108 protein-coding genes (2 of these 108 running past the window's edge) are annotated in these 115343 nt (G+C 63.0%); 47 read left to right on the forward strand and 61 right to left on the reverse strand.

The window, feature by feature from the left end:
- The 3 genes from X265_RS29020 to ggt all read right to left on the reverse strand — a co-directional run.
- A protein-coding gene (locus X265_RS29020) for an FAD binding domain-containing protein (protein WP_128967937.1) crosses the window boundary here: on the reverse strand, positions 1-427 show its 5' portion. It extends 590 nt beyond the left edge of the window; 427 of the gene's 1017 nt are visible here — the first part of the coding sequence; it begins with the start codon at positions 425-427; the stop codon falls past the left edge of the window.
- A 3-nt stretch (positions 428-430) separates the two neighbouring features.
- Entirely contained in the window at positions 431-994 is a 564-nt protein-coding gene (locus tag X265_RS29025; protein WP_188637401.1) for a (2Fe-2S)-binding protein, read from the reverse strand.
- Between the two features lie 221 nt (positions 995-1215).
- Positions 1216-2802: a gamma-glutamyltransferase gene (ggt, locus tag X265_RS29030; RefSeq protein WP_128967939.1), complete on the reverse strand. Its 1587-nt coding sequence runs from the start codon at positions 2800-2802 to the stop codon at positions 1216-1218.
- Between the two features lie 183 nt (positions 2803-2985).
- Between ggt and trhO the strand changes: the two genes are divergently transcribed.
- On the forward strand, positions 2986-3738 hold the full coding sequence (gene trhO, locus X265_RS29035; RefSeq protein WP_128969450.1) for an oxygen-dependent tRNA uridine(34) hydroxylase TrhO: 753 nt from the start codon (positions 2986-2988) through the stop codon (positions 3736-3738).
- Positions 3728-3946, forward strand: a complete 219-nt coding sequence (locus tag X265_RS29040) for a SlyX family protein (protein ID WP_128967940.1) — start codon at positions 3728-3730, stop codon at positions 3944-3946. Before trhO ends, X265_RS29040 begins: the two co-directional genes overlap by 11 nt.
- 3 nt (positions 3947-3949) lie before the next feature.
- Here X265_RS29040 and X265_RS29045 read toward each other — a convergent pair whose 3' ends face one another.
- Together X265_RS29045 and X265_RS29050 are read right to left on the reverse strand one after the other, a co-directional pair.
- Positions 3950-5854, reverse strand: a complete 1905-nt coding sequence (locus tag X265_RS29045; RefSeq protein WP_128967941.1) for a diguanylate cyclase — start codon at positions 5852-5854, stop codon at positions 3950-3952.
- 173 nt (positions 5855-6027) lie between these two features.
- Positions 6028-6243: a hypothetical protein gene (locus X265_RS29050; protein WP_128967942.1), complete on the reverse strand. Its 216-nt coding sequence runs from the start codon at positions 6241-6243 to the stop codon at positions 6028-6030.
- 111 nt (positions 6244-6354) lie between these two features.
- Here X265_RS29050 and hemE point away from each other — a divergent pair, with 111 nt between their 5' ends.
- A complete protein-coding gene (hemE, locus tag X265_RS29055; RefSeq protein WP_128967943.1) occupies positions 6355-7389 on the forward strand; it encodes a uroporphyrinogen decarboxylase in 1035 nt (344 codons plus the stop codon).
- Positions 7390-7612: 223 nt separating this feature from the next.
- Here the strand turns inward: hemE and ccoG are convergent, their stop codons facing one another.
- The 5 genes from ccoG to X265_RS29085 form a co-directional block, all read right to left on the reverse strand.
- Positions 7613-9037, reverse strand: a complete 1425-nt coding sequence (gene ccoG / locus X265_RS29060; protein ID WP_128967944.1) for a cytochrome c oxidase accessory protein CcoG — start codon at positions 9035-9037, stop codon at positions 7613-7615.
- Between the two features lie 9 nt (positions 9038-9046).
- Positions 9047-9361, reverse strand: a complete 315-nt coding sequence (locus X265_RS29065) for a metal-sulfur cluster assembly factor (protein ID WP_128967945.1) — start codon at positions 9359-9361, stop codon at positions 9047-9049.
- Complete coding sequence (locus X265_RS29070) at positions 9358-9867, reverse strand: DUF2249 domain-containing protein (protein WP_128967946.1); 510 nt, start codon at positions 9865-9867, stop codon at positions 9358-9360. Before X265_RS29070 ends, X265_RS29065 begins: the two co-directional genes overlap by 4 nt.
- A 10-nt stretch (positions 9868-9877) precedes the next feature.
- Entirely contained in the window at positions 9878-11284 is a 1407-nt protein-coding gene (locus X265_RS29075) for a hypothetical protein (RefSeq protein WP_308421688.1), read from the reverse strand.
- A gap of 438 nt (positions 11285-11722) precedes the next feature.
- Positions 11723-12484, reverse strand: a complete 762-nt coding sequence (locus tag X265_RS29085; RefSeq protein WP_208764261.1) for an FCD domain-containing protein — start codon at positions 12482-12484, stop codon at positions 11723-11725.
- Between the two features lie 223 nt (positions 12485-12707).
- On the opposite strand from X265_RS29085, the gene X265_RS29090 reads away from it, so the two are divergent.
- Positions 12708-14354 (forward strand): L-lactate permease, encoded by a 1647-nt coding sequence (locus tag X265_RS29090; RefSeq protein ID WP_128967949.1) that lies wholly within the window; start codon positions 12708-12710, stop codon positions 14352-14354.
- Between the two features lie 12 nt (positions 14355-14366).
- Positions 14367-15521, forward strand: a complete 1155-nt coding sequence (locus tag X265_RS29095) for an alpha-hydroxy acid oxidase (RefSeq protein WP_128967950.1) — start codon at positions 14367-14369, stop codon at positions 15519-15521.
- Positions 15522-15672: 151 nt separating this feature from the next.
- On the opposite strand, the gene hemC is transcribed toward X265_RS29095, so the two are convergent.
- Genes hemC through X265_RS29110 form a run of 3 tightly spaced genes read right to left on the reverse strand, consistent with a single transcriptional unit; the run spans position 15673 to position 18949 of the window.
- Positions 15673-16653: a hydroxymethylbilane synthase gene (gene hemC, locus X265_RS29100; protein ID WP_128967951.1), complete on the reverse strand. Its 981-nt coding sequence runs from the start codon at positions 16651-16653 to the stop codon at positions 15673-15675.
- Between the two features lie 24 nt (positions 16654-16677).
- Positions 16678-18303 (reverse strand): GMC family oxidoreductase, encoded by a 1626-nt coding sequence (locus X265_RS29105; RefSeq protein WP_128967952.1) that lies wholly within the window; start codon positions 18301-18303, stop codon positions 16678-16680.
- Between the two features lie 55 nt (positions 18304-18358).
- Entirely contained in the window at positions 18359-18949 is a 591-nt protein-coding gene (locus X265_RS29110) for a TetR/AcrR family transcriptional regulator (protein WP_128967953.1), read from the reverse strand.
- Positions 18950-19049: 100 nt separating this feature from the next.
- Between X265_RS29110 and X265_RS29115 the strand changes: the two genes are divergently transcribed.
- Entirely contained in the window at positions 19050-19415 is a 366-nt protein-coding gene (locus X265_RS29115; RefSeq protein WP_128967954.1) for a nuclear transport factor 2 family protein, read from the forward strand.
- Between the two features lie 16 nt (positions 19416-19431).
- Here X265_RS29115 and X265_RS29120 read toward each other — a convergent pair whose 3' ends face one another.
- From X265_RS29120 to pgm, 4 genes are all read right to left on the reverse strand, one after another.
- Complete coding sequence (locus X265_RS29120; RefSeq protein ID WP_128967955.1) at positions 19432-20412, reverse strand: PDR/VanB family oxidoreductase; 981 nt, start codon at positions 20410-20412, stop codon at positions 19432-19434.
- A gap of 10 nt (positions 20413-20422) precedes the next feature.
- Positions 20423-21175 carry a GntR family transcriptional regulator gene (locus X265_RS29125; protein WP_128967956.1) on the reverse strand — a complete coding sequence of 251 codons (753 nt, stop codon included), beginning with the start codon at positions 21173-21175 and terminating at the stop codon, positions 20423-20425.
- A gap of 4 nt (positions 21176-21179) precedes the next feature.
- Positions 21180-22229, reverse strand: coding sequence for an aromatic ring-hydroxylating dioxygenase subunit alpha (locus X265_RS29130; RefSeq protein WP_164938841.1), 1050 nt, complete (start codon positions 22227-22229; stop codon positions 21180-21182).
- A 285-nt stretch (positions 22230-22514) separates the two neighbouring features.
- Positions 22515-24161 (reverse strand): phosphoglucomutase (alpha-D-glucose-1,6-bisphosphate-dependent), encoded by a 1647-nt coding sequence (gene pgm, locus X265_RS29135; protein ID WP_128967957.1) that lies wholly within the window; start codon positions 24159-24161, stop codon positions 22515-22517.
- Positions 24162-24441: 280 nt separating this feature from the next.
- On the opposite strand from pgm, the gene X265_RS29140 reads away from it, so the two are divergent.
- On the forward strand, positions 24442-24828 hold the full coding sequence (locus tag X265_RS29140) for a c-type cytochrome (RefSeq protein WP_128967958.1): 387 nt from the start codon (positions 24442-24444) through the stop codon (positions 24826-24828).
- A gap of 198 nt (positions 24829-25026) precedes the next feature.
- On the forward strand, positions 25027-26184 hold the full coding sequence (locus X265_RS29145) for an acyltransferase family protein (RefSeq protein WP_128967959.1): 1158 nt from the start codon (positions 25027-25029) through the stop codon (positions 26182-26184).
- 59 nt (positions 26185-26243) lie between these two features.
- Here X265_RS29145 and X265_RS29150 read toward each other — a convergent pair whose 3' ends face one another.
- The 5 genes from X265_RS29150 to X265_RS41540 form a co-directional block, all read right to left on the reverse strand.
- Positions 26244-27128, reverse strand: a complete 885-nt coding sequence (locus X265_RS29150) for an aldose 1-epimerase family protein (RefSeq protein WP_164938842.1) — start codon at positions 27126-27128, stop codon at positions 26244-26246.
- Positions 27129-27227: 99 nt separating this feature from the next.
- Positions 27228-28541, reverse strand: a complete 1314-nt coding sequence (locus X265_RS29155) for a UDP-glucose dehydrogenase family protein (RefSeq protein WP_128967960.1) — start codon at positions 28539-28541, stop codon at positions 27228-27230.
- Positions 28542-28638: 97 nt separating this feature from the next.
- On the reverse strand, positions 28639-30051 hold the full coding sequence (locus X265_RS29160) for a mannose-1-phosphate guanylyltransferase/mannose-6-phosphate isomerase (protein WP_164939060.1): 1413 nt from the start codon (positions 30049-30051) through the stop codon (positions 28639-28641).
- A gap of 24 nt (positions 30052-30075) precedes the next feature.
- Positions 30076-31086, reverse strand: a complete 1011-nt coding sequence (locus X265_RS29165) for an NAD-dependent epimerase (RefSeq protein WP_128967962.1) — start codon at positions 31084-31086, stop codon at positions 30076-30078.
- A 232-nt stretch (positions 31087-31318) separates the two neighbouring features.
- A complete protein-coding gene (locus tag X265_RS41540) occupies positions 31319-31762 on the reverse strand; it encodes a hypothetical protein (protein WP_245478047.1) in 444 nt (147 codons plus the stop codon).
- A gap of 78 nt (positions 31763-31840) precedes the next feature.
- Here X265_RS41540 and X265_RS41545 point away from each other — a divergent pair, with 78 nt between their 5' ends.
- The 8 genes from X265_RS41545 (at position 31841) to X265_RS29205 (ending at position 41909) form a co-directional block, all read left to right on the forward strand.
- Positions 31841-32494, forward strand: a complete 654-nt coding sequence (locus X265_RS41545; RefSeq protein WP_245478048.1) for a glycosyltransferase — start codon at positions 31841-31843, stop codon at positions 32492-32494.
- A 67-nt stretch (positions 32495-32561) separates the two neighbouring features.
- Positions 32562-33722 carry a glycosyltransferase gene (locus X265_RS29175; RefSeq protein WP_128967963.1) on the forward strand — a complete coding sequence of 387 codons (1161 nt, stop codon included), beginning with the start codon at positions 32562-32564 and terminating at the stop codon, positions 33720-33722.
- 376 nt (positions 33723-34098) lie between these two features.
- Positions 34099-35328, forward strand: a complete 1230-nt coding sequence (locus tag X265_RS29180) for a polysaccharide biosynthesis/export family protein (protein WP_128967964.1) — start codon at positions 34099-34101, stop codon at positions 35326-35328.
- Positions 35329-35566: 238 nt separating this feature from the next.
- Positions 35567-36754 (forward strand): glycosyltransferase family 4 protein, encoded by a 1188-nt coding sequence (locus X265_RS29185; protein ID WP_245478049.1) that lies wholly within the window; start codon positions 35567-35569, stop codon positions 36752-36754.
- A gap of 51 nt (positions 36755-36805) precedes the next feature.
- On the forward strand, positions 36806-38005 hold the full coding sequence (locus X265_RS29190; RefSeq protein WP_128967965.1) for a glycosyltransferase family 4 protein: 1200 nt from the start codon (positions 36806-36808) through the stop codon (positions 38003-38005).
- A 69-nt stretch (positions 38006-38074) separates the two neighbouring features.
- Positions 38075-39487, forward strand: a complete 1413-nt coding sequence (locus X265_RS29195; protein WP_128967966.1) for a hypothetical protein — start codon at positions 38075-38077, stop codon at positions 39485-39487.
- Positions 39488-39667: 180 nt separating this feature from the next.
- On the forward strand, positions 39668-41110 hold the full coding sequence (locus X265_RS29200) for an oligosaccharide flippase family protein (RefSeq protein WP_128967967.1): 1443 nt from the start codon (positions 39668-39670) through the stop codon (positions 41108-41110).
- 52 nt (positions 41111-41162) lie between these two features.
- Positions 41163-41909: a hypothetical protein gene (locus X265_RS29205; RefSeq protein WP_128967968.1), complete on the forward strand. Its 747-nt coding sequence runs from the start codon at positions 41163-41165 to the stop codon at positions 41907-41909.
- Between the two features lie 24 nt (positions 41910-41933).
- Here X265_RS29205 and X265_RS29210 read toward each other — a convergent pair whose 3' ends face one another.
- The gene (locus tag X265_RS29210; RefSeq protein ID WP_128967969.1) at positions 41934-43034 is read right to left on the reverse strand and encodes a glycosyl hydrolase 53 family protein; all 1101 of its coding nucleotides are present in this window, start codon (positions 43032-43034) and stop codon (positions 41934-41936) included.
- 235 nt (positions 43035-43269) lie between these two features.
- On the opposite strand from X265_RS29210, the gene X265_RS29215 reads away from it, so the two are divergent.
- The 4 genes from X265_RS29215 to X265_RS29230 all read left to right on the forward strand — a co-directional run bounded on the left by X265_RS29215 (position 43270) and on the right by X265_RS29230 (position 51551).
- On the forward strand, positions 43270-44397 hold the full coding sequence (locus tag X265_RS29215) for a glycosyltransferase (RefSeq protein WP_164938844.1): 1128 nt from the start codon (positions 43270-43272) through the stop codon (positions 44395-44397).
- Between the two features lie 280 nt (positions 44398-44677).
- Positions 44678-48805: a beta strand repeat-containing protein gene (locus tag X265_RS29220; RefSeq protein ID WP_128967971.1), complete on the forward strand. Its 4128-nt coding sequence runs from the start codon at positions 44678-44680 to the stop codon at positions 48803-48805.
- A 207-nt stretch (positions 48806-49012) separates the two neighbouring features.
- Positions 49013-50110 (forward strand): acyltransferase family protein, encoded by a 1098-nt coding sequence (locus X265_RS29225; protein ID WP_164938845.1) that lies wholly within the window; start codon positions 49013-49015, stop codon positions 50108-50110.
- 76 nt (positions 50111-50186) lie between these two features.
- Complete coding sequence (locus tag X265_RS29230) at positions 50187-51551, forward strand: acyltransferase family protein (RefSeq protein ID WP_128967973.1); 1365 nt, start codon at positions 50187-50189, stop codon at positions 51549-51551.
- A 7-nt stretch (positions 51552-51558) separates the two neighbouring features.
- Here the strand turns inward: X265_RS29230 and X265_RS29235 are convergent, their stop codons facing one another.
- From X265_RS29235 to X265_RS29250, 4 genes are all read right to left on the reverse strand, one after another.
- Positions 51559-52653 (reverse strand): acyltransferase family protein, encoded by a 1095-nt coding sequence (locus X265_RS29235; RefSeq protein WP_283815002.1) that lies wholly within the window; start codon positions 52651-52653, stop codon positions 51559-51561.
- Complete coding sequence (locus X265_RS29240) at positions 52650-53756, reverse strand: acyltransferase family protein (RefSeq protein WP_128967974.1); 1107 nt, start codon at positions 53754-53756, stop codon at positions 52650-52652. The genes X265_RS29235 and X265_RS29240 overlap by 4 nt, the downstream gene beginning before the upstream one ends.
- 26 nt (positions 53757-53782) lie before the next feature.
- Positions 53783-54976 carry a hypothetical protein gene (locus X265_RS29245; protein ID WP_128967975.1) on the reverse strand — a complete coding sequence of 398 codons (1194 nt, stop codon included), beginning with the start codon at positions 54974-54976 and terminating at the stop codon, positions 53783-53785.
- Positions 54977-55134: 158 nt separating this feature from the next.
- On the reverse strand, positions 55135-56355 hold the full coding sequence (locus X265_RS29250) for an acyltransferase family protein (protein WP_244659418.1): 1221 nt from the start codon (positions 56353-56355) through the stop codon (positions 55135-55137).
- Between the two features lie 374 nt (positions 56356-56729).
- Here X265_RS29250 and X265_RS29255 point away from each other — a divergent pair, with 374 nt between their 5' ends.
- The 6 genes from X265_RS29255 (at position 56730) to X265_RS29280 (ending at position 63473) form a co-directional block, all read left to right on the forward strand.
- Positions 56730-58085 carry an O-antigen ligase family protein gene (locus X265_RS29255; RefSeq protein WP_128967977.1) on the forward strand — a complete coding sequence of 452 codons (1356 nt, stop codon included), beginning with the start codon at positions 56730-56732 and terminating at the stop codon, positions 58083-58085.
- 75 nt (positions 58086-58160) lie between these two features.
- Entirely contained in the window at positions 58161-58787 is a 627-nt protein-coding gene (locus X265_RS29260) for a hypothetical protein (protein ID WP_128967978.1), read from the forward strand.
- A gap of 115 nt (positions 58788-58902) precedes the next feature.
- Positions 58903-59586, forward strand: coding sequence for a transglutaminase-like cysteine peptidase (locus tag X265_RS29265; RefSeq protein WP_244659419.1), 684 nt, complete (start codon positions 58903-58905; stop codon positions 59584-59586).
- A gap of 223 nt (positions 59587-59809) precedes the next feature.
- Entirely contained in the window at positions 59810-60427 is a 618-nt protein-coding gene (locus X265_RS29270) for a hypothetical protein (protein ID WP_128967979.1), read from the forward strand.
- A gap of 27 nt (positions 60428-60454) precedes the next feature.
- Entirely contained in the window at positions 60455-62704 is a 2250-nt protein-coding gene (locus tag X265_RS29275; RefSeq protein ID WP_128967980.1) for a polysaccharide biosynthesis tyrosine autokinase, read from the forward strand.
- 52 nt (positions 62705-62756) lie between these two features.
- A complete protein-coding gene (locus X265_RS29280) occupies positions 62757-63473 on the forward strand; it encodes a hypothetical protein (protein WP_244659420.1) in 717 nt (238 codons plus the stop codon).
- Between the two features lie 99 nt (positions 63474-63572).
- Here the strand turns inward: X265_RS29280 and X265_RS29285 are convergent, their stop codons facing one another.
- Positions 63573-64997 (reverse strand): undecaprenyl-phosphate glucose phosphotransferase, encoded by a 1425-nt coding sequence (locus X265_RS29285; protein ID WP_128967982.1) that lies wholly within the window; start codon positions 64995-64997, stop codon positions 63573-63575.
- Positions 64998-65338: 341 nt separating this feature from the next.
- On the opposite strand from X265_RS29285, the gene X265_RS29290 reads away from it, so the two are divergent.
- Entirely contained in the window at positions 65339-65617 is a 279-nt protein-coding gene (locus tag X265_RS29290) for a hypothetical protein (RefSeq protein WP_128967983.1), read from the forward strand.
- Between the two features lie 171 nt (positions 65618-65788).
- Positions 65789-66523, forward strand: a complete 735-nt coding sequence (locus X265_RS29295) for a metallophosphoesterase family protein (RefSeq protein WP_128967984.1) — start codon at positions 65789-65791, stop codon at positions 66521-66523.
- 15 nt (positions 66524-66538) lie between these two features.
- Here the strand turns inward: X265_RS29295 and X265_RS29300 are convergent, their stop codons facing one another.
- The 3 genes from X265_RS29300 to rfbC all read right to left on the reverse strand — a co-directional run bounded on the left by X265_RS29300 (position 66539) and on the right by rfbC (position 68523).
- The gene (locus X265_RS29300) at positions 66539-66961 is read right to left on the reverse strand and encodes a hypothetical protein (protein WP_128967985.1); all 423 of its coding nucleotides are present in this window, start codon (positions 66959-66961) and stop codon (positions 66539-66541) included.
- A 109-nt stretch (positions 66962-67070) separates the two neighbouring features.
- Positions 67071-67967, reverse strand: coding sequence for a dTDP-4-dehydrorhamnose reductase (gene rfbD / locus X265_RS29305; RefSeq protein ID WP_128967986.1), 897 nt, complete (start codon positions 67965-67967; stop codon positions 67071-67073).
- 1 nt (position 67968) lies between these two features.
- Positions 67969-68523 (reverse strand): dTDP-4-dehydrorhamnose 3,5-epimerase, encoded by a 555-nt coding sequence (gene rfbC / locus X265_RS29310; RefSeq protein WP_128967987.1) that lies wholly within the window; start codon positions 68521-68523, stop codon positions 67969-67971.
- 85 nt (positions 68524-68608) lie between these two features.
- Between rfbC and rfbA the strand changes: the two genes are divergently transcribed.
- The 3 genes from rfbA (at position 68609) to X265_RS29325 (ending at position 70861) form a co-directional block, all read left to right on the forward strand.
- Positions 68609-69487, forward strand: a complete 879-nt coding sequence (gene rfbA, locus X265_RS29315; protein WP_128967988.1) for a glucose-1-phosphate thymidylyltransferase RfbA — start codon at positions 68609-68611, stop codon at positions 69485-69487.
- Positions 69488-69499: 12 nt separating this feature from the next.
- The gene (gene rfbB, locus X265_RS29320) at positions 69500-70564 is read left to right on the forward strand and encodes a dTDP-glucose 4,6-dehydratase (protein ID WP_128967989.1); all 1065 of its coding nucleotides are present in this window, start codon (positions 69500-69502) and stop codon (positions 70562-70564) included.
- 90 nt (positions 70565-70654) lie between these two features.
- Complete coding sequence (locus tag X265_RS29325; protein WP_128967990.1) at positions 70655-70861, forward strand: hypothetical protein; 207 nt, start codon at positions 70655-70657, stop codon at positions 70859-70861.
- On the opposite strand, the gene X265_RS29330 is transcribed toward X265_RS29325, so the two are convergent.
- From X265_RS29330 to X265_RS29335, 3 genes are all read right to left on the reverse strand, one after another.
- A complete protein-coding gene (locus X265_RS29330) occupies positions 70858-71232 on the reverse strand; it encodes a hypothetical protein (protein ID WP_308421709.1) in 375 nt (124 codons plus the stop codon). The genes X265_RS29325 and X265_RS29330 overlap by 4 nt on opposite strands.
- A gap of 143 nt (positions 71233-71375) precedes the next feature.
- Entirely contained in the window at positions 71376-71531 is a 156-nt protein-coding gene (locus X265_RS40755; protein WP_164938846.1) for a hypothetical protein, read from the reverse strand.
- A 33-nt stretch (positions 71532-71564) separates the two neighbouring features.
- On the reverse strand, positions 71565-71774 hold the full coding sequence (locus X265_RS29335; protein ID WP_128967991.1) for a hypothetical protein: 210 nt from the start codon (positions 71772-71774) through the stop codon (positions 71565-71567).
- Positions 71775-72116: 342 nt separating this feature from the next.
- Here X265_RS29335 and X265_RS40760 point away from each other — a divergent pair, with 342 nt between their 5' ends.
- The 3 genes from X265_RS40760 (at position 72117) to X265_RS29345 (ending at position 73265) form a co-directional block, all read left to right on the forward strand.
- Positions 72117-72290, forward strand: coding sequence for a hypothetical protein (locus X265_RS40760; RefSeq protein WP_164938847.1), 174 nt, complete (start codon positions 72117-72119; stop codon positions 72288-72290).
- A 217-nt stretch (positions 72291-72507) separates the two neighbouring features.
- Positions 72508-72759 carry a hypothetical protein gene (locus X265_RS29340; protein WP_128967992.1) on the forward strand — a complete coding sequence of 84 codons (252 nt, stop codon included), beginning with the start codon at positions 72508-72510 and terminating at the stop codon, positions 72757-72759.
- Positions 72760-72899: 140 nt separating this feature from the next.
- A complete protein-coding gene (locus X265_RS29345; RefSeq protein WP_128967993.1) occupies positions 72900-73265 on the forward strand; it encodes a VanZ family protein in 366 nt (121 codons plus the stop codon).
- 54 nt (positions 73266-73319) lie between these two features.
- On the opposite strand, the gene X265_RS29350 is transcribed toward X265_RS29345, so the two are convergent.
- The 12 genes from X265_RS29350 to X265_RS29405 form a co-directional block, all read right to left on the reverse strand.
- Positions 73320-73610, reverse strand: a complete 291-nt coding sequence (locus X265_RS29350; protein WP_128967994.1) for a hypothetical protein — start codon at positions 73608-73610, stop codon at positions 73320-73322.
- 125 nt (positions 73611-73735) lie between these two features.
- Entirely contained in the window at positions 73736-74182 is a 447-nt protein-coding gene (locus X265_RS29355; RefSeq protein WP_128967995.1) for a hypothetical protein, read from the reverse strand.
- A gap of 149 nt (positions 74183-74331) precedes the next feature.
- Positions 74332-76053 carry a chemotaxis protein gene (locus X265_RS29360; RefSeq protein ID WP_128967996.1) on the reverse strand — a complete coding sequence of 574 codons (1722 nt, stop codon included), beginning with the start codon at positions 76051-76053 and terminating at the stop codon, positions 74332-74334.
- A gap of 5 nt (positions 76054-76058) precedes the next feature.
- A complete protein-coding gene (locus tag X265_RS29365; protein ID WP_128967997.1) occupies positions 76059-77147 on the reverse strand; it encodes a protein-glutamate methylesterase/protein-glutamine glutaminase in 1089 nt (362 codons plus the stop codon).
- Positions 77148-77164: 17 nt separating this feature from the next.
- The gene (locus tag X265_RS29370; RefSeq protein WP_128967998.1) at positions 77165-77998 is read right to left on the reverse strand and encodes a CheR family methyltransferase; all 834 of its coding nucleotides are present in this window, start codon (positions 77996-77998) and stop codon (positions 77165-77167) included.
- 156 nt (positions 77999-78154) lie between these two features.
- Positions 78155-79960, reverse strand: coding sequence for a methyl-accepting chemotaxis protein (locus X265_RS29375; protein ID WP_128967999.1), 1806 nt, complete (start codon positions 79958-79960; stop codon positions 78155-78157).
- 61 nt (positions 79961-80021) lie between these two features.
- Positions 80022-80504: a chemotaxis protein CheW gene (locus X265_RS29380; protein WP_128969459.1), complete on the reverse strand. Its 483-nt coding sequence runs from the start codon at positions 80502-80504 to the stop codon at positions 80022-80024.
- A gap of 34 nt (positions 80505-80538) precedes the next feature.
- Positions 80539-82236 (reverse strand): methyl-accepting chemotaxis protein, encoded by a 1698-nt coding sequence (locus X265_RS29385; protein WP_128968000.1) that lies wholly within the window; start codon positions 82234-82236, stop codon positions 80539-80541.
- A gap of 40 nt (positions 82237-82276) precedes the next feature.
- The gene (locus tag X265_RS29390) at positions 82277-82738 is read right to left on the reverse strand and encodes a chemotaxis protein CheW (RefSeq protein WP_128968001.1); all 462 of its coding nucleotides are present in this window, start codon (positions 82736-82738) and stop codon (positions 82277-82279) included.
- Positions 82738-84876 (reverse strand): chemotaxis protein CheA, encoded by a 2139-nt coding sequence (locus X265_RS29395; RefSeq protein ID WP_128968002.1) that lies wholly within the window; start codon positions 84874-84876, stop codon positions 82738-82740. The genes X265_RS29390 and X265_RS29395 overlap by 1 nt, the downstream gene beginning before the upstream one ends.
- Positions 84873-85238, reverse strand: coding sequence for a response regulator (locus tag X265_RS29400; protein ID WP_092300982.1), 366 nt, complete (start codon positions 85236-85238; stop codon positions 84873-84875). The genes X265_RS29395 and X265_RS29400 overlap by 4 nt, the downstream gene beginning before the upstream one ends.
- Positions 85238-85561 carry an STAS domain-containing protein gene (locus tag X265_RS29405; protein ID WP_128968003.1) on the reverse strand — a complete coding sequence of 108 codons (324 nt, stop codon included), beginning with the start codon at positions 85559-85561 and terminating at the stop codon, positions 85238-85240. Before X265_RS29405 ends, X265_RS29400 begins: the two co-directional genes overlap by 1 nt.
- Positions 85562-85839: 278 nt before the next feature.
- Between X265_RS29405 and X265_RS29410 the strand changes: the two genes are divergently transcribed.
- The 3 genes from X265_RS29410 (at position 85840) to X265_RS29420 (ending at position 89998) form a co-directional block, all read left to right on the forward strand.
- The gene (locus X265_RS29410) at positions 85840-86916 is read left to right on the forward strand and encodes an HD domain-containing phosphohydrolase (RefSeq protein ID WP_128968004.1); all 1077 of its coding nucleotides are present in this window, start codon (positions 85840-85842) and stop codon (positions 86914-86916) included.
- A 243-nt stretch (positions 86917-87159) separates the two neighbouring features.
- Complete coding sequence (locus X265_RS29415; RefSeq protein ID WP_128968005.1) at positions 87160-87828, forward strand: hypothetical protein; 669 nt, start codon at positions 87160-87162, stop codon at positions 87826-87828.
- Between the two features lie 19 nt (positions 87829-87847).
- The gene (locus tag X265_RS29420; RefSeq protein ID WP_128968006.1) at positions 87848-89998 is read left to right on the forward strand and encodes an adenylate/guanylate cyclase domain-containing protein; all 2151 of its coding nucleotides are present in this window, start codon (positions 87848-87850) and stop codon (positions 89996-89998) included.
- A gap of 40 nt (positions 89999-90038) precedes the next feature.
- Here the strand turns inward: X265_RS29420 and pobA are convergent, their stop codons facing one another.
- Positions 90039-91211, reverse strand: coding sequence for a 4-hydroxybenzoate 3-monooxygenase (gene pobA / locus X265_RS29425; protein WP_128968007.1), 1173 nt, complete (start codon positions 91209-91211; stop codon positions 90039-90041).
- A 50-nt stretch (positions 91212-91261) separates the two neighbouring features.
- On the opposite strand from pobA, the gene X265_RS29430 reads away from it, so the two are divergent.
- Positions 91262-92164: a helix-turn-helix domain-containing protein gene (locus tag X265_RS29430; RefSeq protein ID WP_128968008.1), complete on the forward strand. Its 903-nt coding sequence runs from the start codon at positions 91262-91264 to the stop codon at positions 92162-92164.
- Between the two features lie 4 nt (positions 92165-92168).
- On the opposite strand, the gene X265_RS29435 is transcribed toward X265_RS29430, so the two are convergent.
- The 3 genes from X265_RS29435 to pcaH form a co-directional block, all read right to left on the reverse strand.
- Positions 92169-92558, reverse strand: coding sequence for an SPW repeat protein (locus X265_RS29435; protein ID WP_128968009.1), 390 nt, complete (start codon positions 92556-92558; stop codon positions 92169-92171).
- 167 nt (positions 92559-92725) lie between these two features.
- A complete protein-coding gene (pcaG, locus tag X265_RS29440; RefSeq protein ID WP_128968010.1) occupies positions 92726-93352 on the reverse strand; it encodes a protocatechuate 3,4-dioxygenase subunit alpha in 627 nt (208 codons plus the stop codon).
- A gap of 5 nt (positions 93353-93357) precedes the next feature.
- Positions 93358-94146 (reverse strand): protocatechuate 3,4-dioxygenase subunit beta, encoded by a 789-nt coding sequence (gene pcaH, locus X265_RS29445; RefSeq protein WP_128968011.1) that lies wholly within the window; start codon positions 94144-94146, stop codon positions 93358-93360.
- Positions 94147-94242: 96 nt separating this feature from the next.
- On the opposite strand from pcaH, the gene X265_RS29450 reads away from it, so the two are divergent.
- The 5 genes from X265_RS29450 to X265_RS41550 all read left to right on the forward strand — a co-directional run bounded on the left by X265_RS29450 (position 94243) and on the right by X265_RS41550 (position 100192).
- Positions 94243-95172 carry a LysR family transcriptional regulator gene (locus tag X265_RS29450; RefSeq protein ID WP_128968012.1) on the forward strand — a complete coding sequence of 310 codons (930 nt, stop codon included), beginning with the start codon at positions 94243-94245 and terminating at the stop codon, positions 95170-95172.
- 153 nt (positions 95173-95325) lie between these two features.
- Positions 95326-96540 (forward strand): hypothetical protein, encoded by a 1215-nt coding sequence (locus X265_RS29455; RefSeq protein ID WP_128968013.1) that lies wholly within the window; start codon positions 95326-95328, stop codon positions 96538-96540.
- 113 nt (positions 96541-96653) lie between these two features.
- On the forward strand, positions 96654-97958 hold the full coding sequence (pncB, locus tag X265_RS29460; protein ID WP_128968014.1) for a nicotinate phosphoribosyltransferase: 1305 nt from the start codon (positions 96654-96656) through the stop codon (positions 97956-97958).
- Between the two features lie 245 nt (positions 97959-98203).
- Positions 98204-99511 (forward strand): GGDEF domain-containing protein, encoded by a 1308-nt coding sequence (locus tag X265_RS29465; protein WP_128968015.1) that lies wholly within the window; start codon positions 98204-98206, stop codon positions 99509-99511.
- 48 nt (positions 99512-99559) lie between these two features.
- Positions 99560-100192: an alpha/beta hydrolase gene (locus X265_RS41550; RefSeq protein ID WP_244659422.1), complete on the forward strand. Its 633-nt coding sequence runs from the start codon at positions 99560-99562 to the stop codon at positions 100190-100192.
- Between the two features lie 9 nt (positions 100193-100201).
- Here X265_RS41550 and tcuB read toward each other — a convergent pair whose 3' ends face one another.
- The gene (gene tcuB / locus X265_RS29480; RefSeq protein ID WP_128968016.1) at positions 100202-101302 is read right to left on the reverse strand and encodes a tricarballylate utilization 4Fe-4S protein TcuB; all 1101 of its coding nucleotides are present in this window, start codon (positions 101300-101302) and stop codon (positions 100202-100204) included.
- A complete protein-coding gene (gene tcuA, locus X265_RS29485) occupies positions 101289-102680 on the reverse strand; it encodes an FAD-dependent tricarballylate dehydrogenase TcuA (protein ID WP_128968017.1) in 1392 nt (463 codons plus the stop codon). The genes tcuB and tcuA overlap by 14 nt, the downstream gene beginning before the upstream one ends.
- 148 nt (positions 102681-102828) lie before the next feature.
- Here tcuA and X265_RS29490 point away from each other — a divergent pair, with 148 nt between their 5' ends.
- Positions 102829-103512, forward strand: coding sequence for a GntR family transcriptional regulator (locus X265_RS29490; protein ID WP_128968018.1), 684 nt, complete (start codon positions 102829-102831; stop codon positions 103510-103512).
- 9 nt (positions 103513-103521) lie between these two features.
- Here the strand turns inward: X265_RS29490 and ybaK are convergent, their stop codons facing one another.
- The 8 genes from ybaK to mobB all read right to left on the reverse strand — a co-directional run bounded on the left by ybaK (position 103522) and on the right by mobB (position 113273).
- On the reverse strand, positions 103522-103995 hold the full coding sequence (gene ybaK, locus X265_RS29495) for a Cys-tRNA(Pro) deacylase (RefSeq protein WP_128968019.1): 474 nt from the start codon (positions 103993-103995) through the stop codon (positions 103522-103524).
- A 110-nt stretch (positions 103996-104105) separates the two neighbouring features.
- Complete coding sequence (fdhF, locus tag X265_RS29500) at positions 104106-106874, reverse strand: formate dehydrogenase subunit alpha (RefSeq protein WP_128968020.1); 2769 nt, start codon at positions 106872-106874, stop codon at positions 104106-104108.
- Positions 106871-108580, reverse strand: a complete 1710-nt coding sequence (locus tag X265_RS29505) for an NADH-ubiquinone oxidoreductase-F iron-sulfur binding region domain-containing protein (RefSeq protein ID WP_128968021.1) — start codon at positions 108578-108580, stop codon at positions 106871-106873. The genes fdhF and X265_RS29505 overlap by 4 nt, the downstream gene beginning before the upstream one ends.
- Positions 108581-108830: 250 nt before the next feature.
- Positions 108831-109112: a hypothetical protein gene (locus X265_RS29510; protein ID WP_128968022.1), complete on the reverse strand. Its 282-nt coding sequence runs from the start codon at positions 109110-109112 to the stop codon at positions 108831-108833.
- 83 nt (positions 109113-109195) lie between these two features.
- Positions 109196-110851 carry an OFA family MFS transporter gene (locus X265_RS29515; protein WP_128968023.1) on the reverse strand — a complete coding sequence of 552 codons (1656 nt, stop codon included), beginning with the start codon at positions 110849-110851 and terminating at the stop codon, positions 109196-109198.
- A gap of 320 nt (positions 110852-111171) precedes the next feature.
- A complete protein-coding gene (locus tag X265_RS29520) occupies positions 111172-111435 on the reverse strand; it encodes a sulfurtransferase TusA family protein (RefSeq protein ID WP_128968024.1) in 264 nt (87 codons plus the stop codon).
- Positions 111436-111479: 44 nt separating this feature from the next.
- Positions 111480-112736 (reverse strand): molybdopterin molybdotransferase MoeA, encoded by a 1257-nt coding sequence (locus X265_RS29525; RefSeq protein WP_128968025.1) that lies wholly within the window; start codon positions 112734-112736, stop codon positions 111480-111482.
- A gap of 9 nt (positions 112737-112745) precedes the next feature.
- A complete protein-coding gene (mobB, locus tag X265_RS29530) occupies positions 112746-113273 on the reverse strand; it encodes a molybdopterin-guanine dinucleotide biosynthesis protein B (RefSeq protein ID WP_128968026.1) in 528 nt (175 codons plus the stop codon).
- A gap of 196 nt (positions 113274-113469) precedes the next feature.
- On the opposite strand from mobB, the gene fdhD reads away from it, so the two are divergent.
- The 3 genes from fdhD (at position 113470) to X265_RS29545 (ending at position 115306) form a co-directional block, all read left to right on the forward strand.
- A complete protein-coding gene (gene fdhD, locus X265_RS29535; RefSeq protein ID WP_128968027.1) occupies positions 113470-114360 on the forward strand; it encodes a formate dehydrogenase accessory sulfurtransferase FdhD in 891 nt (296 codons plus the stop codon).
- Complete coding sequence (mobA, locus tag X265_RS29540; RefSeq protein WP_128968028.1) at positions 114347-114997, forward strand: molybdenum cofactor guanylyltransferase MobA; 651 nt, start codon at positions 114347-114349, stop codon at positions 114995-114997. Before fdhD ends, mobA begins: the two co-directional genes overlap by 14 nt.
- A 75-nt stretch (positions 114998-115072) precedes the next feature.
- Positions 115073-115306, forward strand: coding sequence for a hypothetical protein (locus X265_RS29545; RefSeq protein WP_128968029.1), 234 nt, complete (start codon positions 115073-115075; stop codon positions 115304-115306).
- Here the strand turns inward: X265_RS29545 and X265_RS29550 are convergent.
- Positions 115303-115343, reverse strand: partial view of a molybdopterin biosynthesis protein gene (locus X265_RS29550; protein WP_128968030.1) — the 3' portion only. It continues 1909 nt past the right edge of the window; 41 of the gene's 1950 nt are visible here — the last part of the coding sequence; its start codon lies off the right edge, out of view; its stop codon occupies positions 115303-115305. The two genes, X265_RS29545 and X265_RS29550, sit on opposite strands and share 4 nt — an antisense overlap.

A 115343-nucleotide genomic window follows, 5' to 3' on the forward strand; every position in this document is an offset into this window, starting at 1 on the left:
GCTTGTTGCAATTCTCGTAGGAGACGTCGCGGAAATAGCTGCAACGCGTCCGTTGCATCACGTTGCCGCCGAGCGTCGCCATGTTGCGCAGTTGGGCACTCGCCGCGAGTTTCAGGGAATTTGCCACGACGGGATAGTTGCGCTGGATCTCATCATGCCCGGCGACATCGGACATCTTTGCGAGCGCGCCAAGGCGCAGGTTTTCACCGCCGGGATCGATTGCCGACCAGCCCTCCGAAAGCGGATTGATGTCGACGATCGCGGCAGGCCGCATCACGTCGAGCTTCATCAGGTCGATCAGCGTGGTGCCTCCGGCGAGCGGCTGCGCGGACGCCTTTGTCAGCGGATTGTTGGCGGCCGCCGCGGTGCTGAGCGCCTGCACGGCCATATCGGGGTCCATTGCCCTCTGATACGAAAACGGTCGCATGGCCTAACCTTTCATGATCTCGGGCGCGGCCTGCTTCACGGCGGCGACGATGTTCGGGTAGGCGGCACAGCGGCAGATGTTGCCGCTCATGTACTCGCGGATATCGGCATCGCTGCTTGCATGGCCCTCCTTCACGCAGGCAATCGCCGACATGATCTGACCTGGCGTGCAATAGCCGCATTGGAAGGCATCGTTGTCGATGAAGGCCTGCTGCATCGGATGCAAGTGGTCGTCGGTCGCGAGTCCTTCGATCGTCGTGATCTCCTGCCCTTCGGCCGCAAGCGCCAGCGTCAGGCACGACACCACGCGGCGGTCGCCGATCAGTACCGTACAGGCGCCACATTGTCCGTGGTCGCAGCCCTTCTTGCTGCCGGTGAGCTTGAGATGCTCTCGCAGTGCATCGAGCACCGTGGTGCGTGCGTCCAGACTCAGGCGCTTGTCCTGGCCATTCACCCGCAACGTGACGTCGACGGGAAGCGATGGATCTTGTCTGGACGACGAACTCGGATCTTGCGCGGCCGCGCGCGCCGTCATCGGAACAAGCGCGCTGCCGGCGGCACCCGCCATGAAGGCGCGCCTGTCGAATCCGGATGGTCGGGAACTTGAATGGTCGGGCATGGACGGCCTCCGCCGCTGGTCTGCAACAAGCAGCGCACGCCTGCACCGCTCATCGCCCCTTAACTTGGAGCAATGAGCCCAGTTCCGAACGAGAAGGGGCGACGCAGCGAATTGCCGCGTCGCCCCTTCGTCAACTTTTGCTGATGTTGCGGCGGGAACTTCGCGCCTGATCAATAGCCCAGCGCGCAGCCATCCTTGCGCGGATCAGAACCGCCGGTGAGCGTGCCCTTGTCCCAGTCGATCCAGATCGCCTGCGCGCCGCCAAGCGGGCCGACGACGCTGGTGGTCTTGTGGCCGAGCTTCTTGAGGCCTTCCACGACATCGACCGGCACGCTGTCCTCGAGCTGGTACTGGCCCTCGTAGTGCAGGCCGCGCGGCATATCGATCGCCTCCTGCACGTCGCAACCATAGTCGAGGATGTTGGTGAGGAGATGGGTCTGACCGGTCGGCTGGTACTGGCCGCCCATCACCGCGAACGACATCGTCGAACGGCCGCCCTTGGTGAGCAGGCCCGGCATGATGGTATGCAGCGGACGCTTGCCGCCTTCGATGCAGTTCGGATGGCCCGGCTGGATGCGGAAACCACCGGCGCGGTTCTGGAACAACACGCCGGTGTTGTTGGAGACGATGGCCGAGCCGAACGAATGCGCGACCGAGTTGATGAAGGAGCAGACGTTGCGGTCCTTGTCCACCACCGTGATGTAGATGGTCGAGGGATTCATCGGCGGCGCAACATTCGGCAGGTCGAGCATGCCGTCCATGCGGATCTTGCTGATGTACTCGTCGGCAAAGCCTTTTTCGAGCATCTCGGCGACGTTGATCTTCATATGGTCCGGCGAGGCGACATGCATCTCGCGATTCATGTAGGCGATGCGCGCGGCTTCCGCTTCGAGATGGAAGCGCTCGACGCTGACGGGCGCGTACTTGGTCAGGTCGAAGCGCGACAGAATGTTGAGCATCAAGAGCGCGGTGACGCCGGGGCCGTTCGGCGGGCACTGCCAGAAATCGTAGCCCTTGTACATCGTGCCGATCGGCGTCGTGACTTCGGTGGTGTGCGCGGCGAAATCGTCCAGCGTGTGCAGACCACCGATGGCGCGCAGGGTTTCGACCATGTCCTCCGCAATCGCGCCCTTGTAGAAGGCATCGCGGCCGTCCTTTGCAATCGCGCGCAGCGTCTTGCCAAGTTCGGCCTGCCGGATGACGTCGCCGGCAACCGGCGGCTTGCCGCCCGGCAAGAGGTAGCGCACCGTATTGGTGCCGTTCTTCAGCTTCTCGAACTGGTTCTTCCAGTCGAAGGCGATGCGGGGCGCGACGACGTAGCCTTCCTCGGCCGCCTTGATCGCCGGCTGCAGCAGCCGGTCAAAGCCGAACTTGCCGTGGTCGCGCAGCACGGTCGCGAAGGCGTCGATCACGCCGGGGATCGAAACCGCGTGGGCCGAAGTCAGCGGCACCGAGTTGATCTTGCGCTCGAGATACCAGTCGGCGTTCGCCGCCATCGGCGCGCGGCCGGAGCCGTTATAGGCGACGATCTTGCCCTCGCCACGCGGTTGGATCAGCGCAAAGCAGTCGCCGCCGATGCCGGTCGATTGCGGCTCGATCACGCCGAGCAAGGCGGAGCCCGCGACCGCCGCGTCCACCGCCGTGCCGCCCTCGCGCAACACCTCGATGGCAGCCAGCGAGGCCTGCGGATGCGAGGTCGCCACCATTGCATTGGTGGCATGGACGGTGGACCTGCCGGGGAAATGGAAGTTTCTCATCGAATTCTTGCTCTTTCTCAGACCGGGGGCGCGGATGGTGCGGTATCCCGGAAAACAGGCTTACATGACATATTCCGGCCCATGCGGGCAATGTTGGCATACCAGGAAGATGGCTGCCATCCGCTGGGAATAGAGCTGTTGGTTGCGGGTTTTCTGGGCGCCCCCCGCCTGCTAAACGGACGCATGATCTACAAGGTCTGCGCCTTCTACCAATTCGCCGCCGTGCCCGATTACCGCGAGCTGCGTGAGCCGCTGCGCGCGTTCTGCGCCGATCTGTCCCTCAAGGGCAGCATTCTGCTGGCCGAGGAGGGTATCAACGGGACCGTCGCGGGCGCGGGCGAGGCCATCGACGCCTTCGCCCACGAGCTCACACACGGCGACATGTTCAGCGGCAGGCTGAACAATCTCGAATTGAAATACTCGACTGCGGAGGCGATGCCGTTCGGCCGGCTCAAGGTGCGGCTGAAGAAGGAAATCGTCACGCTTGGCGATGTGGCCGCTGATCCGACCCGGCAAGTCGGCACCTATGTCGATGCCACCGAATGGAACGCGCTGATCGCCTCGCCCGACACGCTCGTCCTAGACACCCGCAATGCGTTCGAGGTGGCGATGGGAACGTTCGAAGGCGCGGTCGACCCCGAGATCAAGAGCTTCGGCGAGTTCAAGGATTTTGCCGCTGAAAGGCTCGATCCGGCGAAGCACCGGCGGATCGCGATGTTCTGCACCGGCGGCATCCGCTGCGAGAAGGCGAGCGCGCATCTGCTGGCCCGCGGCTTTGCCGAGGTCTATCACCTCAAGGGCGGCATCTTGAAATATCTCGAACAGATTCCCGAGGCGCAGAGCCGCTGGCGCGGCGAATGCTTCGTGTTCGACGAGCGCGTTGCGCTCGGTCACGGATTGCGCGAACGGGATAAGGGGCACCCACGTGACGAATGAGATCAAAGCGCTCGCCGAGCGTGTCGACACGCTGGAGACCCGCCTCGCCTATCAGGACGACACGATCGAGACGTTGAACCAGACCATCACCGCGCAATGGAAGCAGATCGACGCGCTGACACGGCAACTCGCGCAGCTCAGCGAGCGCCTGCAGGAGGCCGAGGCCAACGCACCGGGCCCCATCAACGAGCGGCCGCCGCATTATTAGGGATTATTGGCCAGCCGCCTTGGGCAGTAGGTTCGTGACCTCGCCGGACATCACCAGCTGGTCGCGGCCGGCATCCTTGGCGGCGTAGAGCGCCCGGTCCGCAGCTTCCACCAGCGATCCCGTGCCCGCGGTGCGTTCGAAGGCCGGCCGGCAGGCCGCACCGCCGACCGAGACGGTGACGCAGGAAGCGGCCGGATTGGAAGCATGGACCAGACCTGCATCGTGGACAGCGCTGCGGATCCGCTCGCCGACCTGGGCGCAGCCGGCGGCATCGGTGTTCGGCAGCAGCATGGCGAATTCCTCACCGCCATAACGCGCCGCGAGATCGCCGACCCGCTGCGTCTCCGCCGCGATGATCCTCGCAACCACACGCAAGCAGACGTCGCCCGCAGGATGGCCATATTCGTCGTTGTAGGCCTTGAAGTGATCGACGTCGATCATCAGGAGACCGAGGCTGGAACGGTCGCGATAGGCACGCGCCCACTCTTCATTGAGCCGCTCGTCGAACCGGCGGCGGTTGGCAAGGCCGGTGAGGCTGTCCTCGATCGCGAGCGTCTCGAGCCTGGTCTCCAATTGCTTCTGCTCGGTGATGTCGCGCGAGATTGCCACCACGCCGTCGACGCTGCCATTGTCCTTGCGCGTGACGCGCATGGTCGATTCCAGCCAGACCTCGGACTTCTGCCGATGCACGTTGCGGTACGTGACCCGAGCTTCGTCCGTGTCGCCGCGCTTCATGGCATCGACGACGGCCTGGACGTGCGGCCGGTCCTCCGGATGGATGCCGGCGAGTGCGTCCGTGCCGATCAGCTGATTGGGGCGCCAGCCGACGACGCGGATGGACGAGGGCGAGACGTAGCGCAGCCGCTCGTCGAGCCCGATGCGGGTGACCATGTCGCTGGAGCCTTCGGCCAGCAGTCGGAAATGCGCCTCCTTCTCGACCAGGGCCGCGGCCATGCGCTGGCCGCGCTGCAACTGCCGCACCAGCACCGCGCCGATGATCGCGATCAGCATCACCAACGCGACCACGTACAGCATGCGCGAGATCGCCGCGGCCCGCCATGGCGCCAGCAACGCCTCCTTGTCGAGGGTGGCGATCAGGACGAGCGGATAGCGGCCGCTGCGCTTGAAGAAGCTGACGCGTTCGGCGCCGTCCAGCGGGGACTTGAAGTGATAGGCGCCGCTCGACTGTCGCAGGCTGATATCGCGAAACAGCGGCCCGTCGCCGACATTGCGGCCGACGAACTTCTCGTTGTTCGGGGTTCGCGCGATGATCATGCCATCGCCGTATGTCAGCGTCACCGAACTGTTGCGACCGATCTCGAACTGCTCGTAGAAATGCGATAGATAGCTGGAGCCGATTGCCGCGAGCACCACGCCGCCGAAGCTGCCGTCGGGCTTGTTGAAGCGGCGCGACAGGGTCACAACCCATTCGCCGTCAACGAGGCTCTTTACCGGACGACCGACAAAGGCCTCGCGATTGGACGAGAGCTGGTGGTGGCGGAAGAAGGCGTCGTCGCTGAGCGTCGAGGCGGTCGTGCCGGGCGAAGTCAACCAGTTGCCCTGGTCGTCGATGATGGCGAGGCTGTGGACGCGCTCCATCGCCTTCTTGCGCGCCTCCAGCAGGGTGCGCAGCTTGGCAATCGTAGCGGGATTCGCGCCGTCCATCTCGAGCCGGCTGACGACGCCGACGACGCCCGAATCCAGTAGATCAAGACTGTCCTCGGCATGCTGCGTGAGCGAGCGCGCGACATTCGCCATCTCGGTCTCGGCGCCCTTGAGCACCGCGTCCCGCGTGGCCGATTCGCGCCAGCCGCTGACGCCGAGGATCGCGACGCAGGTGAGCACGACGAACGCCGCCGCGCGCAACGGCAGGCGGCTCCATCCGGCTCTCTGAGAGGCGATGCTCATGCGGCAGAAAATCTCCAATATCCGGAAATTCTGCCGCTTCTCTTATTGAACCCTGAAGCGCCTGTTGAGATTCGCTATCATCTACGGGTTTTTCCGTACTCCTACGGACCGGCCTCTGCGCAAATCACTAACAAGGTCTTAGCAAGACTGTCGGAAACCGGCGAGCCGCCCCGCTAGCTGAAGATCGACTTGACCTTGTCCCAGAGCGAGGGATGGTCGGCCTCGGCGTCGGCCTTCGACGGCGTCGGCTGCGCGGCGCTGACGGGATCGGATGCGGGGAAGGTATCTTCCAACCCGGTATCGAGCTTGGCGTGACGGTCGGCCGCGAGCGCTTCGCGCAAGTCGTCTGCGTGCTTGTCGTGGGGAGCGGGATTGAATGTCTGGGCCATGGAATTCCTCCTCCATTGGCAAGGGCAACGCGGCGCTTTTGCGCTGGTTCCCCTGTTCCGCTCCGGCCTCTCACGGTGTATCAGGAACCTTGAACTGCATCAGGATCACTCGTGCCCCAGTCTGCGACAAAACCCTTCATCGACGTGCTCTCCGGCCAGCGGCAAACCATCCCGCCGATGTGGATGATGCGGCAGGCCGGCCGCTATCTGCCTGAGTATCGCGAGGTGCGCGCCAAGGCCGGCGGCTTCCTCGATCTCTGCTTCAATCCGGAGCTGGCCGCCGAAGTCACGCTGCAACCGATCCGCCGGTTCGGTTTCGACGCGGCGATCATCTTCTCCGACATCCTGGTGATCCCCTACGCGCTCGGCCGTTCCGTCCGGTTCGAGGTCGGCGAAGGTCCGCGGCTGGAGCCGCTGGACGATCCGGCGAAAGTCGGAACGCTCGCCGCGCAGGCCGATTTCGCAAGGCTCCAGTCCGTGTTCGAGGCGCTCAAGATCGTGCGCGGCGCGCTCGATCCCAAGATTGCATTGATCGGCTTCTGCGGCGCGCCGTGGACGGTTGCGACCTACATGGTCGCGGGCCAGGGCACGCCGGACCAGGCGCCGGCGCGGATGATGGCCTACCGACATCCCGAGGCATTTGCCAAGATCATCGACGTGCTGGTCGAGAACTCGATCCACTATCTGCTGGCGCAACTCGACGCCGGCGCCAATGCCTTGCAGATCTTCGACACCTGGGCCGGCGTGCTGCCGCCGGCCGAGTTCGCGCGCTGGTCGACCGAGCCGACGCGGCGCATCGTCGAGGGCGTGCGCGCCAAGGTGCCGGATGCCAGGATCGTCGGCTTCCCCCGCGGAGCCGGCGCGCACTTGCCGGGTTACGTCGAGGCGACCGGCGTCAACGGCGTCAGCATCGACTGGACCGCGGAGCCCGGCTTCATCCGAGAGCGTGTGCAGAGCCGCGTCGCGGTGCAGGGCAATCTCGATCCGCTGGTGCTGATCACGGGCGGCGCGGCGCTCGACCGCGCGGTGGACGACGTGCTGGCGAATTTTTCGCAAGGACGCTTCATCTTCAATCTCGGCCACGGCATCCAGCCGGAGACGCCGATCGCCCATGTCGAGCAGATGCTGAAGCGGGTGCGTGGCTAAGAAATCCGTCCCCTCAGGGGGGCGGGCACAAACGGCGAAAACAACCCCATGCACAGTACAAATCGTTGAAGAATTTCGCCTCGCGCCCTTATTCGCCCTTTCCGAATAGGATTTGACACGTCGGGCAAAACAGGCGCATATTGCCATCATCACCCGAGTGGCCGTTGACGGTCGGTCGCGCGGCTCGACGCAGCAAATCTCGAGATGACCTTCATTGAGCGCGTCACCGCTCGACGAAGCGATCCGTGGCAGAGAGCGCGCGCCCGGTCTCGTCGCGGGCCGTGAACACGACGTCGCGTTGCTCGGCGTCCGCTGCGGTCAAGGTCACCCGCAGAGATTCCGAGGCGTCGGCGCCGACTTCGATCGGAGAGAGGTCCTCGTTGCCGACGATCGAAAGCTTTCCGTCGATGCCGCTGACGGACAGCGTGTAGCGATGAGCGCTCGACGACTTGTTGAGGAGCTTCACCGTGTAGGCATTGCGCAGGGAGCCGTCCGACAGGCGAACGGCGACGGGATCGCGGTCGTGCTGGACCGACAGGCTTGCGGTGGTCTTCATCGCGAACGCAACGCCGATCGTGCCAGCCAGCGCAAGGCAGGCGGCCGTAAGGCCGAGCGTCTTCGGCCGCAGCAGGCGGTTGCGGGGGACCTCCTTCCTCCGCCCCCGTTCGATGTTAGCCCAGCTTTCGTAATCGATCAGACCCCGCGGGCGCCCGAGCTTCGCCATCACGCCGTCGCAGGCATCGACGCAGAGGCCGCAATTGATGCAGGCGAAGTTCGGACCCTGCCGGATGTCGATCCCAATCGGACAGACCGCGACGCACTGGCCGCAGTCCACGCAATCGCCTGCCGTCTCGCCCCGGAGGCGCAATTCGGCGGCCTTCTTCGCGGAGGTCCGCTGCTCGCCGCGGTAGTCGCGATAGTTGACGGTATAGGCCTCGGGATTCCAGATCGCGCCCTGCAGGCGCGGCCAGGGGCACATGAAAGTGCAGACCTGCTCGCGCGCAAAACCCGCAAGCCCATACGTCGTGCCCGTGAACACCGCGATCCAGGTCAGCGCGTTGGCCGACAGATTGCCGACAGCCAAGTCGCGCAGCAGCTCAGGCGCATCGGTGAAGTAGAAGATCAGCGTGCCGCCCGTCGCTAGCGCGATCAGAAGCCACGCCGCGTGCTTGGCAACGGTCTGGACAACCCGCTTGGGCGTGAGGGGCGCTCCGATATTCTTGAGACGCTGGCGTCTGTCGCCTTCGATCAGGCGCTCGACGAGCAGGAACAGATCGGTCCAGACCGTCTGGGGACATGCGAAGCCGCACCAGAGACGCCCGGCCAGCGCGTTGGTGAGGATCAGGATCGTCGAGGCGTGCACCAACAGGCCCGTGACCAGATAGAGATCCTGAGGCCATATCTCGACGAAGAACGCGTAGAGGCGCCCGTTGGCGAAGTCGAGCAGCACGGCCTGGTCGGGCGCGTTCGGTCCACGATCCCAGCGGACGAACGGCGTGACGTAGTAGATCGACAAGGTCAGCAGCAAGATGGCCCATTTGATCCTTCGGATGGGACCTTTGACGGCCTGCGGTACGACGGGCGAGCCGGCTGCAGCAGCTGCCCTGGCCCGCGTCCTCGCGTGATCGATCTCGATAGTGATGGCCATAACGCGCGATCAATTCACTGCAGCGAAGCCGAGTGAGGCCCGAACGGCCGGCTCGATGAGGTCGGGGGTCCAGGCCGGTTCGAAGGTCATCGTGACGTCGACGGCAGCGACCCCTGGCACGGTCGATGCCGCCGCCTCCACGCCTTCCTTCAGGAAGGACGTCGCGGGACAGCCCGGCGTCGTCGCGGTCATCGTGATGCGGACCGCTCCATCCTCCACCGCGATGTCATAGACGAAACCGAGATCGACGATATTCTCGCCCAGTTCGGGATCGATCACGACGCGCAGCGCGCCGCGGATGTCCTCGAGCAACCGGTCCGTCATGACGGCGCCCTCACGGTCAGTTCGTAGGTGGCGCCGTCAGGTCTGAAGCCACCGAGCCAGCGAAAGCCCCGCTTCTCGAGCTGCGGAAACAGGAATACCGGCTCCCGTCGCAGAAGAGACGACAGCGTCTCGCCGGGACCGAGCTTTTCCGCCGCAGCGAGAATCCTGACCATGGGCTCGGGCGGATCGAGGTCGCGGTTGTCGAGTTCCACGACCGGTTCGGGCCAGGGGGCGAAAGGCGAATTGCTTGCGGCGATCGGTGTGGTTTCCCGCTCGACCCCGACAGGCGTGAACAGCACCTCCCATTCGCCGCCTTCGAGTTCGCTTGCCGAATGAGCAAAACCCTTGTCGGCCATGACGGCGAACAACGGCACCGGCTTGAACGGCGCGTAGAGTCGAAGACCCTGCCCTTGCTGGAGACGACCGACCGCGGCCATGATGACCGAGAACGGCTCGCCACCGGCACGCAGGATCGGACGGGCATCGACATCCAAATAGTCGGTCATTGCGGTCTCCTCAGGTTTTGGCGAACAAAAGATGCGGCGCGACGGCGCCCGCCGGCAGGCGCAGCGGCAAGGCGACGTCTTCCAGACGCCGGATTCGAATGATTTCGTGGATGATGCCGACGACCCCGACGGTCATCGCGGCCGCGGCCATCCGGAACGCGCCCGGCTGTGCCGCCAGCAGAGCAAGCGTCCCCATCCAGACGGAGACGTAGTAGATCGCGAACCACTTGGTCGCCCTGCTTTCCGCGACCAGGTCCTGGACGCGGGGCGTCGGCGCGCGTCCCATCACGGGTCCGTAGGTCTCGAGCCAGGTGAGAAACGCAACGATCTTGTAGAGCTTGGCCAGCACCAGCCCCGACAACCAGCCGAACGCCGCCAGGAAGGCAAAGGCGCCCAGATGCGCGGACAGCGTTCGCGTCGCAACGAGCGCTATTCCCAGCAGCCCCGTTGCCGCCAGGCTGGCGAATGACAGCATCGCCATCCGCATGTTGAGCTCGAGCTGACGCCGCTTGCGGGCACGGAAGATGCCGGCAAGATCCCGTCCGTAGAGAGCGGCGCAAACCAGGCCGAAAACTGCGGCGATCGAGAGCACCATATTCAGCCCCAGTTCGAAGCCGACCGCTGCGGCTCCGCCGCCGACGGTCGTCGCGACCGCGAGCGCGCCGGCGGCGAGCGTGATGCGGCTCTTCCGGTCCTCGACGTCAGGCGCCAGCATGAACATGGACAGCAATCGGTAGCTGACGCCCATCGCCGTCAACGTCAGCCAGCCGCCGAGCCCGGCGATGGCATGCAGCGGGATGCCCCGCGCCAGCACAGCATCGCCGATCCGCCCCGCCCATCCGGCCAATGCGAACGCGAACACCGCGCCGAAAGCGGCCGTCGCGCAAAGAGAGGCGAGGCCAACCAGGACGAATCGTGCCGGTCCCGACGGCCGCTGCCAAGCCGTCAGACCGAGGTCGACCACGATGAGGCCGAAGCCGACAACCAGCAGCACGGCCCCGAGCGGCAGAAGCCATGGCGCGGAAGGCAGGCGGGCGCCTAAAGCCATGAACCCGGCGAGCAGCGAAACCAGTCCCGCCGTCACCAAGGCCAGGGCAGGCAGCGCCCATCGTTCGCAGAACAGAGGCTGAGCCACCAGGACAGGGACGAATTGGAAAAGCGCTCCGCACATCGCGATGCTCAACCAACCGATGCAAACCACATGCACCAAGACGAGCGTGTCCGGTGCTGCGAGATCCGCCGCAGGGTGTCCGATGCCCGCGACCATCAGCGCGAGCGCGGCCAGCAGCCAGGTCAGCGCCGCCGCGAAGTAGGTCATCGTCCATCGGGAAATGCTGCCGCCGATCATGATCGTCTCGTCATCCCAGCGCGAATTGCGGCTCCATACGCCGCCCCGCACGCGAGCTTGCAGCGGCATCGGCAGTAGGCTCCCTCTCCCGCTTGCGGGAGAGGGTTGGGGAGAGGGTGTCCCCGCAACGGGACAATCCCCAAGAGGAAAGAACCCTCACCCGCCACGCGCGGGACGATGCTTCGCATCGCCCGAGGCGTGGCGGCCTCTCCCGCAAGCGGGAGAGGCTGAGCAAACCCGCAGACAATGCTCGTGAGATCCATATGCAATTGCCTGTCCATGGCAGGAGCCTACCCGGATGGGCGCCGAGTTCTTTGTGATGTCGCAAAGAAGCCGATCTATCGCAGCGCGATATGGGTCGAAGCACCTATCAGGAGTACGGCAAATGAGAGTTTTCGAAAGGCTTCACGCGGCCCGTCGGGTTTCACCGGCAACGAGTGCGATGGAACGCAGCCCGTCGACGTTCCTCTCGAGGCTGCATCTCCATTCGAAACCCATGGAACCTCGTCAGGCGAGGAAGTCGCGGCGATTGACCCGGCTGAGCGACGTTTCGAGCCTGATATCGTCGCGCCTGATCTCTTCGACGGTCTCGAAGGTGAAGCGGATGTGCTCGGCCGCCGCCGCTTCGGCCTCCTTGGTCTTGCCTGCGATCACCGCGTCCGCGAGCGCCAGATGCTGTTCCAGCAGCTGGTCGCGAACGCCCTCGCGCAAATAGAGTTGCGCGCGGCTGTAGAAGATGTTGTTGCGCAACAGGTCGGCAAGCGCGCGCATCACGTGGAGCAACACCACATTGTGGCTCGCCTCGTAGATCAGGAGGTGAAGGTCGACGTCGGCGTCACCCTCCTGCGTCGGATCTTCGAGCTTGTGAGCCTTTCGCATCCGATCGGCGCAATCGCGGATCGCCTGACGGTCGAGATCGGTGGCACGTAGCGCGGCGAAGCGGGCGGCGTGCGCTTCCTGGATCCTGCGAAATTCGAAATAGTCGGCCGTGACACGCGGCTTGTCCTGCAACAGCGTTGCCAGCGGCCGCAATAGCGGCGACAGGAACTGGGCGACGAACGTCCCCGAGCGGGTGGTCGCGAGCAGCCCGCGCCTTTCGAGGATTTGCAGCGCCTCGCGCAGCGAGGGCCGCGAGATCTCCAGCTTTTCGGCGAGATCCCGCTCGGCCGCGAGCTTTTCTCCGGGCCGCAACACGCCCTCGAGGATCAGCTTCTCGATGTGGTCGGCCATCGCTTCCGCGATTTTCGGGGTCCGGACGACGTTGCTCAAGGTGGCACCTATCCCTTTGGCGGAGCGCGCAGATTCGCCATCCGAGTATGGGGGTTTTGCGCCCTCGATCAAGCATGTTTGCCACCCTCGAGATCGGGCGAAGTGCACTTCCCAGTTGACAATTTTGGTAAAATAATTTTACCGCATTACGCATCGGACAATATAGGTGCCCAAGACCGTGAACCAGCGCGGCGGCGGATGAGGACAACGCGAGGAGATTTTCGTGGCGTGGACGCAGGTTTACGATCCCTTCAACAATCCATGGCTCTCGACCGCCGCGGCGGCGCTGCCTGTCATCGTGCTGCTCAGCGCAATCGCGATCTTCGAGATCAAGGCGCATTGGGCAGCGGCCATCGGCCTCGCCACCGCACTCGGCGTTGCCGTGTTCGCGTTCGGCATGCCGGCGGGCATGGCCGGAATGGCCGCGATCTACGGCGCGGGCTTCGGGCTGCTGCCGATCGGCTGGATCATCATCAACATCATCTTCCTCTATCAGCTTCTGAACGAGAAAGGCGAGTTCGCGGTGCTGCAGCGCTCGGTCTCCTCGATCAGTGACGATCGCCGGCTGCAGCTGCTCTTCATCGCGTTTTCGCTGGGTGCGTTCTTCGAGGGCGCCGCCGGGTTCGGCACGCCGGTTGCGGTCACCGCCGCAATGCTGATCGCACTTGGTTTTTCGCCGCTCGCCGCGTCCGGCCTGTCGCTGATCGCCAATACCGCGCCGGTTGCCTATGGCGCGCTCGGCACGCCCGTGATCGCGCTCAGCGCGGTGACCGGGCTCGATCTGCAGGAACTGAGCGGGATGATCGGGCGACAGCTGCCGTTCTTCTCGCTGCTCGTGCCGTTCTGGCTGATCTGGGCCTTCGTCGGCTTCCGCCGGATGCTCGAGATCTGGCCGGCGATTCTGGTGGCCGGACTCTCGTTCGCCGTTCCGCAATATCTGGTTTCGAACTTCCATGGCCCCTGGCTGGTCGACGTGATCGCTGCAGTGGTCTCGATGGCAAGCCTTGCGCTGTTCCTGCGGATATGGCGGCCGATGCATGTGATGAAGGAGATGCCGGCACGCTATGGCGCTCCGCTGTCGGACGAGGCTCCCGCCGGCAAGAGCACGAAGGCGGCGGTCGCCAAGGCCTGGACGCCCTGGCTGATCTTCTCGGCCTTCGTCTTCGCCTGGGGCACGCCGCAGGTGAAAAACTGGCTCGACGGCATCTGGGTCGCGAAGTTTCCCGTCCTCGGACTGCACAATCTCGTGCAGAAGGCGCCGCCCGTCGTCGCCAAGCCGGTCGCAGAAGGCGCGGTCTATGTGCTCAATCTGCTCTCGGCGGCCGGCACCGGCATCCTGCTGTCGGCGATCATCTCGGGCCTCTTGGTCGGCTACGGCCCGTTCGGCCTGATCCGGATGTATGCGCGCACGCTCTATCTGACACGCTATTCGCTCGCGACCATCGCCTGCATGCTGGCGCTCGGTTTCGTCACCCGCTACTCCGGCACGGATGCCACGCTCGGGCTCGCCTTCGCCAAGACCGGAACGCTCTATCCGTTCTTCGGCGCGCTGATCGGCTGGCTCGGCGTTGCGCTGACGGGGTCGGACACGTCCTCGAATGTGCTGTTCGGGGGACTCCAGCGCATCAGCGCCGAACAGATCGGCGTGAGCCCGGTGCTGATGGCCGCCGCCAACAGCTCCGGCGGCGTCATGGGCAAGATGATCGATGCGCAGAGCATCGTGGTCGCGTCCACGGCGACCAAATGGTACGGCCACGAGGGCACGATCCTGCGCTTCGTCTTCTTCCACAGCTTCGCGCTCGTCGTTCTCGTCGGCATCCTGGTGCTGGGCCAGGCCTATCTCTGGCCGCTCAAACTGCTCGTGCCCTGAACGGAGACCGCGATGCGCTTGTCACAGTGTCACAATTTTCATGACTTCCGTCGGCTGGCGCGTCACCGGCTGCCGGGGCCGATCTTCGACTACATCGACGGTGGGGCGGACGATGAGGTCACCCACCGCCGCAACACGGCGAGCTTCGAGCAATGCGACCTCGTGCCGAACGTGCTGCGCGGCGTGCAGGAGGTCGACCTCTCCGTCACCGTCATGGGTCAGAAGCTTGCGCTGCCGTTCTATTGCTCGCCGACGGCCCTACAGCGCCTGTTTCATCATCGGGGCGAGCGCGCCGTCGCCGCGGCGGCGGCGCGCTACGGCACCATGTTCGGCGTCTCCTCGCTCGGCACGGTCAGCCTCGAGGAGCTGCGCAAGGCCCATGATACGCCGCAGATCTATCAGTTCTATTTCCACAGGGATCGCGGCCTCAATCGTGCGATGATGCAGCGCGCAAAGGACGCCGGCGTCGAGGTGATGATGCTGACGGTGGACAGCATCACCGGCGGAAACCGCGAGCGCGACTTAAGGACAGGATTCAGCATCCCCTTCCGTCTGACGCTCGCCGGCATGCTCCAGTTCGTGATCAAGCCGCAATGGGGCATCCAGTATGTGACGCACGAGAGGTTCAGGCTGCCGCAGCTCGAAGAGCATGTCGACATGAGCGGCGGCGCGGTGTCGATCGGCCGCTATTTCACCGAGATGCTGGATCCGTCGATGAATTGGGACGATGTCGCCGAGATGGTGCGAAGCTGGAACGGGCCGTTCTGCCTGAAGGGGATCATGTCGCCGGCCGATGCGCGCCGCGCGGTCGAGATCGGCTGCGCCGGGATCGTCCTGTCGAACCATGGCGGCCGGCAGCTCGACGGCTCCCGCTCGGCGTTCGATCAGCTCGCAGAGATCGTCGACGCCGTTGGCGATCGGATCGACGTGATGATGGATGGCGGCATCCAGCGCGGAACCCACATCCTCAAGGCGCTCTCGCTCGGTGCCAAGGCCGTCGGCCTCGGGCGATCCTATCTCTATCCGGTGGCGGCGGCCGGCCAGCCCGGGGTCGAGCGGGCGCTCGGCCTGTTGCGGGCCGAGCTCGAGCGCGACATGAAGCTGATGGGATGCACCTCGCTCGGCCAACTCTCGCGCGCCAATTTGCGCTTCAAGTCAGCGGCGTGAAACGCCGGCGCGCCAACAGGAGGCGGTCATCGATTTGAGCAGCGCGCGGGCCCAGACCGTTCGTCTCGTGGGGTTGTTGTTCACGCATGATCTTTTCGGAAAACCGCTGCGCACTTTGCGCTAACGCGGCCCTCCGGGTCCGGATCATGCTTTAGCGCGGTCGGCTGCGCTCGATGATCTCGGCGGCGCCCTTGCCCAGCAGGTCCAGTCCCACGGCACGGCCGAGCTCGCGCGGGCGATCGGCGGGACCTGCGCGCGAAGCTTCGATGATGGTGTTGCCGGACAGGTCGAGCACGGAGGCGGTGAGCGACATCTGATCGCCCGAGATGGTCGAGAAACCGGCCACGGGCGAATTGCAGTGGCCGTTGAGCACCCACAGCACCTCGCGCTCGGCATCGGCGCAGGCATGCGCCGTGGGATCGTCGATCGACGACAGGATCTTTCGTGTTTGCCAATCCTGCGCGGCGCATTCGACCGCGACGATGCCCTGCCCTGCCGCTGGCAGCATCTCCGCCGCGGTGAATTCGTAGGCGATGCGGCCGGCGAGCCCGACGCGATCGAGACCCGAGCGCGCCATGATCAGCGCGTCCGCCGGACCCACCGCGCCGCCATCCGGCAGGCGCTGCATCTCGCGATTGTCGAGCTTGCGCACGCGGGTGTCGGCGGCGCCGCGGAAGTGGATCACCTCGACATCCGGAAACAACCGCCGCGCGTAGGCGGCGCGTCGCACCGCGTTGGTGCCGATCTTGAAACCCTTGCCTTTCGACTGGCGCAGCGCCTGCAGCGTGACGCCTTCGCGCAGCACCAGTGCATCGCCGGGCGGATCGCGCGACAGGGTCGCGCCGATGACGAGGCCGGGCGTGTCCTCATTCCCAGGCATGTCCTTCAGCGAATGCATCGCCGCCTGCAGTTCGCCCGCAATCACCGCGGCGCGGATCTGCGCCACGAAGGCGCCGCCCTTGCCGCCATGGGGCAACAGCTTGCTGGTCTGGTCGAGATCCCCCGTGGTGTCGAACTTGACGATCTCGACGTCGAGACCTGATACCGCTGATGTCAGGCGGCGCGCAATCTCTTCCGTCTGGGCCAGCGCCATCGCGCTCTTGCGGGTGCCGATCTTGAATCGTGGTGCCAAGTCGAGAGTCCTTTCGGCGCGAAACTACCGCGCATCCTCCAATATCATTTCGGAGGCCTTTTCGGCGATCATGATGATCGGCGCGTTGGTGTTCCCCGAGACGAGGTCCGGCATGATCGAGCCGTCGACGACACGAAGGCCGTCGAGCCCCCTCACCTTCAGCCGCTGGTCCACCACCGCGAGCGCGTCGTTGCCCATACGACAGGTCGAGGTCGGATGATAGATGGTGCTGCCACGGTCGCGGCAATAATCCAGGATCTCGGCGTCCGTCGATACCTTCGCGCCGGGATCGTATTCGCCGGCCACGAACGGCTTCAGCGCCGGCGCATTCAGGATCCTGCGCAGGATCTTGATGCCTTCGACATTGGTGGTGCGGTCGGTCTCGGTGGACATGTAGTTGATCCGGATCTCCGGCGGCACGGTCGGGTCCGCGCTCCGGATGCGCAGGGAGCCGCGGCTCTCGGGGCGGAGCTGGCAGACCGAGGCGGTGAAGCCGGAGAAGTCATGCAGCCGTTCGCCCATCTTGTCGGTCGAGAACGGCAGGAAGTGGACCTGGATGTCGGGCGACGCCAGACGCGGATTGGTCTTGAAGAACGCGCCGGCGGTGCCGGCGGCGATCGTCAGCCAGCCTTTCCGGAACAGCGCATAGCGCGCGCCGGCGAGCGTACGGCGCAGCGGATGATTGACGGTGTCGTTCAGCGTGATCTTCTGCGAGCAGCGCATCACGATGCGGACCTGCATGTGGTCCTGGAGATCGTGGCCGACGCCTTGTGCATCCAGCACCACGTCGATGCCGTGCTTGCGCAAGAGGTCGGCGGGGCCAACGCCGGAGAGCTGCAACAGCTGCGGCGAGTTGTAGGCGCCGCTCGACAACACGACCTCCTTCCGTGCCCGCGCGCGGCGCACGATTGCGCCCTGGCGGTATGCTACGCCGACCGCGCGGCGCCCCTCGAACAGCACGCGCTGGCCGAGCGCCCCGGTCTCGATCTTGAGATTGCTGCGTGTCTTCGCGGGGCCGAGATAGGCCACCGCCGTCGAGGCGCGGCGGCCGTTGCGCGTGGTGGTCTGGAACAGGCCGACGCCCTCCTGCGTGGCGCCGTTGAAATCGGGATTGTAGGGCAAACCGGTCTCGACGGCGGCATCGATGAAGGCCTTCGACAGCGGATCGGTCACGACCATGTTGGACACCGGCAGCGGCCCGCCGGTGCCGTGATATTGGTCGGCGCCGCGGGCCTGGTTCTCGGCCTTCTTGAAATAGGGCAGCACGTCGTCATAGCCCCAGCCGGCGTTACCGCGCTGGCGCCAGCGATCGTAATCCTCGTGCTGACCGCGCACGTAAAGCAGGCCGTTGATCGAGCTCGATCCGCCCAGCGTCTTGCCGCGCGGCTGGAACACTTGCCGTCCCTTCAGCTCGGGCTCCGGCTCGGTCTGGTACATCCAGTTGACGGTCTTCTCCTTGAACAGCTTGCCGTAGCCGAGCGGCACGTGGATCCAGATGTTGGAATCCTTCGGGCCGGCCTCGAGCAGCAGCACGCTGTGCTTGCCGCCCGCCGACAGGCGGTTGGCGAGCACGCAGCCGGCCGAGCCGGCGCCGACGATGACGTAGTCGAACTCGGGATCATCAGGCGTGAGGGAGGAGGTTGCGGTCATGCGCGGCTGTTCTTCTTGTTGGGTCGTGGGCGTTTCCGGTCTGTGACTAGCACAATCATGCGCGCAGGCGCAGGGCCTCGACCAGCGACTTGAACGCACGGGCATATTCCGCGCCCGCCCTTGCGATATCGGCGCGCCCGGCGCAGGCGACCGCGGCCTCCGTCACCGCGCCGAGCAGCAAGCGCGCCAGCGGCTCGACCGGCTGCTTGGCGATCAGGCCGGCCTCCATGGCTATCGAAAGCGCACGCGGCATCTTGCCGCCAAAGTGCCTGGCGTCGATCTCGCGCCAGCGTTCCCAGCCGAGCACCGCCGGTCCGTCGCGCAGGATGATCCGGCCGGTCGGCCCCTTGGCGGTCGCGGCAAAGTAATGCTGGGTGCCGGCGACCATCGCGGCCAGTACGTCCTTCTCGGTGCGCGCGGCGCTGTCGATCTCGGCAACGAGATCGCGCGAGACGGAATCGAACACGGCTTCGAACACCGCCTCCTTGGTCTTGAAGTGATGATAGACCGCGCCCTTGGCGATGCCGGCGCCTTCAGCGATCTCGTCCATGGTGGTGGCGGCAAAGCCCTGCGTCCCGAACAGCCGGCGCGCCGCCGTCAGGATCGCCTCAGATGTCGCCGCCCGCCGTTCCGCCTGTTTTGCCATTGGCTTCCGTCTAATCCAATTCGGCGCGAGCGGCCAGTTGACTTTTCGACCCTCAGTCGGTATTTACCGACCAACAGTCGGTTTTGATCGTGAGGTCCGCATGCCAAGCCGTGAGATCGTCGAAGCGTTTGCGAGGCACCTGGAAGCCGGAGATTTCGTCGGCGCGATCGAACGATTCTATACGCCCGACGCCGCTACGTATGAGAACAACGCCGTACCGACGGTCGGACGGGATAAGCTCGCAGCCAAGGAGCGCGGCGTGCTCGCCGCGTTCAAGGAGGTCAAGGCCGTGCGCATCGGGCCCAGCCTGATCGAGGGCGACAACGTCGCCTCACGCTGGGTCTTCAGCTTCACCAATGCGGAAGGCATCACGCGCACGCTGGAGGAGGTCGCCTGGCAGACCTGGCGCGGCGACGAGCTGATCGAGGAGCGGTTTTACTACGACCCGAAGCAGCTCGGGCGGTGACTCCCGTTACGGTCGTTCAGACCGCATCCGCGCGCAGCAGCGTATCCACCGTGATCGTGCCCCGTGCGCGGGAGACGCAGGCGCAGATTTTCTGGTTACTCTCCTTCTGGTGATCGCTGAAGAAGACGTCGCGATGGTCGATCTCGCCGTCGACGGCAACGACATCGATGGCGCAGAGGCCGCATTCGCCGCGCTTGCAGTCGGAGATCACCTCGAAGCCGCTGGCGTTGAGCACGTCCAGCATCGAACGCTCGCGCGGGATCTCGAGCTCGACGCCGGCATCCTTCAGGCGCACACGAAAGGTTTCGGTCGGCAGCGTACCGCTGGAGCCGAAGGTCTCGTAGCGAAGGTCCGTCAGCGGATGGCCGGCACCGATCCAGGCGTGGCGCGCGGCATCGAGCATCCCCATCGGGCCGCAGAACAGCGTCAGCGTGCCCTCAGGCAGCGAGGCAAACAATGCGTCGAGATCGAGCCGCTTGCCTTCATCGCCGGCGTGAACGACCATGCGCGCGCCGAGCGCTTCATTGAGATCATCGAGATAGGCGGCATCCGTGCGACTGCGCACGGCATAGTGCAGCGAGACATTGGCGCCGCGGCGCGCCAGCGCCTGCGCGGCGCCGAGGATCGGGGTGATGCCGATGCCGCCGGCGATCAGGCAATAATTGTCGCGCGTCCAGTCCATTGCGAGAAGCGAGGCCGGCCGGGTGATGTCGAGCCGCGCGCCCGGCTGCAAAGACCACATGTAACGCGAGCCGCCGCGGGAATCCTCGGCGCGGCGGACCGCGATCCGGTAGCCTTGCGGCGAGGCTTCGCCGACCAGCGAATAGGACCGCGTCTCCGGCTGCCCGTCGATGGTGACGCTGACATTGATGTGGCTGCCGACCGGATAGGCTGTGCCATCGAAGCGGTCGGGTTTGATCAGGAATTCGCGGATGCCGGGCGACAGGTCGCGGGTCGACACCAGCGTTGCCGGAATCCAGGTTTCGATGAAGCGCATGGCCTTGCCCTCAATCGGTTGCGGTCTTGATCAGCGCGAGCGCCGGCAAGAGGTCGAGATGGGTGCGGTTGCGTAGCGCGAGGCGCAAATTGCGCACCGCGAGCCGCGCATGCTCGCGCATCACCGCTTCCGCGCGCGCCCCCTCGCGGTTCTCGATCGCGTCGATCACGACACGGTGATGCTCCTGCCCGATGATCAGGATCTGCTGCGCCTCGGGCAGCGCCGATTGCGCCATCACGAAGCCGCTTGGCGAGGCGAACGGCAGGGCGGAGGCGCGGTCGATCTGCCGGATCAAGGGCGGACTGCGCGACAGTTCGGTGAGCAGCGCGTGGAAGCGCGCGTTCAGCGTAACGTAGGACGAGAAGGCTTCGATCGAGATCGGCACCTGGTCCAGCAGCTCGTCGATGGCAGCGAGGCACTCCTTCAGCGGCTCGAGGTCGCGCGCGGAGACGCCGCGCTCGGCGGCGAAGCGTGCGGCGAGGCCTTCCAGCGTACCGCGCAGCTCGATGGAATCGGAGATGTCGCGCTCGGAAAAGGCTTTCACCATGAAGCCGCCGGAAGGGATCGCTTCCAGCAGCCCCTCCTCCTCCAGCCGCACCAGCGCCATGCGCACCGGCGTGCGCGAGGCGCCTGTCGTCTCCACGGCCTGGAGCTCGGAGATGCGTTCGCCCGGACGCAAGGAGCCATCCAGGATCTGTTCGCGCAACGCCAGTTGCGCCTTCACCGTCTGCGAGACGGAGCGGTCGACCTCACGTTCGGCCATGTCCCTACTCCGCGGCCTGGAGGTGCTTCGGCGGGTTTTCCTTCGCCACCATCTTGTCGATCAACCTGCGCGTCCACATCGCGCCGGCGTCGATGTTGAGATTGTAGAAGATGCGATCCGGATTCTCGTCCATCGCGCGCTGCTGCGCCTCGAGGATGAGCTCGTCCTCGCGGAAGATGCCGGAGACGCCTTCGCGGATTTCGGTGGTGATGCGCTGCTCGCCGATCTGGTAGTTGCGAACGAATGCCCAGAAATAATGGCAGGTCTTCTCGGTCTCCGGCGTGATGGTGTTGAGCACGAAGCCGTTGACGCCCTGCGAGCGGTCGCCTTCGGGCGCGCCGGTGCCCGCCGGGGCCACGCCGACGTCGATGGCGATGGTGCATGGCGCCTCGAAGCGGATGATCTGCCAGCGGTCGACGGGGCCGGGCTTGCCGAGCTGCTTGGCCCAGAACGGCGGCGGCTCGATGTTGCGCATCCAGCGCGTCACAGTCACGGTCTTCTCGCCGTGGGTCACGTCGAACGGCGCTTCGGCGACCGCGTCATTGCCGATCGAGGAGCCGTGCACGAAGGTTTCGTGGGTGAGGTCCATGAGATTGTCGAGCACGAGGCGATAGTCGCAATTGACGTGAATGGTCTTGCCGTCGCCCGCCCACGCCGGATCGTGGTTCCAGTGCATGTCGGGGACGAGCGCGGGATCGGCCAGCGCAGGATCGCCCATCCAGAGCCAGATATAACGGTGACGCTCGACCACCGGATAGGCGCGCACGCAGGCCGACGGATTGATGGTCTCCTGCGAGGGCATGAAGGTGCAGCGGCCCTGCGCATTGAATTTCAGGCCGTGATAGCCGCAGACGACGGTGTCGCCTTCGAGCCGGCCCTTGGACAGCGGCACCAGCCGATGCCAGCAGGCATCCTCCAGCGCGGTCACCGAGCCGTCGGCCTTGCGGTACATCACGATGTGCTTGCCGCAGATCGTCCGCGGCAACAGCGCCGGCTTCACCTCCGCGTCCCAGGCCGCGGCGTACCAGGCATTCATGGGAAAGGGTTTTGTCACTGGCGATCTCCCGCGGCTTATGTATGCGTTATGTATACAATAACGGAAGGAAAGGATTGTTCAAGCCGGATTCATGACGTATCTAAATACCTATTGCCGGTCGAGTGTATACATGAATAACTGAGGATCGTTCCCCGCGAAAGCGGGGAATCCAGTACTCCGCGACGCTCATTGGGTTCACAATTGGAGCCGCGGCGTACTGGATCACCCGCTTTCGCGGGTGATGACACCTTTTGATGCGGCGAGTCCTCCTTTGGAGGCAGTCCCGGTGCTTCGGCTCGAGCCCTACGCCCCGAACACCTTCGCCAGCCCGGCCTGCGCCTCTTCCTGAATCCGCTTCAAGTGATCGATGCTGCGAAAACTTTCCGCGTAGATCTTGTACACATCCTCCGTCCCCGACGGCCGCGCCGCGAACCAGCCGAAGTCGGTCTCGACCTTGATGCCGCCGAACGGCTGCCCATTGCCGGGCGCCTTGCTGAGCGTCGAACGGACCGGGTCACCGGCGAGGTCCTTCAAGCCGAGTTGCTCCGGCGTGACGGATTTCAAGATGGTCTTCTGCGGCCCGGTCGCGGCGACGTCGATGCGGGCGTAATGCGGCATGCCGAACTCGGCGGTCAATTCATTGAAGAGCTGGCTCGGATCACGGCCGGTCTTGGCCATGATCTCGGCAGCGAGCAGCCCGAGAATGATGCCGTCCTTGTCGGTGGTCCACACCGTGCCGTCGCGGCGCAGGAAGGATGCCCCTGCACTCTCCTCGCCGCCAAAGCCGAAGCTGCCCGTGAGGAGGCCATCGACGAACCATTTGAAGCCGACCGGCGTCTCCACCAGCTTGCGGCCGAGTTTTTTCGCGACCCGATCGATGATCGAGCTCGACACCACGGTCTTGCCAATCGCGGCATCCCTGCTCCAGTTCGGACGGTGCGCGAACAGATAGGAGATCGCGGTCGCCAGATAGTGGTTCGGATTCATCAGCCCGCCGGTGCGCGTGACGATGCCGTGACGATCGGCGTCGGTGTCGTTGGCAAAGGCGACGTCGAAGCGGTCGCGCATCGCGATCAGGCTTGCCATCGCGTAAGGCGAGGAGCAGTCCATGCGGATCTTGCCGTCCCAGTCCACCGTCATGAAGCGGAAGGTCGGATCGATCGCCTCGTTCACAACGGTGGCCTTGAGGCCGTAGCGCTCGATGATCGGATGCCAGTAGTGTACGGCGGCGCCGCCGAGCGGATCAATGCCGATATTGACGCCGGCGGATTTGACCAGGTCGAGGTCGACGACGCTGCCGAGATCGGCAACATAAGGCGTGATGTAGTCATAGGCGTGGACGTTCGACGATTTCAGCGCCTTGCCATAGTCGATGCGCTTCACGCCCTTGAGGCCGTCCGCAAGATAGGCGTTGGCGCGCTTTTCGACCACACCGGTCACGTCGGTATCGGCCGGGCCCCCATGCGGCGGATTGTATTTGTAGCCGCCATCCTCGGGCGGATTGTGCGAGGGCGTGACGACGACGCCGTCGGCGAGGCCGCTTGCGCGGCCCTTGTTGTAAGTGAGGATCGCGTGCGAGATCACAGGCGTCGGCGTGTAGCCGCCGTCCTTGTCGATCATGATGTCGACGCCATTTGCAGCGAACACCTCGACCGCGCTGGCGAGCGCCGGCTCGGCCAGCGCATGGGTGTCGATGCCGATGAAGAGCGGACCGGTCAGCCCCTTCTCTTTCCTGTAATCACAGATGGCCTGCGTGGTGGCGAGGATATGGCCTTCGTTGAAGCTGTTCTTGATCGAGGTGCCGCGATGGCCCGAGGTCCCGAACGCCACCCGCTGCGCCGGGTCCGATGCATCCGGCCTGCCAGCGAAATAGGCGGTCACCAGCCTTGGAACATTGGCCAGCACGCTCGGTGCAACCGGCTTACCCGCCGCGGGATCGACTTCTGCCACTTCAACTCTCCGTGCCTTCAAACGACAGTCTGGAGCACCATACCATCGGCCGGCCCGTCGCCAAGCGGCATGCCCGGCCGGACCGATGTCACACTCCGGTCAACAATCAACGCCGATCCCGCATCGGATGATCCATGGGCTCTCGTACTTTGGTCCCGGATATCGGTTGATACAGGACAAAGACGCCACCGCGCAGCGTGGGCACGCTGCATGCCGTTTGATCAAGCAGGCCGGGGGTTTGCAGGCATGCCTGCCGTCCCAGCGGGGGAGTGGATTTGAGATGACCGGACGTCTGATCTTCGTGCTGATGCTGTCCGTCGCCAATGCGATGTTGACCACCTCACCCGGCTTCGCCGCCGATGGCGATCCGGCCGCGGGCAAGGACATCTTCGCGCGAACTTGCGAGAACTGCCATGCGGTGGTGATCGGGGTGAACAAGGTCGGCCCAAGCCTCTGGAATGTCGTCGACCGCAAGCCCGCCGCCGTTCCCGACTTCGCCTATTCTGACGCCATGAAGGCCAACAAGCAGCCATGGACGGTGGCGGCGCTCGACACCTACCTCGCCGACCCCCGCGGCGACGTCCACGGTGTCAAGATGTTCTTCAAGGGGCTGCCGAACTCGACAGATCGGGCTAACGTCATCGCCTATCTTCAGACGCTGAAGTGAGCTGTCGTAGCCTGCGAGCGGGCCTCTGACGGCGCCCGTTCGCCGACCACGCGGTCCGCAATGATCCACATCGCCCCGAGAATCATCCGGCGTAAAGCCTGATTAACGTAAAGAAAGGCTTCCGCTTCGGTTTGGCCAGTGCCGCCTCTATTCTTTTGCATCGCAAGCGCGAGAGAAACGCGAACACGGAGCGGCGTGATGCAAGGGCAGGCCCGGTTGGTTGCCGGACGAACCGATACGGGCGCCACGCCGTTCGGACGTTCGCACAGCCTCGACTTTCTGCGCGGCCTTGCCATCGTCGGCGTGATGGCGATCCATGTTTCACAATCCTTTCCGTCAAACATCCACGCCGTCGATTACGCCTTCATGTGCGGCTGGACCGGCGTCAACGTGTTCTACTTCGTCAGCGCCATGACGATGTGCCTGATGTGGACGCAGCGCACCGAGGCGAACCCGACGCGCAAATTCTACATCCGCCGCTTCCTGCGCATCGCCCCGCTGTTCTGGCTCGCGATCCCGGTCTATCTCGTCATCAACGGCACGGGGCCGAGCTACAATGCGCCCAACGGGATCGGCCCCCTCCAGGTGATCCTGACCGCGACGTTCTTGCATGGCTTCTGGCCCGACAGCGTCAACAGTGTCGTGCCGGGCGACTGGTCGATCGCAGCCGAGATGATGTTCTATCTCGTCTTCCCGCTCGTGATTTCAGCGTTCGGATCGCGACGGCGCCTGTATCTCGGACTGGCGATCGTGCTGCATCTTGTCAACGTCTGCCTGTTCAAGCCGTTCGCCTTCGCGCTGTTCTCGGCCTATTACGGCCCCGGCCACGAGGCGTTCGTCTGGAACGCGCTGCACATCAGCTTCCTGAACCAGCTGCCTGTCTTCCTGGTCGGCTGCGCGCTGTTCTTCGCCTTGCGCGACGGCTTTGCGAAGTCGGACGCTGCGATCCTGGCCGGCTTCATCGCGCTCTCGTTCATCGCCAATCGCGCGACCGGCTCGCATGAGTTCAACTATCTCGTGATCAACCTCGTGCTCGGCGCATGCGTGTTCTGGTGCATCCGTCTTGCAGCCCGCTTCCGACCGCTCGAGGCGCTCGGCCGCAACTCCTATTCGATGTACCTGTCGCATTTCGCGGTGATCTTTGGCCTGCGCCAGATCTGGCCGTTCGTGGACGGGTTCGCGTCTCTGCTGCTCGCCTATGTCGTCACCGCTGCGCTGAGCTATCTCGTCGCGCGCGCGACCTGGCATCTGGTCGAGCGGCACGCGCAGGATCTGGCGCATCGCCTGACATCTTCCGGCTCGAGCCGCTCGCCCTCGCAACCAATCATCGTGGCGCCCGCGACAGGCATGCGCTGAGACCTATTCGGGTCGCCTCACCATCGGCGAGGACCTCACACCGACCGCGGTGCGGGAACCTAAGACGTCCCCACCTCGATCCGAAACGACAATTGCTCTTCGGCACCGGGCGCGATGTGCATCAGGCCCGGCTTGTCGCTGAACTCGCCGTCGAATCCTTTGGGGCTCGCATAGCCGCGCCAGGGCTCGATGCAGAGGAACGGCGCGCCTGTTGGTTTTGACCAGACGCCGAGTTCGCGAAAGCCGCGCCAGGACATTTCGAGCCAGGGACCGGTGCCGTCTGTGGCGGCATAGCGAACCCCGTGGCTGTTGACGGGGTCGAGGATGACGGCATCGCTCGCGAACAGGGCTTCGGACAACGGCAATACGGTGCCTCGGACTGGGCTCGGATCCGTTGCCGCGAGCAGGAGGCCATTTTCGACACGCCGAACCGGCGAGGGCTCCTCGTCCGTGAACGTCAGAGCGTAGCTCTCTTTCGGCACACCACCCTGAATCGGCCAGTTGAAAGCGGGATGGCCACCGAGCGACACGGGCAATGTCTCGCCGCCGGTGTTGACGACCCGAAGCGAGAGATCGAGCCCCGCATCGTCAAGCACATAGGCCGCCGTCAGCCGAAACGCGAACGGGTAGAGCGCGCGCGTCGCATCGCTGTCCTCCAGCACGAGCGAGCAGCGGCTTTCGCCACGCTCTGCCCACGCAAAGCGGCAATCGCGGGCAAAGCCGTGCTGGGTCATCCGGTAGGTCTTGCCGAGGTGCCGCATCTCGTCCTTGGCAAGGCGCCCGACGATCGGAAATAGCAGAGGCGCATGGCGCGGCCAGGCCGGGCCGGCCTGCCAGACGAACTCCGTGCCGTCCTTGTGCTTGAGCGAACACATCTCGGCGCCTTGCGCCTTGATGGTCGCGGTGAGATCACCACTGCGGAGCATGTGCGTGTCGTCGGTCATGGCAGTCTCCATCGGGGCCATCGCGACCGGATCATATCGCATCAAAATCGATTTCGCCCGCCTCGCGAAGAGGCGGGCGACGATCCATGCCGCAGAAGCTCAGGCCTGGGGCGACCGCCCCACGCTCTCATAGGTGAAGCCGGCGGCAGCCATGTCTTCGGGGCGGTAGATGTTGCGCAGGTCGACGATGATGGGCTGCGCCATGGTGGTCTTCAGCCGGTCGAGATCGAGCGCGCGGAACTGGACCCATTCGGTCACGATGACCAGCGCATCGGCGCCTTGCGCGCAGGAATAGGCATCTTCGCAATAGGTGATGTTGGGCAACTCGCCCTTGGCCTGCTCCATGCCGACGGGATCGAACGCCTTCACCTTGGCGCCCATGTCGAGCAAGCCCGTCACCAGCGGAATCGAGGGCGCATCGCGCATGTCGTCGGTGTCGGGCTTGAAGGTGAGGCCGAGCACGGCGATGGTCTTGCCGCGCAAGGAGCCGCCGAGCGCCTGGCTCACTTTCCGCGCCATCGCGCGCTTGCGGTTCTCGTTGACCGCCAGCACGGATTCGACGATGCGCAGATTCACGTCGTAGTCCTGCGCGATCTTGATCAGCGCCTTGGTGTCCTTCGGGAAGCAGGAGCCGCCGAAGCCCGGACCGGCGTGCAGGAACTTGGTGCCGATGCGGTTGTCCAGGCCAATGCCGCGCGCGACCTCCTGAACGTTGGCACCGACCTTTTCCGACAGGTCGGCGATCTCGTTGATGAAGGTGATCTTGGTCGCGAGGAAGGCGTTGGCGGCGTATTTGATCATCTCGGCGGTGCGGCGCGCGGTGAACATCAGCGGCGCCTGGTTCAGCGACAGCGGGCGGTAGATGTCGCCCATCACCTTGCGGCCGCGCTCGTCGGAGGTGCCGACCACGACGCGGTCGGGGAACTTGAAGTCGCGGATCGCTGCGCCCTCGCGCAGGAACTCGGGATTCGAGGCGACGACGACGTCCGCCTTGGGGTTGGTCTCGCGGATGATGCGCTCGACCTCGTCGCCGGTGCCGACAGGCACGGTCGACTTCGTCACCACGACGGTGAAGCCGGTCAGCGACTGCGCGATCTCTTTCGCGGCGGCGTAGACATAGGAGAGATCGGCATGGCTGTCGCCGCGGCGCGAGGGCGTGCCGACGGCGATGAACACCGCGTCGGCGTCAGCAACCGGCTTGGAGAGATCGGTGGTGAAGTCGAGCCGCTTCGCCCTGACGTTGGTGGCGACCAGCTCGTCGAGGCCCGGCTCGTAGATCGGAATCTCGCCGCGATGGAGCGCAGCGATCTTCTTCTCGTCCTTGTCGACGCAGGTGACCTCGTGACCGAAATCCGCAAAGCAGGCTCCGGACACCAGTCCGACATAGCCCGTTCCGATCATCGCGATTCGCATGAGAAACTCTTTCCGTTGAGGACGGATGTTGCAGCAAACACCCTAGACCAATTCTCTACCCAGCCGCACGCCCAACATTAGGGCAGTCAAGACTCTTTCAAGAGCGCTGATAGTCGTCTTCAATCCGGATGATGTCGTCTTCCCCGAGATAGGAGCCGGTCTGGACCTCGATCAGTTCCAGCATGATTTTACCGGGGTTCTCCATCCGGTGCACCGCGCCCATCGGGATGTAGATCGACTCGTTCTCGTGCACCGTCTTCACGGTGTCGTTGACGGTGACGCGGGCGGCGCCACGGACCACGATCCAGTGCTCGGCGCGATGGTGATGCTTCTGCAGCGACAGCCGCCCGCCCGGCTTCACGACGATGCGCTTGACCTGATGGCGCTCGCCATTATCGACCGACTGATAGCTGCCCCAGGGACGATGCACCTTGAGATGCTCCTCGGTGACCTTCGGCGCGACCGCCTTCAGTTTCGTGACGAGACGCTTGAGGCCGTTGGCATCCTGCTGGCGCGAGACCAGCACGGCATCCGCGGTCGCGACCACGACGAGATCGTCGACGCCTTCCAGCGCGACCAGCGCGGCATCGGTGGTGACGTTGCAGTTGCGGGAATCCTCGAACACGGCAGGGCCGTGCGCCGCGTTGCCTTGCGCGTCCTTCTCCGACAATTCCCACACCGCATGCCAAGAGCCGACGTCGGACCAGCCGCAGGACACCGGCACCACCGCCGCGCGCGAGGTCTTTTCCATCACCGCATAGTCGATCGAGATCGCCTTGGCGGCGCCGAACGCCTCGGGCTCCAGCGTGACAAAGCCGAGATCGCGGCCGGCATGGGCAACCGCTGACGACACGGCGTCGACGCTTGCCGCATCGACCTTGCGGTATTCGTCGAGCAGCAGGCTTGCGGGGAACATGAAGTTGCCGCTGTTCCAGAGATAGCCCGAATTGACGTAGTCGGCGGCCTTCGCCGCATCAGGCTTCTCGACGAAGCGCGCGACCGCGCGCACCTCGCCCGAGATCACCTCGCCCGGGTTGATATAGCCGTATTCGGTCGCCGGCCGCTCCGGCTTGACGCCGAAGGTGACGATGCGCCCCAGGCTCGCGGCGGCGAGGCCCTCGCGGCAGGCCGCGACGAAGGCGGCGTTGTCCTGCACGACGTGGTCGGCGGCGAGCGCCAGCACGATCGCTTCACTGGTGCGGTTTTGCGCAAATGCCGCGCCGGCCGCGATTGCGGGCCCCGAATCGCGTCGCATCGGCTCGAGGATCACGTCGGCCTCGATGCCGATCTCGGCGAGCTGCTCGAGCACCATGAAGCGGTAGGCCGCGTTGGTGATCACGATCGGTCGGTCGAACAGCGCCGCGTCGGAGACGCGCAGCAGCGTGTCCTGGAAGGTCGAGCGCGCGCCGAACAGCGGCAGGAACTGCTTCGGGCGCACCTCGCGCGAGGCCGGCCATAGCCGCGTGCCGGCGCCGCCGCACATGATCAGGGGGATGATCTTCTGAGACACTTGCGAGTCACTCATGTCAGGGGGTCAAATACGATGATACTGTCGATACCATTCGATGAAGCGGCCGAGACCTTCCGCAATGGTCGTCGACGGCGCGAAACCGACGTCGCGCTGGAGCGCGGAAATGTCGGCCCGCGTCTCCAGGACATCGCCGGGCTGCATCGGCAGCAGTTCGCGGATCGCCGGCTTGCCGATGATCTTCTCCAGCGTCTCGACGAACTCGAGCAATTTGACCGACCTGTTGTTGCCGATGTTGTACAGGCGATACGGTGCAGAGCTCGACGAATTTTCCGGCGCTTCCGCATTCCACGCCGGATTCGGCGTCGCAGGCCGATCGAGCGTGCGGATCACGCCTTCGACGATGTCGTCGACATAAGTGAAGTCGCGCCACATATCGCCGTTGTTGAAGATCTTGATCGGCTCACCAGCGAAGATCGCGCGCGTGAACAGCCATGCGGCCATGTCGGGCCGCCCCCACGGGCCGTAGACGGTGAAGAAGCGCAGCCCGGTCACCGGCAGCTTGTGGACATGCGCAAAGGTGTGCGCCATCAGCTCGTTGGCCTTCTTGCTCGCGGCATACAGGCTGACCGGATGATTCACCGATTGCTCGGTCGAGTACGGCAAGGTGCGATTGGCACCATAGACCGAACTCGACGAGGCATAGACGAGATGCGCCAGGCCACGGCGCCGGCCGGCTTCGAGCACGGTAACAAAGCCGTCACAATTGGCGCGGATGCTGGTGATGGGATCGTCGATCGAGGCACGCACGCCGGGCTGGGCTGCAAGGTGCACGATGCGATCCGGCGAGACCTCGTCGAACACGCGCGTCACCGCAGCGAAATCCGCAAGTTCGATCTCGTAGAATTTGAAACCTTTGATGGGCTCGAGCGTTGCGAGCCGCGCCCGCTTCAGAGCCGGATCGTAATAGGGAGTGATTGAATCGATGCCGACGACCTGCTCGCCGCGGGCCAACAGCCGTTCACAAACGTGCATCCCGATAAAGCCGGCAGCGCCGGTCACGATCACTGGTCGCAAAGTCGTCCTCTCGTTCGTTGCGCGAAGCAATGCCAGACCACGGCATCAGAGGCAAGGTTTGCACATTCGCGACACATCAAATCAGTCGGTCCATGTAAGCGCATCGAAATGTGTAGGAAACATGATGGCATCGCGCAGCCTTGCATGCTATCGGCCTGTGTGGACGTTCGCACGCCAACGTCACATGAGCTACACGTCTTAGAGCGCATATATTTCGGCGCGAATGCTCAGTCTAAAGGCAGCGTTCGCGCAACATACACGCAACAACACCCGCAAAGAAAAAGCTAGACTTTTGAAACTCTCTATCAACGGCAGGTTCCTGACACAGTCGCTGACAGGCGTGCAACGCTACGCCGCCGAGATCGTCAAAGCGATGGACGGCCTGCTGGCGAGCGGCAATGCCGCGCCGCAACTCCTGGATGCAGAGTGGCAGATTCTCGTGCCGCCGGCTGCGACGACGCTTGGCGAACTTCGCCGCATCAAGGTCAAGCAAGTCGGGACCTTGCAGGGACATGCGTGGGATCAGATCGATCTGGCGCGCGCGGCCGCCGGCACGCGCCTCATCAGTCTCGCCAATTCCGGCCCCGTGCTTCACCGCGACCATCTCGTCGTGATTCACGACGCCCAGGTCTTCAAGCGGCGGGACTTCTTCAGCCGGAAATACCTCGCTCTGCACCGGACGCTCGGCCGCTTGCTGGCACGCACGGCAACCATTGCAACGGTTTCGACGTTTTCACGCAACGAACTTGCCAGCGTGCTCGCGCTGGATCCGGCGTCGATCCCCATCATTCCAAACAGCGCGGAGCACTTCGCGTCGGTCGAGCCAGATTTCTCGATCATCGAATCGCTGCGCCTCGAGCCCCATCGATTTTTCCTCTTTGTCGGCTCGATGACGAAGAACAAGAATGTCGACACCGCCATCCGCGCAGCCGAACGGCTCGGCCGCGCGGATTTTCCGCTGGTCGTGGTCGGAGGCGACAACGACAAGGTTTTCGGAGGCGGTGCGACCCAGTCGAGCGGGGGGATCGTGCGCGCGGGCCGCCTCAAGGACGAGCATGTCGCCGCGCTGTTCGCCAGGGCTGCCGCGTTCGTTTTTCCGAGCCTGTACGAGGGCTTCGGCATCCCGCCCCTCGAAGCGATGTACTTCGCCTGCCCGGTCATTGCGAGTTCCGCCGCGGCCGTCCGCGAGACCTGCGCCGACGCTGCGGTCTACTTCGATCCCCTCGATGCCGACGAACTATCGGCGAAAATGCGCGAAAGGATTGATCTCGGCAGGATTTCTCCCCTGGAACAAGCGAAACAGCGGGAGCGTCTGGCGACATATTCATGGACCAAATCAGCCGCCGCCATGCTCCAGGTGCTCGCCAAGCCGGTTCGGCAGATCGGTCCCGACGGAACAGCACGATGACGCGGCCTAAATCTTGCTGCTTGGAGGCGTTAGAGGTGGCTTGTGCAAGACAAGGAAGGATCGACCGTTGTCCCGCGGCCTGAAGGTTCTGCATGTTGCCGAAACGGTGAGAGGCGGCATTGCGACTTATCTGAACGAGCTTCATCCGCACCAGCGCGCGAGCTTCGGGCGCGGCAACGTCAGCTATGTCGTTCCGTCCGACCATCGCGATGACCTCGTCAACATCGAGGATGAGGCCGTCACCACCTTCCCGCGCGAAGGCCGCAATGCCCTCGGCCTGTTCGCGATGCTATCTGCAACCATGCGTGCGGTTCGGCAGCAGCGGCCTGACATCATTCACCTGCATTCGTCGTTCGCCGGACTCGTCGTCCGTCCGGCCCTGTGGATGGCCTACCGGCGTTCGCGCATCGTCTATTGTCCGCATGGATGGGCCTTCGGCCGCGAGACCGGCCGCCTCAGCCGCGCCGTGACCGAGTTCACCGAGCTTCTGCTGTCCAAGCTGACCCATCGCATCGTTTGCATCTCCGAGAGCGAGCGAACCGACGCCATCAGGGTCGGCATTGCGGCAAAACGCCTCGTCCTGGTGCACAATGGAATCTCCAAGCAGCGCCCCGCGCACGAGACGAGCGCAGCACCGTCGCGTTCGGAGAAGATCAAGGTTCTCTTCATCGGACGCCTCGACCGCCAAAAGGGATATGATCTCCTGATCGAGGCGGCGCGCGCACTCGGAGATATCCTCGATGTGCGCCTCATCGGCGCGTCGGTCATCAGCAAATTCCGCAGCAGCGACCTGCCGGCTAACGTTTCACTGCTGGGCTGGATGGACCGTCACCAGATCGAGGCCGAACTGGACCAGGCTGACATCGTGGCGATCCCTTCGCGCTGGGAGGCATTCGGCCTCGTCGCCATCGAGGCCATGCGGGCAGCCAAGCCAATCATCGCGTTCCGCATTGGCGCGCTACCCGAAATCGTCGAAGACGGCGTGACAGGCGTGCTCTGCGACGAGGTCTCGCCCGAACAGCTGATCGACGGATTTCGGCGCGCAGCGCAGCTGGATTTGACCGCAATCGGCCGGGCCGGATACGAGCGCTTCATCCGCCTCTACGACATCGAGCAGACCCACCGCGCGCTCTCGCAGGTGTATGCCGAGGTCTTGCAAAGCGGCGAGAACAAGGCGGGACAAGAGGCCAAGCTGCAGTCCGACTTCCCGAACAATCTCCGATCCTGAAAACGCTCGATGGACGTCATGCTGCGGGATGCCGCTGTCGAAGATCAACGCAGGTTGACGAACCGGGCCCGCAAAATGCAACGCAGAGTCACTTCGGCTCGGCATCTCGCGCCTGAAGTTCAGAGCGTGCTTTCGCGCGCGATCAAATCGCCTTAATCGTGACACCGATCTGACACGCGCATGTCCGGTTTGCGCATTGCATAGAAAAATGACAAGGGTCCGCACAAGTTTTGGACAGCCATTCAAACAGGTTCGCAGAGACACAAGTTGCAATAAGGTCACAGCCATAGCTGCTTTACCATAAACAGGAAGACGTAGCCGTGACTCAGCATGAGGTTGGTTGCTACGGTAAATCAGATTTTACGTGAGTGAGGAAATGACATTGACGGCGACCGAACAAATTCATTGGGACTTCGGGATTAGCCGGATTCTGGCCATTGCTGCGGTTGGCATTTCCTTGACGGGCTGCGCGAACGTCATTCCGCTCGATGCACCCGATGCCGTGGCCACGCACACCAATGCCGCGCTGGTCACCGAGCCGAGCGCGCCGCTCGCCTATGCCCTGATGCCGGTCAATCCCGCCGTGATGCAGGCAACCAACGCCTTCACCGACAGTTCGGGATTGATCTTCTCGCATCTCCCCGGCGGAAATTATCGCGACGTCACGATCGGCGTCGGCGACATCGTCACCGTCACCGTCTACGAAGCCCAGGCGGGCGGCCTGTTCATTCCGCGCGAAGCCGGCGTGCGGCCGGGCAACTTCGTCGACATTCCGCGCCAGCAGGTCGATCAGTCCGGCAATATCAACATCCCCTACGCCGGATCGATCAAGGTCGCCGGACTGACGCCGCGCGCTGTCTCGAACATCGTCCGCGAGCGGCTCAAGGATCGCGCCATCGACCCGCAGGCGGTCGTGAGCGTCGCCGAGCAGCGCGGCAACCAGATCAGCGTGCTCGGCGAAGTCAACTCGCCGCAGCGCTTTCCCGTCGACCCGGGCGGCATTCGCCTGATGGGTGCGATCGCGCGCGCCGGTGGCCCCAAATATCCGTCCTATGAGAGCACGGTCACGATCAAGCGCGAAGGACGCACCTACAGCGAGTCGATGTCCTCGGTCGTGCATCACCCCAACGAGGATGTGCTGCTCGCGCCCGGCGACGTTGTCTTCCTCACCCGCATTCCCAGGGTCTACATGGCGTTCGGCTCGACGCCGTCGCCGGGCTCGATCGGCGGCACCAACAACCGCCGCTTCACCTTCGAGAACGACAACATGTCGCTGGCCGAGGCACTCGCCAAGGCGGGCGGTCTCGACGGCGCGCGTGCCGATTCCAAGTCGATCTACGTCTATCGCTTCGAGCCGAAGCCGCTGCTCGAGCGCATCGGGATCGACGTGTCGCAATTCCCGACCAAGACGGTCCCCGCCGTCTACAAGTTCGACATGAGCAAGCCCGACGGCTGGTTCCAGGCCGATACGTTCAGGATGCGCGATCACGACGTGATTTCGGTCGCGGAATCGCCATCGACTGAATTTATCAAGCTGATGAACCCGCTGGATGCGGCCTCGACGAATGCGTCGAACATCTCCAGCGTCGTGGTCAACTCGAAGTAACAACGACGACGCACGTTCATCTGGCGCGGCCCGGCCCGGATTCTTCCATCGCGGAGATCCGGACCGAGCCTCCATGGCCTGCTTCTTGAATATCGGATGACGATTCGGTCTCGTCCCGGTGTGAATCGTTCACGCCGTTTTGGGACCGAATGCGATTGCAGAGCCAGCTGTTGCATGGCAAGCGAGGTGCGCCCCCGTCATCGATCAACGCATGAGGCGATCGTTGAAGATACTCATCGTGAACACGCTCTATCCACCCGACATCATGGGGGGAGCCGAGGTATCGGTATCGCTGCTCGCAGAAGCCTTCATGCGCAATGGCCATCACGTTGCCGTCGTCAGCCTGCAGAAGGCCGGCGACGTATCGGTGGGCGATCGCAACGGCATCCGCACCTACAGAGTGCAGATCGACAACGCCTACTGGCCGTTCGGACAGGACCGCAAGCCGCCGCGTCTGGACCGCCTGCGATGGCACCTGCGCGATACCTGGAATAGACGCGCGGCGAAGCGGTTTGGCGCCATTCTCGATACCGAGAAGCCGGATGTCGTTCACACCAACAACCTGACCGGATTTTCCGTGTCCCTGTGGGCGGAGGCCGAGCGCCGCAACATCCGGATCGTCCATACGCTGCGCGACTATTCGCTGATCTGCAAGCGATCGACGCTCTTCAGCAAAGGCGCGACCTGCGAGCAGCGTTGCCTCTCGTGCTCGACGATGACCCTGCCGCACCTCTATGCATCCCGGATGGTCGATGCAGTGGTCTCCAACAGCCAGTACGTCCTCGACCGGCACCTGAAACTCGGCTTCTTTCCGGACGTTCCGCACAAGGTGATCTACAACATCGCGGACTCCAGCGTCCGGCCGGCGCCGCCGTCCTCCGACGCCGACATGACGTTCGGCTTCATCGGCCGCATCGAGCCGGAAAAGGGCATCGATGTCGTGCTCAAGGCCGTTTCGCTGCTCCCCGCGCACGGCTGGCAACTCAAAATCGCCGGAAAGGGCCTCGAAGCTTACGAACATGAATTGAGGAGAAGGTATGATAATCCGAAAATCAAATGGCTGGGCTTCGTAAAGTCCGCGGAGTTCTACTCCGGCGTGGACGTCTGCCTCATCAGCTCGGTCTGGCCGGAACCGTTGCCGCGCACGCTGATCGAAAGCATCAATGCGGGCCGGGCCACCATTTGCTCCACTGCCGGCGGAATACCGGAGATCTCTCATTTCTCGACGTCACTCGGCTCGTACGAACCAAGTGACTTCCACGGACTGGCCGAACTGATGAAGCAGGCAATCAGCGAGGCACCCAAATGGAAGAAGGCTTTTCCGCCACGGCCTGAATTTTCTGCCAGCTTCACGCCGGAAGCTGTCACCCGACAATATCTCGACGTCTATTTGGAAGGCACTTTGAACACCGATGGAGACAGATGAGAAGGACTCTCGGGGTTCGTTCAAAGCTGCATATTGGATGAGATTCTTGGCATGAGGATTTTGATCACATCGTCACTGTACCCGACACCGGGCGCGCCGAAGGTGATCGGCGGCGCCGAGATATTCGTGCGCCGCATTGCCGAAGGCCTGCTCAAGAGCGGCGACACCGTCGAGGTCGTTCGGGCTGCCTCGCTTCCCGAACAGCCGATGGAGACGAGCGGCGGCATCGACGTGTACTCGGCCCCCGTCAGGAACATCTACCGGCCCTTCACCGGACAGCGGAGCGCACCGGCGAGGGGCTTGTGGCATGCGATGGAGGACTGGAGTCGAAGCGCCGACCTTGTCGCCAGCAGAATAAAAGCCTTCAAGCCGGACGTGCTCCATTCCAACAACCTTTCGGGCCTCACTACGGCGGTGTGGAAGGTCGCGGCCGAGCTCGGCGTACCGGTCCTGCACACGTTGCATGACTACTATCTGACCTGCCCGCGATGCTCGCGCTTTTCCGACGGCAAGACGTGCGAGCACACCTGCATGAGCTGTACTTTGCTGACGATCAACCGCCGCAAGGCCACCAGATATCTGCGCGGCGTGGTCGGCGTCAGCCAGCGCATTCTCGACATCCATCTCCAGACCGGTCTTTTCGCCGACACCGAGCTGCGCAGGGTGATTGCGCATGCATCGACGATGCCGGTCTCCGCACCCGCGAAAGGCCCAGCCGGCCCGCCGCTGACATTCGGCTTCATCGGCCGTCTCACCGAAGAGAAAGGCATCTATAACCTCGTTAAGGCTTTCGCGGACCTGCCGCGCGATCGCGTGCGGCTCGTCATCGCAGGGGTCGCAAGCGCCGAAATCCAGCACGAGCTCAGGGCAATGGCGCCGAAGGCGCATATCGAGTTCCTGGGCTTCGTCGAGCCCGAACAATTCTATCGCCAGATCGACGTCGTCGTGATCCCGCCGATCTGGGAGGAGCCGGGGCCGCTGGTCGTGGCCGATGCCCAGGCGGCGCGCAAGCCGTTTCTGGGGACCAGGTTTGGAGGAATCCCGGAAGCGGTGAAACGCGGCGCAGTCGGCTGGTTGACCGCGCCTGACCCGAAATCCCTTGCCGACAGCATCCTGCGGATCATCGCCAATCCGCAGGAGCTGGCCGAGATGTTCGAAAGACTTGCCAACAAGAACGACCATCGCACCTTTGCCGATGTCATCGACGAATATCGCGACGCCTTCGCGCTTCTGAGCCGGCACCCGCAATAATCCTGGGATGGCTGTCTTGCGCAACGCGTCTGGCCTTTTCTGCGCCCTGCCCCGCAGCTTGAACGTCCCATGACCCGTCTGTTCGCACTCGTCGGTGTGGTCTACCAGAGCGCGGCGGCGATCATTCTCATCTTCCTGCTGGGCCGGGTACTCTCGCCGCTCGCCTACGCCAAGTTTTCGCTCACGCTTGCTTCGAGCCAGCTGCTCAGCGTGCTGATGTTCGAGTGGCTGCAATTGGCCGGCGTGCGCTTTCTGGCTGCGGCCCGGGAAGAGGACGCCGCACGGCTGAGATCATCCCTGTTCGCCGCCGCGCTCGCCAGCGCAATCGTGCTGCTGGTGATCGGGGGCCTCGCAGCCGCGGTCGTGACCCCGATTTCCGCGAGCGTGGGGCTCACCGGCCTCGCACTCGCCGTCGCCCAGGGCGCGACGGATCTTCACTTCATGGTCGTGCGCGTCTCGAACCGGCTCGGCGCAGCCGCCTTTCTGCTCATCCTCAGGGCCACGTTGATGGTGGGCGGCGCAACCGCGGGCGCATGGCTCTACGGCACGGCTAATGCCGCCCTCGTGGGCATGCTGGCCGCCCAGATCGCCAGCCTGTTCGCCGGCCAGTTATTGCATCCTCACGTTCTGCGCAGCGTGGCGCGCCCCGCGCTGCTCGAGGACTGGAGCGGCTTTGCCCGCTACGGGATGCTTGCCGCCGGCGCCTCGGTGCTCCACCTTTCGGTTCCCGTCTCGATCCGCTTCGTCGTCGTGTCGGCCCTCGGTGATGCCGCACCCGCAGTCACAGCCGGATTTTCGATGGCGATCGACCTCCTGCAACGACCGTTCGCTGTGCTGGTCGCCGCCATTCATACCGTCAACTATCCGGAAGTCGTCCATCAATTCGAGCGGGGCAGCGCCAACGATGCCCGCGCAGCCGTGGCGCATCTTCTCGATTTCATCATGTGCGCCACCATGGTGATGCTCGGCGGGCTCGTCGGCTTTCTGCCCGATGCGGGACAATTGTTCGTTCCGCCGTCCATTCTGGCGAGCTTCCTGCAGACCTCGACCGCCGCAACCTGCTTCTATTTCATGCACTGTCACTTGCAATCCACGCTCGCGATCGTTCCCCACCTGACGAAATCGGCAATGCGCCTCGTCGTCGTCGCGCTCTGCCAGTTGTTGCTCGTCCTCGCCGTCGCCGTGCCGACGCAGGCCATGACGGCTGCGCCGACCCACGTCCTCATCAGCGCGATCGTCGCGACCGGAGTGGTCATTGTGCTGGCGAGCGGGCCGATGTTGCGGTTCGGCGCAGCGCCGCGATGGGGCCTTGTCGCGGCGTCCGTTGCCGCCGGCGCGTTCATAGCCACATTTTCGGCCATTTCATCGCCGTCCGTGGTTTGGCTGATGCTGAAAATCGCGATCGCCGCCGCGATCGTCGCACTGCTCGCGTGGAAGGGACGCTTCCTGGAGGCCGCCAGCGCATCGCGCGCGGTGGTGTAACGATGGCGTGACATCTCGATGCGAGATGAGAAGCACTTTGCCCAACAACGCGGCAACACATTTCATATCTTCGCTGCTTGTCTTGCCAGTTGTGCATGTGCGAGATAAACGCGCGGTAAGAGGGCTGGGTCATTTGGAACCTGAGTGGGTGTCACGCCGTGGCACCCGGAGATCGACGGAATGCTGAAAAACCTGCTGTCGATGTCCGGCATGAACGTTCTCAAGTCCGGTCTGCAGTTCGCGATGACTGTGATGATGACGTATTTCGCGGCGCCCGCCGAATTCGGCCTCGTCACGTTCTCCCTGCCCTTCGTCGGATTCATCGCGCTGTTGACCGATCTCGGCATGTCGAGCGCGATGGTGCAGCGACGTACGCTCGATCGGGATGAAGCCGGCGCCGCGATCACGCTGATCTGCGCCATCGGCCTGGTCTGCGCCGTGATCCTGGCGGCCATCGCCGCGCCGCTCGCCAGCGGCCTCGATATGGAGGGATTGGGCAGCGTTCTGGCCACTCTGTCGATCTCGGTGGTGCTTTCCATCGCGGCGCTCGGCCCACGCGCCGTGCTTGAACGGCACCTGCGTTATCAGACCGTGGCGACCGTGGAGATCGTCGCCGTCGTCGTTTCGGTGATCACATGCGTGGCGGGCGCCTTTCTGGGCTGGGGCGTTTGGGCACTGGTGAGCTACTACGTGGTGGTGCAGGTCGTTCGATCTGCGGCTTTCGCAATCATTGCGCGAAGAGACGTCCGGCTTAACTTTCAGTGGAGCCGCGTGCGCTCGATCCTGACCTTCGGCGGCTGGGTGCTCGCCAGCAATCTGCTCAACTTTGCCGGCCGCGCCGTCGGCAACCTGCTGATCGGCGGCGCCGTGGGCGCGGCTGCCGTCGGCTTGTACGGGCTTGCCTACCAGATCATGATCCTGCCGCTGATGGTCATCACATGGCCCGGCAGCGGCGTCCTGATGGCGACGCTCAGCCGTCAGGCGGTGACAGGATCGCTGAAGCAGCGCAACGAGATCATTTGCGGCGTGCTGTCGCTGACAGCAGCCGTGGTCTTTCCCAGCATGCTTTATCTCTCGTTCGGCGCCGACTACCTGTTCACGGCATTCTTTCCCGCCAAATGGACCGGCATCATTCCACTGGTCGGGCTGATGGCGATTGCCGGGGCGGCGCAGTCGATCACCGCCTATAGCGGCGCCATGCTGCTGTCGCGAGGCAAGGCGCAGCTTCAATTCTGGGTTTCGACTGCCAACAGCCTTTCGACGATCGTGGCCTTCGTCGTCGGGCTCAGGTTTGGGCTGATCGGGATCATCAAGATCTACCTCGCGGTGACGCTGATCGTCTCCATCGCCACGATGCTGATCACCTCCTGGGAGACCAACCTGCCCGTCGCCAATCTGGTCAGGGCACTCGCGCCGGCAACGGTCGCCACGATCCTCGGCCTCATCGCCGCAAATCGCGCAATGGAAATTCCGGCCTCGCCGGCGTCAGCCTGGCTGCTTGGCACGACCGCTTACATCGTGACGATCGCGATCTGCTATCTGCTGTTTCATCGCCAGCTGGTACGGAGTCTGCTTGGTCTGCGCGATCTCGAACTGAGCAAGGAGCGCGTCCCCGCCACCTAGCCGCCAACGCGCCGGAACGCAGAAGATCGATAAGATGAAATCGAAAGGACCCATGAACATTCTGATCATGACGGCGACCATCACGCCGAAAGCCGACGTGCGAAGCCTCGGCCGCAAGGATCCCGCTCTCCGCCGCAAGGATTATGAAGAGGCGCTGTGGTTCTACGGCAGGCTGGTCGGGCAGTGCATCGACCGCATCGTCTTCGTCGAGAACTCGGAATCCGACCTGTCCAGCCTCAAGGCCATCGCCGAGCAACTGAACATCCTCGACAAGGTCGAGTTCGTTTCCTTTGCGGGACTGGACTATCCGCAGATGTACGGCCGCGGCTATGGTGAACTGTTCCTCCTCGACTACGCGATGGAGAATTCGCGTTTCATCCGGGAATGCGAGGCCGACACGCCGATCTGGAAGGTGACAGGCCGGTACATCGTCCTGAATCTTGCCAAGCTGATCCAGAAGCGCCCGAAAGAATTCGCCTTCTACGTCAACATGCGGAACTATCCGAAGCGGGTGGTCGACATGTACATGATGGCCTGGACCAAGGCAGGCTATCGGCAATATCTCCAGGGTAAATGCAAGCTTTACGAGGAGACCTCCGCGGCCGCATTCCCCGAGAAAGCGCTGCGCGACGATTTCGACGCCGCGCCGAAGACATCGAAGTTCGTTCGCCGGTTCCGGACGGTTCCGCTCGTGAGCGGAATCCGCGGACTCGACAACAAGGGATACGCGACAGACAACATCTGGAAGTTCTACATCCGGGTGGCATTGGACCGCGTCTGCCCGTGGCTCTGGATATAGGCGACATCCCGGATCGGGCGGTGTCTACATTCCGCGCTTGCTCAGTTCCTCGGCTTCGTGGGGCGCGAGCGCCTTCCCGGCAAACCGCGACACCATGTAGAGCGGCACCTTCGGCGTATGGATGTCGTACATCAGGCCGAAGCGGTTCTCCGGAGGAGCCTTGGCCGGCTCGTCGAGCATCTCGTAGATCAACACGCTCTCGACGTTGGCATCGGCCTGATGGGTAATGAAGCTAAGGGTAGCATACAGGCTCTTGTAACACGCCTCCGTCATGGGCTTGCCGGCTTCGTTCTCGTACGTGGGCTTGTAGATCTCCGCGCAATTGACCTCGTTGAAGACGACCGGCTTGCCGTAGGACGCGAGTTTCTTGAAGAGATTGTAGGGCTGCCTGCTGCCGCCCCATGCGCGGTTCGGATTCTGATTGAGGGATTCATAATAATGGTAGGAGATGACGTCGAATCCGACGCCCTTCGACGCCATGAAGTCGAGGAAACCGAACATGGTTGACGTGGTGTTGAGCACGCGTCGCAAGTGCAAGCCGTAGTCGTGATTGATCTTGTCGATCGCGTCCGACATGCCCTTGAGGACCGCAACCCAGTCGTTCATGACCGGCATGTCGAATTCCTCGGCGGTCCAGCCGCGGCCGTAGAGCTTCTTGCCGCTGGGATCCAGCGCAAGAAGGTTGATCTCGTTGCCCATCTCCCAATCGTTGATCTGGTCCTTAAAATTGACCACGAAGGTATAAGTTCTCGAATAGGCCTGCTGGTACAGCGCATTCCAATCGCCGGCCGGATACTTGCCGCCGTCGGTCCGATCGCCCCAGGCAAACGGGGTCGCCAATATCGGTTTCAGCGTGATGCCGTACGTCTTGGCGAGCGCCAGCATGTCCCGGTACATCTGGACCTCGTAAGGATCGGTATCCCGCGCGAGATTTGCACCGACCCTGTATTGGGTAAGCCCGCGCGCCCGCATGACTTCGAAGATCGCCTTCAGGTCTGCGCGCCGGCCATCGGGCCCGTCGACCCCCCATGTCAGCGGACCTGCGCTGGCAATCCCGACGGATGCCACCAGACCGAGCACCGGCAACAGCGCCACCAGAAACAATCTCTTCACCACCAGGAACATTGCGCCTCCACGCGCTCGAGAACTCTATGCATGCGATCCGATCCGGCATCGGCACCACGCGCCGAGACTGCCTTCACAATGTGATCACAATACGCTCGCAACGACAAAGAGGCAGCGCAGTGCGCCTGCAGGGCCCGCGCAAAGCGATTGCACGGTTTTGCGGCGAAATTTGCCGCTGGAATTGCCGTTCCAATTCCACTGGGTATCTATAATGTCGCCTGAACGGAACGACGGAATGCCGAGCGAGACTGAATTGATGAACGCCCCCCTCGAACTGACGTCGCAAATCGCCCTCGACCGCTCGACGGTCGCGGGACGCTCGGTCGCATGTGTCATCGTGACCTACGGACGCCGCGAGCAATTGGTGAGACGGACGGTTGAAGCGGTCCAGGCCAGCCCTGCGGTCGGGCGTGTGATTGTGGTCGATAACGGATGCAACCGCCCGGTGGCCCCGGACGATTTCGCGCAGCAACCGCCGGTCGACATCATCAGGCTCGCTTCAAACCTGGGATCGGCCGGAGGATTTCACGCCGGCATCACCGCGGCTCAGCGGCTCCTGGACAAGGACCTGCGGTTCGTCCTGATCCTGGACGACGACAATGTCGGCGAGGACGGGTTCCTGGAGCGCCTGCTCGCGCTGCATACGGCGCTCGGCGCGAGCGACGATATCGGCCTTTGCGCGTTGCGCCGGCACCGGGGCATCTATCCGACCCTTCTCGCCGACCAGACCGCGGTGGCGATCCGCAACAACTCGTTTCTTAACTTTCATCTCGCCTCGCTTCCATCGAAGCTGTGGCGACGGTTCACACGCTCGGCCCGCCATTCTCCGGAGAATTACGGGGAATTCCACCTGCGCCGGATCGAAACCGCGCCTTATGGCGGACTGCTGCTGCCGATGGCGGCCGTCAGGAGGGTGTCGCCTCCGAACAAGGAGTTCGTCCTTTATAGCGATGACCATGACTACTCGCTGCGCCTGATGGATGCGGGCGTAACCATCTATCTGACTGATGTCGGCTGCATCAACGACGCCGAGGAGTCCTGGGACAAGCCGAGCACCAGTGCGCGCAGCGCCCTGGTCAGCCCCGAGGCGCCGGCGTGGCGGTTGTATTATGCCTGCCGGAACCGGATCTTGATTGAGAAACGGTATACAACCTCTCCGATTGTCTATCGCATCAACCGGATGAGCTACGTCGGCCTCCTCGCGATCGAGGCAATCCTGGCTTATCGCAGTCTCAATGGCGCGCGAAAGGCCCTTCGACCGTTGCTCGAAGCAATCGCCGACGGCGACGCGCAACGGCTGGGATGGCGTGCCGACTATCAACTGCCCGGCGCATCGCCATCGAGCACAGCGCATACGCATTAGAGTGCGCAACAAGCGTGCGACGAATCATCCTCGCTCGCACTGCAGTTTCATCTCCTCGTCACGGAACTTGGTGCAACGAAACGCATCGCTAATAATTCCTCATCACGCGACGCGTGCAAGTTCCAGCACGGAACAAGCGGTCTCTCGCAGTGTGCTGAAAATACTTGCAGTTCGTTCGGCGAAAAGCCGTCGTTCTCTACATCTTTAGCCTTCTTTCTAACGTCACTGAGAAACTCTGCCGCTATCCAAAGAACAACAGCGGGCATCACCAGAGAAAATCATGACGACGACTATCACCAGCACCAATCAGACTGTCCTTTCGGCAAGCGCGTTCACGAGTTCCATCGGCGTCAACACTCACGTGTCTTATGCGTGGGGCGGCTACAACAATCTCGCACTCGTCGAAGCAGATCTGAAATATCTCGGCGTCACTTCGCTTCGTGATGGTTTGACGAATATCCCGGCGGCGCAGCCGGTGCTCGACGGTCTGGCAAGCGCGGGCTACAAGTTCGATCTCGGCGTTTCATCGTCGATCCCGGCGTCGGGGGCAGCGGGCTTGCAGCAATACATCGACGCGCTCGACGCTTTCCAGGCGAAACACCCGGGCAGCATCATCGCGCTGGAGGGCCTGAACGAGGTCAACCTCCAGGCGTTCAGCTACAACGGCAGCTCGACGATCGAGGCCGCCGCGCAATTTCAGCAAGCGTACTACGCCGCGATCAAGGCCGATGCATCGCTCGCCAAACTTCCCGTCTACAACCTCACCCTCGGCTACACCGATCCCGCCGACTTCGCGAAGCTTGGCAATCTCGGCGCATACTCGGATTACGCCAACTCGCACGCTTACGTCAGCACCGGCACCACGCCGGCGGCCGCTCTGTCCTCGGCTCTCAACCTCGCGAGCTCCGTGTCACCAGGCGATCCTTCGGTCATCACCGAGACCGGCTACACGACGCTGAGCACCACGCCGTTCCTCGGCGTCAACGAGGCGGTTCAGGCCAAGTCCATCCTCAACACGGTGATGGACGCCTTCAAGGACGGCGTCGGCACGACCTATCTCTACGAGCTGCTCGATCGCAACTCGTCCAGCAGCGACACCAATGCGCAAAGCCATTTCGGGCTGTTCTACGACGACGGCACGCCCAAACTCGCCGCCACCGCCGTCCACAACCTGACGACGATCCTCAACGACGACGGAAAAGGCAGCGGCCAGCCGACGAGCCCGCTGAACTATACGCTCAGCAACATGCCGGACTCCGGCAACAGCATGGTGCTCGGCAAGAGCAATGGTGCCTATGATCTCGTCGTCTGGGCCGAACCGAAGGTCTGGGATCCGACGACGAACTCGGAAATCAGCAATCCGAGCCAGACCGTCACGGTCCAACTCGACGCCGTACATCAGTCGATCAAGGTCTACGATCCGACCGGTGGAACCGACCCGATCGCGACCTACAGCAATGTCAGCTCGTTCACGATTCCGGTGAGCGATCACCCGGTCATCATCGAGATCGACGGCGTCGCCCGGGCGTCCTCGGGGGGGACCCAGGCCGCCGACGTCACCGGCACCGCCGCGCAGATCGTCGCGGAGCTCGCCGACCTCTCCGCCTCGACCACCCTGCAGTCGATCACGCTGACCGATACGCATGTGCTCCCTGTCGCCTCCACATCGACGATGAGCTACATCATCTCGCATTATGGCAACGCCCTTGCCGCGATTCAGGGCGGCTACTCCTTCTCCGTCACCACCTCGACGACGAGCTGGAGCGAGACCAAGTTCTTCAATGCGTCCGGCACGCTGACAGGGACGCAGACCTCCAACTTCAGCAACGGCGTCATCACCAGCAAGTCGCTCGTCAACGTCGACTCGAGCAGCGACACGATCCTGTACTCGAACGGCGTGAAGACGCAGGAAGTGATCGTCAGCGCAAACGGCGCGAAGCAGACCATCAACTACAATTCGGACGGCAGCATCTCCAGCGAGACGGTTGTCGGCTCCGACAAGTCGGTCACGACCACGGTTTATGCGAACGGCCTGAAGTCCAAGGTCTATCTGACCAATGCCGACGGCACGCATACCAACACGTTCTACGGCATCACCGGGCAGGCCTACACGACCCAGATCCAGACCGCCAAGGCCGATGGAACGATGACTTCCATCACCCAACTGCACGCAGACGGCACGACGCAGTACACCAAGATCCTCAACGCCGACGGCAGCACAACCACCGACCTCTACAACAGCGCCGGCCAGAAGACGTCGGAAGTGCGCAACTATACCGACGGCTCGAGCCTGACCACGAACTACGACACCACCGTCAAGGTGGCGCAGACCGTGGCAAAGGTCGGCGGTGCCAGCACGACGACGAACTACACCGCTGGCGTGCTGGCTTCGATCTACATCACCAGCGCCGACGGGACCAAGGAAAGCAAGCTGTTCACCGCCGGCGTGATCAGCAGCGATTTCGTCCAGAAGACCGACGGATCATCCTCGACGACGGTCTATGCAAGCGGCGTAAAATCCAAGGTGTATGTCACCAACGCCGACGGCACCCACACCAACACGTTCTACAACATCACCGGCCAGGCCTACACGACGCAGATCCAGACCACCAAGGCGGACGGAACGGTGACCGCCCTCACCAACCTGCATGCCGACGGCACGACACAGTATACCAAGGTCACGAACGCCGACGGCAGCACCACCACAGGCCTCTACAACAGCGCCGGCCAGAGAATCACCGTCGTTCAGAACTACACGGACGGTTCGAGCCTCACCACCACCTACAACACATCAGGGGTCGCAACGCAGACGGTTGCCAAGGCTGCCAACGGCGACGCCACCACGACGAACCTCAGCGCGGGTGTTCCGACCTCGATCTACATCATCAACGCCGACGGCAGCAAGGAAACCAAGCTGTACGCAGCCGGCCTCATCACGACCGATCTCGTTCAAAAAACTGATGGATCGTCATCGATGACGGTCTTCGCAAGCGGCGTGAAATCGAAGGTGTATGTCACCCACACCGATGGCACCCACACCAACACCTTCTACAACATCACCGGCCAGCCCTACACGACGCAGATCCAGACCACCAAGGCTGACGGAACGATCACGGCCTTCACCAACCTGCATGCCGACGGCACGACGCAATACACCAAGGTCCTGAACGCGGACGGCAGCACCACCACCGGCCAGTACGACAGCACGGGCCACAAGACGACGGAGATCGTCAACTACGCCAACGGCTCCACGCTGATCTCCACCTACAATGCGGCGGGCAGCGTCACGCAGACCGTGGCGAAGGCCGGCGGCGACTCCACGACCACGAACTTCAGCAGCGGCGTGAAGACATCGGTCTACATCACGCATGCCGACGGCTCCAAGGAGACCGACCTCTACACGACCGGTCACCTCACCAGCACGCTGATCCAGAAGACGGACGGCTCGTCGTCGACCACGGTCTACAGCAACGACATCAAGACCGCGACCTACGACACGCATGCCGACGGCACGCATACCAATACGTTCTTCAACGTCACCGGCAAGGCCTACACGACCGAGATCCAGCAGATCAAGGCGGACGGCAGCGTCACGTCGATCACCGATCTGCACGCCGACGGCAGCCTGCAATACAGCAAGGTGGTCAATTCGGACGGCAGCGTCACCACCGATCTGTATGACTCGACCGGGCACAAGACGACGGAGGTCCAGAACTATGCCAATGGCTCGAGCCTGACGTCTACCTACGACACGACCGGCAGCGTGACCCAGACGGTGGCCAAGGCCAGCGGCAACACCACGACGACCAACTACAGCAGCGGCGTCAAGACGTCGGTCTACATCAACAATGCCGACGGCTCGAAGGACACCCAGACGTATTCGAGCGGCAAGATCGCCAGCGACTTCGCCCAGCACACCGACGGCTCGTCCTCGACGACGGTCTACGCCGACGGCGTCAAGACCAAGATGTACGTCACCAATGCCGACGGGTCGCACGACAACTTCTACTTCAACGCCACAAGCACCGAGCACGACTTCTACACCACCGCCGGAAACCTGGCCTCCGTCGACATCCTGAACGCGGACGGCACGCACAATGCGTCGGCCAAGGTCGCTGGCATCACGCTCGCCGGCGGCGCCGGCAACGACGTCTTCGCGGTGGCCGGCGCCGGCTCGACCACGATCTCCTTCGGCGGCGGCAACGACACGGTGAACGGCTTCCATGCCGGATCCGCGGCGGGCTACGACACGGTCGCGATCTCGAAGCTGATGGCCACGGACTACAGTCACCTCCAGATCAGCCAGTCCGGAGCCGACACCCTGGTCCACGTCACGGCGAGCGACTCGATCCTGCTGAAGAACGTCGTCGCCGCGAACCTGACCAGCAACGACTTCGCGTTCGTCTGACCGACCCCCGAATGCGTGCGGCGGAGCGCAGCCTCGCCGCACGCATCGGTGTGATCCGCGCCTGCCGCACAATCCACGCGCTCGCACTACGTCCCCTCGCCGCGCCAACATTTGCCTCGACCATCATCATCGCGCCTAAAAACTAGGATTTGACCGATCGCTGGAGTGATCGGTAAAATCGGGAACCAGCGCGGCATTGAGGCGACATTGACTGACATCGAGGGTGCACGATCTCCCAAAGGCGGGATCGTACCGGGAATTCAATATCTGCGCGGGTTTGCAGCCATTCTGGTCGTGATCTGGCACGTCAACTGGCTGGTCAGCCTTCCACCTTCTTATGGCGAGAGCCCGTTCCTGCTCGCCGAAACCGGCCTGTTCGGCGTCGCGATCTTCTTCGTCATCAGCGGCTTCATCATCACGATTGTTTCATTCGGCCCGATCCGCAGCACGCGCACGGAATTCTTTCTCCGCCGTTTCGTGCGCATCATTCCCTTCATGTGGGTATGCGTGATCGGTTACAACCTGTTGTCGCTCGCCGGCACCGCCAAAGCCGACCCCATGCTTGCGCTGAGAGCCATGGTGCTGTGGCCGATCGGGGAACTGAGGCCCTACGTCGTGTGGACGCTCAGGCACGAGTTCATCTTCTACATCCTGTTCGCCTTGACGATGTTACGGCCGCGCCCGCTGCTGCCGCTGCTGGTGGCCTGGTTCCTTGCGCCGCTGACCTGGTACACGGCGGCGCGCCTGCTGGCGTGGCCGGAACTGCTGCATCCGGACAATACCGGCCTCGCGCTCGCCACCGTGGTGGGTTACGGCAACATCATGATGCCCAACCTCCAGTTCGGCATGGGCTTCGCGCTGGGCCTGCTGTGGCTGAAGGGTCATCCCCTGGTCCGCAGCCGCTATCCGGGAGCATTCCTGCTCACAATCGCCGCCGCCATCCTGGCGACCGCCATTGTCGGGGCAACCCTTTCGGAAGACAACGGGCTTCGGGCCGTGTGGTGGACCCTGTTCGCGACGCTGGTGGTGTGGCTCGGCATCGCCTCGACCGAACGCCCGGGACCGCTGCATTCCCTCGGCATGTTGCTGGGTGATGCCTCCTACGCGATCTATCTCACTCACGCCGCCGCCGCGATCGTGCTGATCCAGATCTCGGCCCGGCTCCACAATCCCCTGCCCTCGGCCCTCTTCGTCATTCTCGCCGTGGTCGGCTCGGTCCTCGCCGGAATCCTGATCCATTGGTATGTCGAGCGGCCGCTCATTGGCTATTGCCGCAGGCTGGGGCGCCGCTCGGTCGTCGCATAGCGGCGCTGGGCGGAAACCCGCGGTCATGAATTGGCTTCAACTCCGTGGCATCCGCTGATGCCGTCCAGACAGGCGCATGAAAGGCCGTACGAAGATGTCGCAAACGGATCGAGACGCAGAGTTCGCGGCCGTTGCGTTGCCGGGCGCGGTCGGCCGCGAGCGTCCCTCCGCTCCGTCGCGCTTCCGGCAGCTGCCCGATACGATCCAGTCGGGCCTGGCACAGTACGACACCGCGGAAACTATCCTGGCCAAGAACAACGGGCTCGGACCGGGTTTCAACATGATGCGGCACCTGCTGTCGCTGGTCATTCTGTCACATCATTGTCGTGTGGCCGTTGCCGGGCTGTTCGCAGGCGCCGCCTTCGTCAAGAAGCTCGATGAACCGGGAATGGCGGTGTTCGTGCTGAAGGATCCAGCCGCAGCCGCGTTTGACAAGATGGGCGGATTGACCGCTCTGTCCTTCAGCCATCTGCAGGCCACCGAGATCATCCAGGAGCTTCTCCGACCCGGCCTGATTGCGCTCGTCGGAATGTTTTTCGCGCTAAGCGGTTTCCTGGTGACCGGCAGCGCCATCAAGAACCCGGATCTGAAGACGTTTTTCATCAACCGCGTGCTGCGAATCGTCCCGGCGCTCAGCGTCGAGGTGACGCTCTGCGCGCTCCTGGTCGGACCGCTGTTGACGCAGTTGCCGCTGTCGCAATACCTGTCGGAGTACCAGTTCTACCGCTACTTCGGCAACATCGTCGGTCATGTCACCTTCGAGCTGCCGGGCCTGTTCCTGCACAATCCCTGGCCGGAGATGGTCAACGCCAATCTCTGGACCCTGCCCTGGGAGCTCTGGTGCTACGTCTTCGCCTTCGCGCTGCTGTTCGCGCACATGATCTCGAGCGAGACGCGCAAGGTCCGCTGGATCACGCTTCTAGTCGGCGCGGCGCTGGTGGCAGAGCTCCTCGCCTATTTCATCGATCCCGCGACCTTCAACGTGCGATCCGATTCGACCAGACTGGCCGGCTGGTATCTCGTTTTCATGTTCTTCTTCGGCATGGTGTTCCGCCTGAACGCCAGATACGTACCGATCCACTGGGTGATCTTTGCGATCTCCGCCGCCTGCTACGCGGGAATCATGTGGCTCAACGTGCTGCTGCCGCTCGCCGGCATCTTCCTGACCTACTGCACGGTCTACATCGGCATGCAGAGCTTCAAGGCATTCGATCGCCTGTTTCGCCAGGACCTCTCCTACGGCATCTATCTCTACGGCTTTCCCATCACCCAGGCGACGATCGACATCTCCCAGCGCGTTCTGGGGCCGGACCATCGGCTTTCGCTGGCGGTGATCCTGCCGATCGTCGTGGTGCTGACGCTCGGCTTTGCATCCTTCTCCTGGAACGTGATCGAAAAACCGGCGCTGCGCCTGCGACGGTTCTATCAACGGCCGGCTTGAGCGCCGATCAAGCCGCCGGGCTTTGCGCCATTTTCCGCGCAAAGATGTGCCTGAGCGTCCCGTCGACGAACCGGCGCAGGCGGACCTCGATGATCTCGTAGCTGAGCGCGCTCGCAATCAGGGCGAGCGCAAGGCCGAAGATCACGAATCCGCTCCACAGCAGCCAGCGATCGACGCCGCGATCCACCAGCTTCAACCCGATGACCTGCAACGGGAACAGGACGAAGGGGTGAACGAGGTAGAGGCTGTAACTGATCTTGCCGAGGTATTGCAGCGGAGACAGGCTCAACAGGCCCGAGATCCCAGATCCCGTCGCCAGCACCATTCCGAACAGGAGAAAACCGGGGAGCAGCGCTGCGAACGGATGCAGGACATCGAGCGCGACATACATGGCGGCAAAGCAGGCGAGCCCGGCAACAACGCCCGCGACGCCCGTGATCCGAAAGCGGAGATTAATCGCGCTGAACAGCATGCCGACGACGAAAAAAGCCGTGATCGGCCAGCGCAGGATGCAGAGCAAGCCGAGGAGGATCAGTGGCGCGGCAAGCCACCAGCTCTTCAGCCGCACGACCGCACCGAAGCAGGCTGCGAACAGGATGTAGAACGCCCATTCGTAGGTCAACGTCCAGGCGTTCTGCTGGGCGATCGGAAACCCGAGCGCGTCCTGGACGAAGAATAAATTGGCAAGGAACACCTGGAGGTAGGTCGGCAGATCGATCCCCCGGAAGAACTTGTATCCGACGATCGGGCCGACCGCGAACAGCGCGATGTGCAGCACGACGAAGACCGGCATGATGCGCAGGACGCGATCATACATAAATTTTCCGATCGATCCGTGCCGCACCAGGCTCGCGGGGATCAGAAAGCCGCTGATCATGAAGAACAGCTCGACACCGTGCCCGCCGGAGTTGATCACCGATTGCAGCCACGGCCAGATCGGCGGCAGAAAGCCGGGATCGGGGATGTCGTAGACGCCCCCCTTCGGCATGTCGCAAAAATGATCGATCAGGACGCTCATCGCGGCGACGCCACGAAGGCCCTGGATCGACGGTACGAAACCGCCACCGGCCTCGGCGTAAGACGGGTGCGTTGGCGCCGTCACTCTGCCACCTGGCTACGGAGGGGAGACTGGAGCGAAACCGAAGCGAAGGAACGTGGGGACCGGAACCGCTGCCCGAATCTGATGGAGGGCTTTTCGATCGCTAGATAGGTCAGCCAGCTGACGAGAATCGAGGCTGCGATCACGGCAACCGTAAAGAGAAGCCACTGCATCGGGCCGCTACCGGCGCCGAGATAGTAGAAGATCACGATCATCGCGAACGACCCCATCAGGTAGATCGAATAACTGATCATGCCGACGAAGGACATGAAGCGCCAGGCGGCCTTCTCGCCGAGGGCCGCGAAGCCGATGAACACGAAGGCCGCCACAATGTAGGCCGCGCCCATTCCGTACGCGCAGAAGAAGTTCTCCTGGTAGTCGACACCGTAACGCCTGTAGGTGACGCCGGCCGCGAAGATCACATAAAGAAGAGCGCAGATCCCGACGTGGCGCCAATTGAGCTTGCCTTCCATGACGGTGTCGCGGATCACTTTCCCGAAGAACATCGCCGTCAAATCGAGCGCAAGCTCGAGCACACCCCACACGGCGTGAATTTTGACGACCGGGAAAGCGACGATGCCGATGATGCAGGTTGCGATGACGATCTGGAGCGCAGTCAGGCGGCGTGTAAGAAAGCCAGTCGCGAACAGGCAAATACAGCTGATGTAGAAGATCAGCTCCACCGTCAGCGTCCAATAGGCGATCCTGATGTTGGGAACGCCCATGAACATCTGAAACATGGTCACGTTGGCCAGGACGTGCGAGGACGGAAAGGTCTTACCCTCGATGGCCGGGGAGAGAACCAGCAGGACGACGATCGAGAGCCAGTACGCCGGATAAAGGCGGAAGAAGCGACTAATGGCGAAGTCTCGAACGGGAGCGGCGCTATTCGGAAAGCTGTAGGGAATCACGAAGCCGCTGACAAAGAAGAACAGCACCACGCCAAAGCGGCCGAAATTGAAATACTCTCCGAGCGCATAGTGAAACGTCCAATAATACGTCCCGGTCGGCTGATTGAGCACGATCTGCTCCAGCGTGTGCTGGAGGACGACCGAGAGCACCGCGATGCCGCGAAGCGTATCAACGAAAGCCAATCGTTTGTGCATCTTCATTCCCTTTGCCGGTCAGGCTCTCACGATGCCGGCCGCGGCAGATTTGGTCCAAGGCCTGATCCAAGACTTTGGCCTTCATTCGACAGCTGCGCGCGCCGCGCGCGCGGGCGGCGCGACGGCTCCTGAAGCGCTACGGAGACGCGTCGCGAGAAGACCTCGCTAAAGCTGAGAGCAATGATCAACAGCCCGGTTGCAGGACCATAGTTCAGCACGGTGATCGTGAAGAGATTGACGGTAAAGATCAGCGACAGCTTGTAAATGTCCGTAACAAAGAACGTAGAACGAAATACCATCCACATGAAGATCACGAACGGAAATCCGAACATCAGGTAAGTCCCGATGTAGAAATTGTCCACCGGCACCCAATAAGATGCGAGATTCGAGAACAATTGCTGCGGATAATTGAAGCACCCTATGCCGCAACCCGTGATGTAACCGATCGGCATCAGGTCGCTCAAATAAACGAACGGCAACTGCCAACTGTTGTTAATTCGATCCATGATGCTGAACAGCAGGCTCTTGTTGCCGACCACTGTTCCCGACGCAAGCAGGATGAGGGTCGCCGGCGCAAGGATCGCGGCAAATGACCATAGCGCGAGTGCCCGGACCGCCGAAAATTTCATTCGCTCAGGCAGCATCCGCACGATCAAGAGTACGATGAGATAAAAGGCGAGCACCAGCATCGTCGTCTTGCTCGTGGTCAATTTGATCGCGTAGATCGCGACGGACCCGCAAACCAGGCACCAAAGAGTGCTTCGCCGGATGGAGGTGGTAACAAAGCAGGTCAAGATAAAGAAGCCTGCCATCGTATTGTCGGACGCGAAGCCGGATAGCCGGACCTCCGCGGCCGCCCACCAAAGACGGCCCGCCTCGCGCACGGCGCCAAACGATTCATATTTGAAGCCGGTCCAAGGCATCGTCCAGTACTTGGACAGGATCACCCCGAAGACCGACGCGTAGAATACGCCCGTGAAGATGGCGAGCAGCTTCCTGTACGATGACAGGTCGGCATCGCAGAACGAGAAGCCGACGAAAACAGGAAGTATCATCTTGAACGACGACGACAAGGCGTTCACGGTTCCCAGGAAGAAGTAGCCGATGCCGAGCGACAGGATGATCTGGAGCAGAACGAGAATCGCCAGAACACTTCGGTTTCTGATGATGCAGCGGTTCACGAACAAGAAGATGCAGAACATCGCGATCACGTCCGGCACGAACCATAGCGCTCCGACGTGCAGAATCGTGATGTAGTATCGTACGACGCCTCCGAACGCATCGCGGAAGATGTACGCGGTGAGCGCGATGGCTTCGAGATTGAAGCCGAAGGCCGGAAGCATAGCGCGCCGGAGACCAACCATACGGACCAAAACCCCTAGTTGGACGGTCGCGCAGAGGGCGCGACCTGTGACGAAGAAAATCCTGGAGTCCTGCCGAGGGCACGCCGTAAGACGCGGCCGCCCGGAAGCTCGACATATCGGTAGGTGAAGTTTGAAAGCGCGAGAACGGCGGCAACCACGATGGTGAGATTCAACGTCGTGGCCAGGCCTGGACAGATGGAATCGAGTGCAGCGATCGGACGCGCACCTAGAACTTTCACGAAATACTCGGCGAGCAGCACGACGAAAGCGTGGACCATGTAGATCGAGTATGACCGCTGACCGAGCCACAACAGGGGCTTGATCGTGAGCATGGCGGGAACGAGAGCGGCGTCTGGAAACGCCAATAGCGAGCCAAGCAGCACGGCAAAGGTTACCGGCGCGAGATAGCTGATCCACGGATAGGCTTCGGTCAGGGACACATGAGCCACGGCCGCAGCCACGACTGCAAGCTGGACGGCGCCCTGCAGAGCTGGACCGATGTCGCGCGGCAGCCCCTTGACCGCTCTTACGGTGAGCACGCCGAGAAAGAAGCTGGTGAAACAGCGTAGCAGGCCCCAATCGAACTGGACGTCCAGCTGAGGTGTCGCGACCACGGTTGTGAGCACAAGCCAGCTACCGATCGCCAAAGTGGCGGCGGCGAAGTAGAACCAGGCGAGTGAGTTGAGCCGCTGCGCCGCGAGCAGCAACAGGCCGAACACCAGATAGGTGTAGAATTCGACGCTGATACTCCAGCTCGGCGCATTCCAGTTCAGATACTCAATGAAGCCGAGCGAATGCAGCAGGAAGACGTTCAGAAAAAACGAGTAGCCGTTGTTCACTTCAAACGCCGCGGGACCGGTGACGACGGCGCCCGCCACCGCCAGTCCGAGCCCGATGCGCACCAGACGAAACAGCAGCAGCACGAGAAGCATCACGATGTGCAGCGGATAGACCCGCGCGAACCGTCGAACCATGAAGTCGCGCAACGAGAAGCGCCCGAAATCGGTTTGCAGGTAGCTGAGCGACATCACCATGCCGCTGAGCACAAAGAACAGGTCGACCAGAAATCCGCCGCTGCGGAAGAACGCGCAGTCGATCCAGGCGTGGTTCGGAAATGCCGCGAGGAAGGTCGGCATCAAGATCACATGGTGAATGACCACGGTGACCGCTGCGATTCCTCGAATGCTGTCCAGCGTAAGGACATGCGCTTTCTCGCGATGAGCAGGCACCGTCACGGCCATTTCCTTGCACTTTGCAGTGCAACATCTCTACTGAGCATTCGACGCGAATACAATGTTCGCCCGGCACCCGTCGCATGCATTTCGATTGGAGGAGTCGTGCCTCTCGGAAGAGGCGGCACGACGGCTAATTTGCCGCAGGCGACGTGCCCGTCAGCGTTGAAGAAGGACAAGCCGTCGCGCGCTTCGAGGAACGCGCCGTCTGCGACGCAGCTGGCTTGTCAAGATGCCCGGGGCCCTGATCTTGTGCACCCTGCATGTTCGTGAAGCAGCGCAACTAGCCTATTCATCCGGCACGAATGTGGCAAAAGGACATAGAGCTTTAAGGAAGTGGATTGCGGAGTCGCGGCGCGACTCCTCAGGAGTTGATATTGTACAAGACTTCGCGTTTTGCGGCGATCGGCGTGTTCGTGTTGGCCCCGCTCCCCTTCGGCTCTGCCGAGACGGTGTGGATCTGCATCTGGACTGTGCTGCTCTCGTTCAGCCTTGTGACTGCCGATCTGCGCAGCGCCACCGTCGACGATTTCCGCTTATTGTCGCCGTTGCTCGCCGTTCTTGTCGTCGTTGCGGCGGTGATCACAATGCAGTTATGGCCGAATCCAGCCTTTTACCAGGCCGATCCAGCATGGGCGGCGGCGCGAGACGTGACGGGCGGAGATCTCCCCGATCGCATCTCCGTCACGGCGAACGGTCCCTGGCTCGCCTTCGGCTATCCGCTGCTGTTCGCGCTTGCCTTCACGCGTGCTGCCTATATCGCGACGAACGCAGAGGATGCGCGGCAGCTGCTGCGACTTCTCACCTGGGCGGGCCTCGGCTACGCGCTCTACGCCATCCTGGCCGGAATTGGCGACCCGACCACGCTTCTGTTCCGTCGCAAGGAAGCCTATCTCGGCTTCGTCACGGGCACGTTCGTCAACAGAAACACGGCTGCCACATTCTTCGCAACCTGCGCGCTGCTGTTTCTCGCACCGTTATTGCGCTTTATCTATCGTCAGGATCGGCCGGACCGACCGCCCTCGCGGCAGATGACGGCACTGATTGCCCATTATCTCGGCTCGCCATTTGCACTGGGCGGCGGCTTCGTCGTTTGCCTGGTGGCGACGGCCATGACGGGTTCGCGCGCGGGGCTTTTGCTGCTGATCCTGACCGTTTTTCTGATGACCGCGCTGTTCTTTGCGCCGCTGCGCGTCGGCAAATTTCGCCGCTGGGGATGGCTTGCCGGGACAGCCGTCGCGCTGCTCTTTCTGTTTCAGCTCGTCGGCGGTGCTGTGGCGGGACGAATTTTGACCTACGGCCTGGTCGATGAACAGCGGTTCACGATGTACCGAACCATACTGACGATGATCCAGCAGCACCCGTGGCTCGGGATCGGGTACGGAAACTTCGAGAGCGCCTTTCCGGCCTACAGGCCTGACACGCTGGGCAGCCTCGGGGTGTGGGATCGCGCGCACAGCACACCGCTCGAGCTTGCGGTTGAGCTCGGCATCCCGGCCGCGTGTTTGATTATGGCCACATGTCTCTGGTATCTTTACCAGTTGTTAAACGGAAGCTTGCATCGGCGGCGCGACCGCTACATACCGATTATCGGCGCAAGTGTGGCGACGCTGGGCTTCCTGCATACGAGCATTGATTTTTCGTTGCAGATCCCCGGCTTCGGCGTGTTCTTTGCGGCCATCACCGGCTGCGGGCTGGCACAATCCAGGTCCTCGTCGGAGCAAAAAAAGTAGCGTGGTTGCGGCTTTGCCAATATGTTGAGACAAACTTGCTTGCAAATTTTCATGATTACGCCATTGGGGAGTCGAATGCATAAAGCCGTGGTGCTCGGGGCCACCTTGCTTGCGATGACAGCAGCGACATCGGCTTTTGCGGCCCAGCCCGGCTGCGTTCCAAATCCCAGCGCGGTGAGCTCTGAACGGGCGATCGAGTTCCTCGACAAGCCTGAGGCTCTCCTGAACCAGTTCAAAGACGGTCAGGGCGGCCTCGCCTCTCAGGTCCGGGATCTCCTGACCAACCGGCCTGAAACGCTGGAGGGCATGATCTCGCTCGCCAAGGCGAGCTCGGACGACCAGGGCCGCGCGGTTGGCGCGGGAATGGGCACCGCTGCCGCAGTTTGCGTGCTGACGCAGCCGCAGTTTGCCCAGGAAATCCAGACGGTCGCGTTGAAGACCGAAAATCCCGGGCTGATCCAGTCCTTCACGAGCATCACCGGCGATATTCCGACCGAGGCGATCGTCGGCGCAGCCGCGAACGGCGACACGACTGCGGGCGGCGGACAAGGCACGACGGCAGATCAGCGCGGCGGCGGGTCGATCAATTCGCCCTCCCCGCCTTCGTTCACCTCTGGAGCGAGCCCGGTCGCCCAGACGAACACCTTGTTTGCGGCCTCGACCGGAACGTCCTCGCTGACCACCACTAGCCCGTCGCGCTAGTCAGGGAACGATATCAACCTAAACGGATTGATTAACCAAAGCCGGCCACGCAGGAGCGTGGCCGGGTATTTGCGTTCAATTTTAGAGATTCGGGGAACCCGTCTCTAAAATCTCTGTGCGAGACCTGTTGCGTCAAGAAGGACGGATAACGGGGGATAAGATGAAACTGTTGTACGCGCCGTTGCTCGCAGCCGTGATCGCGTGTGCCAGCACCACGGCGAGAGCCGAGTCGGATACCAAACAGCGTCCGGCCGAAGCGTCGTTCATCCAGGAATTCGACAATGCGCTTGCGCCGATGAACTTCGTCAAATTCTGCATGAATAACGTCGCGGAATGCCGCGCCGATGCTAGCGCGCGCAGTCTGCCGCCCGCCGACGCCGCCATGGCAATGCTTCGGCAAGTGAACATGTCGGTCAATCAGGCCATCGCACCGATGCGCAAGCCGACGGATCCGATCGCCGCAAACTGGACGGTTGCTCCAGCGGCCGGCGACTGCAACGACTACGCGGTCACCAAGCGGCACCAATTGATCGCAATGGGATGGCCGCAGGCCGCCCTGCGTCTTGCAGTTGTGCGGATCGACGGCGGACAAGGTCATCTCGTGTTGGTTGCGCGGCTTTCGGATGGCGACGTAGTCCTGGACAATTTGTCCTCGAGCGTTCGCCCCTGGAACGCGCTGGGCTATGAGTGGATCTCGATGCAATCAAGCACCGATCCTCGCTTCTGGGTGAACATCGGCGATCACGGGCGGCAGCTTCGCGAGAAGCGCTTCGCGCAGGTGGCGGGCTCTTCGCTCTGATCAATTGAGGGCCCGCGCCCTCATCGCCCCCAACAGACTTGACGTGCATCAACGCCCGTGGATTTTGCCGCGGGCGTTGCGTTATATTTGTGCACAGTGCCGCACTCGCGCCTTACTAAATTCGTTATGAATTACCGTGGTTTCGAACTATATTTTGCACCGCACAAGGATTTGACATAGTTAAGCGCGACACTGGTTTGAGCGAAGCCTTGCGGCGATTTGAATGAACGCGATGAGTGGTTTGCCCCTGTCCCTACGACAACGATTTGTAGACCGCAGCCTCAGCGCCCAAGCTGCCATCGGCTTGGCGTTGCTGATTGCGGTGTGCGCCGCGGGTCGCTGCGAAGCGCAATGCGTCGAGCAATCCGATCGGGTCCCCGTGACTGTCGTGCAAGCCTTCCAGTCCGAGCCCGCGTCCCTGCTGCGCGACGTTCGCACCGATCGCAGCAAGCTCACGGGCCGCCTCGCCGCCTATCTCGTCACCGATATATCCATCCTGCCCTCGGTGCGCGACCTCATCAGCGAGTCGTCCAACGTCGAGCGCGCCGCAATTGGCATGGCACTGCGCCGAGCCCAGCTGATCTGCGTGCCCCGCAAGCCTGAAACTGCACAGAAGATCAGCCAGTTCGTCCAAAAGCTGGCAGATTCGGCGGTGAGCTCCGGTTACTCGGCGGAGCTTGAGTCCGTCGAATTCGATCCGAATTCAGTGGCCGGCCAGACCACCGGAAGCGCGCAAACACCGTCAGCGAAGAAGCCCTCCGGCGCGGCGAGCAGCCTCATGACTGGCGAATGGAGTACGGAAATCAGCGATCCGTTCATTCCTGCGCCACTCCCCCAATAATCTCACGTCAGGTCGATGAACATTCAGATGTATCAGCCCAGAGAGCAGTTTCACGTTCAGGAGCGGACCGCTCTAGAATTGGCGGGAGCCACGCTCAGCATCGAGCGCATCATCGGGATTCTGCGTCGGCAGTGGCCCGTCATTGCGGGCGTGGTCGGCGCCGCCGTGGCGATCTGCCTGGTCTATCTGCTGACGGCGACGCCGATGTACACGGCGAACACCCGTATCCTGATGGATACCCGCCAGACGCAGGTGCTCGACAAGGACAACGGCACAGCCAACGCGCTGATCGACCCCGGCTTCGTCGATAGCCAGGTCGAGATCATCACCTCCGACGATCTGATCCGCTCCGTCGTCCGCCGCATGAATCTGACGGAGGATCCTGAGTTCAACGGTTCGGATCCCGGCCTGCTTCCCGCGATCATCGGCAAGGTGATCAGCCTGTTCGGATCGGACGGGCCTGCGTCGAAGGAACGCATCGAACGCGGCACCGTCGCCGCGGTCGAGAACAACCTCAAGGTCGAACGCCTGCTGTCGACATACGTCCTGTCGGCCAGCTTCCGTTCCAGGGACGCCGACAAGGCAGCCCGGATCGCCAACGAGATCGCTGATGCCTATATCGTCGGCGCCCTCGACGCGAAGTACCAATCCACCAAGCGCGCCAGCGAATGGCTGCAGCAGCGCAGCGCCGAGCTGCGCGAGCAGGCGACCGCCAGCGACCGCGCCGTGCAGACCTTCAAGAGCCAGAACAACATCGTCGGCACCAGCCGCGGGCTGATGAACGAGCAGCAGCTCACGGACGTGAACACCCAGCTCATCCAGGCGCGCGCTGCCACCGCCGAGGCCAAGGCACGCCTGGACCGCATCGACGGGATCACCGACAAGGACCTTTCCCAACCGACCGTCACCGACGCGCTCAACAACCCGGTGATCACCCGGCTGCGGGCGCAATATCTCGATCTTTCGGCGCAATATGCCGATTGGTCGGCCAAGTATGGCAAGACCCATCAGGCGTCGGTCAATCTCGCCAATCGCATGGAGGAGCTCCGCAAGTCGATCGCGGACGAAGTCAAGCGCATCGGCGACGCCTATCGCAGCGACTACGAAATCGCGAAGAGCCGCGAGACGTCGCTGGAGCAAAACCTCAAGAATCTGGTCAGCCAGGCCGGCAACACCGGACAGGCTCAGGTGAAGCTGCGTGACCTCGAGAGCGCGGCCGACACCTACCGCAACCTGTACAACAGCTTCCTTGAGAAGCAGCAGCAGGCAATGCAGAACCAGAGCTTCCCGATCAGCGAGTCGCGCATCATCAGCACCGCCGTGAAGCCGGACCGCAAGAGCTCGCCCAAGACGGTGCTCTCCCTGATCGGCGCCCTGTTCGGCGGCCTTTGCTTCGGCCTTGGAGCCGCCTTTGCCCGGGAGATGCTGAGCGACGTGCTGCGGTCCTCGAGCGAAGTCGAGGACGAGATCGGCGTCAAATGTCTCGGGGTGCTTCCGTCGATCGGCACGAAGCCGATGGGCTCGCCGCGGATCCGCGCGCTGCGATCGCCTGATGGCGCGCAGCTCGAGGCAAGCGCCCAGCTGTCCCGCTACGTGATCGATCATCCCTTCTCGCGCTATGCCGAGACCATGCGCAACATCAAGGTCTCTATCGATCTCGCCCGCCTGTCCCGCGAGGTGAAGATCATCGGCATCGTGTCCTCGCTTCCGAAGGAAGGGAAAACCACGGTTTCGGCCAACTTCGCGCACCTGACCGCGTTCACCGGAAAGCGCGTGCTGCTGATCGACGGCGATCTTCACACGCGTTCGCTGACCAAGGAGCTCGACCCGACGGCCAAGAGCGGATTGCTCGAGGCTCTCAAGGATCCGCAGTCGGTCGGACACCACATCAGGCGCAGCGCGGAGACCGGGCTGGATTTCCTGCCCTCGTTCGCCGTTTCGCGCATGGTGAACTCGGCCGACATCATGGCCTCGAAGGCGATGGCGGATCTGCTGGCGTTGCTGCGAAACGAGTACGATTACATCGTCATCGATCTGGCGCCGGTGATGCCCGTCACCGATGCCAAGGCCATCAGCCATCTCATGGACGCGTTCGTCTACGTCATCGAATGGGGCCGGACGACCCGCACCGCCCTGCAGGAATCGATGTCGAGCTCCGAAGGCATCCAGAAGAAGGTAGTGGGCGCCGTGCTCAACGGTGCGAACCCGAAGATGCTGAAGCGCATCGAGGGTTACAAAGGCTCGCACTACAACGCCTATTATGTCGAGGGCGCCTAGAAAAGGCGCATCTCGCGCCTGGCAATGGCTGGCGCGAGGCGCCAGCTTTCTGTTGGGCGCGTCCGCTCTCACCTGGGCGGCCTCGGTCCTCCCCAATCTGACCGACCTCAGCGTGTCGCGCGTGGCCGGGCAGATTGCCGCCGGCGAAAGCTACGACGCCCCGCTGCTGAGGCAGATCGTCCAGGCGAACCTGCCCGCGGCTCAGCGCCAATGCGATCCCAAGGCGCTTCGGGAACTGCTCGTCCTGCAATTGTCGGCCGCCGACATGACCGTCCGCGGCACCGATCTGGCGCAGGCGGATTCGGATGTCGATGCCGTACAGCGGATGAGCAGAAGCCTGCTGGCGTGCGCGCCAACCGAGTCGCTCGGATATTTGGGGGCATTCTGGTCCGCCGTCCGCCAGGAGGGGATGACAGCAAGAACCCTTGCGCTTCTCGGCCAATCCTACCGCCTGGCGCCGCACGAACTCTGGCTGCAGCTGATGCGCTTGCCGCTCGCTTTTCGGGCTTTCCAGGCCCTGCCGCCGGAGCTGACGGACGGCGCGGTCCAGGATTTCAACGACGTGTTCCACGACCGTCTGTTCGGCAGCGCGGCCGCCCTCTTCGTCCAGTCTCCGGCATCCGCCCGCAGCAGGCTGCTGGATGCGACCTGCGACCTGTCGGAACGGGAGAGGATGGCGTTCTGGTATCTGGTTCGAGCTGCCGGCGGCAGGATCCAGCACCGGTGCTATCCGCCGGACGATCGTCCGCGCTATCTGCTCGACAATTGAGAGTGAATCGAAAACGAACGCCGGGCGATGCGTTCGGTTGATTCACATGCCGATTTGATCCGGGGACCAGACAAGCCCGAGTGGCGGATCCCCGCGCGCTCAGTAGGCTTCCTGGTGGATGAGCGCCAGCGCGGTCTTCAGGATGATCCTGATATCGAGCCAGATGCTCCAGTTGCTGACGTACCAGACATCGTACTCGACCCGCTTCTCCATCAGGTCGATCGTCGGCGTCTCGCCGCGGAAGCCGTTGACCTGAGCCCAACCGGTCAGACCCGGCTTCATGTGATGCCGATACACATAATTGCTGATGAGCTGGTCATAATAGTTGTCATGTGCGAGCGCATGCGGCCGCGGTCCCACCAGCGACATCTCGCCACGCAGCACGTTCCACAGTTGCGGCAACTCGTCGATACTGGTCCGCCGCAACACGCGGCCGACCCGCGTGACCCTCGCATCGCTCTTCGTCGCTTGGGTAACGACATGACCGTTCTCTGCAACCGTCATGGTGCGGAACTTCCAGATCTCGAACGGCTTGCCATTGAAGCCGCGCCGGGACTGCCTGAAGATCACGCTGCCGATCGAATCCAGCTTGATCATGATCGCGGCCGTCACCAGCAGCGGAGCCAGCAGCAGCAGGGCGAACGAGGCGAGGCCGATATCGAGGCAGCGCTTCTGCGCCCGCTCGAACACGGTGAGCGGCGCACGCTGGATCTCGATCGCAACCGTGCCGCTGACGGGCTGGAACGGACGTGAGACCAGATCAGCGATCGGGAAGTCCGGCAGGAGGCGGATCGGCTGGGGAACAACGCGCAGGTGCTGGCTCAGCTTCTGGAGCAGAGGCATTTCGTCCCAGTCGATGACGAGGAGATATTCTTCCACGTCCGCGGCCCGTGCCTGGCGCACCACATCGCGAATCTCGTGATCCCAACCCGCGCCGTGTTCGGACGAGTCGAGGACGAAATGCCGCACGACGTTAAAGCCGTGCTTGCGCAGATCCTTGAAGCGGCTCGACGTGAAGTCGAGGGGCTTGAGGCTGAGGAGAACGACTTTCCTGTCAACCAGGCGACCTCTGGCATAGCTCGAGTTCAGGGCGGTGCGCCAAAGCACCCGGAGCCCGCCCAGAGCAACGCCGCCTGTCGCGGCAAACAGCAGCGTGGTTCCACGCGACAGATCCGCCGACGATTTGAGCAGGAATGCTTCGACTGCAAGAATCGTCAGAGAGACGACCCAGATCGCGAGCGCCTTGCGGAGCTGCCAGACCGTATTCAGCAGACGATGGTGATCGTAGACCCCTTGGAAGTACGCGATCGTCACGAACACCGCGCTGACCACGAGGCCCGCACCCACAGATGAATCCTGCTCCGCGAGGAGCAGGCGATACAGGCCGCTCGCCGCGAAGTAGCTCAGCAGGAGTGCAAGGAAGTCGCCCCCGATCAGAGCGATCTGGAGAGGCCGTTGGAGAGCACCGCGACGGTTCGATACAACCGGGTAATAATTTTCCGAACCATAAGTTGCTACAGCCATCCGAACCTCGCTGCCACGTCACGCACTCGCAATCGGACAATTGCAAGCAGTCGATTCAAATTTGCGATGCGTCGCGGGCAATCTCTTAACTAAACAAAGCAACATTGCGGCACTGCAGTGAAAAAATCAAATCGATTTTTCTGCAACGCAATACCTGGTGCATGAATGCTCAAATCACCGTCATAACGCTGACATTTCGCCGAGCATTGCGCCGCCTTTCGCGTCATGCGCGTTATTTCCGCGCATCAGGTCGCGTGCATTTGAACGGATATTCAACCCTGTTGCTTAAGTCGCCATTAGTCCGGCCCCATTACCAATCAATTCGGTTTGGGAGCTGTGTCGTGAGTACCGTAATCGCTTTTGCTTTGCTGATCGGATCGTTGCTGGGAGGCCGCTTCCGAATCTTTATTCTGCCTCCGGCGGTAGTTCTCGGTGCGACCGTGCTGGGATTGGTTTCAGCCTGGCAATGCCATGGATCAGCTCATATTCTCGGCTTGATCCTGGCGTTTTCGACGGCGCTCCAGCTCGGCTATTTCTGTGGCGCGCTTCTCATCCGCACACGTGCGACAGATTATCGCGAACCGGCCGCGCCATCATTCGACAGCCGCAGCTTCGGCTGAGCCTCGCCGGCGCGTGTCGGACCAGCGCTTCATCAACCACGGTTGATCGAACAGGCACGCGAATGAACATTCACATCACGCGAGTGGGAGAAAAAAGCGGCTCGTGGCCGCCTGATTTCGTCAATAGCATATTGACATCCCGGGCGAAGCACTCTGAAAGAGTTGCACCTCATGGTCATGACCGCGACTCAAAATCCGCTCCGGCCGAAGCTGCCGAACGGCGTACGCATCTACGCCCTCAGCGACATCCACGGCTGCGCGCATCTGCTCGAGCAGATGTTCGCCGTCATCGATGCCGACATGGCGAACAGTCGCCCCTATCGTGCGATCGAGGTCTTTCTCGGTGACTACATCGATCGCGGGCCGGACTCGCGTCGCACGCTGGACCTCCTGATCAGCCGCAGCCGCCGCCGCAACACAGTCTTTCTCAAGGGCAATCACGAGGCCTATTTCAACTCGGTGCTGGACGATCCCTCGCGGACCGCCGACTGGTTTCAGTTCGGTGGCCTCCAGACCCTGATGTCCTACGGAATCTCGGCGGCGCCGGATCTCAGCAACGACGAGCAGTTCGATCTCGTCCGCGAGCTCACGTCTGCGATGCCGCCACAGCACATCGCGTTCCTGCGCCAATTGCGGCCCACATTCACGTGCGGCGACTTCTTCTTCGTGCATGCGGGCGTTCGTCCCGGAATCCCGCTGTCCGAGCAGCGAGAGCAGGATCTGCTGTGGATTAGGGACGAATTTCTCCAGAGCAAGAAGCGCTTCGGGAAATATGTCGTGCACGGCCATACGCCGGTGCGCCAGGCCGAGCTGCTCGAAAACCGCGCCAATATCGATACCGGAGCCTATGCCACCGGCAACCTGACGCTGCTGTCGATTCAGGGCAACAGCATGCTCGCGATCTAGCGACGCGTGGGCGCCTCAGTTGGTCTGGCTCGCCGGCGGCCGATATTCCGGGAACCGACTGAGCATCGCCGCCTTCAGGAACTTGAAATGAGCGATCGAGGCCGTGAGCTCCTTGAGCCTGCGCTGGCCGTTCAGGATTTCCTTGTCGAACAGGTCCTGGTGATGATTATCCAGCGCCTCGCGCTCGAGATACTCGTCATCGCCGTTGCCGATGGTTACGGCTGCGCGCGCCAACACGTCTTCCACGCGGCGGTTCAAGCCGGATTGCTCCCGCTCCGCGGCCTGCAGCGCGTTCTCGATCGCAGCCATGATGGCTTCAATGCGCGTGCGATCAGTCTCCGCATCACGCTCGGGCGAACGCGCGCGAAATGTCTGCTCTCCCCCGAAACGGTCTTTCAGGAAATTGGGAGTGCGGGCCCGCAAGAAGAGCTGAAACATGCGTGCATTTCCGGTTCGAGGCGCCAGGCCGGAAAATGGGCCTGGGATGGTTAACAAAGCTTAAAGGCCGCGGAACATTGCGCTCCGGCTCCGCCTTGTGAACCACCGTTCAGATCGTCGCCTGGAAAATATCCAACTCCCGATCAAGCGCCTGCTGCCAGTCCGGCGGCGCAATGCCGAAGCGCTCACGCAGCAGCGTCAGATCGAGACGGGAATTGGACGGCCGCTTCGCCTTGACCGGAAATTCGTCCGAACGGATTGGAACGATTTCCTTCACGGCGAGTTTGACGCCCCGCGATTGCAACCCGACAACGATCGCAGTCGCAAAGCCGTGCCAGCTGGTCTCGCCCGCGCAGACCAGATTGACGACGCCGCCTCGCTGCTCGAACGTCTTGCGGAGGCCATCGCCACCCAACGGCAGCATTGCAACAATCGCTTGCGAAATCGTGCTCGCTGTCGTCGGCGCACCGATCTGGTCGGCGACGATCCGCAATTGCTCGCGCTCTCCGGCGAGCCGCACGATGGTCTTGAGAAAATTCGCACCTGACGCGGCGTACACCCATGACGTGCGCGCGATCACATGCAAGGCACCCGCCTCGGCAATGGCAAGGTCCCCGGCGAGCTTGCTTTGGCCATAGACCGAGAGCGGACCCGGCGTGCTGTCTTCGCGCCAGGGACGATCACCGGAGCCGTCGAAAACATAATCGGTCGAGAAGTGTATCAACGGCACGCCGCGCGGTGCGGCCCATTGGGCGATCGCACGCGGAGCCTCCGCGTTGATCCGAAAAGCGAGTTCTCGCTCGTCTTCCGCCCGATCGACGGCGGTATAAGCTGCGGGATTGACGATCAGATCCGGCTTGATCGATTCAAGCTTGCCCGCAAGCTCGTCCGGTCGCGACAGGTCGAACTGGTCTCGCAACGGCGAAATGACATCGGCCCGCTCGCGAAGCAGCGGAAGCAGAGCTCGGCCCACCTGTCCCGCAGAGCCGGTCAGCAGAACTCTCATCTCAGATCTCCCCGTAACGTGGGAGATTCTTCACATCCGCGAGCAAGGGAGCGTCAGCATCCTTGGGCGACAGCGACGGCGCCGCGAGACCCCACTCGATGCCGATCGCCGGGTCGTTCCAGCGAATGGAGATCTCGTCCTTCGGGCTGTAGAGCGCGTCGCATTTATAGAAGAAGTCAGCGGTCTCGGAGAGAACCGCAAAGCCATGCGCGAAGCCGCGAGGAACCCACAATTGCCGGCGATTGTCCTCACTCAATTCGACAGCAACATGACGCCCAAAATTTGGGCTGCCGATGCGAACATCGACAGCAACATCCAACACACGGCCGCGCAGCGCCGAGACCAGCTTGCCCTGCGTGAAAGGATTTTGGAGGTGCAGCCCGCGCAACACTCCATGTCGCGAGCGTGACAGATTGTCCTGAACGAACGGCTGCGCAACCCCGCTCTGCGCGTAACGCTCGAATTGATAGGTCTCCAAGAAAAAGCCGCGTTGATCACCGAAGAGCTTCGGCTCGATGATCAAAACTTCGGGCAGATCTGTCTTGATAACGTTCATTCCAGCGACTTCAGCTCCGCGTACACAACGATCTTGTGCAGCGCACACTATCTGATATTTAAAGGTTGGTAAACCAGAGGGACCGATGAAGGGAATCATACTCGCTGGCGGAACTGGCTCGCGCCTTTATCCCGTCACGACAGTTGTGTCGAAGCAATTGCTCCCGGTTTTTGACAAACCGATGATCTACTATCCGCTCTCGACATTGATGCTCGCTGGTATTCGCGACATTCTCGTCATCTCGACGCCGCAGGACAAGCCGCTGTTCCAGCGCTTGCTCGGCGATGGAGCCGAGATCGGCGTCAACTTCTCTTACGCCACCCAGGAAACTCCTCGCGGTCTTGCCGACGCATTCATCGTTGGCCGCGAATTCGTGGGATCGGATTCCGTCGCCCTGGTTCTCGGAGACAACATCTTCTACGGCCACGGGCTTCCGGAGATGCTTGCCAAGGCTGCGGCACGCAAGAGCGGCGCCACGATCTTCGGCTATGTCGTCAACTCGCCCGAACAATACGGCGTGGTCGAACTCGGTGCTGACGGGCGCGCGCGCTCGATCGAGGAAAAACCCAAACAGCCGAAGTCGAACGTGGCCGTGACCGGCCTTTATTTCTACGACAACAGCGTCGTCGACATCGCAGCCGAGATCAAACCCTCGGCGCGAGGCGAGATCGAAATCACCGACGTCAACAATGCGTATCTTGCCCGCGGCGATCTGTTCGTCGAAGTGCTTGGACGCGGCTTCGCCTGGCTCGACACCGGCACGCACGCCTCGTTGGTCGAAGCCAGTCATTTCGTGCAGATCCTGGAACAGCGCCAGGGACTGCGTATCGCCTGCCCCGAGGAAATCGCCTTGCGGCGCGGTTACATCTCTCTCGAAGCCTTCGCGAAGGTCGCCGAGAAGACCGCCAAGAGCAGCTACGGCCAGTATCTGCAATCGGTGGCCCGTTCTTTCGCACACGACTGAGGCAGATCATCCATGCGCTTCAAAGGCTCCACGATCTTCGTCACGGGCGGTGCGGGTTTCATCGGCTCCGCAGTCGTGCGTCATCTTCTCCGCGACACCCAGGCGCGCGTCGTCAACATCGACAAGCTGACCTATGCCGCCAATCTCGAGTCGATCCCCGACGCCGGGACAAATCCGCGTTATGCATTCGAGAAGCAATGCATTTGCGAGGCGGCCTCTCTTCGCAAGCTGTTCGAGAAATACCAGCCCGCCGCCGTGATGAACCTCGCGGCAGAAAGCCATGTCGATCGTTCGATCGATGGTCCCGGCGAATTCATCCAGACCAACATCGTCGGTACCTTCACGCTGCTGCAGGAAGCGCTGCGATACTGGAGGACGTTGAGCCCGGACGGGCGCGCGCAATTCCGCTTCCTCCACATCTCTACCGACGAGGTGTTCGGCTCGCTCGGCAAGGACGGATATTTCACCGAGACCACTCCCTATTCACCGAATTCGCCCTATTCGGCGAGCAAGGCGTCGTCCGACCATCTGGTCCGCGCCTGGCGTGAGACCTACGACCTTCCGACGATGGTGACGAACTGCTCGAACAATTACGGGCCCTATCACTTTCCCGAGAAGCTCATTCCCCACATCATCATCAAGGGCCTCGCCGGAGAGCCGCTGCCGGTTTACGGCGACGGTCAGAACATCCGCGACTGGCTCTACGTCGAGGATCATGCCAAGGCGCTCGCACTGGTGCTCGAGCGCGGTGCGATCGGCGAGACGTACAATGTCGGCGGACGGAACGAGCGCACCAACCTGCACGTCGTGGAGAGCATTTGCGATCTGCTCGACCAGATGTCGCCGCGCGCAGCGGGTTCCCGGCGCGGCCTGATCTCATTCGTCGCCGACCGTCCCGGTCACGATCGCCGCTATGCCATCGATGCTTCGAAACTCGAGCGCGAGCTCGGATGGCGCGCTGACGAGAATTTCGAAAGCGGTCTCGCCAAAACGGTTCGCTGGTTCTTCGACAACAAGCAATGGTGGCTAGCCATTCTCGATCGCGGCTATCAGCAGAAGCGCATCGGCTTGGGATAGGGGATCGATCGGCCGCTCGCGGTCCTGTCGTCCGGCCAGACATTGGCGCCCAGCCGGCCGCCTCGAACCGCAACAGAGATAAGCAAGCGGATGGACGAACTCTTCTTCGTCTGGATTCGCGGCCTGGACGGACGTCCCAAGCCGCAGATCTGGGACGCGGATCAATTTTCCGGCCCAGAATGGAAGTTCAGGCACGTCATCGCCCGGCATGCCCTGGATGTGAAGGCGCGCGGAATGGGGCTGGATATGCTGGCGAAACTCTTTCCTGCGCCGCCTGGCTTCGAAGAGTGGACCTAGGCTTCTGCCGTAGACGCGAAATCGGGCCGAGCGACACGGCTCTGCGTCATCCAGACTTTCCACGCACCTTCGTGCTTGGCATATAACTCCAGCCAGCGTTCCTCGCCGGGAGCAGGCCGGCCATCGTGCTCGCCCCGCATTGCCCGAGTTCGACCGCCCTCCGGTTCACTGTCGAGCCGCTCGAACTCGAAGGTCTCCTCGGGCGTAAGACCGATCAGAACGCGCTTGCCGACCGCATCGACAAAGTACCGCCGCGGCGCATTGTTGTCCTTGAAACCAGTCATGGCCGAACCTCTTTTTGGTTTCGACGGGGCGCCCGATCGCAGATCCCATTCAAACACGCGCAGCAGAGGCAATTGAACCGCTGCCACCGCGAGTTCTCCTGTCGACCGTCTCGATTTGGTGCAACGATCTCAGCTTCGAGTTGTGTCGAGATCGTGATGGTGGCCGCTGATTTTGTCGTCACCGACGGGAATTTTTGGGCAGCAGCGTGCGTGCTTCGTAATCGCTCGCATCACCCAACCAGCCAAAAGAAGAATTTGACTGCCAACAGGATGACGAAATACGCCCACCCCATCATTGCGATCAGCGCAACCCCGATAAAGACACCTTCGAACGCCCGCTCTCTCATCTTTGCTAGAGGCTTTTCTGACAGTGTTTTTTCAAGCATGTCGATCTTCTTCTATTCGTATCGTTCGCCGGATCATAGCCGAACGAATTCGACGATCTCGTGACGAATGAAGTCGAGAAGCAGTCGCCGCTCATTCGCGCCCTTACGGACATCGATCTTCAACGCATTTTGAATCGGCATTGCATGCAGCATCGAGCGACGGAACAATTTTTCCGACGATGCCATCGCGCGGATGCCCGATTTGATTCGAGAGATTGCAACTCTTGCGAGAAAATATCGCATTGCTTGACGCGAAGATCCCGCGAGCGGCCTCGGCGCAATCGAGGGGCCGCCCTGCGCCGACCCAACGTGGCGTTGGGGCGAGCGGAGGATCGCGATCAGCGCGGATCGGCTCGATCTCGAGAAACTCCGGACTTGTACGGAGCGCTGGGCGCCGATTTCGTCGCGTTAAGGTTGAGCGGTTAGCTTAATCCGCGTTGTTTGTTGCGAAGTCTCGCTGATCGCTTATCCATCTCCGCACCGGCTTCCCCAAAAGACCCGGCCCCACCCAAGCAAAGCCGTCGAGCGACATGGGTCCGCTGGACGGCTTTGCTGTTGTGACAATGCGAGAGGATCATTTCGGTTATGGCGCGGAAGCCCTGGTCGTTCAAGGAAGACCGCCGGCTCATGGAGCTGGCCAAATCTTCGACGTCAATCGAAGAAGCGGCAAGGCAGCTCGGTCGCTCGACGGACGCGATCAAGCGCATGGCCCTGCGGCTCGGCCTCTCACTGAAGTCCCGCGCCACCAAGAAGAGCTAAGGCAGCTCGCAAGGTCTCCCGCGACAGTGCGCGGACCTATGCGCCTCCTGCCACCAGAGGCGGATGTCAGCCGCAATGCGGCGCATCGGGACGCTTCAGCGCCCTCGATCTCCCCACGCTCCGATGTTAGACTGACCGGCGACGAAGACTGGACGCTGTCCCCGTCTCGCGGAGAACGGCCGCGCGGTCAGCTTCATGGTCTGTTGGAGGATTGCACATGTTGTCCCGCGCCCTCACCGTAACATTGTTTCTGAGTTTGTCCTCGATGGCCTCAGCGCAGGTTCCTGTGCGGTTCGGATTTCCGAACGGAGCACCGTGGTGCGCATTTGGCTTCGACTGCAGATTCCTGAATTTTCACGAATGCGCCGACTGGATCTATGATCCGGCGCGCAACTGCCTGAAGAATCCGTACTTCGCGGCGCGCTACCCCACAAATGTCGACAAGGGCTGGTCCTACAATCGTCGTTGAAGCTCGGGCCTGGCGACGGCACATGCCGGTCGCACCCGTTCCAAGCTCTGTGCCGGCACGCAGCGACCGGAATCTGCGAGTCTTAACGATATTCTCGGCTTTCGGGAGCGGCACTGCGGCCGAACGGCTATGATGCCGCGATGCGCCGGAACCATGTCATCGCAGCAGCGGCGATCTGCCTCGGTCTCATCGTCTATGCCACGCTTGCCACGTTGGCGGGACGACCGGTGCTCCTTGGCCATGCCGAGGCCTACTGGGTCGTCATCATCGAGCGCTTCAGCGCCTATTGCCTGCTCGGTTTCCTGCTTTCGTTCCTGCTGCCGGGACGCCTGAGGCTGGCTTGCGCCCTCGTGGTCGCCGTCGCGATCGGACTCGAGCTGCTGCAGGCGTTAATACCCGACCGCGATCCGGGATTCATGGACGTGCTGCAAAAGGGGGCCGGCGGCACTGTCGGAGTCATTCTCGCCCAGACAATTCTGGCGTTTCTTCCAAGGGCGCCGTCCTGACCCGAGCCGCGCCCGTTCGCTTCGTCGAGGCGATGCCCGGATTGCTCCGGCTGCCTACCTCGCCATCTGACCGCGCAGCTGGCTGTCCGGATTGGTGACCACGACCCCGGACATCAACCGATGGGTTTCGCGGAGAGCCGTGATCGCATGGTCGAGATCGAACTCGGTCTCACGAAGGGTCTCGTAGAACCGCGCCATCAAGGCGGCATTCAGCTTGACGCGGGTGTTTCCATCGCGGCTCTTGCGGCGATCGAGCGACAGCTGCAGCGCCTGTGCCCTTGCTTCCGCAGCACTACAGCCGTTGAGCGCAGCCAATTCGTCATATGTCATCCAGATCTGAGGCATGTCCCTGTCCGCCTTTTGTTATGAGCCTCAACCTAGATTTCACATCTAAAAGCAATCTTGCCGCACTGCGGTCGCCACATCCTTTCGCGACAACAACGTCAACGCAAAGCTAAGACGCGCGACGATCAGGACGGGGGAAGCCTGGAGGGCGTGATCGGAGGCCGCGGCCGCGACCGGCCGTCGAGCCCCTTGGGCAGTTTGTCGACGTTGAGTCGCACGATCGCGCATTTGGCGTCGGCCGGAACGACTTCGTCCTGGCTGTAGATCAGCGTCGCCTCGAAGTTGATTTCGGGCGCTTGCCTCGCCGTTCCCGAGCATGTCGCCATCGCGCCGCCGCTTGTACCGGTCAGATCGACCTCGACCTCATCGGGACCGAATACGCTCGGACTGCCCGCGGTATGCCGCTTCACGGTGAGGACGGCCGTGAAGCGCTGCTGATCGACGTGATAGGAGCCGCCATAGGTGAAGAAGCTGTCGCTGCCCGAGATCCGCCCATCGACCAATTCCACAAGGCCGGTGCCCTGAGCGTACGGAATCCTGAACCAGGCCGCGTATTTGCCGTCTCTCAGCATGAAGAATGTCCGTCGCAAATTTCACACGTATTTGCGACCAACTCTGGGGCGCGACAATGACCGATGCGCCGCGCATTTCGCAACGGTTAACGCCGTGCAAAGCCGATCCGTCAAATTGCCGGCGCTGAATGGACCACTTCGGCGGCGAACTAAAACAGTTCTATGCCGTCATCGGCCGGCTCGATCACCTCGACGCGGCGTGCGGCAGCGGTGGACGCAAGCCCGAGGGACTGCAGATAATCCCGGTGGACGTCGCGCTCGCGCTCCATCGTATAGCGCGCGAAGAGATCGTCGAGCAGCGCCTCGTCCTGCGGCCGCGGTCGATGCGTGCCTGCGCTTGCGGCCTCGAGCCGCGCAGCGACGGCCGGCAACGTGGCGGAGCTCTCACCGAGCGAGCTCATCAGGCCTTGCGCCGAATTCAACAGGCCTTCGAATTCGGCGCCTTCGTCGACGAGCCGGCTCATCAGCTTGCCGAGCCGTACATTGCCGGTCTCGACCTCGCGCAGCGCCTGGAGGATCTGCGGCTCGAGGTTGGCGAGCTGAGTGGGATCGCCCTGGACACGGAGCTCCTTTAATTCCTTGGCGGAGCGCTCGATGCCATCAAGGACGGGCCGCAACCGTCCGGCGCCGACCGAGACCTGGTCGGCGGTCGCCTTGAGCTCGTTGGCAATGACGACGAAAGCGCTGCCGCGGCTGCCGAGATGGCTCGCCTTGAGGCCCGCGTTCATTCCTATCAGCGTGATATCGACCGTGGCTTCGGCCAGGCCCGCAATAGCTTGCCGGAATTTCGTCAGCGTATCCTCGACGACCGCCAGCGCCTCGTCGACGGACCGGCCGGCGCTCTCGCAGGTGGCGATCAGGGTCGAGGCGTGGGCCAGCGTCTGTTTGATGCGGGTCAGGAACGATGACGAGGAGCCGTTCTCGCCGCCAAACAGCGAGCGACCGTGACCGACGACTTTGCCTGCATCATTGAGGATATCCGACAACGCCCGGATGATCTGGCCGATGTCGCCGCCGAACTCCCGCTGGGCGTCCCTGAGCTGGGCCGCCTGCAGCCGCACGATCGCATGCACGCCGTCTTCGCATGGGAGCGGCGCCGGAACGAGGCTCGGCTCCGAGCCGGACGAAAGGCGCAGGCCGTGGCAGACATGTTCCAGGCGTTGCCGCGTGCTGTCGCCGGCCTGCAAGGAAATGATCGCGCCGCCAACCGCCTCGGCAATCTTCCGCGTGCTGCCGCTGGCGAGGTCGGCGAGATGACTGCTCTTGCTGCGCTGGTCGCGCAGGCCGGAATAGGCGGCGCCGAGTTCGGAACTCTCCGCGGCCAGCTGATCGCCGTAGCGGCTCTCGAACTCCTTCTGCCGGCCGGATGCAGTGGCCACCGCCTCCGACAAACGCTGCTGATCCCGCGCACAAACCTCGATCGAGCCTTGCACGGCCTTGCCGAGATCGTAGGCCTCCTGGGTGAAGGCGAGAAAGCCCTCACGATCGCCGTCGAGCGAGGCCGCCTCGATCCGCGCGCTGCGCGCGATGATGGTGATCATCTGGATGTGCTTGAACAGCGGCTTCAGCAGCGCAGACGCCTCCGTCGTGTTTTTGCCAATCACCGCGAGCAGCGCACTCTCGGCCGGCAGCGCGCGCGCCAGCTCGCCGAGCCGCGCCGCGATCTCCTGCAGCGCAGTTGCGGCTCCCTCGATCTCGGCGCCGGAGAGTTCGCCGGACAGAGACGCAAGGCCCTGATTCAGCTCCTTGAAGATGATGTGTCCGCGACCGAGCTCGTTGCCGACGCGCGCAAACACGTCCTCGATGCGCGACGAGACGTCCTCGACCGCGGCGATCGCATCAGTCAACATGCTGGTGGGAGTGGCAGCCATCCGGATCAGCCAGCCGCCACGTGCCCGGCTTGGTACCAGTGCATGATCTCGCGCGGAATCTGGTGCAGCGCGACCACCTTCTCGACGCCACCATGCGCGATGGCTTCCTTGGGCATGCCGAACACCACGCAGCTTTCCTCGTCCTGCGCCCGGGTCGAGGCGCCGAGCTTGCGCATCTCCAGCATGCCGCGCGCGCCATCGTCGCCCATGCCCGTCATGATGACCCCGAGCGCGTTGGCGCCGGCATGCTGGGCCGCGGAGCGGAACAGCACGTCGACCGAGGGACGATGCCGCGACACCGGCGGGCCATCCTTGATCGCGACCTGATAGCGCAGACCGATGCGCTGGAGCAGCATGTGCCGGGCGCCCGGCGCGATGTACGCGCAGCCCGGCAACACTGGCTCACGATCCTCCGCCTCCTTCACGCGGATCTGGCAAATGCTGTCGAGACGCTTGGCGAAAGCAGCCGTGAAGCCCGCCGGCATGTGCTGGACGATCAGAATGGGCGGACAGTTCGCCGGCAGCATTTCGAGAACGTCGTTGAGCGCTTCCGTGCCCCCGGTCGATGCCCCGATGCACACGATGCGCTCCGTCGTCGGCCGAACCTTGCCCTGCACCGGCGGCGGGATGATGGCGTCGGCCGTCAGCTTCTTCTCGATCACCCTCCGCTCGGCGCGCGGCCGCACGCGCGCGCGCGCGGCCGACTTCACGGATTCGCGCAGCCGTGTCGAGCATTCGAGCAGCGCCTGCCGCGTATCGATCTTCGGCTTCGGCACGATGTCGACGGCGCCCGCCTCGAACGCCTCGAACATCACGTTCGAGCCTTCCTCGGTGAGCGAGGAGCAGATGATCACCGGGATCGGATGCTGCGCCATGATCTTGCGCAGGAACGTCATGCCGTCCATGCGCGGCATCTCGAGGTCGAGGATCATGACATCGGGGATTTCGTCCTGCAGACGCTTCGCCGCGACGAACGGATCGGACGCCGTCCCCATCACCTCGATCTCGGGATCCTCATTGAGTATCGTCTGAAGGATTTGGCGGACCGACGCCGAATCATCCACGATCAGCACGCGAACCTTTTCCTTGGGCATCTCGAGCGCGCCCCCAATCAGACCTGGAAGATGGTTGGCTGAACTTGCTTCAGACCCGGAACGGCGCTGTGAATCATGGATTCCGAGTGCCCGACCAGCAGGTATCCTCCCGGCCGCAGATGATTGCAGAGTTGCTCCACCACCTTTCGCTGCGTCGGCTTGTCGAAATAGATCAGCACGTTGCGGCAAAAGATCATGTCGACGTCCCGGTCGACCGGATAAGACGAATCCATGAGGTTCATCCGCATGAAATGCGTCATGCGCCGCAATTCCGGCACCACCCGCACCTCGCCGCGCGATTTGTCACGCGACGACAGGAAGTACCTCTTGACGAATTGCTCCGGCACCGGGGCGAGCACGTCGCGGGTGTAGATCGCCGTCTTGGCGAGGCGCAGCACCGCGGTCGAGATGTCGGTGCCGAGGATGCGGAACTCAAACCGCGACCCGCTCCGCGTCATGTCGTCCAGCACCATGGCCGCGGTATAGGCTTCCATACCGGTCGAGCTTGCCGAGCTCCAGACCTTCAGATTCGCGCTCCTGCGCTTGTGCGACTTGAGCAGCTCCGGGACGGCAACCTCCCGCATGAATTCGAAATGCTGTGGCTCGCGGAAGAAATCGGTCTTGTTGGTGGTCACCACATCGATGAGATGGGTGAGTTCGTGATCGAAATGATCTGCCTCGAACAGATTCTCGACATATTCGTTGAGGTCCGAGAAATTGAGCGCACGCACGCGCTTGTGCAGGCGTCCCTCCAGCATCAATCGCTTGCCTTGCGGCAGCTTGATTCCGACCTGACCTTCAATCAATTCGGCGATGGTGCGGAAATGACGGTCCGACAGATGCACGGCCATATATCCTGAACGGCAGGCATCATAGCTGCCTGCCTCGGGCCGGAACGACCGCTTGCACTGAATATCGGGTCATACCGACCATATTGCTTCCTACACGTCTACTGTAGCCGAAGACGGATCGGCTTGGCCGAACCGGCCAGGCCGATCCGTAAACTCCTAGCGCTGGAAGTCGGCGTCCCGATCATCCTCGTGATCGTTCAACTCGAAGGCAAAGCCACCGCCGCCGGCCGCCTTCATCGCCCGTGCCGGCTTGGACTGCGCCTTCTTGGCCGGACGTTCCGCCGCCGCCATGTGCGCCGCCTTGGCGCGCAACTGGCTCACCGCCCGGTCGATCGGCGCCGCCGCCTGATCCTTTCCGCCCTGCTCGATGCGGAAATAGGCGATCGTCGCCTGGAGCTGCTCGGCCTGCGAGGCCAGCTCTTCCGAAGTCGAGGACACCTGCTCGGAGGCGCTGGCGTTCTGCTGGCCGACCTTGTCGAGCTGCTGGATTGCCTGGTTGATCTGGGCCGAGCCGACGTCCTGCTCACGGCAGGCCGCTGTGATCTCCTCGACCAGCTCTGCGGTCTTCTTGATATCGGGGACGAGCTTGGCCAGCATGGCGCCGGCTTCCTGCGCGACCTTAACGGTTTCGCCTGAAAGCGTGCCGATCTCGGCAGCGGCAGCTTGGCTGCGCTCGGCCAGCTTGCGGACCTCGGACGCCACCACGGCAAAGCCCTTGCCATGCTCGCCGGCACGCGCGGCTTCGACCGCCGCGTTGAGCGCGAGCAGGTCGGTCTGCCGCGCGATCTCCTGCACGATGGTGATCTTCTCGGCGATGGTCTGCATCGCATTGACGGCACGCCCCACCGCCGCACCGCTTGCTTCCGCATCCTTGGCGGACTGCGCCGCGATCTTCTCGGTCTGGTTGGCGTTGTCGGCGTTCTGCTTCACATTGGAAGCCATCTCCTCCATCGAGGAAGAGGCTTCCTCTGCGGACGAGGCCTGCTCGGTCGCACCCTGCGAGAGCTGCTCGGCACTGGCCGAGAGCTCCTGGCTGCCTGCCGAGACGTTCTGCGCCGCGGTGAGAGCTTCCGACACGATCTGCCGGAGCTTCTCGACCATGCGCTCGAGCGCGAGACCGAGCGTGTCCTTGTCGGATAGCGGCTTGGCCTCGATGGTGAGATTGCCCTGCGCGATCGCATTGGCAACCGCGGCCGTCTTGTTCAAGTTGACCGTCATCGCGTTCAGCGACTTCAAGAGATCGCCGATCTCGTCGTTGCTGGACGCTTCGATCTTGTGACTGAGATCGCCAATGGCGACCGCATCCGCCAGGCCGACGGCCTGAGTCAGAGAGCGGCTGATGTTGAGTGCAATCCAGATCGCGGCGACGACGGCAATGACAAGCGACGCAGCAACGAGAGCGAGCAAGGTGGTGATCGCCTGGCTGCCTTCGACCTTGGCCGCTTCGCTCTCCTCGGCCATCTGCTTCTTCACATAATTGATGTAGTCGTTTGCAGCGTTCAGCGCGGGCGTCGTGGCCCCAAGACCCTCTTTCATTGAGTGCTCGGCTGCCTTCGCTTTGTCCTGCTTGGCCATCCTGAGCGTTTCGTCCTGCACCGTATTTGAATGAGCGTAGGCCGACGCGAACGCATCGATCATCTTCTTGCCGGCTTCACTTGCACCGACATAGGCTTCGTCCTTGACCTTTTGGGCGCGTTCACGAAGCTGCCCGATCTGGCTAATGAAGTTGTTTTGCTCAGCCTCGGTCGCCGCCAGAATCGTATTCTTCTCGGCCCGCACCTGGAGCAGTACGCTCTCCTGAAGTTCCGCGACTTTCGCGAGGCGGGCCGCCCGGGCGGACAAGTGTCCAGTGGTGCTCACCGTGTCGTTGAGCTTCAGATAGGCAACGCCGCCGGCGACCATGGAGAGCAGTATGACGATGCCGAAGGCACTCGCGAGCTTGGCTTTGACAGTAAATCTCATCGTAATCTCGTTGTTTCGAATTGGGTTTGCTTAAGCCTGACCACGCGTTACTCTAGTGAACTCAGGCGGCGCGCGATGCATCGGCGCCGCGACCTTCCGGTATCTCGTCGTGGGCCATCAGCTTGGCCAGATCGAAGATAACGACGAACTTCTCGCCCTTCCGACCGATTCCGGCGGCATAATCGGACTGCCATTGACCGCCCACATCGGGCACAGGTTCAATCGCCTGCTCATCGATATCGGTCACTTCGAACACGCAATCGGCGACGAAACCGACGCCGACCAGACGGTCCTTCATCGGTACATCGAGAATGATGATGCGGGTCGCCTCTGTCGCCGCCACGCTTGGCAACCCGAGCTTGGTCCTGAGGTCGACGATCGGATAACCCGAGCCCCGCACGTCGATCATCCCGAGCAGGAAGCCCGGCGCGTGCGGAAGCCGCGAGATCGGCCGCATGTCGAGGATCTCGCGGACATTGCGAATACTGATGCCGAAGATCTCGCCGGCGAGCCCGAGCGTCAGATATTGAGAGGTTGCGGCCATTGCTAAGTCCGGAGTCAGATGGGTTAAACGGTGCTCAGCGTTGGAACTCGGCGTCGCGGTCATCTTCGCTGTCGTCCATGTCGAAGGCAAAGCCGCCGCCGCCGGCAGCCTTCAGCGCCCGCGCGGGCTTGCGCGCGGCCGCGGGCTTTTTCGCACCACGGTCCGCCGCCTGCATCTGTCCCGCCTTGTTGCGGAGCTGGGTGACTGCACGGTCGATCGGCGCGGACGCAGCGCTCTCGCCACGGCCGGCTTGCTCGATCCGGAAGAACGAGATCGTCGATTGGAGTTGCTCGGCCTGAGAGGCGAGTTCCTCCGAGGTCGAGGACACCTGCTCGGACGCGCTGGCGTTCTGCTGGCCGACCTTGTCGAGCTGCTGGATCGCCTGGTTGATCTGGGCCGAACCGACGTCCTGCTCGCGGCACGCCGCCGTGATCTCCTGGACGAGTTCGGCCGTCTTCTTGATGTCGGGCACCAGCTTCGACAGCATGCTGCCGGCGTCCTGTGCGACCTTCACGGTCTCGCTCGACAGCGTCCCAATGTCGGCGGCCGCGGCCTGGCTGCGCTCGGCCAGCTTGCGCACTTCGGAGGCGACCACCGCGAAGCCTTTGCCGTGCTCGCCCGCGCGGGCGGCCTCGACTGCGGCATTCAGGGCGAGCAGATCGGTCTGGCGCGCGATCTCCTGCACGATGGTGATTTTCTCGGCGATGGTCTGCATCGCCTGGACGGCTCGGCCGACGGCGACACCGCTGGCCTCCGCATCCTTGGCCGACTGCGCCGCAATCTTCTCGGTCTGGTTGGCGTTGTCGGCGTTCTGCTTCACGTTGGAGGCCATTTCCTCCATCGACGAGGACGCCTCCTCCGCGGACGAGGCCTGTTCGGTGGCGCCCTGCGACAGCTGCTCGGCGCTTGCGGAGAGTTCCTGGCTGCCGGCCGAGACGTTCTGAGCGGCCGTCAGCGCCTCGGCGACGATCTGCCGGAGCTTGCCGACCATGCCGTTCAGCGACTTGACGAGATCACCGACCTCATCGTTGCTGGTAATATTGATCGTCTGGCTGAGGTCGCCGCCCGCGACTGCACCAGCGAGACCGACGGCGCGTCCGAGCGCCCGGCTGATCGAGATCGAGATCCAGAGCGCCGCGGCGATCGCAGCCGCAAGCGAGATGCCGATCAGGGTCATCAACAGAAGCTGCGCCTGGTGACCTTCTTCCTTCGACTGAACGGCCTGATCGGCCATCTGCTTCTTGGTGTTTTGTACATAGGCGCCCATCGCTTCGAGCGCGTCCGCGACGACCTTGCGGCCCTCGTTCATCGAGCGCTCGGTCGCTTTCGCCTTGTCGGTCCTGGCCAGGTGGATCGTCTCCTCCTGGTAGGCATTCATCTTGCCGTATACCGTCGAGAAGCCGTCGAGCAGCTTCTTGCCCGCTTCGCTGGCGAGGGCATAGACTTCATCCCGGGTCTTCAGTGCGTCTTCGCGGCGCTTGGCGGCGTCGGCGGCGAATTGTTGGGCCTCGGCGTCGTTGCCCAGAATGGCGTTCTTCTCCGCCCGGAGCTGAAGCAGGATCGTCTTCTCGATTTCCGTGGCCTTTTCCATGCGCTTGGCGCGCAGGACCATGCTGTCGGCAGTCGCCATCATTTCGCCGAGCTTCATATAAGCGACGCCGCCGGCAACCATGGACAGCACGATGACCAGACCGAACGCGCTGGCCAGCTTTGCCTTGACCGTAAATCTCATCTTCAGCCCCTGCCCCTAAGCCCCTCGCGGAGCCCTAATCTCAATTCAGGATGCGTTCCATGTTGGGAACGATGACGAATTCTTCACGCCACTTCGCGATGAAACGGATGAACTCCGGTTTCCAGTGCATGCCGACGCGCGGCGTCTGCTGCACGTCGGTCTGCGAAATTTCCGTGACTTCGTAGACCCTGTCGGCGGTGACGCCGACCAGGACGGGTTCGTTGTCGAGCTCGATCTCAATGACGACGATCCGCGTCTCGGCGGAATCTTCGAGCTGCGGCATGCCGAAGCGGATCCGCAGGTCAGCCAGCGGAATGACGTTACCGCGTACGTTGATCACGCTGGGAACGAAGGACCGGGCGCCCGCGACCCTGGTCACCGGCACAGGATCGATGATCTCGCGGACCAGGCCGGCGTCGAGCGCGAATTTCTCCTCGCCAAGGCCGATCATCACGACTTGCATCGCACCGGACTGGTGTTCCGTCGCCAAACCATCGGTCATTACGCCGCCTCGCTGATATGCTGCTTCTCGACTTTCGACTGCGCCAGCGTGACGAGCTGCGCCACGTCGAGGATCAGCGCCGCCGTGCCGTCGCCGAGGATGGTCGCCCCGGAGAAAATCGTGACGTCCGAATGCAGTTTGGAGAGCGACTTGATCACGGTCTGGTGGTTGCCAATAATCTGGTCGGCGACCAGACCGACGTGGGTTTCGCCGGTCGAGATGATGATCGTCTTCTGGTGCCGATCAGGCGTGCCCGACGACGACATGAGCTCGCGCAGCCGGAGGAAGGGCACGAGGTTGCCACGCACGTTGAGGAAATTGCGCCCCCGGGACCGCTCATCCTCGGCGGTCAGCTCGATGCATTCCTCCACCGCCGACAGCGGGATGATGTAGCGGCCCTCGCCGACGCGGATCAGAAGGCCTTCGATGATGGCGAGCGTCAGCGGCAGGCGCAGCGTCACCGTGGTGCCCTGACCCGGCCGGGTCGACAGGTCGATCGAGCCGCGCATGTTCTCGATGGTGCGCTTCACCACGTCCATGCCGACGCCGCGACCGGAGAGTGCAGAAATGGTTTGTGCGGTCGAGAAGCCCGGGTGGAACAGGAATTGATGGATTTCGTGATCGGACAGCACGGCGCCGGCCGCGATCAGGCCCTGCTCTTCGGCCTTGGCGCGGATGCGGGCGGTGTCGAGGCCGCCGCCATTGTCCTTCACGGTGACGAGCACCTGTGCGCCGGAATGCACCGCCGCGAGCTCGATCCGGCCCTGCTCCGTCTTGCCGTTGGCAGCGCGCGTTGCGGTGTCTTCGATACCGTGGTCGATGGCATTGCGGATCAGGTGCACAAGCGGATCGGCCAGGCACTCGATCATGGTCTTGTCGAGCTCGGTATCTTCGCCGGAGGTGACGAACTCCACCGGCTTCGACAGATCGCGCGACAGGTCGTGGACCAGGCGTCGGAAGCGACCGAACAGCGAACCAATCGGCACCATGCGCGCGCCCATCGTGGTATCGCGCAAGGACGAGGCGAGGCGCTCGATCTCTTCGGCGATCATCTTGATTGAGAGATCTGAACCAGCGGATGCGAGCTGGGTCAGGCGCGCCTGCGCGATCACCAGTTCGCCGACCCGGTCCATCAACTCGTCGAGGCGCTCGGCTTGGACACGGACGGTGGCGATGCCGCGATCGTCGCGCTTGGCTTCGGCCTTGGCTTCAGTCTTGGCTTCAGTCTTGGCTTCAGTCTTGGCTTCAGTCTTGGGTTCGACCTTTGCTTCGACTTTGACTTCCGCCTTTGCTTGCGGCCCGGGCTCCGCCTTGGCGACCGGCTGCTCCACGACGGGGGCCTCGACGGCCAGTGCCGGCATCTCGGCCGCCAGCGCGGGCTCCTCGTCGGCGAGCTGGAACAGCGGCGCCGGCGCGGGCGCTTCGACATGCTCCAGCGGCGAAAGCGTCAGCTTCATCTCGTCTGAGACGAACATGAAGACGTCGTCGATCGCGGCCTTGTCGCAGGCCGCGTGCAGCTTGACGTCCCACTTCAGATAGCAGTCTTCCGGCTCCATCTCGTCGAGGAACGGAACACCGTCGGTGATCGGCACAACGAAGCACGGGCCGAGCTTGCAGAGATCTTCCAGCAAATCGAGCGGGTTGGAGCCGTTCCGCAGGATGTGGGATTCGAATTCCAGGAAAAGATGCCAGCCGGCCTGCTTGCTTTCGACGGGCGCGATCGGCGGCGCTTCCGCGAGCTCGACGATGGGAGCGGCGGGCAGGTCCGATGACACGAAGCGCTTGAGGTCGTCGAGGATGGCTTCCCCGATGATATCGTCAGTCGACTGCGGATCCTCGATCAGCGCGCGGATATAATCCTTGGCGGCGAGCGCGACCGAGATCAGCTCCTGGGTCGGCCTGATCTCGCCCTTGCGGACGCGATCGAAGGCGGTCTCGAATTCGTGAGTGAAGGAGGCGACCTTGTCGAAACCGAACATGGCGCCGGAGCCCTTGATGGTATGCAGGGCGCGAAACGCGGAATCGACCAGCTCACGGTCGTCGGGACGCTGACCGAGGTCGAGCAGGGCTCCTTCCAGAACCTCGAACAGCTCGCTCGCTTCCTGGCGGAAGATCTCGGTCGGGTCCATCGCACTCATGCGCGCACCAGTTTCGCAACGACGGCGAGCAGTTGCTCGGGCTTGAACGGCTTTGTAATCCAGCCGGTCGCGCCGGCGCTCTTGGCTTCCTGCTTCACCGTGTCGTTGGATTCGGTGGTCAGGAACACGATGGGCATGCCGACCGCGCTCGGCAGCTTGCGCAGCGCCTTGATCAGCTCCAGCCCGTTCATGACGGGCATATTGAGGTCAGTGATGACGAGATCGAGCTTGCCGGCCTGCGCCTTGGCGAGGCCTTGCGCGCCGTCGCCGGCCTCGATCACGCTGTGACCGGCCGGCTCGAGCACGACCTTGATCATCTGCCGGATGCTCGGGGAATCGTCGACCGTGAGGATCGTGGCCATTAGATGCCATCTCTCTTTTGCGGGAAATGCTGATCGATCATTGCCTCGCTGGCGAAGCCGGCGCGGCGAAGGGTGTTGCGCAGAGACTGGGAGAACGATGTGAGCACCACCGGCCGGCCCTGGGCCTCGCCGGTCTTGGCGGTCGACAGCAGAAGCTGAATTGAGGTCACGTCAGCCTTGTCGACGCTCGAGCAATCGATCTCGAGCCGGTCCTGTCGGCCGAAGGCTTCGCGGATCAGGTCGTAGACCCCACGGATCGCAGCAATGCTGCAATCCGCAGGCAGCCGCAGGGACCACTTCGGCTCAGTGACATCAGACGACATTCGTCCCCCAAATTTACTGGAAGCTCCGCTGCCCGTACGGCGCGAATCCCCTGCGGGGACTATCCGGGTACGAGAGTATGCAAACCCCTAATGGGATGGTCCGTACAACTACGGGTCACAATCCCGATAACTTCGCCTATGCATGCAAACGTGCACGACCCGCTCAAATCTCATGCATGGTCGAAGCAGTTTGCCGCGGCGGGGCATTTGCTCCGCGTTAAATCGCCCGCGCTATTCATTGAGATCACGCCTCGCCATCCGAATGAGTCCGGCCGCCGATGCTGACCCAAGCGCTTCTGGTTGATGACAGCCGCTCTGTCCTCAATTTCTTGAAACGTCATATCGAAGCGGACAGCCTCGTCGAGGCCACCACGTTCCTCGATCCCGTCGAGGCGCTGGCTTGCGCGCGCGAACGCGTCTTTGACCTCGTGCTGGTGGACTATGAAATGCCGCATATGGACGGCATCAGCTTCATCCGAGCGCTTCGGGCGCTGCCGGGCTGCACCGACATTCCGATCGCGATGATCACGTCGCGGCAGACCGACGACGTCAAGATGGAAGCGCTGCAGGCGGGTGCAACCGATTTCCTACCCAAGGCACCGCAAAGCGTCGAAATGACGGTACGCCTGCGGAATTTGATTCAGCTTGGTGCAGCCGTACGCAAGCTAAACGATCGCGCGGCGCATCTGGCCAGCGAGGTCGCTGCCGCGACACGCAAGCTCGGCGAGCGCGAGGAAGAGATCATCCTGCGGCTCGCGCTCGCGGTCGAATATCGTGACAACGACACCGGCGAGCATACCCTGCGGGTCGCCCGCTACAGCCGGATCATCGCCGAACAGCTCGGCCTCCCCATCCGGGTCTGCCGGGACATCTATCTCGCCGCCCCCCTGCACGATGTCGGCAAGGTCGCCATTCCCGACGACATCCTGCTCAAGCCGGGCAAGCTGACCGACATCGAGATGGCAGTGATCCGCACCCATGCGACGATCGGCGAAAAGATTTTAGCCGATTCCAGCTGCGAGCTGATCCAGCTCGGTGCGCAGATCGCCGCAGGCCATCACGAGCGCTGGGACGGCGCGGGCTATCCGAACGGCCTTAGGGCGGACGAGATCCCGATCGCGGCGCGCGTGGTCGCGGTCGCCGACGTCTTCGATGCCCTGACGACGCGGCGGCCATATAAAGAGCCGATGCCGCTGGACTTGGCGCGTGACTATCTGATCGAGAACCAGGGACGGCAGTTCGACCCGGCCTGCGTCGAAGCCTTTCTGTCGCGCTGGGATGAGGTGCTGGGCATCGCGCCCCGGCAGAGCGCGACGCCGCTTCAAAACTCCGAGGCTGCCTCGCACTCTTTATAATGTGGTAGCGCCCGGGGAGCCTCCGGACCGGGGCCGCCCGCCGGAGACCACCGCCGTCTGATAGGCGGATGCATTCACCGTTTGCCGAGGCGCGGTTTTCTGCCATCAAAGCTTTGAACCTGTTCCCGCCAGGGTGCACCAATACCAGGGGTGATTCTGATCACACTTGCCTGGAGCCTTTTTCTGCTAGGCTCGCGCCGGGCGGGGATCAGTCGCATATCGTTCGAACTGGATGAGAAAATCATGAGAAGCCTGATCGGCGCCGTCGTGGGCGTGCTTTGCCTGAGCGCGCCGGCTGTCGCGCAGACACCCGCCGCCATTGTCGAGGACGTACAGGGCAAGGTCGCCGGCATCGAATTCATGGACTACGTGGCGGCCGGCAAGATCATCAAGCTCGGCCCCAAGGCCGGCATCACGCTCAGCTATCTCAAATCCTGCCTGCGCGAGACCATCACCGAAGGCGTCGTGCTGGTCGGCGCGGAGCAGAGCACCGTACAACTCGGCAACGTGGAACGTGTCAAAGTGCCGTGCGATGCCAACGCCGTGCAGCTCTCCGAGCGCGAGGCGAACCAGAGCGCGGCAACCACGTTCCGCAGCATGCGAGCCGATGGTGGCAGCGCCCCGGCCAAGCTGCCGACGATCTACGGAGTCGCGCCCCTGATTCAAGCCAGGAGCGGCAGCACGCTGGTGATTGAACGCACCGACGGCCAGGAACCGACAATTACACTTCCGCTGAAGAACGACATCATGGTCGCCAGAAAGTTCTACGATCTTTCGAAAGCCGGCAAGTCTCTGACGCCGGGCGGCAGCTATCTCGCAAAGCTCGGCAACAAGCGCTACGCCTTCCAGGTCGACGCCAGCGCGACCGCGTCGCCGACCCCGATCGTCGGCCGGCTGCTGCGGCTCGAATAGAGGACCCGCGACGGCAACGATGCGGCGGATCGGCAGACGGGACATCGTTGCGGCGATCCTGATTGCGCTTGTTGCGGGCGCGGCTGTCACGTCTCCACCCCTCGAGCGACTGCACGGTCTCTCGCTCGACATTCTCACGGCGTTGCGCTGGATGCTGGTTGGCGACCGCCGCGATCCCGCGACATCGCCGGTCGTCGTCGTCGCGATTGATGGGGAGACTTACGAGACCCCGCCGTTCAAGGGATCGCCGACGCAGACGTGGACCCGCGAGATCGGGCGGGTGCTCGGCAGCATCACCGAGGGCGGCGCCAAGGTCATCGGATTCGACGTCATCTTTCCGAGTTCGATCGAGCAGTCGGAAATCCCCTTTGGCGATACCTCGTTCGGCAGCCGAGTGAAAGGATTTGACCGGGACTATCTGATCACGCTCAGGAAGCTTTCCGACAGCGGCAAGCTCGTGCTCGGCGAGATTCTCAGCAACGACCATCCGGACAGACCCGATCGCGCGCAGCAATTGGCGGTGAAGAACAACATCCGCGCGCTCAACGTCCATACCGACCCCGACAACGTGATCCGGCGGATGCCGCTGAGCTTCTCCATCGAGGGACGGCCGGTGCCCGCAATGGCCGTCGAACTCGCGGCGCGCTCGCTCGGTGCAAAGCCCGAGACCGGACCGGGCGGCGTGACGCGCTTGTCGGACTATGCGGTTCCGAGCGCGGTCCCCAATACGGTCACACTCAACTTCCGCGGCATGGGCCGCGACATCCCGACCTATTCCTTCGCCGATTTGCGCGGCTGCGTCGAGAAAGGAGATACCGACTTCTTCCGCCGCGCGTTCGACGGCAAGATCGTGTTGCTAGGCAGCCTTCTTACCTTTGATGACCGCAAGCTCACCTCAATGCATTTGGCCCGCGGCTATGACGGGACGCCGGTGGCGCGATGCGCCCTGCCCGCGCCTGCGATCGCAGCACGAGCAGCGCGCAGCTCGGTCGCCGGCGTCTTCGTCCATGCCACGGCCGTGCGAAATCTGCTCGAGCATGATGCCATCACCGAGCTCGGCTTGCCGCTGCGGCTGATTCTGACGATCGTGTTCGCGGCCCTCATTGCGACTGCCGCCTGCCTGCTCGCTCCGACCAGCGCAGCCATCACCTGGCTCGGGCTCACCGTCGCCTACGCCGCTGTTGCCGTCAGCACGTTCGTGCACGCCATCGCACTCCCCCTGACCGAGCCCGTGCTTGCGGGCCTTGCAGCCCTCGCGATGATGATCGGCTACCGTTTCGTCATCGCCGACCGCGAGGAGCGCTTCCTGCGCAAGAGCTTCGCGTTTTATCTCGCGCCGGAGGTGATCGACAGCATGGTTGCATCCGGCAAGATGCCCGTGCTCGGCGGCGAGATGCGCAACATCACCATGTTCTTCGCCGATCTCAGCGGCTTCTCCTCGATTGCAGAGAAGATGACGCCGGCCGAGCTGGTCGCGCTGATGAACGAATATCTCTCGGCCATGACCGACATCATCGAAAGCCATGGCGGCTATGTCGATAAATACATCGGCGATTCCATCGTCGCGATGTTCGGTGCGCCGGCCGACGATCCGGATCACGCGCGGAATGCGGTCGCCGCCGCGCTGCAATGCCGTGACCATCTCGAGGAGCTCAACGACAGCCATCCCGCCTTCCGGGGCCGCGGCCTTGCCCACCGCATCGGGCTGAACAGCGGCGAGGCCGTGGTGGGCAACATAGGCTCGCGCCGGCGCTTCAACTACACCGTCATGAGCGACACCGTAAACCTCGCCTCGCGGCTCGAAGGCGCCAATAAATATTTCGGCACCGTGATCATGGCGTCCGAGATGACCGTGAACCAGAGCCGCAGCGCCTACACCTGGCGCGAACTGGACCTGATCAGAGTTCACGGTCGCGACGAGCCGATCAGGGTGTACGAGCCGCTTGCGAACAAGGACCAGGAGACCGAGGAGCAGAGCAACCACGCCGCAATTTACGCCAAGGGGCTTGCGTGCTGGCGCGCGCGGGACTTCGCACAAGCCGCCCAGCTATTCGAAAGCACCGCCGGCGACGACCCGCCGTCGCGATATTTCGCCAGGCGTGCCCAGGCGCTGGCGGCGAATCCGCCGGCGCCCGACTGGACGCCAGTGAATACGCTGGAAGGAAAATAGCGCCACTCGTCTCATCTCGAGAATGACAGCGAGCCACCGCTCAGAACGGCAGCCCCACATAATTCTCCGCGAGCAATCGCTGCGCCGTCTCGGACGAGAACAGGTACTCCAGCTCGGTCTGCTGGAGCCGATCCTCATACTCCGAGCGGTCGGGGAAGCGGTGCAGCATCATCGTCATCCACCACGAGAAGCGCTGCGCCTTCCAGATCCGCGCCAGCGCCTTGGCGGAATAGCCCTTCAGTCCGGAATCGTCGCCCTGCTGATAATGCGCCAGCATTGCGTGATAGAGATAATAGATGTCGGAGGCAGCACTGTTCAGCCCGCGCGCGCCGGTCGGCGGCACGATATGGGCGGCATCGCCGGCGAGGAACAGGCGGCCATAGCTCATCGGCTCCGCGACGAAGCTGCGCAGCGGCGCGATGCTCTTTTCGATCGATGGGCCGGTGACCAGTCGCGCGGCGACCTCGTCCGGTAAGCGACGCTTCAGCTCGGCCCAGAATGCATCATCCGACCAGTCCTCGACCTTGTCGGTGAGCGGCACCTGGACATAATAACGACTTAGGACCTGCGAGCGCAGCGAGCAGAGCGCGAAGCCACGGTCGTGCTTCACATAGATCAGTTCCGGAGACACCGGCTTGGTCCGCGACAGCACCCCTAACCAGCCGAACGGATAGACCTTCTCATATTCACGCAGCACGTCCTTGGGGATCGATTTGCGGCTGACGCCGTGGAAACCGTCGGCGCCGACGATGTACTCGCAATCGACGCGGATGGTCTCGCCGTTCGCGCGATAGGTCACGTAAGGCCGATCCGATGTTAGATCATGCGGTGCCACGTCTTCGGCATTGTGCACCACCTTGCCGCCGAGACGATCGCGCGCCTCGTAGAGGTCGCGCGTCAACTCGGTCTGGCCGTAGACCAGCACGGAATTTCCGCCGGAGTGCTTGTGCAGATCGATATGGGAGAGCACGCCGTCATGAGCGATCTCGAATCCATTGTGGATTTCGCCCTCGCGGTCCATCCGCTCGCCGCATTGTGCCTCTCGCATCAGCCTGGCGAAGCCGTGCTCGAGCACGCCGGCGCGGATACGGGACAGCACGTGGTCGCGGCTGGATTTTTCCAACACGACCGTGTCGATGCCTTTCAGGTGCAACAGCTGGGACAGCAGCAGCCCGGACGGCCCACCACCGATGATACAGACCTGTACTTTCATTTTTCCGTCCTCCCGTCGGCACTTTTTTGCAGATTCCGCTGACAGGACCGATGGAGGCTTTCGCCATTGTCTTGTACTATTCGAACATGAGAACCACAGCTCCCACCCCGGCCATCCGGGTCTACAATCTGTTCGGCGAGTCCGGCGACCTGCCCGACGTCGTCCATTGCGAGACGATCGCGTCCCGCTCGGTGCTGCACGACTGGACCCTTGCCGTGCACCGGCATGCCCGGCTGCACCAGGTGCTGCTGATCGAGCGCGGCGGCGGCGAAGCGACGCTCGACGGACGGGTCGTGCCCTTGAAGCCGATGCAGATCGTCAACGTGCCGGTCGGTCATGTCCACGGCTTCCGCTTCACTCCGGGAACCCAGGGCTGGGTGCTGACCATCGCTGCGGAAATCCTGGACGAGGCGCTGCTTGCCGCCGAGGGGCTGCGCGGGGTGCTGTCGAGATCGGCCGTGGTGCGCGGCACGGCGCAGATCCGCGCCACGATGAAGCAGATCTTCGCCGAGCATGCCGCACGCGATTTCGGCCGGGCGCATGTGCTGCGTGCATTATCGGCGGCCATGATCGGTCTCGTGGCACGTGCGCTCACGGGCGAGAGCGGCAGCGGCGTCAGCGCAGAGTCAAATCTATTCCGTCGCTTCGAGGCCCTGCTCGAACAGCATCATCTGGAGCGCTGGAGCGTGGCGGACTACGCGAAGGCGCTCGCGATCACGCCGACGCATCTCAACCGCATCACGCGCGCGGCAACCGGCGATACCGCCTCGCACCTGATCCTGAACCGGCTGATCCGCGAAGCGCGGCGGAACCTCGTCTACACCAACCTGCCGGTCTCGACGATCGCCTACGCACTCGGCTTCGAGGACCCCGCTTATTTCAGCAGGGTCTACACTTCGGCCACCGGGCTTTCCCCGAGCGCCTTTCGCACACAGCTCCACGACGGGGAGTAGCGCGCTATTGTCGTGCCGCCTCGTGCCCGGACTCTGCGGACATATCCTCCGGATGCCTCTTCTCGTAGTGGAGGAAGAGGTCAAGCAATGCCAAAAGCACGATGACGATGCCGAAACCGATGCTCAGATGCATCGCGCGGGTGTGCGGAAATCCGAGCAGCCACGGCGAGGCAATCAGCCAGACGCCCATGAGAACGTTGATCCACTCCTCCCAATCACGGTAGGCGATGATGGCCGCAAGCGAGAGCACAACGATGATCGCACTCGTGATCCAAAGGTCGATCTTGCCCTGGCTGTTCGTCAGCTTGAACAGCCACGGCGATAGGAAGAGAACCGCCGCGAGAAACAGATTGTAGACGTCAGGGGCGGTTTCGCGCTCTTTCAGATTGCTCATGGGACCCTCCGCGAGGAACCTGTCGAAGCAAAGATCCAGAAGCGGTTTGGTTCCCAACCGATCGCGGCCGCTGGCTAGACTTTCGTCTCACTCACTGCCCGAAGCGACGCCGGCAACGGATACGGCCCCACCGTTGGATGGGGCCGTTTCATTGCAGCCGGGATCAATCAGACGTCGAAGAACACCGTCTCCTCAGGCCCCTGCAAATTGATCGTGAAGGAATACACGACCTTGCCGGCACGCTCGCCACGCTTTGCGATCAGGGTCGCCCGTCGCACCGGCTGCTCGATCAGATTGAGCACCGGGTCGGCGGCGTTCGCCGCCTCTTCATCCGAGAAATAGAGGCGCGTGTTCAATCCGATGTTGATGCCGCGCGCGACGATCCAGACGTTGACGTGCGGCGCGCATTTGCGACCCGCTTTGTCGACGATCGCGCCGGGCTTGATGGTCTCGAAAGTCACCAGCCCGCCCTCGAAGTCGGAGCCCGCGCGGCCCCAGCCGCGGAAATCCTGATCCAGCGCGCCGGCCGAGCGATCGGCCGGGTGGTTATAGCGACCGGCCGCATTGGCCTGCCAGATCTCCAGCAGCACGTCGCGCAGCGGCGTGCCGGTGCCGTCGAGCACCCTGCCTTCGAGCGTGATGCGTTCGCCCTGCGTGTTCGGCGTCACCAGCACATTGGAGAAGTTCTTTTCGAAGATGTCGAAGCCCGCCATGGCCGGGATCAGGCCGATATGGACATAGGGCCCGGCGGTCTGCGAGGCGGTTTCCTTGAGATAGTTGAGCGGCTGCGCCATGGATCTTAATTCCCCGCGGTGCGATTTTCGAAATAGGTGGAGCGCTGGCCGCGCAGGACGATGTCGAAGCGGTAGGCGAGCGAGTCGAACGGCGTCGAGGCGTTGAGGTCGAGTGGCGCCACGAGGCGATCGAGCGCGTCCTTGTCCGGGATCGTCGTCAGGATCGGGCAGATCGGGATCAGGGGGTCGCCCTCGAAATACATCTGCGTGATCAGCCGCTGCGCAAAGCCCGAACCGAACACCGAGAAATGGATATGGGCCGGTCGCCAGCTGTTGACGTAGTTGCGCCAGGGATAAGGCCCCGGCTTCACGGTGCGGAAATAATAGTAGCCGGTGTCGTCGGTCAGCGCGCGGCCGCAACCTCCGAAATTCGGATCGATCGGCGCAAGATACGTGTCCTTCTTGTGCCGGTAGCGGCCGCCGGCATTGGCCTGCCAGAACTCGACCAGCGTGTTCGGCACGCCCCGACCAGTCTCGTCCAGCACGCGGCCATGGACGACGATGCGCTCGCCGACGGGATCCCCGTCCTTGGCGTAGTTGCGGATCAGATCGTTGTCGAGCGGGCCGAGATCGTTGTGGCCGAATACCGGTCCCGTGATTTCGGAGACAGAATTCTCCAGCGACAGCAGCGACTGGCGCGGAGAACGCAGCACGGAGGATTTGTAACCGGGGGCGTGCGCCGGCGGATGGATCGAGCGGTCGCGCTGGAAGAAAGCGCCGTCGCCAAGCGGCGGGGTCAAGGGCTCGGGGCGGTTGAGGCGGGGATCGCGCAAGGCTGGTGCCTGGGCATTCATCGGCGGTGTCTCTCCCTCTGACCGCGACCGGTGCTGGCGCGGCGTGTTGGCGAGATCATCGCCCGGGCTATTCCACAAATAAATAGATCAATTATAATGCATAGTATGAAGGAAATCGATCATTTGGCCCTCGACGGCCACGCCCTCGAGCTGTTCCTCGCCGTGTTGGAGGAGGGCTCGGTCACGTCAGCCGCCACGCGGCTCGGCCTGACCCAGTCGGCCGTCAGCCACGGACTGAACAAGCTGCGGCGCATCGCCGGCGATCCGCTGTTCGCGAAATCCGGCCGCGGCATCGTCGCGACCGCCCATGCCCAGGCACTCGCCGCAAAGGCGCGCGCGCTGATCGACGAGATGCGCAGCTTCGCCGGCGGCGTCACGTTCGAACCGGCGAGCGCGCAGCTCTCGCTGACGATCGCCGCCAACGATTTCCAGCGCGACCTGCTGCTGCCGCGCTTCTTCGAGCACGTCGCAGCGCGAGTAAAGAGCCTGAACCTGCGCGTGATCCCGTCGCAATCGCCCTCGCCGGCCATGCTGCGCGAGAATCGCTGCGACCTCCTGATCACGCCGCTGCCGCCCGTTGGCATCGACATCGTGCAGAAGCGGCTGCTGAGCGATCATTACGTCTGCTATTTCGATCCCAAGGCGCGCGCCGCCCCGGCGGGCCGCAGCGCTTATCTCGCCGCCCGTCACATCACCGTGGTCTATACCGACAACGAGCGGCTCGACTTCGACCGCCGGCTTGCGGCCAACGGCTTCCACCGCGACATCGCCATCTCGGTGCCAAGCTTCTCCGGTGTCCCGTCGTTCCTGCGCGGCTCGCAGATGTTGGCGAGCATGCCGAGCCTGCTCGCCTCCGGTGTGATGGGTGGATTCGCGCATGCGCGGATTCCGCTGGCCTCGCGCACGCGCACGCTGGCCGAGCTGCCGATGTTCATGGTCTGGCACCAGCGCTACCACAAGGACCCCGCGCATCGCTGGATCAGGAGCCAGCTCGAAACGATCGCAGCGACGGCTGCCGGCGGCTGATCCAGGCGTCAGCACCGCTGCGGCCGATCGGCCACACCAGCGCCCGGAAATGTCGCGTCAAGCGCGGCAGCCGGACGAGTTCAACCGAACGGTTGATGCGCAATCCATGATTCCTCGCCACGGTCGCGCCACTGGTGGGACGAGGTGAATACAATGAAAAAGATTCTTGCGCTCGTGCTCGGCGCGACCGCGGCGTTGACGGCGACCAAAGCCGCCGCCGGCGAACTCGAAGACGTCAACGCGCGCCTCGAACAGCTGGAACGCCAGAATGCTGCCATTCGCAAGGAAAACGCCTTCTTGCGCGAGAGCCAGCGGCTGCTCGAAGAGAATCACCGGCTGAAATCACCGGGAGCGCGCGCCGCGGTCGAAGCAGCCAAGACGTCCAACCGACCACGGCAGGAGAACGTCACGTTCATGGCCGTATCGGCGGCGTCGCGACAGGCCATGAATCCCTTGCAGTCCTATGCCGCAGACTTCCCGGCCAAGGCAACGCCGCTGGCCGGTCCGGCACTGTTCAGGGCCTGGATCGAAGGCGGCGCAATCTGGAGCGGCGGGGATCCCGTGTTCAGCAACTACGCCGGAAATAATGTCACCGGAGTCTTCGATCTGACGCCCAAAGTGGGCTGGGAAGCGGCTATCGGATTCGACCACGGCTTCGACGGATCTTTCTGGCACGTCGGCGGCCAATTCCGCTATGGCGAAGGCGGCTCGAGCAACGGCACGCGAACGATCGGCATCGCCGGCGGCGGGCTGACGGGAACGGAAACCTTCGCGGCAGCCTACAAGGAAACTCACTGGCTTGCTGATCTTGCGATCGGGCGTGACTTTGCCGGGCGCGGCCCAGATGCACTTCAGCTCAAGGCAGGTCTTCGCGTGGCCGAGTTCACCGCCCGGAGCTCGGACTCTGATGTCCAGGCTGGCACAGGCGCCGGCGCTTCCATCACGATCGCGAATTACAACGACGCACGCGCGAGCTTCCTGGGCGCAGGCCCCCTCATCGGCCTGGAAGGCTCGGTCCGATTCGCCGGCCAGTGGTCGTTCGACTATAGCGGCGACGTCGCCTTGCTGTTGGGTCGGCAGCAATCGCAGATCACAACGAGGAGCTTGTTTGTTGGCAGCCCGCCGCCCACGGTCGTCGACCAGATCGGAACGGGCAACGACCGGCTGTTTGCCGGTGCGCTGAGCGCCGACATTCAGGTCGGCGCCTCTTACTGGCTGACGCAGAACCTCAAGCTTGGCGCCAGCTACCGGCTCGATGCGTTCGTCAACGTGTTCAACCAGGCCGGCTCGTCCAACGCCGGTTTCACACCGGACCGCTACACGCACGGCCCGCGCGTCACGCTGACCGGGCAGTTCGACGCGATGTAAGGCACGATTGCAGAGGATCAGTTGGGTTCGGCCGCACCAGGCCCGGCGCGCCGTGACGATGCTCCGTCCGAAATCCACTGGTTGCGCGCGGGCCGTCACGCTAGAATTCGGCCATGACAGTGACCGACATTGCGAGCCGAACCTACAATCACAGCTGGCGGCTGGATCCCATCATCCGCAGCCTGCTCGATACAGATTTCTATAAGCTGTTGATGTTACAGATGATTCGGGATGACTATCCGGATCAGCAGGTCACATTTTCAGTCATCAACCGTTCGCGCCATGTACGCCTTGCCGAGATCATCGACGAGGGCGAACTGCGGGCCCAGCTCGACCACGCCCGGACCATCCGTTTCTCCAAGAAGGAGCTGATCTGGCTCGCCGGTAACACCTTCTACGGCAAGACCCACATGTTTTCGGCGGACTTCATCCGCTGGCTGGCCGAATTCCGCCTTCCCGAATACGAGCTGCGCAAGGTCGAGGGCCAGTACGAGCTGCATTTCCACGGGCCGTGGACCCACACCACGATGTGGGAAATTCCGGCGCTCGCCATCCTCAACGAATTGCGCTCACGTTCGGCGATGAAGGGCCGCGGCCGCTTTGAGCTCGACGTGCTCTACGCCCGCGCCAAGGCCAAGCTGTGGACCAAGGTGGAGCGGCTGCGCAAGCTGGAGAATTTGCGGTTGTCCGACTTCGGCACCCGCCGCCGCCACGGCTTCCTCTGGCAGCGCTGGTGCGTTGAGGCGGTGAAGGAAGGCCTCGGCCCGTCCTTCATCGGCACCTCCAACGTGCTGCTCGCGATGGACAACGATCTCGAAGCCATCGGTACCAATGCGCATGAGCTGCCGATGGTCGCGGCCGCGCTGGCGAGGGACGACGAGGAATTGCGCTGGGCGCCCTATCGCATTCTCGATCAGTGGCGCCAGACCTATGGCGGCAATCTGCTGATCGCGTTGCCGGACGCCTTCGGCACCAAGGCGTTCCTGCGCGATGCCCCGGAATGGGTGGCCGACTGGACCGGCTTCCGCCCCGACAGCGCGCCGCCGATCCAGGCCGGCGAGGAGATCGTGGCCTGGTGGGAGAAGAAAGGCCGCAATCCCAAGGACAAGCTGCTCGTGTTCTCCGACGCGATGGACGTCGGCTCGATCGAGGAGACCTATCACCACTTCGCAGGCCGCGTGCGGCTCTCGTTCGGCTGGGGCACAAATCTCACCAACGACTTCGTCGGCTGCGCGCCGGACGGCTCGTTCAATCTCGATCCGATCTCGCTGGTCTGCAAGGTGTCGTCGGTCGACGGACGTCCGGCCGTCAAGCTCTCCGACAACCCGGAAAAGGCGACCGGCATACCCTCGGAGATCGAGCGCTATTTGCGCGTGTTCGGCAACGCCGGCCGTGTGCGCAAGCCAGTATTGGTTTAGCAGCAGCCCAGATTCTCTCGATTGCGTAAATCGGAACGGCCGGATTCGCGGTATCGGCGCGCCGATACCGCGGCGGTTCCGGCTGAGTAGCATTTGCGACGATCTGCGCGCATCTGTTTCACGTCGCTTTCACCCTGAGAGACGATCTCGCGGCTTTCTCATGTCGAGTTAAGCAGGATTCCCGCAAGGTTCGCGTTATCAGCCGAACGATCGGCTGGGTCGTTGAATGATTTGGGGAACGCAGGGTGTTTCGCAGAACAGCAACGTCGGCGAAGGAACGCAGCTTCCTTCACGCGATCAAGCTCGTCTCGCCGTTCGTGATGGTCGTCGTGCTGCAGGCGGCGATCGCCGGATTCAGCCTGGAGGTGATGTCGTCGGTTCGCGCATATGTCGCGGGCGAGGCGATGTGGTCGCGTTCGCAGAAGAACGCCGTCTATTTCCTCAATCTCTATCTGCATTCGGGGGAAGCCAGCCAGTTTGCACGATACCGGACCTCGCTCGCCGTCCCCATCGGCGATGAGTATGCAAGATGGGCGCTCGAGAGTGATCCGGTCGACATCGAGACCGCGCGCATCGGCTTCCTGCAAGGCGGCAACCACCCGGACGACGTTCCTGGCCCGATCTGGCTGTTCCGCTATTTCAACCAGGTCAGCTTTCTCAAGGAGGCGATTCGGGAGTGGGCTGCCACCGATCCGATGCTGCTGGAGCTCAGCGTGTTCGGTGAAGTCATCCGGAGTGAACTGAAGGACGGCCCCATCAGAGACAGCGGTCGCCGGCAGTTCCTCTCGTCACGGCTCTCGGAGTTGAACAGGCAGTTCACGGGGCATGCCGAGCGGTTCTCAACGGTCCTGGGCGAAGGCTCCCGCACCATCAAACTGACTCTGACTTGGCTGAACATCGCGACCGCCGCGATCTTGATCCTGCTCCTGATCTGGCACACACGGCGACTGGTGCTGCAAAGGCTGGCATTCGAGGACGCATTGCATGCGGAAAAGGATCGTCTCGCCTTTCAAGCCTCGCATGACTGGCTGACAGGTATCGCGAACCGGCGAGCCTTCGAGGCGCGACTTCAGAGCGAGCTCGATGGCCGCAGCGAGCGCTCGCTGAGCCTGATCCTGCTCGACCTCGACCAGTTCAAGGCCGTCAACGACAACTGCGGCCATCTCGCCGGCGATCGGCTGCTGTGTCAGGTCGCACGCCTGTTGCAGCAGGACCGGCGGTCATACGACGTGGTCGCCCGACTCGGCGGTGACGAATTCGGGCTGATCCTGCCGCAATGTCCGCCATACGAGGCCGTCGATATTGCCGAGCGGCTGCGACGGTCGCTTGAAGGGTTCAGCTTCGCCTGGGACGATCGCTGCTTTGCCGTGACTGCCAGCATCGGCGTTGCCTGCATCGCCGAGGGCAGCACCACGCTCGAGGAAGCGATGCGCCGGGCGGATGCCGCCTGTTATCGCGCCAAGGAAAAGGGTCGCAACCGGGTTCAAGTCGACAACGGCAAACCGGATGTCGTTCTCGTCGCCCCAAGGCCCCGCGAAGCCGCTCGCGCGTGACGGCGATCGTCGCCGTGATCGTGCCGGCAGGATCCCGAGACCGACGAGATGCGCGTCCAGGAATTGCGTGACCTGCTGGCGCAGCATCTGCGGAGGCACGGCGACCATGCGCTCTTCGAGCCCGAGCGAGATGATCCCATGCACGGCGGAAAACAGGGTGCGCGAGAGCAGCGCAATCTTGACGTCGTCCGCCTCGGGGAGGACCCGCATGAGCGGTGGGTGCATCAAGGCGAAAGCATCCATCACCATCTGAAGGATGTCGTCGGGATAAGGACGGTCGTCCTCCATTCGATGCTCGAACAGCGAGCGCAGCAAATTGGCGTGCTCGGCGAAGAGGTCGAGATAGGTTTCGGCAGCGAGGTCGCCGATCTCCTGAGCCGGTCTCGACTCTACCGCGCCTTCTATGGCCCCGCCGGGCTCGAACTCACGACAGCCAGGCCGAACGCGCTGCCCGAAATGGACTATCCAGTCGGTGTGATTGCAGGAAACCGCTTCATCGACCGCGTCGCCGGTCTCTTCGTGCTGCCGAGGCCGAATGACGGCCGGGTCTCAGTTCAGAGCGTAATGCTGAGCGGTATGGCCGACCATATCGTCGTGATGACCTCCCATACAGGACTGCCTCGCGACCGCGTCGCGATCGAGCAAACGATCGCGTTTCTTCGCAACTACCGCTTTAGCTGAACCTGACGGCTAAGCCGCGGTCCGGCGCTCCTGGGCATAACGCACCAGCGCCGCGAAGCGATAGATCCCGTGCACGAACTTGCCGTAGGGCATGGTGATGAACAGCGCGAAGACAGCGCCGAGATGCAGCGCCAGCAGCGGTCCCATCGCCCAGGTCTCACGCAAGAACAGAAGCAGCATGCCGGTGAGGCCGGTGAGGAACAGCATGGCAATGAAGCCGACATCCATTCCGTAGCTGAACTCGTCGAGCAGTGCCGGATCGCGTCGCATCTTGACCGCGAACAGGCCGATCGGGCCAACGACAAGGCCGATGCCGCCGAGCGTGCCGAGCACAACCGGCAGATCCCACCATGGATACGGCGCCTCGCGCCCGAGCAGGTAGTGATAGAGCGTGGCCACCGAGGTTGCAGCGAAGCACAGCAGGAAGCCGTAGAAGGTCAGGTGATGGAAGAGCTTCCGCCGGTCGGTCGGCTTGTCGTCCTCGTTGTAGCAACCGACACCGCCGCCATCGAGATAGCGCAGTTCGCCGGCATCGCGGATCGCCTGGAAGATGGAGCCCCCGTCGGCATGGCCGCCGATGGGCGTGCCGATATCGCGCCAGAATGCGCGCACGCTCATGACCAGCGCCAGGATGGCAAAGAGAAACGCAGCGCTGAACAGCGCGGCCATCGCGTTGTGCGGCATCAGTCTGTAGAAAGCGCCGGGCCCGGTGTGCACACCGAAAAGCACGCAGCTATCATTCAGTGCCGCAAAGCCGAGAATGAAGGCGGCCATGCTGATCGCGACGACGATGCTGAGGACCAGCCCGTTGCGCGCGAAGGCGCCGGACAGCACCTTGGGCCAGGCATAGGCCGCGTATGACCCGGCGCGCGCGACCGCGAGTGTCTTCGGAACGTTCACGTTGAATTCGTGCGGCGGCGAGAATTGGCAGTCGACGTAGCAGGCACCGCAGGCATGGCAGAGATTGGCAAGATAGTTGAGGTCGCCGTCGGAGAAGGCGCGACGCATTTCCATGGCAGGAAACACCGCGCAAAGCCCCTCGCAGTAACGGCAGGAATTGCAGACCGTCATCAGGCGGTCGGCTTCGTCGAGGATCCTAGTTCCGTGCATGTTTCGCCGCTTCCCGTCCTGCGATCCGCCCGAACACGCTGCCGATGGTCATGCCCATGCCGGCGGCGTAACCCTTGCCGAGCACGTTGCCGGCCATGATTTCGCCGGCGGCGAACATGTTGGCGGACGGCCTGCCGTCAGCCATCAGCATCCGCGCCTCCTTGGTCACGCGCGTGCCGAGATAGGTGAAGGTGATGCCCGGCCGCACTGGATAAGCAAGATAAGGCGGCGTTTCGATCTTGCGCGCCCAATGAGTCTTGGGCGGCGTGATGCCTTCGGTGACGCAGTCGTCCAAGATGGTGTGGTCAAAGGTGCCGGGCCGCACGGCGGCGTTGAACTCGGTGATGGTCTTTTCCAGAGCGGCCGGATCGAGTTCGAGCTTGCCGGCAAGCTCCGCGATGGTCTGTCCCGCGATCGGCGGGAACAGCGTCGGCATGAAGCTGGTGACGACGGTTGAATCGAAGATGATGTAGGCGATCTGGTCGGGCTGCGCCGCGACCAGCCGGCCCCAGATCGCGTAGCGCTTCGGCCAGATGTCCTCACCCTCGTCGTAGAAGCGCTGGGCATGCTTGTTGACGACGACACCAAACACCACGGAGTCATGGCGCGTGATGATACCGCCGTCGAATTTCGGCGCGCGGGCGTCGATCGCGACCGCGTGGCACTGGGTGGGATCGCCGACCTGCTGTACGCCCTTGTCGAGCAGCATCTTCAGGATCGAGCCGCGATTATAGGGCGTGCCGCGGATCAGGAAATTGTCGGCAGCCTCGCCCCAATACTGCTTCAGCCATTCGATGTTGGCTTCGAAGCCGCCGGCGGCGGCCACAAGCGAGGTCGCGCGGATCTCGGTCTCGCCGTTGATCGGCCGCTTCAGGCGCGCAGCGAGGAACATGCCGTCCTCGATCACAAGATCGGTGACTTCGGCGTCGTATTCGATGGCGACGCCAAGACGTTCGGCGGTCAGATACAGCGCGTTCAGCATCGCCCGGCCGCCGCCGAGGAAGAAGGAGTTGGTGCGGCCGAGACTCAGCGTGCCGCCGAGCGAGGGCTGCCAGCGAACGCCCTGCTCCACGATCCAGTTCAGGATGTCCTTGGACTCGCGGATCATGTGACGGGCAAGCACCTCATCCGTCTGCCCGCCGGTGACGCGCAGCAGGTCCTCCCAGAACTCCTCCTCGGTGTAGGGGCCGGTCAGGATCTCGGTCGCGGCATCGTGGGCACAACGCATATTGCGGGTGTGGCGGGTGTTGCCGCCCCGATAGAATTTGGGCGCGCCTTCGAGCACCAGCACCGAGACGCCGCTGCGGCGCGCCGCGATCGCCGCGCACAGCGCCGCGTTGCCGCCGCCGATCACCAGCACATCGTATTTGCTGCTCATGCCGTCTGCCCGATGCGACGAGGTTGGAGACATTCTGCCGCCCGAGGCCCAGGTCAACCGGTCCACCATTGCGTACTTTTGTATACAAAGATATACATATGCGGTGCAAGCGGCATCTCTGCATGGGCCGAATGCAGCGTGAGGAACCATGGCCAGACGACCGGCGAAGGCAGGGGGATCGATCGTGCGCGGCGAAGGAGTCGCGCTGGGCGAAGCCGTATTCCGCTCGCTCTGCGAGGCGCTCCAGGCCGGCAGCTACCGCGCCGGCGACCGCCTGCGGGAGGAGGAAGTGGCGCAGCGGCTCAAGGTCAGCCGCACGCCGGTGCGCGAAGCCCTGGGCCGCCTCGCCGCGCGCGGCTTCGTCGAGCCCGCCGGCGGCCGCGGGCTGATCGTCCGCAACCTCGATATCTCGGAAGTGCTTGAGCTATACGCCATGCGCGAGATCATGGAAGGCGCCGCGGCGCGCCTGGCGGCTGAACATGCCTCCACGCCCGAGATCGACGCACTCAGGGATATCGAGCAGACCTTTGTTGAGGCGTCCGGGATCGACGCCACTGAGATGGCAAGGCTGAACCGCGCCTTTCACGAAGCGGTCTGCCGCGCTGCTCGCAACCGCTATCTCGACAATGCCTCGCGCGAATTGCAGGACTGGATCGCCCTGCTCGGCCCAACCACTTTCACGGTGACGGGGCGCCCCTCGACTAGCCACGCCGAGCATCAGGCCATTATCGGGGCGATCGCCGCGCGCGACGGCGACAAGGCCGAGCAGCTCGCGCGCGCTCATATCCGCGAGGCGCTGCGCTGCCGGCTCAAGCTGCTGCAGAAGCAGTAGACGAGACGCTCACGCCAAGACGTCCGCCACGACCGCCTTCACGACCTCCCGCACATCGGCAGGCTTCATCCGCACCTGCAAGCCGCGTTGACCGCCATTGAGATAGACGAGCTCGTGAGCCAGCGCGCTCTGCTCGATCACAGTGCCGATCTGCTTGCGCTGTCCGAATGGGCTGATGCCGCCGACCTTGTAGCCGGTGACGCGCTCGGCCTCCGGCGGCTTCATCATCTGCGCCGACTTGCCGCTCACGGCGGCGGCGAGCTTCTTCATCGAGACTTCCTGGTCGGACGGTACGACCACGCAGACCGGCTTGCCGTCGACCAGCGCCATCAGCGTCTTGAGCACGCGCGCCGGATCCTCGCCGAGGGCGGCGGCGGCCTGAAGCCCGATGCTCTCGGCGTCGGGATCGTAGTCGTACGTATGAATGGTGAAGGCAATACCGGCGGACGTGAGCGCGCGGGTGGCGGGGGTGACTTTGGACATGGGTGACGTTTACCACCGTCATTGCGAGGAGCGAAGCGACGAAGCAATCCAGAATCCCACCAAGGAGACAACCTGGATTGCTTCGCTAGGCTCGCAATGACCGCTGTGGCCTACTCCGCCGCGTCCCGCATCTCCGCGCGCTCGGCACGCGCGGCGCAGAACTTGAACTCCGGGATCTTGCCGAACGGATCGAGCGCCGGGTTGGTCAACAGGTTCGCCGCCGCCTCCGCGTAGCAGAACGGCATGAACACCATGTTCTTCGGCACGTCCCGGTCCGAGCGGACCTTGACCTCGACGGCGCCGCGGCGGGTCTCGAGGCGGATGAAATCGCCGGGCACCAGCTTCTTCTTGCGCATGTCCTTCGGCGACATGAACGCAACGGCCTCCGGCTCGATCTGGTCCAGCACCTGCGCACGTCGCGTCATCGAGCCGGTGTGCCAGTGCTCCAGCACGCGGCCGGTCGAGAGCACCATCGGATATTCGTCGTCCGGCACTTCGTCCGGCGGAATGACATGGGCCGGCACGATCTTGCCGCGACCGCTCGTGGTCGGGAAGCCCGTGGTGAAGATGATCTCGTTGCCGGGCTTGTTCGGATCGTCGGCCGGATAAGTCACCGCGCCTTCGCGCACCAGTCGCTCCCAACTGATATTCTTCAGCGACGGCATCAGCTCGGCCATCTCGGTGTAGACATCACCCGGGCCGGCATAATTCCAGGGCAAGCCCATGCGCTTGCCGATCTCCTGGATGATCCAGAGATCCTGCCGCGCATCGCCGGGCGGCTTGATCACCTGGCGCGCGAGCTGCACGCGGCGATCGGTGTTGGTGAAGGAGCCGTCCTTCTCGGCGAAGGCGGAGGCCGGCAGGATGACGTCGGCGTGGAACGCGGTCTCGGTAACGAAGAGATCCTGCACCACGAGGTGATCGAGCATCGCGAGCGCCTGGCGCGCATGCTGCAGGTCAGGATCCGACATCGCGGGATTCTCGCCCTCGATATACATCCCCTTGATCTCGCCGGCGTGGATCGCGTTCATGATCTCGACCACGGTCAGGCCGCGGACGGGATCGAGATCCTGCTGCCAGAGCTTTTCAAAACTGCCCCGCAGATCGTCGCGGCCGACCGGCTGGTAGTCCGGCAGGAACATCGGGATTAGCCCGGCATCGGAGGCGCCTTGCACGTTGTTCTGGCCGCGCAGCGGATGCAGGCCGGTGCCGGGCCGACCTACCTGGCCGGTGATCAGCGCCAGCGCAATCAGGCAGCGCGCATTATCGGTGCCGTGAACATGCTGGCTGATGCCCATGCCCCAGAAGATGATCGACGATTTCGCGCGCGCGTAGGTGCGCGCCACCTCGCGCAGAGTCTGCGCCGGGATGCCGCAGATCGCCTCCATCTTCTCCGGCGTGAACTCCTTGATCTTCTCCTTGAGGGCCTCAAAACCTTCGGTGTAGCCGGCGATGTATTGATCGTCGGTGAGGCCTTCGGTGATGATCGTGTTGATCATCGCGTTCAGCATGGCGACGTCCGAGCCCGGCTTGAACTGGAGGTGCTTGGTCGCGTGACGCGACAATGTCTGCCGGCGCGGATCCATCACGAACAGCTTGGCGCCGTTCTGCTTGACCGCATTCTTGATGAAGGTCGCGGCGACCGGATGGTTCACGGTCGGGTTGGCACCGATCACGATGATCACCTCGGCGTCCATCGCCGCCGAGAACGGCGCCGACACCGCGCCCGAACTCAGGCCTTCGAACAGCGCCGCCACCGACGAGGCGTGGCACAACCGGGTGCAATGATCGACATTGTTCGAGCCGAATCCGGTGCGCACAAGCTTCTGGAACAGATAGGCCTCTTCGTTCGAGCCCTTGGCCGAGCCGAAGCCGGCCAGCGCCTTCACCCCCTTCTCGTCACGAATCTTGACGAGACCCTTGGCGGCAACGTCGAGCGCTTCATCCCAGCTTGCTTCACGGAAATGCGTGAAGGGATTGGCCGGATCGACCTGATCGTTGGCGTCTTTCTTCGCATTCGGCAGCCGAACCAGCGGCTTTGTCAGGCGATGCGGATGGTGGATGTAGTCGAAGCCGAAACGGCCCTTGACGCAAAGACGGTTGTGATTGGCGGGACCGTCGCGGCCTTCCGCATAGATCACCTTCTCGTCCTTGACCTCGTAGGTGACCTGGCAGCCGACGCCGCAGAACGGACAGAGCGAATCCACCTTCCTGTCGGCATAAGTTACGCGGGTCTGCTTCTCGTCGAGCATCACGGCCGGCATCAACGCGCCGGTGGGGCAGGCCTGCACGCATTCCCCGCAGGCGACACAAGTGGACTCGCCCATGGGATCGTCGAAGTCGAACACGATCTTGGCGCTGGCGTTGCGGTAAGCCATGCCGATGACGTCATTGACCTGGACCTCGCGGCAGGCGCGCACGCAGAGGCCGCACTGGATGCAGGCATCGAGATTGACGCGCATCGCCGGATGGCTGGCGTCGGCCGCCCAGCGCTCGGCAGCGGGGAAGCGGCTCTCGGTGACGCCCGTTGCCTCGGCCCAGTGCCAGAACTTCGATTCCGGATCGTGGCTGGTCTCGCGCGCCGGCTGGTCGGCGACCAGGAGCTCCATCACCATTTTCTGCGCGGCAGTCGCGCGCGCCGACTCGGTCTTGACCTTCATGCCGACCGACGGCGTGCGCTTGCACGAGGCTGCGAGCACGCGCTCACCCTCGATCTCGACCATGCAGGCGCGGCAATTGCCGTCGGGGCGGTAGTCGGGCGCTGGCGAATAGCACAGATGCGGGATGTCGCGGCCCTGGCGTTTTGCAACCTGCCAGATCGTCTCGCCGGGCTGGGCCTCGACCTGCTTGCCGTCGAGCTCGAACGTAATCTTCGTCATTCGGCCGCTTCCTTGAACTCGTCAGGGAAATATTTGATCACGGAGGACAGCGGATTCGATGCCGCCTGTCCCAGCCCGCAGATCGAGGCATCGCGCATCGCCTGGCTCAATTCTTCCAGAAGTGCGCGGTTCCAGACCGGCTTCTGCATCAGCTGCGCCGCCTTCTGGGTTCCGACGCGGCACGGCGTGCACTGGCCGCAGCTCTCGTCCTCGAAGAACTTCATCAGGTTCAGCGCCGCCGCGCGCACGCTATCCTTCTGCGACAGGATCACGATCGCCGCCGAGCCGATGAAGCAGCCGTATTTCTCCAGCGTGCCGAAATCGAGCGGGATGTCGTCCATCGAGGCTGGCAGGATGCCGCCGGAAGCGCCGCCCGGGAGGTACGCGTAGAATTGATGGCCGTCGGCCATGCCGCCGCAATATTCGTCGATCAATTCGCGCACGGTGATGCCCGCGGGCGCCAGCTTCATGCCGGGATTCTTGACGCGTCCCGAGACCGAGAAGCTGCGCAGGCCATGACGCTCATGGCGGCCATTTCCCTTCCACCAGTCGGCGCCTTTCTCGACGATGTCGCGCACCCACCACAACGTCTCGATATTGTTGATCAGCGTCGGAAGGCCGAACAGGCCGACCTGGAACGGATACGGCGGCTTGTGCCGGGGCAGGCCGCGCTTGCCCTCGATGCTCTCCAGCAGCGAGGACTCCTCGCCGCAGATATAGGCGCCGGCGCCGCGACGCATGTGCAGCGTCGGACCGCCCGGCGGAAGCTTGGCGATCTCGCGCATCAGGATCTCGCGCGAGGCCGGATATTCGTCGCGCAGATAGATGTAGACGTCAGAGGCCTGCACCACATGCGCGCCGATCAGCATGCCTTCGATGAAGCGATGCGGATCGCTTTCGAGATAGACGCGATCCTTGAACGTGCCGGGCTCGCCCTCGTCGCCGTTGATCGCCATCAGCCGCGGACCGGGCTCCCCTAACACCGCCCGCCATTTGCGGCCCGTCGGGAAGCCGGCGCCGCCGAGGCCGCGCAGCGACGCGTCGTCGAGTGCCTTCAGCAGATCGTCTTTCGAGAGCTCACCCGAGCGCACGCGGCCCAGCAGCTTGTAGCCGCCACCGGCGACATAGGCATCGTAATCGACATAGTTGGGCAGATGCGCGTGCGTGTCGCCGGTTTTCACGACGGCCATGACATTGTCAACGGTCGCATGGTCGACGAAGTTGTGTCCGACTTCAGCAGCCGGCGCCGTATCACAGCGTCCGACACAAGGTGCGCGCACGACGCGAATGCCGGGGCCTGACGCACTCTGCAGATCCTCGAGCAGCTTTTCGCCGCCGAGCATGGCGCAAGTCAGCGAATCGCAGACGCGGATCGTCAGCGGCGCAATGTCGGGCTCGCCTTCCTTCACCACGTCGAAATGCGCGTAGAAGGTCGCGGTCTCGAACACTTCGGCGAAGGCGAGCTTCATCTCGTCGGCGAGCGCAGCAAGATGCGCGGCCGAGATCCGGTGATATTTGTCCTGGATCAGGTGCAGATATTCGATCAGCAGATCGCGCCGTCGCGGACGGTCGCCGATCAATTGCTCGATCTCGTGCGAAGCGGTCGGATCGACCTGTCGTCCTTTGGGCGTCGCTTTGGCGCGCCGGCGCCCCTCACCCGGATGCTCGAATTCTCTGACCTTGTGAACGTCGTCGTTGCTGCTCATGGAAACGTCGCGTTCTCCTCAAAAGCGCGATGATCTCAGGCTTGGACCGCCATCGCGATCTGCCCTCATTTCCGGGCTCAAATCGATGGAACCGCGTACTTCCGCGTCCTTGAATCGAGCCTTACTCCGCTCAACTCTAGTCTCTGGTATACCAGAGGGGCAAGTAGATTTAGAACGTCTCTATAATGATTTAGGGGGCGGACAGCCGCCCTGCCACGCCCCCTTCCGCAAACTCAACGCGGAACCCGGCTCAAGTCTTGTCCATGCAGTCCTGAATGTAGAACCAGCGATCATCGCCGGTCAGTCCCTTGGCCTTCACCTCGGCACGGCAGGCCTTCAGCTTCGGCTTGTTGGCTGCCCAGGTGGCCTTCATCTGTTTCAGCTTCTGCATGGTGAGCTTGATCTTGCCCGGCGGCTTGGCGGCAGTGGTCGCGGCAGGTGCCGGCGCAGGCGCTGTCGCGGTCTGGGCCGATGCGGTTTGAAGGCTTGCCGCCAACATCATGGCGGCAAGGCAGATACGGGTGCGAAGCATAAGAATCCCCCTAGATCCCATTCTCAATGTGTTTGCAGACGAGCGCCGCGGGATGCGCAAGCTTCCCGCGGCGGTATGGGCGATCAGAAGATAGCCCAGGCGCTCTGGAGGGTCTTGTACACACCCCATGCCAGCGGAATGCCGACGAAGACCCAAAACAGCGCGGCCCTGCCGTCCAACCCGCCCTTGCCGATGCCGAAGGAGCCATGCTGGATACCGGCTTCGGTCTTGGCACTTGCGGCCTGAAGCCTCGCAACCTCCTGGTTGTTCATGTACCACTTCGGATCGACCGGCTTGATCAGGTAGTTGCAGATGATGCCCGCGATCAGCATCGCACAGAGAATGTACATGGTCGTGTTGTAGAGCTGGTCACGCGGCACGCCCGCCGCGAGCTGGAACTCGCGGATGTAGTTCACCACGACGGGGCCGATGATGCCCGCGGTCGACCAAGCCGTCAGCAGCCGGCCGTGAATGGCCCCGACGAACTGGGTTCCGAACATGTCGGCGAGATAAGCCGGCACGGTCGCAAAGCCGCCGCCGTACATCGACAGGATGATGCCGAAGCCGAGCACGAAGAGAAGCTTCGATCCCATCGCTGCAAAGGTGGGCGCCAGCGCGTAGAGCACGATGCCGAGGATGAAGAACGTGTAGTAGGTGTTCTTGCGGCCCATATAGTCGGACAGCGAGGCCCAGAAGAACCGGCCGCCGATGTTGAACAGCGACAGCAGTCCGGCAAAGCCCGCCGCGATGCCGGCGATGACGGTCTTCTGTTCAACCGAGAGCTGACCGAAGGTGAGCTCCGGATGCCCGATCAACTTGCCGGCGAAAATTTCCTGGAGCATCGGCGAGGCCATGCCGATCACGCCGATGCCGGCCGACACGTTCAAACACAGCACCCACCAGATCAACCAGAATTGCGGCGTCTTGTGCGCGTTGTCGAGGTGGACATGATGCTCCGTGATCATCGACTTCTTTTCGCTCGGCGGAGTCCAGCCCTCGGGCTGCCAGCCAGCCGGCGTCACGCGATAGGCGAAGGCACCGATCGTCATGAAGACGAAATAGACGAGGCCCATCACGACGAAGGTCTGCCATACACCGACGTCGGTCGAGGATTTGAAGTAGTTGATCAGCAGATTGGCGAACGGAGCGCCGATCATCGCACCACCGCCAAAGCCCATGATGGCCATGCCGGTCGCCATGCCGCGGCGATCGGGAAACCACTTGATCAGCGTCGACACCGGCGAGATGTAGCCGAGGCCGAGCCCGACGCCGCCGATGACGCCGGCCCCGAGCCACATGATCCAGAGCTGATGGACGTAGACGCCGAGCGCGCCGATCAGGAGCCCGCCGCCCCAGCAAAGCGCGGCAACGAAGCCCGCCTTGCGCGGACCGGCGCGTTCAAGCCAGCCGCCCCAGATCGCCGCGGAGACGCCGAGCAGGACGAAGAACAGGGTGAACATCCACCCCAGGCTCGCGACCTTCCAATCGCAGGTCGTGGTGAAGAGCTCTTGCCACAGCGACATATCGGGGCAGGCCTTCGGCGCAGTGAGGCCGATCGCGCGCGACAGCGGCAGCCAGAACACGGAGAAGCCGTAGGCCATGCCGATGCAGAGATGGATGCACAGCGCCGCCGGCGGCACCAGCCAGCGATTGAAGCCGGCCTTCGCCACTGTATGTTCGCGATCAAGAATTCCCGCGCCAGCACCCGAAATGCTTCCAGTGCCCTCAATTGTCGTCATGCACTCCTCCCCTGCAGCTGCCCTTCTGAGCAACCTGCCGCTACGATCCTGTTCCTCAGCCCATTGCGACGCAGCTGTTGTCCCTGCTGCTCCGCACAATCACCCGACGCGCGCCAGGACCGTCACGCGCATCTGAAAAAGATAACCCCTCGACTGGGGCTCTATGCCCCATCCTATATGCAGGCTTCGTGCGTGGCCCGCTGATCCGCGTAACGCGGACAAGACTCAACCTCCGCGCCTGCGCGGACAAAGTCAATTGGGGCAGAAGGCGTGATCGATGTCGATAGATAAAAGGTCGGTATCAGCGCGGTCACGCGCGCTCAAGAACGCAGCGCAGCATTGGCATCGCCTATCGAACCATTCGCTTTTTCTATCAAGAAGACGATGCGCGCGTCGTTGCGCTCGGTGATCTCCACCGTGTCGCCGGTCTCGCGGATCAGGTTGGGAATGTCAATCACCGACAGCGGATCGGTGCAGTGCACCTCAAGTTGATCGCCCGGCCGCAAGGGCTTTAGCGCCTTGCGTGTTTTCAAGGCTGGAAGCGGGCATTTCAGCCCGGTGAGATCGAGCGTCGTTCGGGTCATGTGCGCAACATGGCGGGAGGAAACCAGGGCGTCAACGCAGGGGCTCAGATCAGGCCTGCATAGGACAGGAAACCTACGCTCTCGCCCAGTTCGACGCGCGTGATGTCTTCGCCCAGCTCGATCAGTCCGTCGGTCTCCACCAACGACGAGAGCAGCCCGGCACCTTCGCGCGGAAACTTGACCGCTTCCAGCGCACCATCCTGCGCGCGCCGCAAGGATGCGCGCACGTATTCGCGACGACCCGGCTTCTTTTTGTAAGTGAACGCCGCGCGCAGCGGGATCGGCAACAGCGGCTCCGGAAGACTGCCGGCAAGCGCCAATGCGGTCGGACGCACCACATGGACGAAAGTGACGAAACTTGCGACGGGGTTGCCGGGCAGTCCGACCAACGGCGTGCCATCGATGATGCCCATCGCCACAGGCCGGCCCGGCTTGATCGCCATCCGCCACAGCACGAGCGAGCCGACGCTTTCGACGGCCGCCTTGACGTGGTCTTCCTCGCCGGTCGAGACGCCCCCGGTGGTGAGGATCAGATCGTGCGCGCCCGCCACCTGCTTCAATCCATTCGCCAGCGAGTTGCGCTCGTCGCGCAAGATGCCGAGATCGCTGACCTCGCAGCCAAGCCGGCGCAGCATCGCCATCAGCATGAAACGGTTGGAATCGAACAGCTGCGAAGCCGCGCGGGGCTCGCCGGGTGAAGCCAGTTCGTCGCCGGTGGAGAACACCGCGACACGGATGCGCCTGACGACGTCAAGCCGGGTCAGGCCGAACGCCGCGGCGAGCGCAACGTGCTGCGGCCGCAGCCGCTGGCCGGCGCGCAGCGCAATCTGCCCCAGCGGGATATCCTCTCCTGCCGGCCGAACATTGGCACCCCGCTTCAGCCCGGATGGCAACACGACCCTGCCTGATTCATCGATGCGGACATCTTCCTGCATGAACACAGTCTCGGCACCCGGCGGCATCGGCGCGCCCGTGAAGATGCGGGCGGTGTGGCCAGGCTTGATCGGCACTCGGGCAAGGCCGCCGGCCTGGATGCGGCCATCGAGCGGGAACGCCCGCTCTGTTGTCTCGGGGAGATCGGCATCGCCGACGGCGTAGCCGTCGACAGCCGAGTTGGTGAAAGGCGGCAGCGGCAGGGGCGCCGCGATATCGTGCGCCAACACGCGCCCGTCGGCCTCAATCAACGTCACCGTCTCGACATCGGCGATCGCGCTGACACGGGCCGTGATCAGGCCAACGGCCTCGTCGACCGACATCATCGGTCCACCGAAAGCAAAACAATCATCCGACAGTTGCGCCATGGTGCCTCGTCAGCGCATCGCTACGCTTCTAGCAACCGCTTCCTCGATCGGCATCGCTGCACGCAACAGCAATGCCGCTGCAGCCTGGATATCGTCGAGATGGACGGTCGGCAACCGGGTTTCAACCGCGGCATCGGTCGCAACACCGACAATTCCGGGATCGTCGGGAAACAGCAGCGGCTTGTCGTTCGCGGAGCGATGCACCTCGATCTTGCGATGCGGCTCACGCTTGAAGCCTTCGACCACCACGAGGTCGACCGAGGACAATTTGCTCAAAAGTTCCGGAAGCCGCGGCTCGGGCGCACCGCGCAATTCGTGCATCAGAGCCCAGCGATTGGACGATGCCACCAGCACCTCGGCGGCACCGGCCTCGCGATGACGCCAGGAATCCTTGCCGGGCACGTCGACGTCGAACCGGTGATGCGCATGCTTGATCACGGAGACGCGCACGCCCTGCGCGTTGAAATGCGGAATCAGCCGCGTCAACAGCGTTGTCTTGCCCGCGCCGCTCCAGCCTGCAAGGCCGATGACTTTCATTGCAGCTCCGTCTCCACGCACGACCCTTATGGAACCACCGTCCCTCCCGTCTTTGCGAGCGAAGCGAAGCAATCCAGAACTGCCGCCGCGGAAAGACTCTGGATAGCTCAGCTCGCAACGACGAGCGGAGGCATTTTGCCCATTCCCTGCCATGCTTATATCGGCTTGACCCGAATGTCATGCTAACGTCGCCTCCATGATGAAGATCGACAAAGCCCCGGTGCCCCTGATCGTCCCAGATCCCGACGACCCGCGCCTGACTCAGACCGTGACCGGGACTGACCAGACCGGCGCCAGGATCGATATCAAGGTGCCGATGGAACGGCCGCTGACGCTCTACCTGAATGCGCAGGAGATCGTCACCATGATGACGATCGGCGACTATCCGGAATATCTGGCGCTCGGCTACCTGCTGAACCAGAACATGCTGAAATATAATGATGCGGTCACCGAAGTCGAATACGACGACGACCTTCAGGTGGTCGTCGTGCGCACCGAGCACCACACCAATTTCGAGGCCAAGCTCAAGAAGCGGACGCAGACTTCGGGCTGCGCGCAGGGCACCGCCTTCGGCGACCTGCTGGAAGCGGTGGAGAGTGTCGCGCTGCCCAAGGCTGAGCTACGCACGTCCTGGCTCTACCAGATGACGCAGACCATCAACACCATGCCCTCGCTCTATCTCGAGGCCGGTGCGATCCACGGTTGCGTGCTGTGCAAGGCGGGCGAGCCGCTCTGCTACACCGAGGATGTCGGACGCCACAACGCCGTCGACAAGATCGCGGGCTGGATGTACCGCCACGGCGTCGAACCTGGCGACAAGATCCTCTACACCACGGGACGGCTCACCTCGGAGATGGTGATCAAGACGGTGCGCATGGGCATTCCGATCCTGGTGTCACGCTCCGGATTTACGGCCTGGGGCGTCGATCTCGCAAGGCAAGTGGGCCTGACGCTGGTCGGGCGGACGCGCGGAAAGCGCTTCATCGCGCTCGCGGGAGAGGAACGGATCGTCTACGACCAGAATCTTGCTTACGTCGAAGAAGAATCGGCGAAGCACAAGCGTAAGGGCGAAGGTGGTGACGACTAGTATTCCAGCGACGAGGGTTCCTCCGACTCTTGGCGTGCTGCTCGCCGGCGGCCTTGCGCGCCGCATGGGCGGCGGCGACAAGCCGATGCGAACCATCGGCGGACGCACCATCCTGGAGCGCGTGATTGCGCGCCTTTCCCCTCAGTGCGACGCGTTGATCCTTAACGCGAATGGCGATCCCGCACGGTTTTCCCCATTCGGCTTGCAAGTGGTCGCCGATGACGTACCCGGCTTTCCCGGCCCCCTTGCAGGCGTTCTTGCCGCTCTCGACTGGACTGCGACGAATCGCCCGGACATCGATTGGGTGCTCAGCGCCGCAGGCGACTGTCCGTTCGTGCCGCGCGATCTCGTCACGCGCCTTCACGAGGCGCGCGCGCGGGAGAACGCGGAGCTCGCAGTCGCCGCGTCCGGCGGCCAGTCGCATCCGGTGATCGGCCTTTGGCGCGTTGCCTTGCGCAACGAGCTACGTCACGCCCTGGTCGTCGAGGATCTCCGCAAGATCGACCGCTGGACCGCGCGCTATCCGCTCGCCACGGTCACGTGGGCCGCCGAGCCGCTCGATCCGTTCTTCAACGCCAACACGGTCGAGGACATCGCCGAGGCCGAGCGGCTGGCCGCGCTGGACGACGCGGCCTAGTGGTCCTTCAACGAACGATCGAACCGGATCGAGATTGGCTGCGACTACTGATCGGGACATGCTCCGGATCAAGCTATGGTCGCCCCTCTCCTGAATGCCATCTTCGCAGTCGCCGATTTCGCGTTTGATCTTTCGATCACGATCGATCGCATGAAGCGACTAAGCCAACAAGCCACCGGCAGCGACAAGATCGTCGAGGTCCCTCCGGATCCGAAGCCACTGCCGCCTGCCGCACAGCGTGCGCTCGCCGAAGCCGAGGAGCGAGAGTGCGCCGCTCAAGCTGCCAGGGACATCGACGCGGTCGTCTAGGCAGGTCGAAAGCCCGCTCGCTTCAGCGCCGCTCTGG

Source organism: Bradyrhizobium guangdongense (assembly GCF_004114975.1).
GTDB classification, from domain to species: Bacteria; Pseudomonadota; Alphaproteobacteria; order Rhizobiales; family Xanthobacteraceae; genus Bradyrhizobium; species Bradyrhizobium guangdongense.

Excerpts from the sequence above, each read along its gene's own strand:
- X265_RS29025 (WP_188637401.1), bottom strand. The coding sequence starts at position 994 with ATGGCGGGTGCCGCCGGCAGCGCGCTTGTTCCGATGACGGCGCGCGCG.
- ggt (WP_128967939.1), bottom strand. The coding sequence starts at position 2,802 with ATGAGAAACTTCCATTTCCCCGGCAGGTCCACCGTCCATGCCACCAAT.
- trhO (WP_128969450.1), top strand. The coding sequence starts at position 2,986 with ATGATCTACAAGGTCTGCGCCTTCTACCAATTCGCCGCCGTGCCCGAT.
- X265_RS29045 (WP_128967941.1), bottom strand. The coding sequence starts at position 5,854 with ATGAGCATCGCCTCTCAGAGAGCCGGATGGAGCCGCCTGCCGTTGCGC.
- X265_RS29050 (WP_128967942.1), bottom strand. The coding sequence starts at position 6,243 with ATGGCCCAGACATTCAATCCCGCTCCCCACGACAAGCACGCAGACGAC.
- ccoG (WP_128967944.1), bottom strand. The coding sequence starts at position 9,037 with ATGGCCATCACTATCGAGATCGATCACGCGAGGACGCGGGCCAGGGCA.
- X265_RS29065 (WP_128967945.1), bottom strand. The coding sequence starts at position 9,361 with ATGACGGACCGGTTGCTCGAGGACATCCGCGGCGCGCTGCGCGTCGTG.
- X265_RS29070 (WP_128967946.1), bottom strand. The coding sequence starts at position 9,867 with ATGACCGACTATTTGGATGTCGATGCCCGTCCGATCCTGCGTGCCGGT.
- X265_RS29075 (WP_308421688.1), bottom strand. The coding sequence starts at position 11,284 with ATGCCGCTGCAAGCTCGCGTGCGGGGCGGCGTATGGAGCCGCAATTCG.
- X265_RS29095 (WP_128967950.1), top strand. The coding sequence starts at position 14,367 with ATGCGCTTGTCACAGTGTCACAATTTTCATGACTTCCGTCGGCTGGCG.
- X265_RS29105 (WP_128967952.1), bottom strand. The coding sequence starts at position 18,303 with ATGACCGCAACCTCCTCCCTCACGCCTGATGATCCCGAGTTCGACTAC.
- X265_RS29110 (WP_128967953.1), bottom strand. The coding sequence starts at position 18,949 with ATGGCAAAACAGGCGGAACGGCGGGCGGCGACATCTGAGGCGATCCTG.
- X265_RS29115 (WP_128967954.1), top strand. The coding sequence starts at position 19,050 with ATGCCAAGCCGTGAGATCGTCGAAGCGTTTGCGAGGCACCTGGAAGCC.
- X265_RS29120 (WP_128967955.1), bottom strand. The coding sequence starts at position 20,412 with ATGCGCTTCATCGAAACCTGGATTCCGGCAACGCTGGTGTCGACCCGC.
- X265_RS29125 (WP_128967956.1), bottom strand. The coding sequence starts at position 21,175 with ATGGCCGAACGTGAGGTCGACCGCTCCGTCTCGCAGACGGTGAAGGCG.
- X265_RS29140 (WP_128967958.1), top strand. The coding sequence starts at position 24,442 with ATGACCGGACGTCTGATCTTCGTGCTGATGCTGTCCGTCGCCAATGCG.
- X265_RS29145 (WP_128967959.1), top strand. The coding sequence starts at position 25,027 with ATGCAAGGGCAGGCCCGGTTGGTTGCCGGACGAACCGATACGGGCGCC.
- X265_RS29150 (WP_164938842.1), bottom strand. The coding sequence starts at position 27,128 with ATGACCGACGACACGCACATGCTCCGCAGTGGTGATCTCACCGCGACC.
- X265_RS29155 (WP_128967960.1), bottom strand. The coding sequence starts at position 28,541 with ATGCGAATCGCGATGATCGGAACGGGCTATGTCGGACTGGTGTCCGGA.
- X265_RS29180 (WP_128967964.1), top strand. The coding sequence starts at position 34,099 with ATGACATTGACGGCGACCGAACAAATTCATTGGGACTTCGGGATTAGC.
- X265_RS29190 (WP_128967965.1), top strand. The coding sequence starts at position 36,806 with ATGAGGATTTTGATCACATCGTCACTGTACCCGACACCGGGCGCGCCG.
- X265_RS29195 (WP_128967966.1), top strand. The coding sequence starts at position 38,075 with ATGACCCGTCTGTTCGCACTCGTCGGTGTGGTCTACCAGAGCGCGGCG.
- X265_RS29200 (WP_128967967.1), top strand. The coding sequence starts at position 39,668 with ATGCTGAAAAACCTGCTGTCGATGTCCGGCATGAACGTTCTCAAGTCC.
- X265_RS29205 (WP_128967968.1), top strand. The coding sequence starts at position 41,163 with ATGAACATTCTGATCATGACGGCGACCATCACGCCGAAAGCCGACGTG.
- X265_RS29210 (WP_128967969.1), bottom strand. The coding sequence starts at position 43,034 with ATGTTCCTGGTGGTGAAGAGATTGTTTCTGGTGGCGCTGTTGCCGGTG.
- X265_RS29215 (WP_164938844.1), top strand. The coding sequence starts at position 43,270 with ATGCCGAGCGAGACTGAATTGATGAACGCCCCCCTCGAACTGACGTCG.
- X265_RS29220 (WP_128967971.1), top strand. The coding sequence starts at position 44,678 with ATGACGACGACTATCACCAGCACCAATCAGACTGTCCTTTCGGCAAGC.
- X265_RS29230 (WP_128967973.1), top strand. The coding sequence starts at position 50,187 with ATGAAAGGCCGTACGAAGATGTCGCAAACGGATCGAGACGCAGAGTTC.
- X265_RS29240 (WP_128967974.1), bottom strand. The coding sequence starts at position 53,756 with ATGCACAAACGATTGGCTTTCGTTGATACGCTTCGCGGCATCGCGGTG.
- X265_RS29260 (WP_128967978.1), top strand. The coding sequence starts at position 58,161 with ATGCATAAAGCCGTGGTGCTCGGGGCCACCTTGCTTGCGATGACAGCA.
- X265_RS29270 (WP_128967979.1), top strand. The coding sequence starts at position 59,810 with ATGAACGCGATGAGTGGTTTGCCCCTGTCCCTACGACAACGATTTGTA.
- X265_RS29275 (WP_128967980.1), top strand. The coding sequence starts at position 60,455 with ATGTATCAGCCCAGAGAGCAGTTTCACGTTCAGGAGCGGACCGCTCTA.
- X265_RS29285 (WP_128967982.1), bottom strand. The coding sequence starts at position 64,997 with ATGGCTGTAGCAACTTATGGTTCGGAAAATTATTACCCGGTTGTATCG.
- X265_RS29295 (WP_128967984.1), top strand. The coding sequence starts at position 65,789 with ATGGTCATGACCGCGACTCAAAATCCGCTCCGGCCGAAGCTGCCGAAC.
- X265_RS29300 (WP_128967985.1), bottom strand. The coding sequence starts at position 66,961 with ATGTTTCAGCTCTTCTTGCGGGCCCGCACTCCCAATTTCCTGAAAGAC.
- rfbD (WP_128967986.1), bottom strand. The coding sequence starts at position 67,967 with ATGAGAGTTCTGCTGACCGGCTCTGCGGGACAGGTGGGCCGAGCTCTG.
- rfbC (WP_128967987.1), bottom strand. The coding sequence starts at position 68,523 with ATGAACGTTATCAAGACAGATCTGCCCGAAGTTTTGATCATCGAGCCG.
- rfbA (WP_128967988.1), top strand. The coding sequence starts at position 68,609 with ATGAAGGGAATCATACTCGCTGGCGGAACTGGCTCGCGCCTTTATCCC.
- rfbB (WP_128967989.1), top strand. The coding sequence starts at position 69,500 with ATGCGCTTCAAAGGCTCCACGATCTTCGTCACGGGCGGTGCGGGTTTC.
- X265_RS29325 (WP_128967990.1), top strand. The coding sequence starts at position 70,655 with ATGGACGAACTCTTCTTCGTCTGGATTCGCGGCCTGGACGGACGTCCC.
- X265_RS40755 (WP_164938846.1), bottom strand. The coding sequence starts at position 71,531 with ATGCTTGAAAAAACACTGTCAGAAAAGCCTCTAGCAAAGATGAGAGAG.
- X265_RS29335 (WP_128967991.1), bottom strand. The coding sequence starts at position 71,774 with ATGCGATATTTTCTCGCAAGAGTTGCAATCTCTCGAATCAAATCGGGC.
- X265_RS40760 (WP_164938847.1), top strand. The coding sequence starts at position 72,117 with ATGGCGCGGAAGCCCTGGTCGTTCAAGGAAGACCGCCGGCTCATGGAG.
- X265_RS29340 (WP_128967992.1), top strand. The coding sequence starts at position 72,508 with ATGTTGTCCCGCGCCCTCACCGTAACATTGTTTCTGAGTTTGTCCTCG.
- X265_RS29345 (WP_128967993.1), top strand. The coding sequence starts at position 72,900 with ATGCGCCGGAACCATGTCATCGCAGCAGCGGCGATCTGCCTCGGTCTC.
- X265_RS29350 (WP_128967994.1), bottom strand. The coding sequence starts at position 73,610 with ATGCCTCAGATCTGGATGACATATGACGAATTGGCTGCGCTCAACGGC.
- X265_RS29355 (WP_128967995.1), bottom strand. The coding sequence starts at position 74,182 with ATGCTGAGAGACGGCAAATACGCGGCCTGGTTCAGGATTCCGTACGCT.
- X265_RS29360 (WP_128967996.1), bottom strand. The coding sequence starts at position 76,053 with ATGGCTGCCACTCCCACCAGCATGTTGACTGATGCGATCGCCGCGGTC.
- X265_RS29365 (WP_128967997.1), bottom strand. The coding sequence starts at position 77,147 with ATGCCCAAGGAAAAGGTTCGCGTGCTGATCGTGGATGATTCGGCGTCG.
- X265_RS29370 (WP_128967998.1), bottom strand. The coding sequence starts at position 77,998 with ATGGCCGTGCATCTGTCGGACCGTCATTTCCGCACCATCGCCGAATTG.
- X265_RS29375 (WP_128967999.1), bottom strand. The coding sequence starts at position 79,960 with ATGAGATTTACTGTCAAAGCCAAGCTCGCGAGTGCCTTCGGCATCGTC.
- X265_RS29380 (WP_128969459.1), bottom strand. The coding sequence starts at position 80,504 with ATGGCCGCAACCTCTCAATATCTGACGCTCGGGCTCGCCGGCGAGATC.
- X265_RS29385 (WP_128968000.1), bottom strand. The coding sequence starts at position 82,236 with ATGAGATTTACGGTCAAGGCAAAGCTGGCCAGCGCGTTCGGTCTGGTC.
- X265_RS29390 (WP_128968001.1), bottom strand. The coding sequence starts at position 82,738 with ATGACCGATGGTTTGGCGACGGAACACCAGTCCGGTGCGATGCAAGTC.
- X265_RS29395 (WP_128968002.1), bottom strand. The coding sequence starts at position 84,876 with ATGAGTGCGATGGACCCGACCGAGATCTTCCGCCAGGAAGCGAGCGAG.
- X265_RS29400 (WP_092300982.1), bottom strand. The coding sequence starts at position 85,238 with ATGGCCACGATCCTCACGGTCGACGATTCCCCGAGCATCCGGCAGATG.
- X265_RS29405 (WP_128968003.1), bottom strand. The coding sequence starts at position 85,561 with ATGTCGTCTGATGTCACTGAGCCGAAGTGGTCCCTGCGGCTGCCTGCG.
- X265_RS29410 (WP_128968004.1), top strand. The coding sequence starts at position 85,840 with ATGCTGACCCAAGCGCTTCTGGTTGATGACAGCCGCTCTGTCCTCAAT.
- X265_RS29415 (WP_128968005.1), top strand. The coding sequence starts at position 87,160 with ATGAGAAGCCTGATCGGCGCCGTCGTGGGCGTGCTTTGCCTGAGCGCG.
- X265_RS29420 (WP_128968006.1), top strand. The coding sequence starts at position 87,848 with ATGCGGCGGATCGGCAGACGGGACATCGTTGCGGCGATCCTGATTGCG.
- pobA (WP_128968007.1), bottom strand. The coding sequence starts at position 91,211 with ATGAAAGTACAGGTCTGTATCATCGGTGGTGGGCCGTCCGGGCTGCTG.
- X265_RS29430 (WP_128968008.1), top strand. The coding sequence starts at position 91,262 with ATGGAGGCTTTCGCCATTGTCTTGTACTATTCGAACATGAGAACCACA.
- X265_RS29435 (WP_128968009.1), bottom strand. The coding sequence starts at position 92,558 with ATGAGCAATCTGAAAGAGCGCGAAACCGCCCCTGACGTCTACAATCTG.
- pcaG (WP_128968010.1), bottom strand. The coding sequence starts at position 93,352 with ATGGCGCAGCCGCTCAACTATCTCAAGGAAACCGCCTCGCAGACCGCC.
- pcaH (WP_128968011.1), bottom strand. The coding sequence starts at position 94,146 with ATGAATGCCCAGGCACCAGCCTTGCGCGATCCCCGCCTCAACCGCCCC.
- X265_RS29450 (WP_128968012.1), top strand. The coding sequence starts at position 94,243 with ATGCATAGTATGAAGGAAATCGATCATTTGGCCCTCGACGGCCACGCC.
- X265_RS29455 (WP_128968013.1), top strand. The coding sequence starts at position 95,326 with ATGAAAAAGATTCTTGCGCTCGTGCTCGGCGCGACCGCGGCGTTGACG.
- pncB (WP_128968014.1), top strand. The coding sequence starts at position 96,654 with ATGACAGTGACCGACATTGCGAGCCGAACCTACAATCACAGCTGGCGG.
- X265_RS41550 (WP_244659422.1), top strand. The coding sequence starts at position 99,560 with ATGCGCGTCCAGGAATTGCGTGACCTGCTGGCGCAGCATCTGCGGAGG.
- tcuB (WP_128968016.1), bottom strand. The coding sequence starts at position 101,302 with ATGCACGGAACTAGGATCCTCGACGAAGCCGACCGCCTGATGACGGTC.
- tcuA (WP_128968017.1), bottom strand. The coding sequence starts at position 102,680 with ATGAGCAGCAAATACGATGTGCTGGTGATCGGCGGCGGCAACGCGGCG.
- X265_RS29490 (WP_128968018.1), top strand. The coding sequence starts at position 102,829 with ATGGCCAGACGACCGGCGAAGGCAGGGGGATCGATCGTGCGCGGCGAA.
- ybaK (WP_128968019.1), bottom strand. The coding sequence starts at position 103,995 with ATGTCCAAAGTCACCCCCGCCACCCGCGCGCTCACGTCCGCCGGTATT.
- fdhF (WP_128968020.1), bottom strand. The coding sequence starts at position 106,874 with ATGACGAAGATTACGTTCGAGCTCGACGGCAAGCAGGTCGAGGCCCAG.
- X265_RS29505 (WP_128968021.1), bottom strand. The coding sequence starts at position 108,580 with ATGAGCAGCAACGACGACGTTCACAAGGTCAGAGAATTCGAGCATCCG.
- X265_RS29510 (WP_128968022.1), bottom strand. The coding sequence starts at position 109,112 with ATGCTTCGCACCCGTATCTGCCTTGCCGCCATGATGTTGGCGGCAAGC.
- X265_RS29515 (WP_128968023.1), bottom strand. The coding sequence starts at position 110,851 with ATGACGACAATTGAGGGCACTGGAAGCATTTCGGGTGCTGGCGCGGGA.
- X265_RS29520 (WP_128968024.1), bottom strand. The coding sequence starts at position 111,435 with ATGACCCGAACGACGCTCGATCTCACCGGGCTGAAATGCCCGCTTCCA.
- X265_RS29525 (WP_128968025.1), bottom strand. The coding sequence starts at position 112,736 with ATGGCGCAACTGTCGGATGATTGTTTTGCTTTCGGTGGACCGATGATG.
- mobB (WP_128968026.1), bottom strand. The coding sequence starts at position 113,273 with ATGAAAGTCATCGGCCTTGCAGGCTGGAGCGGCGCGGGCAAGACAACG.
- fdhD (WP_128968027.1), top strand. The coding sequence starts at position 113,470 with ATGATGAAGATCGACAAAGCCCCGGTGCCCCTGATCGTCCCAGATCCC.
- X265_RS29545 (WP_128968029.1), top strand. The coding sequence starts at position 115,073 with ATGGTCGCCCCTCTCCTGAATGCCATCTTCGCAGTCGCCGATTTCGCG.